Origin of the sequence: Microbacterium paraoxydans (genome assembly GCF_900105335.1) — a bacterium.
In the GTDB taxonomy this organism is placed as follows: domain Bacteria; phylum Actinomycetota; class Actinomycetes; order Actinomycetales; family Microbacteriaceae; genus Microbacterium; species Microbacterium paraoxydans.
The window spans coordinates 1114464-1225691 of sequence record NZ_LT629770.1 but is presented as its reverse complement, the minus strand read 5'-3'; the positions used below and the strand labels follow the sequence as shown (position 1 = coordinate 1225691).

Annotated in this window: 108 protein-coding genes, 4 tRNA genes, 1 other RNA gene and 2 pseudogenes (2 of these 115 running past the window's edge); 75 read left to right on the top strand and 40 right to left on the bottom strand. The window is 69.8% G+C overall.

Annotation, left to right across the window (positions count from 1 at the left end):
- The 4 genes in view from BLU02_RS06140 to trhO are tightly spaced (at most 29 nt apart) and all read left to right on the top strand, a layout consistent with a single transcriptional unit that may run on beyond the window.
- Nucleotides 1-131: the 3' portion of an ATP-binding cassette domain-containing protein gene (locus BLU02_RS06140; RefSeq protein WP_060922565.1), read on the top strand. It extends 586 nt beyond the left edge of the window; only the last 131 of its 717 coding nucleotides appear in the window; its start codon lies off the left edge, out of view; the stop codon is at nt 129-131.
- Entirely contained in the window at nt 128-856 is a 729-nt protein-coding gene (locus BLU02_RS06135; RefSeq protein WP_060922557.1) for a hypothetical protein, read from the top strand. The genes BLU02_RS06140 and BLU02_RS06135 overlap by 4 nt, the downstream gene beginning before the upstream one ends.
- Nucleotides 853-1584 (top strand): hypothetical protein, encoded by a 732-nt coding sequence (locus tag BLU02_RS06130; RefSeq protein ID WP_083370907.1) that lies wholly within the window; start codon nt 853-855, stop codon nt 1582-1584. The genes BLU02_RS06135 and BLU02_RS06130 overlap by 4 nt, the downstream gene beginning before the upstream one ends.
- A 29-nt stretch (nt 1585-1613) precedes the next feature.
- A complete protein-coding gene (gene trhO, locus BLU02_RS06125; RefSeq protein ID WP_060922556.1) occupies nt 1614-2522 on the top strand; it encodes an oxygen-dependent tRNA uridine(34) hydroxylase TrhO in 909 nt (302 codons plus the stop codon).
- Nucleotides 2523-2540: 18 nt separating this feature from the next.
- On the opposite strand, the gene BLU02_RS06120 is transcribed toward trhO, so the two are convergent.
- From BLU02_RS06120 to BLU02_RS06110, 3 genes are read right to left on the bottom strand one after another with little or no spacing between them, the layout of a single operon-like run.
- Complete coding sequence (locus BLU02_RS06120; protein WP_060922555.1) at nt 2541-4808, bottom strand: transglutaminase TgpA family protein; 2268 nt, start codon at nt 4806-4808, stop codon at nt 2541-2543.
- Entirely contained in the window at nt 4795-5985 is a 1191-nt protein-coding gene (locus BLU02_RS06115) for a DUF58 domain-containing protein (RefSeq protein ID WP_060922554.1), read from the bottom strand. Before BLU02_RS06115 ends, BLU02_RS06120 begins: the two co-directional genes overlap by 14 nt.
- Nucleotides 5986-5995: 10 nt before the next feature.
- Complete coding sequence (locus BLU02_RS06110) at nt 5996-6985, bottom strand: AAA family ATPase (RefSeq protein WP_060922553.1); 990 nt, start codon at nt 6983-6985, stop codon at nt 5996-5998.
- Between the two features lie 261 nt (nt 6986-7246).
- Between BLU02_RS06110 and BLU02_RS06105 the strand changes: the two genes are divergently transcribed.
- From BLU02_RS06105 to BLU02_RS06025, 17 genes are all read left to right on the top strand, one after another.
- Nucleotides 7247-7714, top strand: a complete 468-nt coding sequence (locus BLU02_RS06105) for a hypothetical protein (protein WP_157547022.1) — start codon at nt 7247-7249, stop codon at nt 7712-7714.
- A 63-nt stretch (nt 7715-7777) separates the two neighbouring features.
- Nucleotides 7778-7874, top strand: an RNA gene (ffs, locus tag BLU02_RS06100) — signal recognition particle sRNA small type.
- 48 nt (nt 7875-7922) lie between these two features.
- On the top strand, nt 7923-8531 hold the full coding sequence (locus BLU02_RS06095; RefSeq protein WP_060922551.1) for a rhomboid family intramembrane serine protease: 609 nt from the start codon (nt 7923-7925) through the stop codon (nt 8529-8531).
- The gene (locus BLU02_RS06090; protein WP_157547021.1) at nt 8528-9226 is read left to right on the top strand and encodes a hypothetical protein; all 699 of its coding nucleotides are present in this window, start codon (nt 8528-8530) and stop codon (nt 9224-9226) included. Before BLU02_RS06095 ends, BLU02_RS06090 begins: the two co-directional genes overlap by 4 nt.
- Before the next feature lie 62 nt (nt 9227-9288).
- A complete protein-coding gene (pta, locus tag BLU02_RS06085; RefSeq protein WP_060923289.1) occupies nt 9289-11418 on the top strand; it encodes a phosphate acetyltransferase in 2130 nt (709 codons plus the stop codon).
- Nucleotides 11415-12635, top strand: coding sequence for an acetate/propionate family kinase (locus BLU02_RS06080; protein ID WP_060923290.1), 1221 nt, complete (start codon nt 11415-11417; stop codon nt 12633-12635). The genes pta and BLU02_RS06080 overlap by 4 nt, the downstream gene beginning before the upstream one ends.
- Before the next feature lie 99 nt (nt 12636-12734).
- Nucleotides 12735-13493, top strand: a complete 759-nt coding sequence (locus BLU02_RS06075; protein WP_060923291.1) for a beta-phosphoglucomutase family hydrolase — start codon at nt 12735-12737, stop codon at nt 13491-13493.
- A complete protein-coding gene (locus BLU02_RS06070) occupies nt 13490-15997 on the top strand; it encodes a glycoside hydrolase family 65 protein (RefSeq protein WP_060923292.1) in 2508 nt (835 codons plus the stop codon). The genes BLU02_RS06075 and BLU02_RS06070 overlap by 4 nt, the downstream gene beginning before the upstream one ends.
- A gap of 126 nt (nt 15998-16123) precedes the next feature.
- Complete coding sequence (locus tag BLU02_RS06065; protein WP_083370906.1) at nt 16124-18412, top strand: DNA polymerase III subunit gamma and tau; 2289 nt, start codon at nt 16124-16126, stop codon at nt 18410-18412.
- The gene (gene recR, locus BLU02_RS06060) at nt 18412-19005 is read left to right on the top strand and encodes a recombination mediator RecR (protein ID WP_025104255.1); all 594 of its coding nucleotides are present in this window, start codon (nt 18412-18414) and stop codon (nt 19003-19005) included. The genes BLU02_RS06065 and recR overlap by 1 nt, the downstream gene beginning before the upstream one ends.
- Nucleotides 19002-19916, top strand: a complete 915-nt coding sequence (locus tag BLU02_RS06055) for a DMT family transporter (protein WP_060921884.1) — start codon at nt 19002-19004, stop codon at nt 19914-19916. The genes recR and BLU02_RS06055 overlap by 4 nt, the downstream gene beginning before the upstream one ends.
- A gap of 81 nt (nt 19917-19997) precedes the next feature.
- Entirely contained in the window at nt 19998-21278 is a 1281-nt protein-coding gene (locus BLU02_RS06050; protein ID WP_025104257.1) for an aspartate kinase, read from the top strand.
- A gap of 250 nt (nt 21279-21528) precedes the next feature.
- Entirely contained in the window at nt 21529-22599 is a 1071-nt protein-coding gene (locus BLU02_RS06045) for an aspartate-semialdehyde dehydrogenase (RefSeq protein ID WP_060921883.1), read from the top strand.
- A gap of 46 nt (nt 22600-22645) precedes the next feature.
- A complete protein-coding gene (locus BLU02_RS06040; protein ID WP_060921882.1) occupies nt 22646-24118 on the top strand; it encodes a malate:quinone oxidoreductase in 1473 nt (490 codons plus the stop codon).
- Nucleotides 24119-24127: 9 nt separating this feature from the next.
- Nucleotides 24128-24781: a thymidine kinase gene (locus BLU02_RS06035; protein ID WP_060921881.1), complete on the top strand. Its 654-nt coding sequence runs from the start codon at nt 24128-24130 to the stop codon at nt 24779-24781.
- Nucleotides 24782-24935: 154 nt separating this feature from the next.
- Nucleotides 24936-25658, top strand: a complete 723-nt coding sequence (locus tag BLU02_RS06030; protein ID WP_060921880.1) for a FadR/GntR family transcriptional regulator — start codon at nt 24936-24938, stop codon at nt 25656-25658.
- A gap of 10 nt (nt 25659-25668) precedes the next feature.
- Entirely contained in the window at nt 25669-26946 is a 1278-nt protein-coding gene (locus tag BLU02_RS06025) for an alpha-hydroxy acid oxidase (protein WP_060921879.1), read from the top strand.
- A gap of 85 nt (nt 26947-27031) precedes the next feature.
- Here the strand turns inward: BLU02_RS06025 and BLU02_RS06020 are convergent, their stop codons facing one another.
- The 5 genes from BLU02_RS06020 to BLU02_RS06000 all read right to left on the bottom strand — a co-directional run bounded on the left by BLU02_RS06020 (nt 27032) and on the right by BLU02_RS06000 (nt 31994).
- Nucleotides 27032-27799: an HAD-IIB family hydrolase gene (locus tag BLU02_RS06020; protein ID WP_060921878.1), complete on the bottom strand. Its 768-nt coding sequence runs from the start codon at nt 27797-27799 to the stop codon at nt 27032-27034.
- Complete coding sequence (locus tag BLU02_RS06015; RefSeq protein WP_082750020.1) at nt 27796-28272, bottom strand: VanZ family protein; 477 nt, start codon at nt 28270-28272, stop codon at nt 27796-27798. The genes BLU02_RS06020 and BLU02_RS06015 overlap by 4 nt, the downstream gene beginning before the upstream one ends.
- A gap of 68 nt (nt 28273-28340) precedes the next feature.
- Nucleotides 28341-28417: transfer RNA gene (locus BLU02_RS06010), tRNA-Pro, on the bottom strand.
- Nucleotides 28418-28500: 83 nt separating this feature from the next.
- Nucleotides 28501-29442, bottom strand: coding sequence for a metallophosphoesterase (locus tag BLU02_RS06005; protein WP_060921876.1), 942 nt, complete (start codon nt 29440-29442; stop codon nt 28501-28503).
- Nucleotides 29433-31994, bottom strand: a complete 2562-nt coding sequence (locus BLU02_RS06000) for a transglycosylase domain-containing protein (protein WP_060921875.1) — start codon at nt 31992-31994, stop codon at nt 29433-29435. Before BLU02_RS06000 ends, BLU02_RS06005 begins: the two co-directional genes overlap by 10 nt.
- Nucleotides 31995-32083: 89 nt before the next feature.
- Here BLU02_RS06000 and BLU02_RS05995 point away from each other — a divergent pair, with 89 nt between their 5' ends.
- Together BLU02_RS05995 and BLU02_RS05990 are read left to right on the top strand one after the other, a co-directional pair.
- Nucleotides 32084-32308: a Sp36 family protein gene (locus BLU02_RS05995; protein ID WP_060921874.1), complete on the top strand. Its 225-nt coding sequence runs from the start codon at nt 32084-32086 to the stop codon at nt 32306-32308.
- Entirely contained in the window at nt 32305-32763 is a 459-nt protein-coding gene (locus BLU02_RS05990) for a RidA family protein (protein WP_060921873.1), read from the top strand. The genes BLU02_RS05995 and BLU02_RS05990 overlap by 4 nt, the downstream gene beginning before the upstream one ends.
- Before the next feature lie 99 nt (nt 32764-32862).
- Here the strand turns inward: BLU02_RS05990 and acs are convergent, their stop codons facing one another.
- Entirely contained in the window at nt 32863-34830 is a 1968-nt protein-coding gene (gene acs / locus BLU02_RS05985) for an acetate--CoA ligase (RefSeq protein ID WP_060921872.1), read from the bottom strand.
- A 398-nt stretch (nt 34831-35228) separates the two neighbouring features.
- On the opposite strand from acs, the gene BLU02_RS05980 reads away from it, so the two are divergent.
- The 4 genes from BLU02_RS05980 (at nt 35229) to BLU02_RS05965 (ending at nt 38699) form a co-directional block, all read left to right on the top strand.
- Nucleotides 35229-36233: a TadA family conjugal transfer-associated ATPase gene (locus BLU02_RS05980; protein WP_060921871.1), complete on the top strand. Its 1005-nt coding sequence runs from the start codon at nt 35229-35231 to the stop codon at nt 36231-36233.
- Complete coding sequence (locus tag BLU02_RS05975; RefSeq protein ID WP_105950278.1) at nt 36227-37126, top strand: type II secretion system F family protein; 900 nt, start codon at nt 36227-36229, stop codon at nt 37124-37126. The genes BLU02_RS05980 and BLU02_RS05975 overlap by 7 nt, the downstream gene beginning before the upstream one ends.
- Nucleotides 37127-37482: 356 nt before the next feature.
- Nucleotides 37483-38187 (top strand): hypothetical protein, encoded by a 705-nt coding sequence (locus BLU02_RS05970; RefSeq protein ID WP_060921870.1) that lies wholly within the window; start codon nt 37483-37485, stop codon nt 38185-38187.
- 8 nt (nt 38188-38195) lie between these two features.
- Nucleotides 38196-38699, top strand: a complete 504-nt coding sequence (locus tag BLU02_RS05965) for a hypothetical protein (RefSeq protein ID WP_060921869.1) — start codon at nt 38196-38198, stop codon at nt 38697-38699.
- A gap of 96 nt (nt 38700-38795) precedes the next feature.
- Here the strand turns inward: BLU02_RS05965 and BLU02_RS05960 are convergent, their stop codons facing one another.
- Complete coding sequence (locus BLU02_RS05960) at nt 38796-40187, bottom strand: FRG domain-containing protein (protein WP_060921868.1); 1392 nt, start codon at nt 40185-40187, stop codon at nt 38796-38798.
- A 189-nt stretch (nt 40188-40376) separates the two neighbouring features.
- On the opposite strand from BLU02_RS05960, the gene BLU02_RS05955 reads away from it, so the two are divergent.
- Complete coding sequence (locus BLU02_RS05955) at nt 40377-41201, top strand: hypothetical protein (protein WP_157547020.1); 825 nt, start codon at nt 40377-40379, stop codon at nt 41199-41201.
- 5 nt (nt 41202-41206) lie between these two features.
- Here BLU02_RS05955 and BLU02_RS05950 read toward each other — a convergent pair whose 3' ends face one another.
- Entirely contained in the window at nt 41207-42073 is an 867-nt protein-coding gene (locus tag BLU02_RS05950) for an AbiJ-NTD4 domain-containing protein (protein WP_060921866.1), read from the bottom strand.
- A gap of 634 nt (nt 42074-42707) precedes the next feature.
- Here BLU02_RS05950 and BLU02_RS17555 point away from each other — a divergent pair.
- The 5 genes from BLU02_RS17555 (at nt 42708) to BLU02_RS05930 (ending at nt 46475) form a co-directional block, all read left to right on the top strand.
- The gene (locus BLU02_RS17555; protein ID WP_167627834.1) at nt 42708-42857 is read left to right on the top strand and encodes a hypothetical protein; all 150 of its coding nucleotides are present in this window, start codon (nt 42708-42710) and stop codon (nt 42855-42857) included.
- Nucleotides 42857-44872: an AAA family ATPase gene (locus BLU02_RS05945; RefSeq protein ID WP_167627833.1), complete on the top strand. Its 2016-nt coding sequence runs from the start codon at nt 42857-42859 to the stop codon at nt 44870-44872. The genes BLU02_RS17555 and BLU02_RS05945 overlap by 1 nt, the downstream gene beginning before the upstream one ends.
- A 258-nt stretch (nt 44873-45130) precedes the next feature.
- Entirely contained in the window at nt 45131-45418 is a 288-nt protein-coding gene (locus BLU02_RS05940; RefSeq protein ID WP_060921863.1) for a hypothetical protein, read from the top strand.
- 173 nt (nt 45419-45591) lie between these two features.
- Nucleotides 45592-46107: a hypothetical protein gene (locus BLU02_RS05935; protein WP_060921862.1), complete on the top strand. Its 516-nt coding sequence runs from the start codon at nt 45592-45594 to the stop codon at nt 46105-46107.
- Complete coding sequence (locus BLU02_RS05930) at nt 46104-46475, top strand: hypothetical protein (RefSeq protein ID WP_060921861.1); 372 nt, start codon at nt 46104-46106, stop codon at nt 46473-46475. The genes BLU02_RS05935 and BLU02_RS05930 overlap by 4 nt, the downstream gene beginning before the upstream one ends.
- An 8-nt stretch (nt 46476-46483) precedes the next feature.
- Here BLU02_RS05930 and BLU02_RS05925 read toward each other — a convergent pair whose 3' ends face one another.
- A complete protein-coding gene (locus BLU02_RS05925) occupies nt 46484-46843 on the bottom strand; it encodes a hypothetical protein (RefSeq protein ID WP_060921860.1) in 360 nt (119 codons plus the stop codon).
- A gap of 248 nt (nt 46844-47091) precedes the next feature.
- On the opposite strand from BLU02_RS05925, the gene BLU02_RS05920 reads away from it, so the two are divergent.
- From BLU02_RS05920 to BLU02_RS05855, 14 genes and pseudogenes are all read left to right on the top strand, one after another.
- Complete coding sequence (locus tag BLU02_RS05920) at nt 47092-48942, top strand: tape measure protein (protein WP_060921859.1); 1851 nt, start codon at nt 47092-47094, stop codon at nt 48940-48942.
- A gap of 718 nt (nt 48943-49660) precedes the next feature.
- Nucleotides 49661-50011, top strand: coding sequence for a DUF4314 domain-containing protein (locus BLU02_RS05915; protein ID WP_306304908.1), 351 nt, complete (start codon nt 49661-49663; stop codon nt 50009-50011).
- 156 nt (nt 50012-50167) lie between these two features.
- Nucleotides 50168-50398: a hypothetical protein gene (locus BLU02_RS05910; protein ID WP_231919671.1), complete on the top strand. Its 231-nt coding sequence runs from the start codon at nt 50168-50170 to the stop codon at nt 50396-50398.
- Nucleotides 50388-51464 (top strand): annotated as a pseudogene (locus tag BLU02_RS17750) (recombinase family protein); the annotation flags it as partial. The gene BLU02_RS05910 and the pseudogene BLU02_RS17750, both read left to right, overlap by 11 nt.
- A gap of 598 nt (nt 51465-52062) precedes the next feature.
- Nucleotides 52063-52170: pseudogene (locus BLU02_RS05900) on the top strand (DUF4244 domain-containing protein); the annotation flags it as partial.
- Nucleotides 52167-52547 carry a TadE family type IV pilus minor pilin gene (locus BLU02_RS05895; RefSeq protein WP_231919670.1) on the top strand — a complete coding sequence of 127 codons (381 nt, stop codon included), beginning with the start codon at nt 52167-52169 and terminating at the stop codon, nt 52545-52547. The pseudogene BLU02_RS05900 and the gene BLU02_RS05895, both read left to right, overlap by 4 nt.
- Nucleotides 52544-52876, top strand: coding sequence for an Rv3654c family TadE-like protein (locus BLU02_RS05890; protein WP_306663911.1), 333 nt, complete (start codon nt 52544-52546; stop codon nt 52874-52876). Before BLU02_RS05895 ends, BLU02_RS05890 begins: the two co-directional genes overlap by 4 nt.
- Before the next feature lie 78 nt (nt 52877-52954).
- Nucleotides 52955-55831, top strand: a complete 2877-nt coding sequence (gene topA / locus BLU02_RS05885) for a type I DNA topoisomerase (RefSeq protein ID WP_060923001.1) — start codon at nt 52955-52957, stop codon at nt 55829-55831.
- Nucleotides 55828-56457, top strand: coding sequence for a dTMP kinase (gene tmk, locus BLU02_RS05880; protein WP_060923000.1), 630 nt, complete (start codon nt 55828-55830; stop codon nt 56455-56457). Before topA ends, tmk begins: the two co-directional genes overlap by 4 nt.
- Nucleotides 56458-56544: 87 nt before the next feature.
- On the top strand, nt 56545-57702 hold the full coding sequence (locus BLU02_RS05875; protein WP_060922999.1) for a DNA polymerase III subunit delta': 1158 nt from the start codon (nt 56545-56547) through the stop codon (nt 57700-57702).
- A complete protein-coding gene (locus BLU02_RS05870; protein ID WP_060922998.1) occupies nt 57699-59252 on the top strand; it encodes an alpha/beta hydrolase in 1554 nt (517 codons plus the stop codon). The genes BLU02_RS05875 and BLU02_RS05870 overlap by 4 nt, the downstream gene beginning before the upstream one ends.
- 69 nt (nt 59253-59321) lie before the next feature.
- Nucleotides 59322-59394: transfer RNA gene (locus BLU02_RS05865), tRNA-Thr, on the top strand.
- Nucleotides 59395-59472: 78 nt separating this feature from the next.
- On the top strand, nt 59473-60054 hold the full coding sequence (locus tag BLU02_RS05860) for an isochorismatase family protein (RefSeq protein WP_060922997.1): 582 nt from the start codon (nt 59473-59475) through the stop codon (nt 60052-60054).
- Nucleotides 60051-60584, top strand: coding sequence for a DUF1697 domain-containing protein (locus BLU02_RS05855; RefSeq protein WP_060922996.1), 534 nt, complete (start codon nt 60051-60053; stop codon nt 60582-60584). The genes BLU02_RS05860 and BLU02_RS05855 overlap by 4 nt, the downstream gene beginning before the upstream one ends.
- Here the strand turns inward: BLU02_RS05855 and BLU02_RS05850 are convergent.
- Nucleotides 60565-60783 (bottom strand): hypothetical protein, encoded by a 219-nt coding sequence (locus tag BLU02_RS05850; protein WP_060922995.1) that lies wholly within the window; start codon nt 60781-60783, stop codon nt 60565-60567. The genes BLU02_RS05855 and BLU02_RS05850 overlap by 20 nt on opposite strands.
- Nucleotides 60784-60808: 25 nt before the next feature.
- Here BLU02_RS05850 and BLU02_RS05845 point away from each other — a divergent pair, with 25 nt between their 5' ends.
- Nucleotides 60809-61327, top strand: coding sequence for a CGNR zinc finger domain-containing protein (locus BLU02_RS05845; RefSeq protein WP_060922994.1), 519 nt, complete (start codon nt 60809-60811; stop codon nt 61325-61327).
- Between the two features lie 3 nt (nt 61328-61330).
- Here the strand turns inward: BLU02_RS05845 and BLU02_RS05840 are convergent, their stop codons facing one another.
- The gene (locus BLU02_RS05840; RefSeq protein WP_060922993.1) at nt 61331-61876 is read right to left on the bottom strand and encodes a type 1 glutamine amidotransferase domain-containing protein; all 546 of its coding nucleotides are present in this window, start codon (nt 61874-61876) and stop codon (nt 61331-61333) included.
- Nucleotides 61877-62033: 157 nt separating this feature from the next.
- On the opposite strand from BLU02_RS05840, the gene BLU02_RS05835 reads away from it, so the two are divergent.
- Entirely contained in the window at nt 62034-62498 is a 465-nt protein-coding gene (locus tag BLU02_RS05835; protein ID WP_060922992.1) for a hypothetical protein, read from the top strand.
- Nucleotides 62499-62506: 8 nt separating this feature from the next.
- Here BLU02_RS05835 and BLU02_RS05830 read toward each other — a convergent pair.
- Nucleotides 62507-62579 (bottom strand) — tRNA-Lys (locus tag BLU02_RS05830).
- A 135-nt stretch (nt 62580-62714) separates the two neighbouring features.
- Nucleotides 62715-63374, bottom strand: a complete 660-nt coding sequence (locus BLU02_RS05825; protein ID WP_060923003.1) for a fasciclin domain-containing protein — start codon at nt 63372-63374, stop codon at nt 62715-62717.
- 167 nt (nt 63375-63541) lie between these two features.
- Between BLU02_RS05825 and BLU02_RS05820 the strand changes: the two genes are divergently transcribed.
- From BLU02_RS05820 to BLU02_RS05800, 5 genes are all read left to right on the top strand, one after another.
- A complete protein-coding gene (locus BLU02_RS05820; protein WP_060922991.1) occupies nt 63542-65254 on the top strand; it encodes a cytochrome c biogenesis protein DipZ in 1713 nt (570 codons plus the stop codon).
- A gap of 31 nt (nt 65255-65285) precedes the next feature.
- Nucleotides 65286-65888 (top strand): ECF RNA polymerase sigma factor SigK, encoded by a 603-nt coding sequence (sigK, locus tag BLU02_RS05815; protein WP_174521451.1) that lies wholly within the window; start codon nt 65286-65288, stop codon nt 65886-65888.
- Nucleotides 65885-66655, top strand: a complete 771-nt coding sequence (locus tag BLU02_RS05810; protein WP_083370905.1) for an anti-sigma factor — start codon at nt 65885-65887, stop codon at nt 66653-66655. Before sigK ends, BLU02_RS05810 begins: the two co-directional genes overlap by 4 nt.
- 29 nt (nt 66656-66684) lie before the next feature.
- Nucleotides 66685-67314, top strand: coding sequence for a hypothetical protein (locus BLU02_RS05805; RefSeq protein ID WP_060923078.1), 630 nt, complete (start codon nt 66685-66687; stop codon nt 67312-67314).
- A 171-nt stretch (nt 67315-67485) separates the two neighbouring features.
- The gene (locus BLU02_RS05800; RefSeq protein ID WP_060923077.1) at nt 67486-68370 is read left to right on the top strand and encodes an aminodeoxychorismate lyase; all 885 of its coding nucleotides are present in this window, start codon (nt 67486-67488) and stop codon (nt 68368-68370) included.
- Between the two features lie 74 nt (nt 68371-68444).
- Here BLU02_RS05800 and pstB read toward each other — a convergent pair whose 3' ends face one another.
- The 7 genes from pstB to BLU02_RS05765 form a co-directional block, all read right to left on the bottom strand.
- The gene (gene pstB / locus BLU02_RS05795; protein ID WP_025104291.1) at nt 68445-69224 is read right to left on the bottom strand and encodes a phosphate ABC transporter ATP-binding protein PstB; all 780 of its coding nucleotides are present in this window, start codon (nt 69222-69224) and stop codon (nt 68445-68447) included.
- A gap of 29 nt (nt 69225-69253) precedes the next feature.
- Nucleotides 69254-70351 carry a phosphate ABC transporter permease PstA gene (gene pstA / locus BLU02_RS05790; RefSeq protein ID WP_060923076.1) on the bottom strand — a complete coding sequence of 366 codons (1098 nt, stop codon included), beginning with the start codon at nt 70349-70351 and terminating at the stop codon, nt 69254-69256.
- Between the two features lies 1 nt (nt 70352).
- The gene (gene pstC / locus BLU02_RS05785; RefSeq protein ID WP_060923075.1) at nt 70353-71336 is read right to left on the bottom strand and encodes a phosphate ABC transporter permease subunit PstC; all 984 of its coding nucleotides are present in this window, start codon (nt 71334-71336) and stop codon (nt 70353-70355) included.
- A 106-nt stretch (nt 71337-71442) separates the two neighbouring features.
- Nucleotides 71443-72546 (bottom strand): phosphate ABC transporter substrate-binding protein PstS, encoded by a 1104-nt coding sequence (locus BLU02_RS05780; protein WP_060923074.1) that lies wholly within the window; start codon nt 72544-72546, stop codon nt 71443-71445.
- Between the two features lie 227 nt (nt 72547-72773).
- On the bottom strand, nt 72774-73760 hold the full coding sequence (locus BLU02_RS05775) for an NUDIX hydrolase (RefSeq protein WP_060923073.1): 987 nt from the start codon (nt 73758-73760) through the stop codon (nt 72774-72776).
- Nucleotides 73757-75925, bottom strand: a complete 2169-nt coding sequence (locus tag BLU02_RS05770) for an RNA degradosome polyphosphate kinase (RefSeq protein WP_060923072.1) — start codon at nt 75923-75925, stop codon at nt 73757-73759. The genes BLU02_RS05775 and BLU02_RS05770 overlap by 4 nt, the downstream gene beginning before the upstream one ends.
- 45 nt (nt 75926-75970) lie before the next feature.
- Entirely contained in the window at nt 75971-76654 is a 684-nt protein-coding gene (locus BLU02_RS05765; RefSeq protein ID WP_060923071.1) for a winged helix-turn-helix transcriptional regulator, read from the bottom strand.
- Between the two features lie 74 nt (nt 76655-76728).
- Between BLU02_RS05765 and BLU02_RS05760 the strand changes: the two genes are divergently transcribed.
- From BLU02_RS05760 to ygfZ, 3 genes are all read left to right on the top strand, one after another.
- Nucleotides 76729-77019 (top strand): hypothetical protein, encoded by a 291-nt coding sequence (locus BLU02_RS05760; protein ID WP_060923070.1) that lies wholly within the window; start codon nt 76729-76731, stop codon nt 77017-77019.
- Nucleotides 77020-77166: 147 nt separating this feature from the next.
- Nucleotides 77167-77769 (top strand): heme-binding beta-barrel domain-containing protein, encoded by a 603-nt coding sequence (locus tag BLU02_RS05755; RefSeq protein ID WP_025104300.1) that lies wholly within the window; start codon nt 77167-77169, stop codon nt 77767-77769.
- Nucleotides 77770-77781: 12 nt separating this feature from the next.
- Nucleotides 77782-78897: a CAF17-like 4Fe-4S cluster assembly/insertion protein YgfZ gene (ygfZ, locus tag BLU02_RS05750; protein WP_083370904.1), complete on the top strand. Its 1116-nt coding sequence runs from the start codon at nt 77782-77784 to the stop codon at nt 78895-78897.
- Between the two features lie 12 nt (nt 78898-78909).
- Here the strand turns inward: ygfZ and BLU02_RS05745 are convergent, their stop codons facing one another.
- Together BLU02_RS05745 and BLU02_RS05740 are read right to left on the bottom strand one after the other, a co-directional pair.
- Nucleotides 78910-80427: an amino acid permease gene (locus BLU02_RS05745; RefSeq protein WP_082750026.1), complete on the bottom strand. Its 1518-nt coding sequence runs from the start codon at nt 80425-80427 to the stop codon at nt 78910-78912.
- A 141-nt stretch (nt 80428-80568) separates the two neighbouring features.
- Nucleotides 80569-81390 carry a class I SAM-dependent methyltransferase gene (locus BLU02_RS05740; RefSeq protein WP_060921934.1) on the bottom strand — a complete coding sequence of 274 codons (822 nt, stop codon included), beginning with the start codon at nt 81388-81390 and terminating at the stop codon, nt 80569-80571.
- Between the two features lie 59 nt (nt 81391-81449).
- On the opposite strand from BLU02_RS05740, the gene BLU02_RS05735 reads away from it, so the two are divergent.
- Nucleotides 81450-82199, top strand: a complete 750-nt coding sequence (locus BLU02_RS05735; RefSeq protein ID WP_060921933.1) for a phosphoglyceromutase — start codon at nt 81450-81452, stop codon at nt 82197-82199.
- An 80-nt stretch (nt 82200-82279) separates the two neighbouring features.
- Here the strand turns inward: BLU02_RS05735 and phoU are convergent, their stop codons facing one another.
- Nucleotides 82280-82978 carry a phosphate signaling complex protein PhoU gene (phoU, locus tag BLU02_RS05730; protein WP_025104304.1) on the bottom strand — a complete coding sequence of 233 codons (699 nt, stop codon included), beginning with the start codon at nt 82976-82978 and terminating at the stop codon, nt 82280-82282.
- 214 nt (nt 82979-83192) lie between these two features.
- On the opposite strand from phoU, the gene BLU02_RS05725 reads away from it, so the two are divergent.
- Together BLU02_RS05725 and BLU02_RS05720 are read left to right on the top strand one after the other, a co-directional pair.
- Nucleotides 83193-84416 (top strand): sensor histidine kinase, encoded by a 1224-nt coding sequence (locus BLU02_RS05725; protein WP_060921938.1) that lies wholly within the window; start codon nt 83193-83195, stop codon nt 84414-84416.
- A complete protein-coding gene (locus BLU02_RS05720; protein WP_060921932.1) occupies nt 84413-85096 on the top strand; it encodes a response regulator in 684 nt (227 codons plus the stop codon). Before BLU02_RS05725 ends, BLU02_RS05720 begins: the two co-directional genes overlap by 4 nt.
- 56 nt (nt 85097-85152) lie before the next feature.
- Here the strand turns inward: BLU02_RS05720 and BLU02_RS05715 are convergent, their stop codons facing one another.
- Entirely contained in the window at nt 85153-85623 is a 471-nt protein-coding gene (locus BLU02_RS05715) for a hypothetical protein (protein ID WP_060921931.1), read from the bottom strand.
- A 133-nt stretch (nt 85624-85756) separates the two neighbouring features.
- Here BLU02_RS05715 and BLU02_RS05710 point away from each other — a divergent pair, with 133 nt between their 5' ends.
- From BLU02_RS05710 to BLU02_RS05690, 5 genes are all read left to right on the top strand, one after another.
- A complete protein-coding gene (locus tag BLU02_RS05710; protein WP_060921930.1) occupies nt 85757-86239 on the top strand; it encodes a CarD family transcriptional regulator in 483 nt (160 codons plus the stop codon).
- 68 nt (nt 86240-86307) lie between these two features.
- Complete coding sequence (gene ispD, locus BLU02_RS05705; protein WP_060921929.1) at nt 86308-87552, top strand: 2-C-methyl-D-erythritol 4-phosphate cytidylyltransferase; 1245 nt, start codon at nt 86308-86310, stop codon at nt 87550-87552.
- Nucleotides 87553-87561: 9 nt separating this feature from the next.
- Nucleotides 87562-88968, top strand: a complete 1407-nt coding sequence (gene cysS / locus BLU02_RS05700) for a cysteine--tRNA ligase (protein WP_060921928.1) — start codon at nt 87562-87564, stop codon at nt 88966-88968.
- Nucleotides 88961-89965 carry a 23S rRNA (guanosine(2251)-2'-O)-methyltransferase RlmB gene (gene rlmB, locus BLU02_RS05695; protein WP_060921927.1) on the top strand — a complete coding sequence of 335 codons (1005 nt, stop codon included), beginning with the start codon at nt 88961-88963 and terminating at the stop codon, nt 89963-89965. Before cysS ends, rlmB begins: the two co-directional genes overlap by 8 nt.
- A gap of 15 nt (nt 89966-89980) precedes the next feature.
- A complete protein-coding gene (locus BLU02_RS05690; RefSeq protein ID WP_060921926.1) occupies nt 89981-90622 on the top strand; it encodes an NAD(P)-dependent oxidoreductase in 642 nt (213 codons plus the stop codon).
- 36 nt (nt 90623-90658) lie between these two features.
- On the opposite strand, the gene BLU02_RS05685 is transcribed toward BLU02_RS05690, so the two are convergent.
- Nucleotides 90659-91960 (bottom strand): DUF4032 domain-containing protein, encoded by a 1302-nt coding sequence (locus tag BLU02_RS05685; RefSeq protein ID WP_060921925.1) that lies wholly within the window; start codon nt 91958-91960, stop codon nt 90659-90661.
- Between the two features lie 77 nt (nt 91961-92037).
- Nucleotides 92038-93141 carry an ABC transporter ATP-binding protein gene (locus tag BLU02_RS05680; RefSeq protein ID WP_060921924.1) on the bottom strand — a complete coding sequence of 368 codons (1104 nt, stop codon included), beginning with the start codon at nt 93139-93141 and terminating at the stop codon, nt 92038-92040.
- Between the two features lie 228 nt (nt 93142-93369).
- Here BLU02_RS05680 and BLU02_RS05675 point away from each other — a divergent pair, with 228 nt between their 5' ends.
- From BLU02_RS05675 to BLU02_RS05665, 4 genes are all read left to right on the top strand, one after another.
- Complete coding sequence (locus BLU02_RS05675; protein WP_060921923.1) at nt 93370-94320, top strand: DsbA family protein; 951 nt, start codon at nt 93370-93372, stop codon at nt 94318-94320.
- Nucleotides 94321-94362: 42 nt separating this feature from the next.
- Nucleotides 94363-94438 (top strand) — tRNA-Thr (locus BLU02_RS05670).
- 115 nt (nt 94439-94553) lie between these two features.
- A complete protein-coding gene (locus BLU02_RS17410; RefSeq protein ID WP_157547019.1) occupies nt 94554-94706 on the top strand; it encodes a hypothetical protein in 153 nt (50 codons plus the stop codon).
- 144 nt (nt 94707-94850) lie between these two features.
- Nucleotides 94851-95804, top strand: a complete 954-nt coding sequence (locus BLU02_RS05665) for an aldo/keto reductase (RefSeq protein ID WP_060921922.1) — start codon at nt 94851-94853, stop codon at nt 95802-95804.
- 7 nt (nt 95805-95811) lie between these two features.
- On the opposite strand, the gene BLU02_RS05660 is transcribed toward BLU02_RS05665, so the two are convergent.
- Genes BLU02_RS05660 through BLU02_RS05645 form a run of 4 tightly spaced genes read right to left on the bottom strand, consistent with a single transcriptional unit; the run spans nt 95812 to nt 99456 of the window.
- A complete protein-coding gene (locus tag BLU02_RS05660; protein ID WP_060921921.1) occupies nt 95812-96480 on the bottom strand; it encodes a response regulator in 669 nt (222 codons plus the stop codon).
- The gene (locus BLU02_RS05655; RefSeq protein ID WP_231919649.1) at nt 96477-97715 is read right to left on the bottom strand and encodes a sensor histidine kinase; all 1239 of its coding nucleotides are present in this window, start codon (nt 97713-97715) and stop codon (nt 96477-96479) included. Before BLU02_RS05655 ends, BLU02_RS05660 begins: the two co-directional genes overlap by 4 nt.
- An 8-nt stretch (nt 97716-97723) precedes the next feature.
- Nucleotides 97724-98548: an ABC-2 transporter permease gene (locus tag BLU02_RS05650; RefSeq protein ID WP_060921920.1), complete on the bottom strand. Its 825-nt coding sequence runs from the start codon at nt 98546-98548 to the stop codon at nt 97724-97726.
- The gene (locus tag BLU02_RS05645; protein WP_060921919.1) at nt 98545-99456 is read right to left on the bottom strand and encodes an ABC transporter ATP-binding protein; all 912 of its coding nucleotides are present in this window, start codon (nt 99454-99456) and stop codon (nt 98545-98547) included. The genes BLU02_RS05650 and BLU02_RS05645 overlap by 4 nt, the downstream gene beginning before the upstream one ends.
- A 164-nt stretch (nt 99457-99620) precedes the next feature.
- Between BLU02_RS05645 and BLU02_RS05640 the strand changes: the two genes are divergently transcribed.
- A complete protein-coding gene (locus BLU02_RS05640; RefSeq protein WP_060921936.1) occupies nt 99621-100535 on the top strand; it encodes a DMT family transporter in 915 nt (304 codons plus the stop codon).
- On the opposite strand, the gene BLU02_RS05635 is transcribed toward BLU02_RS05640, so the two are convergent.
- Entirely contained in the window at nt 100532-101215 is a 684-nt protein-coding gene (locus tag BLU02_RS05635) for a nitroreductase family protein (protein ID WP_082750025.1), read from the bottom strand. The two genes, BLU02_RS05640 and BLU02_RS05635, sit on opposite strands and share 4 nt — an antisense overlap.
- Nucleotides 101212-101616: a peptide-methionine (R)-S-oxide reductase MsrB gene (gene msrB / locus BLU02_RS05630; protein WP_025105523.1), complete on the bottom strand. Its 405-nt coding sequence runs from the start codon at nt 101614-101616 to the stop codon at nt 101212-101214. The genes BLU02_RS05635 and msrB overlap by 4 nt, the downstream gene beginning before the upstream one ends.
- A 72-nt stretch (nt 101617-101688) precedes the next feature.
- On the opposite strand from msrB, the gene BLU02_RS05625 reads away from it, so the two are divergent.
- The 4 genes from BLU02_RS05625 (at nt 101689) to groL (ending at nt 105328) form a co-directional block, all read left to right on the top strand.
- Entirely contained in the window at nt 101689-102681 is a 993-nt protein-coding gene (locus tag BLU02_RS05625) for a DUF2332 domain-containing protein (protein WP_060921918.1), read from the top strand.
- Between the two features lie 9 nt (nt 102682-102690).
- A complete protein-coding gene (locus tag BLU02_RS05620) occupies nt 102691-102951 on the top strand; it encodes a DUF3263 domain-containing protein (RefSeq protein WP_060921917.1) in 261 nt (86 codons plus the stop codon).
- Nucleotides 102952-103017: 66 nt separating this feature from the next.
- The gene (locus tag BLU02_RS05615) at nt 103018-103584 is read left to right on the top strand and encodes a LytR C-terminal domain-containing protein (protein ID WP_231919648.1); all 567 of its coding nucleotides are present in this window, start codon (nt 103018-103020) and stop codon (nt 103582-103584) included.
- A gap of 124 nt (nt 103585-103708) precedes the next feature.
- On the top strand, nt 103709-105328 hold the full coding sequence (gene groL / locus BLU02_RS05610; protein WP_025105526.1) for a chaperonin GroEL: 1620 nt from the start codon (nt 103709-103711) through the stop codon (nt 105326-105328).
- A gap of 72 nt (nt 105329-105400) precedes the next feature.
- On the opposite strand, the gene BLU02_RS05605 is transcribed toward groL, so the two are convergent.
- The 3 genes from BLU02_RS05605 to BLU02_RS05595 form a co-directional block, all read right to left on the bottom strand.
- On the bottom strand, nt 105401-105688 hold the full coding sequence (locus tag BLU02_RS05605; RefSeq protein ID WP_060921915.1) for a WXG100 family type VII secretion target: 288 nt from the start codon (nt 105686-105688) through the stop codon (nt 105401-105403).
- Nucleotides 105689-105813: 125 nt separating this feature from the next.
- Nucleotides 105814-107505, bottom strand: a complete 1692-nt coding sequence (locus BLU02_RS05600; protein ID WP_082750024.1) for a sensor histidine kinase — start codon at nt 107503-107505, stop codon at nt 105814-105816.
- Between the two features lie 61 nt (nt 107506-107566).
- Nucleotides 107567-108259, bottom strand: coding sequence for a response regulator transcription factor (locus BLU02_RS05595; RefSeq protein ID WP_025105529.1), 693 nt, complete (start codon nt 108257-108259; stop codon nt 107567-107569).
- A 118-nt stretch (nt 108260-108377) separates the two neighbouring features.
- On the opposite strand from BLU02_RS05595, the gene BLU02_RS05590 reads away from it, so the two are divergent.
- Nucleotides 108378-109379 carry a CPBP family intramembrane glutamic endopeptidase gene (locus BLU02_RS05590; RefSeq protein ID WP_060921914.1) on the top strand — a complete coding sequence of 334 codons (1002 nt, stop codon included), beginning with the start codon at nt 108378-108380 and terminating at the stop codon, nt 109377-109379.
- 15 nt (nt 109380-109394) lie between these two features.
- Here the strand turns inward: BLU02_RS05590 and BLU02_RS05585 are convergent, their stop codons facing one another.
- The gene (locus BLU02_RS05585; RefSeq protein WP_083370903.1) at nt 109395-111035 is read right to left on the bottom strand and encodes a DNA repair helicase XPB; all 1641 of its coding nucleotides are present in this window, start codon (nt 111033-111035) and stop codon (nt 109395-109397) included.
- A gap of 36 nt (nt 111036-111071) precedes the next feature.
- Nucleotides 111072-111228, bottom strand: partial view of a helicase-associated domain-containing protein gene (locus BLU02_RS05580; RefSeq protein ID WP_060921799.1) — the 3' portion only. It continues 1547 nt past the right edge of the window; the window shows 157 of its 1704 coding nt (coding positions 1548-1704); the start codon falls outside the window, past its right edge; the stop codon is at nt 111072-111074.

Here is a 111228-nt window from a genome sequence, read left to right as displayed (position 1 = left end):
AGGTCGTGGACGAGGTGGTCGTCATCAAACGGCGCGCGCTCTTCGCCGGGAGGCTGGACGACCTCGTCACGGGCGGGGCCGACTCGCTCGAGAGCCGGTACTTCGACCTCGTCGAAGGAGCCCCCGCATGAGCGGCGTGATCCGCGGCGAACTGCTGCGCGCGGTGAGCGGGTTGTCGATCCTGGCCGTGTACCTCGTCGCGGTCCTCATGCCGGCCTTCGTGCTCTTCTCCGACGGCTCCCGTCTCGCGGTGGACGGCCTCGACGCGGGCACGGCGACGGCCCGGCTGCTGGAGCCGCTCGCGTGGTCGGTCATCTCGGCGGCGTTCGTCGGCGCGTACCCGGTGACGCGGGAGTACTACTACGGCTCCATGGACCGGACGCTCACGGCGGTCGGGTTCCGCCGCGCCTTCCCGGGGAAGCTGGTCGCGGGCGTCTTCATCGCCCTCACGCTGGCCGTGGCCGTCATCCTGCTGTGGACGCTCGGCATCTCCGTCTTCCTCGCCCGGCACGGGCTCAGCCTCGTGTTCACGGCGGAGGCAGGGCGCATCGTCGTGGGGGCTCTGGGCGGTGTGGTCCTCGGTGCCCTCATCGGCGGCGCGATCGGCTGGATCACCCGGAACTACTACGCGACGGCGATCATCGTCCTCGTCTTCCCGATGGCGCTGGAGTTCGCGATGCTGCGGACCGCGCCCGAGATCGCGCGGTTCTCTCCCGGTATGGCCATCGCGGCGCTGAGCGTGCCGGAGTACCAGGGCCGACTGCTCGCCTTCGCGCCCGCCCTCGCCATCGGGACGGCATGGGCGGTCGGCCTCGTCGCGCTCGCCGCCGTCCGGGGACGGCGGAGCGTCGCGTGATCGGTCGAGCGCTGCGGGCACAGGCGCGGGGCGCGGCCGGGGACGTCGTCCTCCTCGGGGTCGCGCTGGCGGCCTTCCTGCTGTCCCTCTCCCTGGCGATGAGCATCCCGGCGGAGCTCGCCGAGGCCCCGTCGGCGGCCCGGGAGGAGCTCGTCGCCCCCTTCGACGCCGTGCTCGCGACCTACGCCGGCATCCTCGCGGCCGTCTACGGCTCCTTCCGCTACACGATCGACCGGCGGGACGGCGTCGTCGCGCAGCGGCTGATGCTGGAGTCCCGATGGGCGCTGCTCGTCGCCCGGGTGCCCGCCGCGGCGCTGGGCGGCGCGGTCGTCGCGGGCGCCGCGGTGGTCGGCGGTCGCACGGCGCTGCTCGTCACCATGGGCGGCGTGCCCGTGAACGCGTCGGCCGTCGCGTCGGCTATCGCCCTCGGTGCGGCCGCGGCGCTGTGGGGGCTGGGCGTCGGCATCGTCGTGCAGGCGCATCTCGCGGCGCTCTTCGCCGCCGCGCTCACGATGGGGTTCGGGATGCTCGTCGCGCTGTTCTGGAGCGCAGGCGCCGCATACCTGCCTCTCCCGGCCCTGCTCGGCGCCTTCCAGTTCGACGTGTCCGTCATCGGCATCCCGGCGGATCGACGCCTCGGGCCCGCGGCCGTGCCCTTCGCGGCAGGATGGGTCCTGCTCGCGGGCGGCGCAGGGGCGATCGTCTTCCTGCGGAGGGACGTGTCGTAGCGCTTCAGGAGGCGACGTAGGATTCCTGGGTGGCCACCCCCAAGATCGTCCTCTTCTACGCGTTCACCCCGCTCGCCGACCCGGAGGCCATCCGCGTCTGGCAGCGTGACCTCGGCGAGGCGCTGGGGCTGCGCGGACGGCTGCTGATCTCGGCGCACGGCGTCAACGGCACTCTGGGCGGGGACCTCCCGGCTCTGAAGAAGTGGGCGCGTTCGTTCCGCTCCTACGCCCCCTTCCGGGACACCGACATCAAATGGAGCGAGGGCACCGGACTCGACGAGGCGGGCCGCAGCCTCGATTTCCCGAAGCTGAGCGTGAAGGTGCGCGACGAGATCGTGTCGTTCGGCGCCCCGGACGAGCTCCGCGTCGACGCGGACGGCGTCGTCGGCGGAGGCGCGCGGCTCACCCCCGACCAGCTGCACGCCCTGGTCGCCGAGCGCGGGGACGAGGTCGTGTTCTTCGACGGCCGGAACGCGCTGGAGGCTGAGATCGGACGCTTCCGCGGCGCCGTCGTGCCGGACACCGAGACCACCAGGGACTTCGTGCGTCTGCTCGACTCCGGCGTGTACGACGACCTGAAGGGCAAGCCCGTCGTCACCTACTGCACCGGGGGCATCCGCTGTGAGGTGCTGTCGAGCCTCATGGTGTCCCGCGGCTTCGGCGAGGTCTACCAGCTCGAGGGCGGCATCGTCCGCTACGGCGAGACGTACGGCGACGACGGCCTCTGGGACGGATCGCTCTACGTCTTCGACGGGCGCGGGTCCGTCGACTTCTCGGATCACGCGCGCGTCATCGGCGTGTGTGCAGGGTGTGGTGCGGCGACCAAACGCACCGCGAACTGCCCCGACCTCTCCTGCCGGATGCAGTTCGTGGTCTGCGCGGACTGCGAGGCCGTCACGTGCCCGGCGCATGCGACGGCTGCTCCGTCGCAGACCTGAGCGTCCGGCGGCCGAGCGTCAGATCAGGAGCCGCGAGTCGGACCCCCGCGGGGCGTAGAGCGACCGCGGCAGCAGCACGGCTCGGGCTCGCGTCGTGCCGTCGACATGCGCGCGGAGGCTGACGAGCACGGACCGCAGGGGCGCCGCGAGATCGTCCTCCGCCGCGGACGAGCGAGCGTAGTTGGCCCGCTCCACGGCCGTGATGAGCCGCCCCAGCGCCTCCTCGTCCGCCCCCGCCTCCCGGACGAGCCCGGCGGCCCGCATCCGAGGACTGTCCGCATCCGAGACCGCGATCCGGAGGTCGAGGAGGGTGTCCCGCAGTTCCGCCCAGGCGGCGGCCGCGTCGCCTCGCGCCGCACGGCGCATGCGGACGCGCCGCTCGACGATCCGGACGGCCGCCGGAAGCAGAAGGAGGGCCACGACTCCGAGCGCGGCGAGGAGCACGGGCGTCGGGTCGAGCCGTCTCAGCTCCCCGGAGTCCGTCGAGCCGGCATCCGCGTCCCTCCGGTCGACCTCCGGGCCCGACGTCTCCTCGGTCTGAGGTGCCGTGGTCGGTGCCGGGGTGGTCGGGCTGCCGCCGGTCCCCCCTCCGGTGATCCCTGCACGGAAGGCCGTGGGCACGCCGAGGGAGGCGGTCGGCTCGAACGGTACCCAGCCGATCCCCGGGAACAGCACCTCGGGCCAGGAATGCAGCTGGTCGCTCGACACCGAGAAGATCGACTCGTCTCCGCGCTTCTCATCGGTAGGCGACCCGGGGAGGTACCCCACCACGATGCGCACCTGCATGCCCAGGCTTTCGGCCATGAGGGCGAAGGAGCCTGCGAAGTGCACGCAGTACCCGGACCGCTCTTCGAGGAAACGGGCCACCGCGTCAGCGCCGGTTCCGTCGAACCCCTCGTCGACGGGCGTCTCCAGCGAGTACTCGAACTCCGACCGGAACCAGTTCTGCAGCGCGACCAGACGGTCGTAGTCGGACTCCTCGTCCGCGGTGACCTCTGACGCCAACTCGGAGATGATTCCGGGCAGCTCGACGTCCTCGCGCTCCGCGTCCTCGACGGGCGGAGCGGCCTCCGCCGCGCGGATCTGCTCCAGGGTCGGTGTCACTCGGAGCGAGGTCACGGTGTAATCGTTGCCGACCGCATCGGCACGGCGGGAGAACAGGGTGCGGTTCTCGGGCGAGACGCGCCATGCAGCGCTGAGTCCCTGCACGTCGGTGGCGGGATACGGCAGCGGCAGCCAGGAACTCGACATGCGCAGCACTCGGATCGAGGTCGTCTGCTCGGCGGTGGTGATGTCGTCTCCCCACTCCGGTTCGCCGAAGCCGTCGACCTGAGACTGCAGGTCGCCGCGATCGGGCTGCCACACGCGGCCGTCGAACCGGGAGAGCGTCGTGAGACGGAGGTACGGGGCGGCGTCCGCCTTCGCGGCCACGGTCAGCACTTCGACGGGGCTCGGCTGCCGCAGATCGTCGCCCAGCCGCAGCGAGGCATCGACCGTCACGCCGGCCCCGGTGCCCGTGATGGTCGAGCCGACCGGGAGCAGCGGCGTCACGACGAAGGTGGTCGCGAGGGCGGCGGCGCCCACGGCGACCGCGACCCCTGGCGACGATCGGCGCGGCGACTCCGGATGGCGGCGGGCGGTGAAGCGGAACACGAGGAGGCCCACGACAGCCGCCGCGGCGAACCACCCCAGGTTCGGGGCACCCAGGGTGATGATCATGGGCACCGCGCCGGTGACGCCCATCAGCACGGTCGCGAGCACGGCGGATCGGTTCACGATGAGGAGATCGAGCAGGATCGCGACGACCGCGAAGCCCGCGCCGAGGGCCGCTGCGAGCCCCGGAGTGGCCTCCAGCGGGGCGGAGCCGAAGACGATCTCCTCCGCTGCCGCCGCAGCCAGGACCTGGAACCGGCTCAGGGTCGCGGCCGTCGGGACGACCCCGACGGCCGCGGTGTCCCCCGCGAGGAGCAGCGTGAGCACGCCGACCGCCACGATGATCTGCCCCAGGAGGGCGAGCAGCCCGGCGATGCCCTCCGAGCGCCTGCGCAGGAGGTGACGCACGAGCGCGCCGACCCCCACGACCGCGATGATGACCACGGTCGCGACGAAGGACCAGGTCCCCGGGACGATGACGGCGGTGAACGGCCACAGCGCCGTGAGTGCGGCGAGCCCGGCGAGGGCCGCCGGCGCGAGCACACCGGGCGGCGGCTCCTCCCTGTCGCGGTGCCAGCGTGCGCTCGTGCCAGCGGGGACGGGAGCGGGCTGCGGGCGCTCAGCGCGGAACATCGGTGGCTCCCGTCCGTGCCGACAGCGCGTCGTCCCAGGCGTCCGCCACGTCGATGCCGAGCCGCGTCACCGTCCAGCCGTGGTGGCGGGCGGCGTCCTCCGCTCCCGGAAGCGGATCCGTGCTGAACAGCAGCGGCGCCGCAGCCCCGGCCGGGCGCAGCAGCGCGGCGTCCTCCTCGTCCAGCCGTCCGGTCACGTAGACGAGCGGGCCCGGCGGAGTCCCTCCCAGGAGGGCGACGAGATCGCGTCTCTCACCGCGCGGCGTCACCATCGCCAGGGCGACGAGGAGTCCGTCCCGGTCGTCCTCGTGTCCGCGGAGCGCGCCGAGGAGCGTGCCGGCGCTGTCCAGGACGTCGACGCTGTACCCCTCCGCTGCCAGGTGGACGGCGGCGGATGCGCACAGGGAGACGGCGGCCTCGAACGCCGGGTCGACGACATCGGTGCCCGGCACCCAGCCGCCGGCGGCGCGGTCGAGCACGACGACCGCGTCCGGGCTCGATTCCTCTTCCTCCTGCCGGACCATGAGCTCGCCGCGGTGTGCCGTGGCCCTCCAGTGGATGCGACGCATCGAGTCGCCGGGGGCGTATCCACGGGGCGAGAGGTTGTCGCTGCCCTGGCCGAGGCGGGTGGACGAGGTGTGCGCCGTCCCGCCCGCGGCGCCGATCCGCACGGCGAGCGGGGTGAGCGCGAAGACCTCCGGGACGACCGTGACGGTGCGCGTGTCGCCGAACGCCTGCTCGCGCTGGGCGAGACCGAACGGATCGACCGTCCGCAGCACGAGGGGCCCCAGGGGCCAGACGCCGCGGCGCACGCCCGTGACGAGGTAGCTGAGCTGGGGTGTGTCCGCGGGGTATTCGCCGCTCGAGTCTCCGGTGACCGCGGTGGGAAGGACGTCGTGCCACAGCCCGTGCGGGACCCGGAGGGCGCGCAACGTGAAGCGGACCGTGACCCGCGAGGTCTCGGACACCGTGAGCAGGTCGGTCGAGATCTGCCGACTGACCGTCCCGGAGCGCCGCGGGAGGCGTACGGCGAGAGCGGCGAACAGCGTGAGCGCGGCCAGCAGCACCCCGAGGTACAGCAGGATCCGCGCGCCGAGGACGTTGGCCGCGATCACGCATGCGAGGGCGGCGATGAGCGCACCGGTGCCGCGCGGCGTGAGCAGTCGACGACGGCGCATGGCAGTGTCCTCAGGAACGGGTCGCGACGGGCACGCGCACGCGCTCCGCGATCTGGGTGAGCGCCGCCTCGACCGGCTGGGCGCCCGCTCGATGCGCGCCGCGGGCCGGGAGCAGCCGATGGGCGAACACGGGGATCAGCAGGTCCGTGATGTCATCCGGGATGACGTAGTCGCGGCCGTCCAGTGCGGCCCAGACCTTCGCGGCGCGGACGAGCTGCAACGTGGCCCGCGGGCTGGCGCCGAGGTGCAGGCTGGGGTCGTTCCGCGTCGCCTGGGCGAGGGCGACGGCGTACTCCTCGAGCGCGGGCGCCACGTGCACGGCCCGGGCCCAGGCGATGAGCTGCGAGATCGCGGTGGCGTCCGCGACCGGGGTCACGGTCGCCAGCGGGTTCACGACGTCACGCTGCCGCAGCATGAGGGCCTCGGCCGCGGGGTCGGGGTAACCCATCGAGATGCGCATCATGAACCGGTCGCGCTGCGCCTCGGGGAGCGCGTAGGTGCCCTCCATCTCCAGCGGGTTCTGCGTGGCGACGACGAGGAACGGGTCGGGCAGCCGATGCGTGGAGCCGTCGACCGTGACCTGTCCCTCCTCCATGGCCTCCAGGAGTGCGGACTGGGTCTTGGGGGAGGAACGGTTGATCTCGTCGGCGATGACGATGTGGGCGAAGACGGCGCCGCGCTTGAACTCGAACTCGCGATCGACGGGGTTGTAGACCGAGACCCCCGTGACGTCGCCGGGCAGGAGGTCAGGGGTGAACTGGATGCGCCGGACGGTGGCGTCGACGGTCGCGGCGAGGGCGCGCGCCAGCATCGTCTTCCCGACGCCGGGCACGTCCTCGATGAGCAGATGGCCTTCGGCGAGAAGGCAGACGAGGGCGCTGCGCACGGCCTCGGGCTTCCCGTCGATCACCTGGCTGATCGAGCCGAGGATGGCCGCGGTCTGGGCGGCGAATCCGTCGGCGTCGATCGCGACCGGGCTCAGGGGGGCGTTCTCTGGCATGCGTTCCCTCTCGTCCGGCGCAACGATGCGCGTGCATCGATCGTACGCTCCGCACGGCCCACGGGACCATGCCGGGCTGCCCGGTATCCCGCAGACAGCGGGCCGGCGGTCAGCCCCAGATCCGGTACCGCGCCGTCGAGCAGGGTGGTATGCATTGAGTGCTCGGATGGTGAACAGTCGCTCGGGGTCGGGTCAAACAGGGACAGGTGTGCTGCAGTGGTGAGGAGGACGCGGGCGGCTCAGGCGTGCATGGTTCTCTCGATGGCCGTGATGCTCACCGCATGTGGACCTGATACAGGCGGAATCGCCGAAGAGCGTCTCGGAAACGATGTGGGGGCCGCAGTGGCTGCGATGAGCACGGCGGTGGAGTCGACCCCCACCGGCAGCGATCCCGCCCCCGAACACTACGCGGAGGTTTCCACATTCGAACTCTTGTCCGGGCTCGAGGAACTGCCAGATGCTCGGGCAGCGAACACCATGTACTGCTTGCAGCGTGCCGGCGACACGATCACAGCCTGTGTGTTCTTCCCCATCAACGTCTCGATCCCGTCCGGCCTGGCCGGATATTCGGCAAGCGTCTATGGGTGCGCCGAGTTGTCGGGCGTGCCGGGGAGCTTCGATGTCCAGGTCGCGGACGTCGAGTGCCCGTCGGAGTTGGTCGACTGGTTCTCCGAACGAGCAGATGAGGAACCGTCCGTCGTCTCCGTCCGCGCATCGATGGATCCCTGACCTGCACAGTCTCTCGACGAGCGGGGTGTGTCATCGCGACGGTCGGCGTCGGGTAGAGTGGACGACGGCTCTCCGCGTGGCGGCATCCAGGCCAAATCCCCCAGGGCGGAAACGCAGCAAGGGTAACCGGGCTCTGCTGGGTGCGCGGAGGGTCTTTTCTTTTGCCCGCGTCCAGCCGGCCCCCGGGTGCTCCTGCGAGAATCGAGCGGTGACCGTTCCTCCGCCGGCCAGGCCCGAGCATCCGCTGCGGCGATTCGCCTCGCCCGTGCTCCTGCTCGCGGCGATGTGGGCCGTGCAGTTCGCGGACGCCGTGCTGCCGGGCTCCTTCAGCGGCCTCGGCATCCGCTCGTGGGACCCTGCGGGACTCCTGGGGATCGTCTTCGCCCCGCTGCTGCACGCGAGCTGGGCGCATCTGATCGCGAACTCCGTGCCGTTCCTCGTGCTCGGCTGCCTGGTCGCGGTCGAGGGCACGCGCCGGTTCTGGGCCGTCACCGTGATCGTCGCGGTCGTCGGCGGGCTCGGGACCTGGCTCGTGAACGCCCCCGGAACGCTGACCGTGGGCGCCTCCGGGCTCGTGTTCGGGTACTTCGGCTACGTGGTGATGCGGGTGTTCGCCCCCGGGCGCGTGTCGCACCGCATCCTCTACGCGGTGATCGCGGTCGTCGTGGTCGGCCTGTACGGCGGCACCATGCTGGCCGGGGTGTTCGGCGTCGCGGACGGCGTGTCCTGGCAGGGTCATCTGTTCGGTGCCATCGGGGGCGGTGCAGCCGCGCTCGCCGGACGGCGTCCCGACCAGCGCCGCGCCGTCGGACGATGACGGCTCGGCGCACGAGCAGGACGACGGGGACGCGGACCACGTCGACTCGGCGGCCCGCCGCGTCGCGCGAGGCCGCCAACCGCCGACGCCGCGAGGCCCGCCGTCGGGCCGCCCGGCGCGCACAGCGGAAGCGGATCCTGCGGCGCGTCGCCGTGTCCGCCGCGGTGGTGGCCGCGGGGGCGGTGCTGCTCGTGCTCATCCCGCTGGGGCTGGCGAGGGATCCGGCGCCGGTCTGCCTCGACCGGCCGTCGACCTTCCCCCAGGCGGGCGTCGCCGGGTGGAGCGGCGAACAGCTCGAGAACGCCGCGACCATCATCCGCACCGCCGACGAGCTCGGGTTCGCGCGGGACGGCCAGATCCTCGGCGTCATGACCGCGATGGGGGAGAGCAGCCTGCGCAACATCGACTACGGGGACTGGGAGACGCGCGGCTGGACCAATCCGGATGGATCGCGCACGACGAGCATCGGCCTCTTCCAGCAGCAGGACTGGTGGGGGAGCGCGGAGCAGCGGATGGATCCCGCCACCGCGGCCCGGTTGTTCTTCGAGCGCCTGGCGCGGGTCCCCGACTGGCGGTCGATGGCGCCGTCGCACGCCATCCACCGGGTGCAGGTGAACACGGACCGGGACTACTACGCGCGGTACCAGGAGGATGCGGCCGCCGTCGTCGACGTGCTGTCCGGCCCGTGCGAGTGACGCGCGCGTTTGTCACGGCAGCGGCGGGGTGCGGTGTCGGGGTGCCCGCCTAAGCTGGAGCCGTGTCGCGGAGCATCTACATCACCTCGGCCGAAGGCCACACCGGGAAGTCGACGATCGCCCTCGGGGTGCTCGATGCGCTGATGCGCGTGTCGCCGCGCGTGGGCGTGTTCCGCCCGATCGCCCGCGCGGTCGCCGAGCGCGACGAGATCCTCGAGCTGCTGCTCGCCCACGACGGCGTCCAGCTCGAGTACGAGGACTGCATCGGCGTCACCTACGACGACGTGCGCGCCGATCCCGAGGGCGCGCTGTCGACCATCGTCGCGCGCTTCAAGGCCGTCGAGGCGCAGTGCGACGCCGTAGTCATCGTCGGCAGCGACTACACCGACGTCGCGAGCCCCGCCGAGCTCGGCTTCAACGCCCGGATCGCGGCGAACCTCGGCGCCCCCGTCCTGCTCGTGCTGAGCGGACGCGACCAGCAGCGGCAGGCCGAGCAGCTCGGCACGACCACGGCGCGGGAGGCCGCCGCCGTCGGCCAGATCGCCGCCCTGGCGCTGCCGGAACTGGCCGAGGAGCGCGCGGAGCTGTTCGCGGTGGCCGTGAACAGGGCCGACCCCGACGGGCTCGACGCCATCGTCGACGCGGTGCGGGCGGTCCTCCCCGAGGGCACCCCGGTCTGGGCGCTCCCCGAGGACCGCGCGCTCGTCGCGCCGTCCATCCGCGGCATCGTCTCCGCGGTCGACGGGACGCTGCTCAAGGGCGACGAGGATCGTCTGACCGCGGTCGCGCTGTCGATCGTCGTGGCCGGCATGTCGATGGTGAACGTCCTGCCGCGCCTCACCGACGAGGCCGTGGTCGTGATCCCCGCAGACCGCACCGAGGTGCTGCTCGCCGCCCTTCTCGCCGACTCCTCCGGCACGTTCCCGCGGATCGCCGGGATCATCCTCAACGGGCCGTTCCCGCTGCCGGACCCGATCCTCCAGCTGCTCGACGGGTTCGCCTCCTCGGTGCCGATCATCACCACCGACCTCGGCACCTACGACACGGCGGTGCGGGTGATGGGCACCCGCGGACGCATCTCCGCCGACTCGCGCGGTCGCTACGACCGGGCGCTCGGACTCTTCCAGGCGCACATCGACGTGGCCGAGCTCACCGAGCAGCTCGGGCTCGCGGAGGCGCACGTCGTCACGCCGCTCATGTTCCAGTACGGCCTGATGGAACGCGCGCGGTCCGACCGCCGCCACATCGTCCTCCCCGAGGGCGACGACGACCGCATCCTCCGGGCGGCGGCGGCGCTGCTGTCCCGCGAGGTGGCGGAGCTGACGATCCTCGGCGACGACGGCGCGATCCGCGCGCGGGCGACGGAACTCGGCCTCGACATCGCCGGCGCGCAGGTGCTGAGTCCCACCGACCCGGCCCTCGTTGAGCGCTTCGCCGCCGAGTACGCGCGGCTGCGCGCCCACAAGGGGATCACGCTCGCGCAGGCCGCCGACACCGTCACCGACGTCTCCTACTTCGGGACGATGATGGTGCATCTCGGGCTCGCCGACGGCATGGTCTCCGGTGCCGCGCACACCACGGCGCACACGATCCGGCCGTCCTTCGAGATCATCAAGACGAAGCCGGGGGTGAACGTCGTCTCCAGCGTGTTCCTCATGGCCCTCGCCGACCGCGTGCTCGTGTACGGCGACTGCGCGGTCATCCCCGATCCCACGGCCGAGCAGCTCGCCGACATCGCGATCTCGTCCGCCACCACCGCCCGGCAGTTCGGCATCGACCCCCGCGTGGCGATGCTGTCGTACTCCACCGGCGAGTCCGGGTCCGGGGCCGACGTCGACAAGGTCAGGGCGGCGACGGCGCTCGTGCGCGAGCGCGCTCCCGAACTCCTCGTGGAGGGTCCGATCCAGTACGACGCCGCCGCCGACGCGGCGGTCGCCAAGGCCAAGCTGCCGGACTCGGCCGTGGCGGGGCGCGCGACCGTGTTCGTCTTCCCGGATCTCAACACCGGCAACAACACCTACAAGGCGGTGCAGCGCTCCGCCGGCGCCGTGGCCATCGGTCCGGTGCTGCAGGGGCTCAACAAACCGATCAACGACCTGTCCCGCGGCGCGCTCGTCGACGACATCGTGAACACGGTGGCCATCACGGCGATCCAGGCCCAGGGCGCCGAACGAGCGGGGGAGAAGGCGTGAGCGCGATCCTCGTCATCAACAGCGGGTCGTCCTCGCTGAAGTACAGCCTCATCGACACGGCGCACGAGGACGAGCTCGCCAGTGGGCTCATCGAGCGCATCGGCCAGGACTCCAGCCCCGTCGCCCACACCGTGCGCCCGGAGCCGGGTGACGGACCGTCGGCGACGATGCTCGACGCCACGTACCGCGACGAACAGGCCATCCCCGACCACGCCGCGGCCTTCGAGGTCATGCGCGCGCAGTTCGCCGCGCACGGCCCCTCCCTCGACGCGCATCCGCCGGTCGCGGTCGGACATCGGGTCGTGCACGGCGGTGCGCGCTTCTACGCGCCGACCCTGATCGACGCCGACGTCGAGCGGCAGATCGACGAGCTCGCCGTGCTCGCGCCGCTGCACAATCCGGCGAACCTCGCCGGCATCCGGGCGGCCCGCGCCGTGTTCGACAGCGTCCCGCACGTGGCGGTGTTCGACACCGCGTTCCACCAGACGCTGCCGCCGGCGGCCTACACCTACGCGATCGATGCGGCGCTCGCCGCCGAGCACCGGGTCCGCCGGTACGGATTCCACGGCACGAGCCACCAGTACGTCAGCGAGACCGCCGCACGGTTCCTCGGGCGCGACCTCCGGACCCTCCGGCAGCTCGTGTTCCACCTCGGCAACGGCGCCTCGGTCACCGCGATCGACGGGGGTCGCTCGGTCGAGACCTCGATGGGCCTCACGCCGCTCGAGGGCCTCGTCATGGGCACGCGGTCGGGTGACATCGACCCGGCCGCTCTCGTGCATCTGTCCCGTCGCGCCGGCTACACCATCGACGACCTCGACGCGCTGCTGAACACCCGCAGCGGGCTGGCGGGACTCGCCGGACGCAGCGACATGCGCGACATCCTCGCCGGCGTCGCCGCGGGGGAGGAGGCCGCCACGCTCGCCTTCGACGTGTACGTCCACCGCCTGCGGGCCTATGCCGGCGCCTACATCGCCCAGCTCGGCGGGGTCGACGTCGTGTCCTTCACCGCCGGCGTCGGTGAGAATGCGGCGCCCGTGCGGGCGGCGGCGATGGCGACGCTCGGCTTCGCGGGGATCGAGATCGATCCCGCCCGCAACGAGGCGAAGGAGCGCGGCGTCCGCGTCATCTCGACGGACGCCTCGGCCGTGACGGTCCTCGTCGTCCCCACCGACGAGGAGCTCCAGATCGCCAGGCAGACGGCCGAACTGCTCTGATCGCGGTCCGGGGTTACCCCGCGCGCGCCACCGCCATTACGCTTGCACAGTGGCACGGAGAGGTGCCGACCCGACCCTCGTCCTTCTCCTGGAGGCTCTGTGCCAGACGCGCTGCCCGACCTGTTCCACGCCGACGGTGTGCTGTTCGACCTCGACGGCGTCCTCACGCCGACCGCCGAGGTGCACATGCGCGCCTGGAAGGCGGTCTTCGATGACGTCTTCGCCCGCTGGGACATCACGCCGCCGTACACCGACGAGGACTACTTCGCCTACGTCGACGGCAAGAAGCGCTACGACGGCGTCGCGAGCCTGCTGCGCAGCCGCAACGTCGAGGTGCCCTGGGGATCCGTGGACGACGACCCGTCCGCCGAGACCATCTGCGGGATCGGCAACCGCAAGAACGCCGCGTTCGCGACGTCCCTCCGCAGCCAGGGCATCGCTCCGTTCCCCGGCTCCCTCGCCGTCGTCGAGGCGCTGCACGCCGCGGGGATCCCGCTCGGCGTCGTCTCCAGCTCCAAGAACGCCGAAGAGGTGCTGGCGGCCGCCGGCATCCGGTCCTTCTTCCGCGTCGTGATCGACGGCGTCGTCGCCGAGCGCGAGCACCTCGCCTCCAAGCCCGCGGCCGACATGTTCGCCGCCGGCGCCACGGCCCTCGGCGTCGACCCGGCCCGCAGCATCGCCGTCGAGGACGCCACCTCCGGTGCCGAATCGGCCGCCGCCGCCGGCTACGCCGTCGTCATCGGCGTCGACCGCGGCGCCGGCGCCGACGCACTCCGCGCCGCCGGCGCGACCCACGTCGTCGACGACCTCGGCGTCCTGCTTCCCGCCGCCCGCACCGACACCCCGGAGACCGCATGATCGACCGCGACCGCTTCCCCGTCGACCCGTGGCGTCTCATCGAGACGCGCTACTCGGAGGAGGGTGTCGGCGAGACGCTGTTCTCGGTCGGCAACGGCTACCTCGGGCTCCGGGGCAACCACATCGAGGGGCGCGGCGCGCAGGAGCACGGCACCTTCATCAACGGCCTGCACGAGACGTGGCCGATCCGGCACGCCGAGCAGGCCTACGGCTTCGCCGAGGTCGGCCAGACGATCGTCAACGCCCCCGACGCCAAGGTGATGCGCCTCTACGTCGACGACGAGCCGATCTCCCTCGACGACGCGGACGTGCGCGAGTACGCCCGCACGCTCGACATGCGCACGGGCGTGCTGGAACGGCGCGTGGTCTGGGAGACCCCGTCCGGCAAGCGGGTGCGCATGCGGGATCAGCGTCTCGTGAGCTTCGAGGAGCGCCACCTCGCCGTGCTGCGGCTCGAGGTCGTCGTCGAGAACGCCAACGCCCCCGTCACGATCAGCTGCCAGCTGCTCAACCGTCAGGACGGGGCGGGCGTCTACGCCGGCTCCCCGATGACGACCAAGGGCGCCGCCTTCGACCCGCGCAAGGCCGAGCGCATCGCGGACCGCGTGCTGGAGCCGGCGGAGCACTGGCAGGACGGGCTGCGCTCCGCGCTGTCGTATCGGGTCGCCGCGTCCGGGATGACCGTCGCCGTCGTCGCCGATCACATCATCGAGACGGAGAACGACTACAACGTCCGCACGCTCATCGAGCCGGACATCGCCAAGAACGTCTTCCGCGTCCAGGCGAAGGCCGGCGTCCCCATCACGATCACCAAGCTCGTCAGCTACCACTCGTCCCGCGGGGTGCCCCCGCGGGAGCTCGTCGACCGCTGCCGTCGCTCGCTCGACCGGGCAGCGGACGAGGGCGTGGAGACGGTGTTCCGTCGTCAGCGCGAGTGGCTCGACGCGTTCTGGGAGCGCAGCGACGTGCAGATCGGCGGGCGCGACGACCTGCAGCAGGCCACGCGGTGGTGCCTGTTCCAGCTCGCGCAGGCCTCGGCCAGGGCGGACGGCGCCGGTGTCCCCGCGAAGGGGCTGACCGGCTCCGGCTACAGCGGCCACTACTTCTGGGACACCGAGATCTACGTGCTCCCGTTCCTCACCTACACGACGCCGCGGTGGGCCTACAACGCGCTGCGAGCCAGGGTGAAGATGCTCCCCGCGGCGCGCCGCCGGGCCGCCCAGCTCAACGAGGCCGGAGCGCTGTTCCCGTGGCGCACGATCAACGGCGAGGAGGCGTCGGCGTACTACGCCGCCGGCACCGCGCAGTACCACATCAACGCGGACATCAGCTTCGCGCTGGGCAAGTACGTGCGGGCGACCGGGGACGAGGCCTTCCTGCGCCGCGAGGGTGCAGACGTCGCGATCGAGACCGCGCGGCTCTGGGCCACCCTCGGTTTCTGGCGGGGGTCGCGGCTCGTCGAGCAGTCCGGCGCCGGCGACGGCCTCCAGACGTTCCACATCCACGGCGTCACCGGCCCGGACGAGTACACGACCGTCGTGAACGACAACCTGTACACGAACGTCATGGCGCGATACAACCTCCGGTACGCGGCCAAGGTCGTGCGGGAGATCCGCGACAGCTACCCCGAGGACTACGCGGCCCTCGTCGAGCGCACGGGCCTCGGCTCCGGTGAGGCGGAGTCCTGGGAGCGGGCTGCGGAGGCGATGTACATCCCGTACAGCGAGAGCCTCGGCATCCACCCGCAGGACTCGCTGTTCCTGGAGCGGGAGGTCTGGGACCTCGCGAACACCCCTGCCGACCAGCGCCCGCTGCTGCTGCACTTCCACCCGCTCGTGATCTACCGCTTCCAGGTGCTCAAGCAGGCCGATGTCGTGCTGGCGCTGTTCCTGCAGGGCAATCACTTCTCGCCCGAGGAGAAGAAGGCCGACTTCGACTACTACGACCCGCTGACGACGGGTGACTCGACCCTGTCGGCGGTCGTGCAGTCGATCCTCGCGGCCGAGGTGGGCTATCAGGACCTCGCGCAGAAGTACTTCGAGCAGTCGCTGTTCGTCGATCTGCACGACCTGCACCACAACGCGGCGGACGGCGTGCACGTGGCCTCGGCCGGTGGCGTGTGGACGGCCCTCGTCTGCGGCTTCGGCGGCATGCGCGACTACGGAGGCGACCTCAGCTTCGACCCGCGGCTGCCCGAGTCCTGGCCGTCGCTGTCGTTCCCGCTGCAGTGGCAGGGGACGGCGATGCAGGTGACCGTCACGCGGCACGAGCTGCGCGTCGAGGTGCGCAGCGGCCCTCCGGTGCCGTTCAGCGTGCGCGACAACGCGTACATCGCGACCCTGGAGGACGAGGTCATCGTCCCGCTCGCGAACCAGGGACCAGTGATCCCCGGACGCCCGACCCTGCAGGAGTTCGCCGACGCCCGCCGCGACGACGGCACGCGGCTCTCCGCCTCGGTTCCGGTGATCACGAGCGCGATCCCCGTCATCGAGACGATCGACTGACCGCCGACCCACCCCTTTGCGTGTGCCCCACCCCTTTGCGGACGTCCGCAAGGGGGTGGCTCGCGTGAAAGGGGCCGGGTCGAGTGAGAGGGGAGCAACGTCGGTGGCACGCCGTAGGCTGGAGGGGTGACCACAGCCCTCTACCGCCGCTACCGACCCGAGACGTTCGGCGAGATGATCGGGCAGTCTCAGGTGACCGATCCGCTCATGACCGCGCTGCGCGGCGACCGTGTGGGTCACGCCTATCTGTTCTCCGGTCCTCGCGGCTGCGGCAAGACCACCTCGGCGCGGATCCTCGCCCGTTGCCTCAACTGCGCGGAAGGGCCGACCGACACCCCCTGCGGGACGTGCCCGAGCTGCGTCGAGCTGTCCAGGGCCGGTGGCGGATCGCTCGACGTCGTCGAGATCGACGCGGCGAGCCACAACGGCGTCGACGACGCCCGCGACCTCCGCGAGCGGGCGACCTTCGCCCCGAGCCGTGACCGCTTCAAGATCTTCATCCTCGACGAGGCACACATGGTCACCCCGCAGGGCTTCAACGCGCTGCTGAAGCTGGTGGAGGAGCCCCCGCCGCACGTCAAGTTCATCTTCGCCACGACGGAGCCCGAGAAGGTGCTGGGCACGATCCGCTCGCGCACGCATCACTACCCGTTCCGGCTGGTGCCGCCCGCCGCGATGCTCGAGTACGTCGAGAAGCTGTGTGCGGAAGAGGGCGTCATCGTCGAACAGGGTGTGCTGCCGCTCGTCGTCCGCGCCGGGGGAGGCTCTCCCCGCGACACGCTGTCGCTGCTGGATCAGCTGATCGCGGGATCGGATGCCCCGGCCGGCTCCGAGACTGTCACGGTCGGCTACGCGCGGGCGGTGGCGCTGCTCGGGTACACCCACGGGGCGCTCCTCGACGAGATCGTCGATGCGCTGGCCGCGGGCGACGCCGCGACCGCCTTCCCGGCCATCGACCGCGTGGTGCAGACCGGACAGGACCCGCGGCGCTTCGTCGACGACCTCCTGGAGCGCCTGCGCGACCTCATCGTCATCGCTGCCGTCGGCTCCGGCGCCTCCGCCGTGCTCCGCGGCATCGCCGAGGACGAGCTCGACCGGATGCGCCGCCAGGCCGAGTCCTTCGGCGCCGCGCGGCTCTCCCGCACGGCCGACGTGGTCAGCGCGGCGCTCGACGACATGTCCGGCGCCACGTCACCGCGACTTCACCTCGAGCTCATGGTCGCCCGTGTGCTCGCTGCCGCTCCCGGTGGCTCGGCCCTGTCCGGCTCCTCGGCGTCGGGCGCGCTGCACCCGCCGGCGACGACGCATCCGCCGGTGATCCCGCCGGTGTCCGCCCCGCCCTCGGCGGCTGTCCCGCCCGAGCCCGAGACCGCGTCGGCGCCCGAGACGGCGACGCCCACGGCATCGGCAGCGACCTCGTCCGCACCGGCCCCGTCCGCGTCCGCGCCGGCCCCGTCCGCTCCTGCGCCGGCGGCCTCCGCTCCTGCGCCGGCGGCCTCCGCTCCTGCGCCGGCCGCAGAGCCCGAGCCCTCCCCGGAACCTGCGCCCGCTCCGGCCCCAAAGTCGTCCGCCGCGCCGTCCGCCCCCGTCACGTTCGACCGTGTCAGCGACGCCTGGCCCGCCGTGCTGAAGCGCCTCGAAGGCATCAGCCGCACGTCCTGGCTGCTCGCCACCGCCGTGCAGCCGCTGGCCTACGACGGCGAGTCCGAGGTGCTGACCCTCGGATTCACGAGTCAGCACGACGTCGCGAAGTTCAAGGGGACCACGCCGGGCTCCGGACCGTCCGACCACCTCCGCACGGCCATCGAGCAGGAGGTCGGGGTGCGGGTCAAGTACCTGCCGGCCCCGATGCCGTCCGGCGGTGCGCCGCGGCAGCCCGCCTCCTCGGCGTCCAGCGCCCCGGCCGACACCGCTCCCGCATCGGAGCCTGCGTCAGTGCGTCCCTCCCGCCCGCAGACCCGCGCCGCCGCCGCCCCCGTGACGGAGTGGGCGGTCGCACCCATCCCGACGACAGCAGCCGCCGCGCCCGCCGCGCCCCTCGCCGTCGACGAGGAGCCGGAGGAGGTCGAGGCCGCCTCCGCCGCCCCGACCCCGCCGACCGACGGCAGGATCGATCGCGATGAGCCGCCGCTGCCCGGCGACGACGACGCTCCCGCGTTCGACGAGGAGCCGCCGTACGATCCGGCCTACGAGCCCCCGGCTCCGTACGACCGCCCTCCCTCCCCACGTGCGACTCCGGCGGCGGCCCCGCAGGCGGCCGCCCGTACGACCCCCGCGGCCGCTCCACCGGTCGTCGTCGAGCGCACCCCCGCCGCCGGCGGCGTGCAGCGCTACGGAGAGGCCGTGATCCGCCAGGTGCTCGGCGCGACGTTCCTTCGCGAAGAGCCCTACGAGCCCCCCACGAGGTTCTCCTGATGTACGACGGCATCGTCCAAGAGCTGATCGACGAGTTCGGCCGCCTTCCCGGGATCGGCCCGAAATCGGCGCAGCGCATCGCGTTCCACATCTTGCAGACGCCGACGTTCGACGTCGCCCGTCTCGCCGAGCTGCTGACCGAGATCCGCATCCGGGTCCGCTTCTGCGAGATCTGCGGCAACGTCGCGGAGCAGGAACGCTGCGCGATCTGTCGCGACCCCCGCCGCAACCAGGCGCTGATCTGCGTGGTCGAGGACGCGAAGGACGTCGCGGCGATCGAGCGCACGCGGGAGTTCCGCGGCCTGTACCACGTGCTCGGCGGCGCGATCAGCCCCATCGCGGGCATCGGGCCGGACGACCTCCGGATCGCCCAGCTCATGACGCGGCTCGCCGACGGCACCGTGCAGGAGGTCATCATCGCCACGAACCCCAATCTGGAGGGGGAGGCGACGGCGAGCTACCTGAGCCGGCTCCTGACGACGATGCAGATCACGGTCTCGCGGCTCGCCTCGGGCCTCCCGGTCGGCGGCGACCTCGAGTACGCGGACGAGGTGACGCTCGGCCGGGCCTTCGAGGGCCGGCGCGTGCTGTGACCCCGCAGTCCGGCTTCTCCCGCCGGGGCTGGCTGCTCTTCGGGGTCATGGCCCTGCTCTGGGGCGTGCCCTACCTCTTCATCAGCGTGGCGGTGGATTCGATCTCCCCGCCGGCGATCGTCGCCGGACGGACACTGATCGCCGCGCTCCTCCTGCTGCCGTTCGCCCTGCGCAGCGGCGCCCTCCGTGCGGCGCTGCGGCACTGGCCGTGGGTGCTGGCCTTCGGGGCTGTGGAGATGGCCGGACCGTTCCTCCTCCTCGGGCATGCCGAGATGACGCTGCCCTCCGGCATGACCGGACTCCTCGTGGCCACGGTGCCGCTGTTCGCCGCCCTCATCGCGCTGGGCGGCGGCGACCGCGGCGTGCTGCGTCCCGCCCGCGGCATCGGTCTTCTGGTCGGCTTCATCGGTGTGGCCATCGTCGTGGCGGGGCCGGGGCTCTTCGGGGGAGAGGTGAGCCTGCTCGCGGCCGGGGAGGTGCTGCTCGTCGCGGTGCTGTACGCGATCGCGCCGTTCATCGTGGCGCGCAAGCTGAACGACGTGCCCTCGCTCGGCACGATCACGCTGTCCCTGCTGATGATCGGCATCTTCTATCTCCCGATCGGTCTGCTCACACAGCACGAAGTGCCGACGCTCCCATCGATCGGCGCGCTGCTCGCTCTCGCCGTCATCTGCACGGCATTGGCGTTCCTGGCCTTCTTCGCGCTGATCCGCGAGGTCGGACCGGTCAGGGCACCGCTGTTCACCTACGTGAACCCGGTCGTGGCGATCGTGCTCGGGGCCATCGTGCTCGCCGAACCCCTCACCCCGGGACTCCTCCTCGGATTCCCGCTGATCATCATCGGGTGCTGGTTCGCCGCCACCGGAGGGCGGCTGCGCCCGATGACGCCCGTTCCGCCCGCCCCCGCCTGAGCCGTCACATGCGCGGGGCGGCATGCGCGCCGATCGTAGAATGACCGTGGGCGGATCCGCCCGACATCCCAGGGAGTGAACGTGGCCCTCATCGTGCAGAAGTACGGCGGCTCGTCCGTCGCCGACGCAGAGAGCATCAAGCGCGTCGCCAAGCGCATCGTCGACACCCGTCGCGCCGGTCACGACGTCGTCGTCGCCGTGAGCGCCATGGGCGACACGACCGATGAGCTGCTGGACCTCGCGAACGAGGTCGCGCCGATCCCCGCCCCGCGCGAGCTCGACATGCTCCTCTCCAGCGGCGAGCGGATCTCGATGGCGCTGCTGGCGATGGCGATCCACTCCATGGGCTTCGAGGCGCGGTCGTTCACCGGCAGCCAGGCCGGCATGATCACCGACTCGCAGCACGGGGCGGCGCGCATCGTCGACGTCACACCCGTGCGGCTCCGCGAAGCCCTCGACGAGGGCGCGATCGTCATCGTCGCCGGCTTCCAGGGGTTCAATCGCGACACCCGCGACATCACCACGCTCGGCCGGGGCGGGTCGGACACGACGGCCGTCGCGCTGGCGGCCGCGCTGTCGGCCGACGTCTGCGAGATCTACAGCGATGTGGACGGCATCTTCACCGCCGACCCGCGCGTGATCCCGAAGGCGCAGAAGCTCGACCACGTCTCCAGCGAGGAGATGCTGGAGCTCGCCGCCAACGGCGCCAAGGTCCTGTACATCCGTGCCGTGGAGTACGCCCGCCGGCACGGCGTCCTCATCCACGCCCGGTCGACGTTCTCGTCGGCCGAGGGTACATACGTTCTGGGCGAGGGCATGAAGAACCCTCGCGAAGCCGAGGGAGCAGTCATGGAAGAACCGATCGTCGCCGGCGTCGCCACCGACTTCAGCCAGGCCAAGATCACCGTCGCCGGGGTGCCCGACGTCCCGGGCAAGGCCGCCGAGATCTTCAAGATCGTCGCGAAGTCCGGCGCCAACGTCGACATGATCGTGCAGAACGTCTCGGCCACGGGGCGCACGGACATCTCCTTCACGGTCCCGAAGGCCGACGCCGCTGCCGCGCTCAAGGCGCTCGCCGGCGAGCAGACCGAGGTCGGCTTCCAGAACCTCATCCACGACGACCAGATCGGCAAGCTGTCCGTGGTCGGCGCGGGGATGCGCACGCATTCCGGTGTCTCGGCGACCCTGTTCGAGGCGCTGTCCGCCGGCGGCATCAACATCGAGATGATCTCCACGTCGGAGATCCGCATCTCGGTCGTGCTCCGCGACACCGACCTCACCGAGGCCGCCCGCACCGTGCACACCGCCTACGGTCTCGACGGCGACGCGGAGGCCACGGTCCACGCCGGCACCGGTCGCTGACCCCCACGCCAGCGCGCTACGCCAGCACAGGCGTTCGCGCGGGTTCAGGCTGTGCTGTGCGCGCGTGCCTGTTGTCCCGCGTTCGCCTGATTCGCCGGGGGCGCCTGCCTTCGTGAAACCAACGGGCTTCGGGGTGGTCGCAGCGCGATAGACTCGCGGAAACCCTGACACCGGCGCCAGGCGCAGCATCAGCATCCCGACGCCGCGCCCGAAGCCTCGTACGCCGTACCGCACGAAGCCAAGGAACATCATGACCCGCATCTCCGAATCAGGACTCTCCGTCGCCATCGTCGGCGCCACCGGCCAGGTGGGCACCGTGATGCGCGAGATTCTCGCGGAGCGTTCGTTCCCGATCCGCGAGCTGCGGCTGTTCTCCTCGGCGCGTTCCGCGGGAACGTCGATCGAGTTCGGCGGACAGACGGTCATCGTCGAGGATGTCGAGGCCGCCGACCCGTCCGGTATCGACATCGCCCTGTTCTCCGCCGGTGCCACTGCCAGCCGTGCCTACGCCCCCCGCTTCGCCGAGGCCGATGCCGTGGTCGTCGACAACTCGAGCGCCTGGCGGATGGATCCCGAGGTCCCCCTCGTGGTCAGCGAGGTCAACCCGCACGCGATCGACGACCGGCCCAAGGGCATCATCGCGAACCCGAACTGCACCACGATGGCGGCGATGCCGGTGCTGAAGGTCCTCGACGCCGAGGCCGGCCTGGAGCGCCTGATCGTGTCGACCTACCAGGCGGTGTCCGGCTCCGGACTCGCGGGCGCGCAGGAGCTGCTCGGCCAGGTCGAAGGCGTGCTCGCGCAGGGCGACACCCTTCGCCTCGTGCACGACGGCTCCGCGGTCGACTTCCCCGAGCCCGAGAAGTACGTCGCGCCGATCGCCTTCGACGTGATCCCGCTCGCGGGCAACCTCGTGGACGACGGAGACAACGAGACCGACGAGGAGAAGAAGCTTCGCAACGAGAGCAGGAAGATCCTGGAGCTGCCCGACCTGCGCGTCGCCGGCACCTGCGTCCGCGTGCCCGTGTTCACGGGTCACTCGCTGTCGATCCACGCCGAGTTCTCCCGCGACCTGACGCCCGAGCGCGCCAGGGAGGTGCTGAGCGCGGCGCCCGGCGTCGTGCTCGACGAGGTGCCGACCCCACTGCAGGCCGCGGGCAAGGACCCGAGCTTCGTGGGTCGCATCCGTGCCGACCAGTCGGCTCCGGAGGGCAAGGGGCTCGTGCTCTTCATCAGCAACGACAACCTCCGCAAGGGAGCGGCGCTGAACGCGGTACAGATCGCCGAGGTCCTCGCGGAGCGGCTCGCTCCGGTCTCCTGAGGGCCGCATGGTCTGCGGTGTCCTGGCCGCGAACTAGACTGTTCGGGTGACTGAAAACGTCGATGTCGTCCTGATCGGCGGTGGCATCATGAGCGCCACCCTGGGTACCCTGCTGCACGAGCTGCAGCCGGACTGGAAGATCGTCGCCTTCGAGCGGCTGTCGGACGTAGCGCAGGAGAGCTCCAACCCCTGGAACAACGCCGGGACCGGGCACGCCGCGCTGTGTGAGCTGAACTACATGCCGCAGCAGGGCGACGCTCCGCTCGATCCCGCCAAGGCGATCTCGATCAACGAGCAGTTCCAGCAGAGCCGCCAGTTCTGGTCCTCCCTCGTCGAGAAGGGCGTGCTGGACGAGCCGTCGACCTTCATCAACGCGACGCCGCACATGACGTTCGTGCGGGGTGAGAAGGATGTGGCGTACCTCAAGAAGCGTTACGAGGTGCTCAAGGAGCAGCCGCTGTTCGCCGGCATCGAGTACAGCGAAGACTCCCGCGTCATCAATCAGTGGGCGCCGCTCCTCATGCAGAAGCGGCGGAAGGGCGAGCCGTTCGCGGCGACCCGGGTGCCCGCCGGCACCGACGTCGACTTCGGTGCCCTCACGCACCAGCTCTTCGATCACCTGCGTGAGTCGGGCGTCGCCGTGCGCACCAACCACGAGGTCAAGTCGCTCAAGCGTCAGAAGGACGGCACCTGGCTCATCAAGTACCGCACGACGGTCGGCCGAACCCCGAACGAGATCAAGGCCAAGTTCGTGTTCGTCGGCGCCGGTGGCTGGGCGCTGAAGCTCCTGCAGAATTCCGGCATCCCTGAGATCAAGGGCTACGGCGTCTTCCCGATCGGTGGCCAGTTCCTCAAGACGACGAACCCGAAGATCGTCGCGCAGCACAAGGCGAAGGTCTACTCCCAGGCCTCGGTCGGCGCGCCGCCGATGTCGGTCCCGCACCTCGACACGCGTGTCGTCGACGGCGAGGCGTCGCTGATGTTCGGGCCGTTCGCGACGTTCAGCCCGAAGTTCCTCAAGAACGGCTCGATGCTCGACATCGTCACGCAGGTCCGGCCGCACAACCTCTGGCCGATGCTGCGGGTCGCCTTCGCCAACCCCGACCTCATCACGTACCTCATCAGCGAGCTGATGAAGAACCACCGCAAGAAGGTCGACAGCCTCCGCACGTTCATGCCGACGGCGAAGGACGAGGACTGGACGCTCATCGACGCCGGTCAGCGCGCCCAGGTCATGAAGAAGGACCCGAAGAAGGGCGGCGTGCTGCAGTTCGGCACCGAGGTGGTCGCCTCGGGCGACGGCTCGATCGCCGGTCTCCTCGGAGCATCCCCCGGGGCTTCGACCGCCGTGCCGATCATGCTCGACCTGCTGAAGAAGTGCTTCCCCGGCGAGTACCCGGGCTGGGAGTCGCAGCTGCGCGACCTCATCCCCACCTTCGGCCGGAAGCTCAACGGCGACGCGGAGCTCGCGGAGGAGTCGACCACCGCGACCGCCGCCGTCCTCGGCATCAACGCCTGACCCCGGACCGTGGCGAAGCTCTACTTCCGCTACGGCGCGATGAACTCGGGCAAGTCGACTGCCCTGCTCCAGGCTGCGTACAACTACGAGGAACGCGGCCAGCATGTGCTGCTCGCCAAGCCCGCGATCGACACCAAGGGCGCCGGCGAGATCGAGAGTCGCCTCGGGGTGACGCGCCCCGTCGACTTCCTCATCGGTCCGGACGACGACGCCCGCGCGCTCTTCGCGGTCCACCGCGAGCGCATGCGGCGGTCCACGGAGGAGGAGCTCCTCCCGACGGGCCCGGTCGACGTGGCCTGTCTCCTCATCGACGAGGCGCAGTTCCTCACGCCGACACAGATCGACGACCTTTTCCGTATCGCGGTGGAGGACGGCATCCCGGTGATGGCCTACGGCATCCGCAACGACTTCCGCACCCACGCGTTCCCCGGCTCCGCCCGTCTTCTGGCCATCGCGCACTCCCTGGAAGAGCTCAAGACGATCTGCCGCTGCGGGCGCAAGGCGGTGTTCAACGGCCGCGTGGTCGGCGGCCGCTTCGTGTTCGACGGCGACCAGGTCGCGATCGACGAGGGCGCCGACGGCTCCGCCTCGCCCGAGCTCACGACCTACGAGTCGCTGTGCGGCACCTGCTACCTGGAGGAGTCCGGCGGCCGCCTCGGCTGACCCGCTGACCCACCCCCTTCCGGTCGCCCCACCCCTCTGCGTGCGTACGCACCGGGCCGGGACGCGCGAAAAGGGGTGGCTCATGCGCGCAGCATCGCCGCGTTGCGTGGTCTGACCACACACGCTAACCTGTGGTCTGACCACAGGAGGCGAGATGACGGAGCAGCCGGCGCGCGCATGGCGACTCGTGCTCGAGCACATCGAGCGTGACCTGCTCGACGGTCGTCTCGGCCCGGGGGACCGGCTGCCGTCCGAACGGGACCTCGCGAGCGACCTCGGCGTCGGACGATCGAGCGTCCGGGAGGCGTTCCGCGTGCTCGAGGTGCTCGGACTCATCCGCACCGCCACCGGCTCGGGCCCCCAGGCGGGCGCCATCGTGATCGCCACCCCCACTGGCGGGATGTCCGCGCTCCTGAGGCTCCAGGTGGCCGCGCAGGGCTTCCCCCTCGACGACGTCGTCCGCACGCGACTGGTCCTGGAGGATGCGGTCGTGGAGGCGATGGCAGGCGCCGCCCAGCGGGACACCGTGCGGGCGCACGAGCTGCTCACCGCGATGGACGACGGCGCCCTCACTCCGGCCGAGTTCCTGGCCCTCGACGCGCAGCTGCACCTCTCCCTCGCGGAGGGCAGCGGCAACACGGTCATCGCGGCGATGATGGCGGGACTCCGCTCCGCCATCGAGTCGTACGTGCTCGCGGGCGCGGCGACCGTCGATGACTGGGACCGCATGGCCGACCGCCTGCGGTCCGAGCACCGTGCCCTCGTCGCAGCGATCGACGCGGGCGAGATCGACACCGCCCGGCGCCTGGTGCGCGCCCACATCACCGGCTACTACACCGCCGCGGGCCTCACCCGCGCCATCACCCCGCAGAACTGAGAGGCAGAACATGGTCCAGCGCCAGCTCCCCAACCCCGCCGAGCTGTTGGAGCTCATGAAGTTCAAGAAGCCCGAGCTCGACGGGCGCAAGCGCCGCCTCGACGCCGCGCTCACCATCGACGATCTGCGCACGATCGCCAAGCGCCGCACACCCAAGGCCGCCTTCGACTACACCGACGGCGCCGCTGAGGGCGAGCTGTCGCTGAGCCGGGCACGCCAGGCGTTCCAGGACGTGGAGTTCCACCCCGGCATCCTCAAGCCGGCGCCGGACGTCGACACGGCCGTCGACATCCTCGGCGGTCCGTCTGCGCTCCCGTTCGGCATCGCGCCGACCGGCTTCACCCGGCTCATGCAGACCGAGGGTGAGGTCGCGGGCGCCGGAGCCGCGGCCGCCGCAGGTATCCCGTTCACGCTGTCCACCCTCGGGACCACCTCGATCGAGGACGTCAAGGCGGCGACGGTCCGGGAGCCGCAGGGCCCCGTGCCCGGTCGGAACTGGTTCCAGCTCTACGTCATGCGCGACCGCGAGATCTCGTACGAGCTCGCCCGTCGCGCCGCCGCCGCCGGCTTCGACACCCTCCAGTTCACGGTCGACACCCCGGTCGCCGGCGCCCGTCTCCGCGACAAGCGCAACGGCTTCAGCATCCCCCCGCAGCTCACCCTCGGCACGATCATCAACGCCATCCCGCGGCCCTGGTGGTGGTTCGACTTCCTGACCACCCCGAAGCTCGAGTTCGCTTCGCTGAGCACGACCGGCGGCACCGTCGGCGAGCTCCTCGACGCGGCGATGGATCCGACGATCAGCTACGACGACCTCGCGGTCATCCGCGACATCTGGCCCGGCAAGATCGTCATCAAGGGCGTGCAGAACGTCGAGGACTCCGTGCGCCTGCGCGACGCGGGCGTGGACGGCATCGTGCTGTCGAACCACGGTGGCCGCCAGCTCGACCGCGCCCCGATCCCGTTCCACCTCCTGCCCGAGGTCCGTCGGGCGGTCGGCGACGACTTCACGGTCATGATCGACACCGGCATCATGAACGGCGCCGATATCGTGGCGGCCGTCGCGCTCGGTGCCGACTTCACGCTGATCGGGCGCGCGTACCTGTACGGCCTGATGGCGGGAGGTCGCCAGGGCGTCGACCGCACCATCGCCATCCTGCGCGGCGAGATCGAGCGCACGATGCGGCTGCTGGGCGTCGCGTCCCTGGCGGAGCTCGAGCCCGGGCACGTGACTCAGCTCACTCGTCTGGTGCCCGTCTCCCGCGCGGCCGGCGTCGAGGTGCACTGACCCACCTGCACGACCAGACCACGCCTGCACGACGGATTCGCTCCTCCCGTCGTGCAGGCGGACCGAGGTCGTGCGGCTGTGCCCGTCAGACCCGGGTGGAGAGGGTCGGCAGCAGCTCCCGCAGACGCGCGGCCGTGTCCTCCCAACCCTCGACGGCCACCGACGGCACACCCAGGGCCAGGACGGGGTAGTCGTTGCCGCCCTCGTCGAGACGGTCGCCGTAGAACAGCATCGCGGTCAGATCGATGCCGGTGTGGGTGGCGAGCTGCTGCATGCCGAACGCCTTGTCGATCCCGGCGCGGGTGATGTCGATCGAGGTCGAGCCGCCCGAGCGCACCTCGAGGCCCGGGAGCCGCGCGGCGACGGCATCGCGTAGCGCGCCGCGCTTCGAACCCGTCGGATCCCACGCATGCTTCGCGTCGCGTGGGGCCTGCTGGCCGAGCGCGGAGAACGTGATCTGCGAGCCGCGGTCCTCGAGGATCTCGCCCCAGGGCTCGGCCTCCCAGAGCCCGAGACGCTCCGCCTCCTCGCGCAGCGCGGTGAGGGCGGCGGTCTTCTCCTCGTCGCTGAGGTCATGGGCGTACACCGCGACGAAATCGCTGCCGTCATGCCGCAGGTATCGCGTGCCGCACGTCGGGAGCAGATGCAGTCGGGCGAGGGCCGTCGGGTCGGCGTCGGCGAGCTGCGCCACCACCTGCGTGCGGAACTGCGCCTCGTTGCCCCCGGAGATGATCGCGACATCGACGGAACGCAGCAGCTCACCCAGGAGCGCGGCGATCTGCGGGTCGATCGTGCCCTTGGAAGGGGCAAGGGTGTCATCGAGGTCGAAGGCGATGAGAGAGGGCGATGTCATGATGCCTCCACTGTAGGTGTTCTCGGCCGGGAGGACGGTGTGGCGGCGAGCAGCGTGCAGAATATCGCGAGGACGACGCCGATGCTCGCCCCGGTGGCGTTGGCCAGCACGTCGCTCACGGTCGCGGCGCGGTGGGGGAGGGCCAGGTACTGCGCCGTCTCGATCCCCAGCGAAAGGGCCGGACCCACGAGCAGTGATAGCATCCACGCGCGCCGGGGCACGAGCAGGAACGCGAGCACCCCGACCGGGATGAAGACGGCGACGTTCGCCAGAACCTCGAGTCGCGTGAAGTCCAGGCTCGTCCAGCCGAGCCGCTGAATCGCGCGAAGGAGGAGGTCGAGCAGGTTGGGCATCGTCTGCTCCACGCGCGCGGGCGTGAGCGTGAGGAGGGCGACGCCGAGGAGGAAGGGGAGCCCGAGGGCGACGGCCCACACGCGCGTCGAACGCCGCGGCGGTGGCAGGAGCCTCCCCATGCGTTCCCCTCTCGCACGACATCCCGATACAGAGAAGGCCGCCCCTGCGGGCGGCCTTCTCGTGTCACTGGTCGGGGTGACAGGATTTGAACCTGCGACCTCTTCGTCCCGAACGAAGCGCGCTACCAAGCTGCGCCACACCCCGTTTTGCAACCCTCCGAGTCTACAGCGAAATGCCTCCAGCACCGAATCGAGCACTCCACCCGCGTGGCGGAACCGTTCGCGGGGTCAAGCGTGGGGGGTCAGCGTGAGCAGTGTCGCCTCGGGGCGGCACGCGAAGCGGACGGGCGCGTAGATGGAGTGCCCGCAGCCTGCGCTGACGTTCAGAGGTACCGAACGGTCGCCATGCGTCCAGGTACTGAGTCCCTTGGCCTGCTTCAGGGGGATGTCGCAGTTGGCCACGATGGCGCCGAAACCGGGGAGACAGACCTGTCCGCCGTGAGTGTGGCCGCCGAGGATGGCGTCCGCGCCGAGGTCGACGAAGCCGTTGAGCACGCGTTGATACGGCGCATGCGTGACGCCGAGCACGGGAGTGGCGTCCGACCGCGACCCGAGTTGTTCGAGCGCCGCGGGCAGCACGTCGAGGCGCTCCCAGTCGCGATGGGCGTCGTCGACGCCGAACAGGTCGACCGCCTCGCCGCGCACCGTGAGTCGCGTCGCGGTGTTGTTCAGGTCGGCCCAGCCCAGCTCGTCCGTGAAGTAGCGGTCCATCGCGGCGGTGTCGAGCAGAGTGGGCTCGCGGTGCTTCTGCGATGGTCCGGCGAAGTACCGCAGCGGATTCCGGGGGGAGGGGCCGTTGACGTCGTTGGAGCCGTGCACGAACACCCCGGGAACTCCGGCGAAGGGGGCGAACGCTCGGCGGATGCCCTGCAAGCCCTCCTCGTGCCCGAGGTTGTCGCCCGTGTTGACGATGAGGTCGGGCTTCAGATCGGCCAGGGACGCGAGCCAGTCCTGCTTCCGGTGCTGCCAGGGCGCCATATGCGCGTCGGAGAGGTGCAGGATGCGCAGCGGCGCCGCGCCCGCCGGAAGTGCCTCCGCCGAGACCTCCCGCACCGTGAACAGGTACCGCTCGATGCCGATGCCCCAGATCGCGGTGGCTGCACCGACGGCCCCCACCGCGCCGAGCGCGATGAGGGCCGGGTGCGCCGCGCGGGACGTGCCTACTTGCACGACACTCGGATCGGCGTGGCCTTCGTCGCCGCAGAGTTCGCGGCCGGGGTCGTCGCCGTCACCGTCGCGTCTTCCGCGTTACAGGAGCCTTCTCGTTCGACCGTCGTGAAGCCGGCGGCGACGAGCGCGGCGTTGGCCTCGGTCGGACTCTGCCCTGTCACATCGGGAACGGTCGCGCCGTTGCCGTTGCTGGGCGAGATCGTGATGGTGGCCCCGGCAGCGGCCTGACCGGACGGGCTCTGTTCGACGACGATGTTCGTCGCCTTGTCGCTGTCCACCGGATCGCCCACGGAAACCTGGAAACCGGCGCGCTCGAGGGTCGCAGTCGCTTCCTCGACGGTCTGCCCGACGACATCCGGCACGTCGACACGGATCTGTCGGATGAGGTTGCCGTCCGGCTCCGGGAACCGATCGCCACCGTAGGCCTGGTTCGCGGCGTGCTGCGCGGCGCGGGCCAGCGGGTACCGCACCTCGTTGAGGAGGTGGCTGCCGGTCCAGACGTTGAACACGTTGTCGTGGTTGCCGTTCGAGCGGCCGGCCCAGACCGCGGTCGCGACCTTGGTGCTGGACTCGATCATCATGGTCGACCACAGGTCGTGCGTACCGGTCTTGCCGATCAGCGGGGTGCCGTCGAAGGGGTTGGCTCGCGCGCCGGTGCCACCGCCGGCCATGACGCCCTGCAGTGCATAGGCCGCGGTCGCCGCGACCTCCTTCGAGAGCACGCCCTCGGTGCAGGAGGCCTTGGGGAGCGGACGCTCCTTGCCTTCGGCGTCGATCACCTTGTCGATCGCGCGCGGTGTGCAGTACGTGCCGCCGCTGGCGACCGTCGCGTAGGCATTGGCCATCGCGATGGGGGAGATGTTCTTCGGTCCGAGGACGTCGTAGGGGACGTTCTCCTCCGTGACCTTCTCGCCGCTGGCCAGGGTGACGCCCATCTTGTCGGCGACCTTGTTGATGTCGCAGACGTCGAGCTTGGCGGCCATCGCGAAGAACCCGCTGTTGAGGGACTGCGCCGTGAAGGCCATCGGCGTCCCCGTGAATCCGCGAACGCGGTTGAAGTTGCCGATCTTCGCCGTGTCGGTCGTCTGCGGGCTGCCGCAGACCGGGATCTGCAGGTTGGTCTGCACCGCACCGTTCAAGGACTCCCGCACGGAGTGGCCCTTCTCGAGCCAGTCGATGAGGGTGAAGAGCTTGTAGGTCGAGCCCACCTGGAAGCCGCCGGAGTTGCCGTACTTCTGGTCGCCGGCGAAGACGAGCGATGAGTACTGCTGGTCGCTGGTCGGAGTCTCCGAGAACTTCGTGTTCTGCGTGATCGAGAGGATGCGACCCGTGCCGACCTCGATCGAGACGCCGGCAGCACCGAAGTACTTGTTGTCGAAGTTCGCCGGGACGACGTTGGCCATCTCCTCGGCCGCGGGGTCCTGCACGCGGAAGTCGAGGGTGGTGTAGATCTTCAGACCACCGCGGCGCAGCAGGTCGCGACGCTCCTGGATGTCCGCACCGAACGCCTCGTCGTTCTCGACGATCGACTTCACGTACTGGCAGAAGTAGGCGTTGCGTCCGGCCGCGGCACAGCCCTGGGTCGGGACCTTGATGGCGGGAGTGATCGCGGCGGCCTTCGCCTCGTCGTGCTGCGCCTGGGTGATCTTGCCGTCCGTGAGCATACGGCCGAGAACGTAGTCGCGGCGGTCCTTGGCGTCCTTGTACCCGTCCTCGGCGGAGTTGTGCGCGACGCCGTCGTTGGTCGTGTAGGTGCCGCCGGGCTTGTCGATGCGGTACGTGTTCGGGTTCTGCACGATGCCGGCGAGCGTCGCCGCCTGGCCGACGGTGAGCTTCGCGGCGGTCGTGGAGAAGTAGTACCGCGCGGCGGCCTCGATGCCGTAGACCGTGCCGCCGAAGTTCGCGATGTTGAGGTATCCGAGGAGGATGTCGTTCTTCGAGTAGTCCTTCTCGATCTGGATGGCGTAGCGCATCTCCTGGAGCTTGCGCTCGATGCCGTCGACGCCGGAGGCGTTGGTGGCGTCCTGCCAGCACTGCTGCAGCTCGTCCGCGTAGGTCTCGGAGGCCGTGTTGACGTTCTGCTCGCACTGCTGGATGCGGACGTTCTTCACGAACTGCTGGCTGATCGTCGAAGCGCCGCGGCTGGACGTGCCCCGCACGTTGTCGACGAGGGCCTTCACGGTCGCGCCGAGGTTGACGCCGCCGTGGGTGTAGAAGTTCTTGTCCTCACTGGAGAGGATCGCGTCGTAGAGGACGGGGGCGACCTGCTCGTAGGTGACCGGGACCCGGTTCTGCTCGTAGAACGACGCCAGCACGACCGGCTTGCCCTCGGGGTTGGTCGCGTAGATGGTCGACTGCTCCATCGGGGTGTCGACCTTGAGGACCTCGGGCAGCTCATCGAAGATGGTCAGCGCCGTGGAGCCGGCGACGCCGGTCATCGCGAGGACGGGGGTGACGCTGGCGGTGACCAGCAGACCGGCGATGGCGCTCAATCCGACGAGCCCGACGAGACCGCCGAGCACGCCCTTCACCGTGCGGTTCTTTTGGGGCATACGCTTGATCGTAGGGGAGTTCCCTGAATACCCGCTTTGACGAGCGCGGCCCGGTCTGCCCTGGACGCGCCCTGATCGACAGGAGTGCCATGACCACGTGGGAGTACCTCACCACGCCGCTGCTGATCCACAACACCGCGGCCATCCTCAACAACTGGGGCAAGCAGGGCTGGGAGCTCGTGCAGGTGGTGCAGGGCCCCGAAGGCGGTCTGGTCGCCTACTTCAAGCGCCCGGTGACCACGGACGGCTCGGCCAACGCCGGGCTCGCCGCCGCCGCCGAGGCCTCCCGCCAGTTCGAAGGGGGCCAGGCATGAGCGTCGCCGCCCGACTCTCCGAGCTCGGCATCGAGCTTCCCGCCGTCGCCGCTCCGGTCGCCGCCTACGTGCCGGCCGTCGTGCACGGTGGCCTCGTCTACACGTCTGGCCAGCTCCCGTTCGTCGACGGCGCCCTCCCGGCGACCGGCAAGGTCGGTGCGGAGGTCTCTGCGGAGGACGCCAAGGCGTTCGCCCGGACCTGCGCCCTGAACGCGCTCGCTGCGGCTGCCGATGTCGCAGGCGGTGTCGATCGGATCGCCGGTGTGGTCCGCGTCGGCGGGTTCGTCGGCTCGGCGGAGGGCTTCACAGGACAGCCCGCCGTCATCAACGGCGCGAGCGAGGTGCTCGGCGAGATCTTCGACGAGGAGGGCCGGCACGCCCGCGCCGCGGTCGGCGTCGCGGAGCTCCCGCTCGGCAGCCCCGTCGAGGTCGAGGTCACCTTCCGCCTCGCGTAGTTCCCGTGCCCCGGCTCGCCGAGACCCCGGGTACGCGCCGAGACCCCCTGTTGCAGACGCCTGCAGCAGGGGGTCTCGACGTGAACCCGGGGTCTCGCGTTACTTGACCTGGGCGGAGATGATGCTCATCACGGCGGTGTCGGCGAGCGTCGTCGTGTCGCCGACCTCGCGACCCTCCGCCACGTCGCGGAGCAGACGCCGCATGATCTTGCCGGAACGGGTCTTCGGCAGCTCGCCGACGATGTAGACGTCGCGCGGACGGGCGATCGCGCCGATCTGCTCGCCCACCCAGAGCCGCAGCTGCTGGGCGAGTCCCGCCGGGTCGTGCGCCGAGAGGTAGCTCTCCTTGATGATCACGAACGCGACGACCGCCTGACCCGTGGTCTCGTCCGAGGCGCCGACGACGGCGGCTTCCGCCGTGGCCTCGTGCGCGACGAGGGAGGACTCGATCTCCGCGGTCGACAGCCGGTGGCCGGAGACGTTCATGACGTCGTCGACCCGGCCGAGCAGCCAGAGGTCGCCGTCCTCGTCGAGGCGGGCCCCGTCGCCGGCGAAGTAGTAGCCCTGCTTCTCGAACTTCTCCCAGTACGTCTCGCGGAAACGCTCCGGGTCGCCCCAGATGCCACGCAGCATGCTCGGCCAGGGTTCGGTGATCACGAGGAGGCCGCCGTTGCCGTTGCCGACCTCGACGCCCTGTTCATCGACCACATCGATCGAGATACCGGGCAGGGGCACCTGCGCCGAGCCGGGCTTCGTGGCGGTGATCCCGGGGAGCGCCGACACCATGATCGCGCCGGTCTCGGTCTGCCACCACGTGTCGACGATCGGCGTCGAGCCGGCGCCGATGACCTCGCGGTACCACATCCAGGCCTCAGGGTTGATGGGCTCGCCCACCGAGCCGAGCACGCGCAGCGAGGACAGGTCGAACTTCTGCGGGACGCTGCGACCGATCTTCATGAACGAGCGGATCGCGGTCGGGGCCGTGTAGAAGATCGAGACCTTGTACTTCTCGATGAGTTCCCACCAGCGGCCGGGGTGCGGAGTGTCCGGCGTGCCCTCGTAGAGCACCTGGGTCGCGCCGTTCGCGAGCGGACCGTAGGTGACGTAGCTGTGTCCGGTGATCCAGCCGATGTCGGCGGTGCACCAGTAGACGTCGGTCTCCGGCTTCAGGTCGAAGACGTTCTTGTGCGAGTACGCCGCCTGGGTGAGGTAGCCGCCGGAGGTGTGCAGGATGCCCTTCGGCTTCCCCGTCGTGCCCGAGGTGTACAGGATGAAGAGGGGGTTCTCGGCGGGGAACGCCTGGGCGGTGTGGTCGGAGGAGGCGGCGGGGACGACGTCGTGCCACCACAGGTCACGGCCCTCGGTCCACTCCACCTCGTTCTCGCCGCGCTTGACGACGAGCACGTGCTCGACGGTCTGCTGCTCGCCCTCGCCGCGGTCGGCCAGCGCCTGGTCGACGGCGGGCTTCAGCGCGGAGACACGGCCCTTGCGGTACCCGCCGTCCGCCGTGATGACGAGCTTGGCGCCGGCGTCGTCGATCCGCGAGCGCAGGCTGTCGGCGCTGAAACCACCGAAGACGACCGAGTGGATGGCGCCGACGCGCGCCACGGCGAGCATCGCGGCGATCGCCTCGGGGATCATCGGCAGGTAGATCGCGACGCGGTCGCCCTGACCGATGCCGAGCTCGTCGAGCACGTTCGCGACGCGCTTGACCTCGTCCGTCAGCTCGGCATAGGTGATGCGGCGGCTGTCGCCGGGCTCACCCTCCCAGAAGAGTGCGACGCGGTCGCCGTTGCCGGCCTCGACGTGCCGGTCGAGGCAGTTGTACGCCACGTTGAGCTCTCCGTCGTCGAACCACTTGGCGAAGGGCGGATTGCTCCAGTCGAGGACCTGCGTGAAGGGCTTGTGCCAGTGGACGAGCTCGCGCGACTGGTCGGCCCAGAAGCCCTCGCGGTCCGCGGCGGCGCGCTCGTAGAGCTCCTGCGAGGCGACGGATTGGGCGGCGAACTCCTCCGACGGCGCGAAGCGCCGGGTCTCGTCGAGAAGGTGATCGATCTGACTGCTCATCGGCAGGCGCTCCTTTGCGGCGTTCGGGTCGTGCAGGCATGGCCGCAGGGGGAGTGCGACCAGGTCAGGGTGAATCTATCCCCGCCCCTGACCCTCGAATACTGCCGAAAGTCGGTAGTCGAGTGGGTTTTGTCAGGACGGTCGCCTTGCGTACACTCGACGACAGCCGAAATCTCATTCCGGCCTTGGCGTGCCCGATTCCCCCGATCGAGAGCCGCCGTGGGCGGCATCTCATTCCCCCCGTGAGGTGCCGCCCTTTCTCATGGGAGCGCTCCCGCCTCCTCGTCCGCCGCGGCCGGCTCCTGCACCGCCGCGGGTGGCGTCTGGTTGTGCACAGGGTCCGACGGAACATGTGCCCCGCGCGGTCGTCGCGCACAGCCGCGGCCTACCTTCGCCGTATGCCTGATCGATTCGTCATCCGCCCTCGCCCTTCCGGGACTCGTGCCGCATCGCGCGCTCCGCAGGAGGCGCTCCGGAGTGAGCCGGCGTTCGCCCCGCTCGCGCCGTTCGTCGACGACGAGGTGACGGACGTGTTCCTGAACGGCGCGGACGCGCTGTTCGTGGATAGAGGGAGCGGGGCGGAACGCGTGCCGGACTGGCGGGCCACGGAACGCGAGGTCCGCGAGCTCGCCGTGGCGCTCGTCGCGATCGGAGGGCGACACCTCGACGATCAGACGCCGTGCGTCGATGTGCGGCTCGGCTCCGGCGTCAGGGTGCACGCCGCCTTGGCTCCGGTGTCGGCATTGGGCACAGCCGTGTCGATCCGCGTCCCTCGCGTGCACGCGGCCGACCTCGATGCGCTCGCGGCGCGCGGGGCCTTCGATGCGCGGCAGAGGCGCTGGCTCGGCTCGCTCGTCCGCGACCGGGCGAACCTCCTGCTCACCGGGGGAACGGGCTCCGGCAAGACGACGCTGCTGTCGGCTCTGCTGTCGGAGGTCGCGCCCGATGAGCGCATCGTCACCATCGAAGACGTCGCGGAGCTGAGGCCCCGGCACCCGCACCATGTGGCTCTGGAGGCTCGCCAGGCCAATCTCGAAGGCGCCGGGGAGATCGATCTGGCGCGATTGGTGCGGGAGTCCCTGCGCATGCGGCCCGACCGTCTGGTGGTGGGCGAGTGCCGAGGGGAGGAGGTGCGCGAGCTGCTCACCGCGCTCAACACCGGGCACGACGGCGGTGCGGGCACCCTGCACGCCAGCGGTCTGGCGGACGTGCCCGCGCGCTTGGAGGCCCTGGGCGCGCTCGCCGGCATGGATGCGGTGGCCCTCGCGCGTCAGGCGGTGAGCGCCTTCACCATCGTGCTGCACCTGGAGCGCACTCCGGCCGGGGCGCGACGCATCGCGAAGGCCGGTCGTCTCGTGCTCGCAGGCGACCGTCTGGCGATCGAGGAGGTCGAACCGTGGTGACGCTCCGTGTGCCGCGTCCGGCGTCGGCGGCCGGTCCGCATGTCGCCGATTCCGTCCAGACGCTCGCGGTGCTCCTGCAGGCCGGGGCGATCCCCCTCGTCGCCTGGCGGCATCTCGCGGGCACAGGAGACCCGTCCGCGACGGCGGTGCTGGAACGAACGGATGAGGGGGTGCCCCTGGTCGCGGCGATCGAGGCGCAGGGTGGCATGTGGACGGAGCTGGCGGCGGCGTGGGAGGTCGCCACGACGGTGGGAGCGCCGCTGGCCGACGTGCTCCGCACCATCGCCGAGGCGCTGCGCGATGCCGCGTCGGCGGCGGACGACGTCCGGGTGGCCCTGGCCGAGCCGGCGGGCACGGCGCGACTGCTGCTCTGGATGCCGCTGGCCGGCCTGCTGCTCGGCGTGGCGCTGGGCTTCGACACCCTGGGCGCGATCATCGGTAACCCCCTCGGGGGTGCGTGCGTCGTCGCCGGCCTCCTGCTGGTCGTGATCGCCCGACTGTGGACGAGACGACTACTGCGCCGTGCGCGTCCCGAGTCGGGGACGCCGGGCATGACGGCGGAGCTCGTCGCGGTCGCGCTCACGGGTGGTGCACCGATCGACCGCGCCGTCGCGCTCGTCACCGAGACCGGAGTCGTCGATCCCGCCGAGCGCGACCGCGTCGGCCAGGTGCTCGAGCTCTCCCGTGCAGCCGGCGTCCCCGCCGTGGAGCTGCTGCGCGCGGCGGCGGCACAGGACCGGCATCGTGCGAGGGTCCAGGGGCGTCTTCGTGCCGCGCGCCTCTCCACGCGGCTGCTGCTTCCGCTCGGCGTCTGCACGCTGCCTGCGTTCCTCCTGCTCGGTGTGGCGCCCCTCCTGCTCAGTGTGCTCGCCTCCACGCCCCTGCCGACTTGACCCTTCCGTGATCACCTAAAGAAAAGAGGTATGAAGATGAACGACACCCTGCCCACCCTGGACCGGCGCCGCGCCCGGGCTCTCTTCGGAGACGACACCGGCGCAGCGACCGCCGAGTACGCCATCACCACCATCGCCCCCGTGAGCGGAGTTACTCGCTCCTGCCGCCCTTCGAGTGGCGGATCGAGGCCGCGTGATGCGCTCTCTCGACGTGGTGACTTGTGCTGCGAGGTCGTGCACGGTTTCGTCCCGCCCGAAAGCTCCCGGCAGCAACGGCTGACGGGTCACCCAGGGCGAAGCCCACCCAGGATCGCGAGATCCGACGTGGCGGACCCCCGCAGAGAAACGAGAACGAAATGACCATCAACACCGCACCATTCGTGCAGGCTTTCACGACCTTCCGGCGTTCGCTGGCGCAGGCCGTGGACTTCACGAACCCGAACTACACGAACAGCGCGATCACCCGCGAGCGGTTCAAGCAAGTCATGGACGCGCGCGCCGCACTCCTCGACAAGATCCCGGCCGCGAAGGATGCGGACGCGGATGCGCAGATCGCGGAGGTGCTCGACGGTCTCGCCCCGAAGAACGCCGACGAGGTGGCGCTCCAGGAGGTGGAGTGGCGCAAGGTCTCCGCGCTTGTGACCGCTGGTCGGTCGCTGGAGGCACTCATCCTCGCAGCGAATCCGCTTCGGCTCGCGGCGATCGCACAGTGGATCGAGGTCTCCCCGGAGGCGCTCGCATCGGTCGACCCGTCCGGTGTGATCGCTGAGGTCCGCGAGCTGGTGTTCCAGCAGCTGGTCGAGCACGGCGTCCGGGCCGCTGTCCGGGTCCGCGACCTGACCGCTGACGCCAACATCGTGGCGGCGTGGCGCAACGTGCTGATCGAGGCGCTGGAGGGCGCGGTCTCGCTGGGCACCATGTCGCGCATGGCACACCTGGATCCGCAGGGCTACGCGGCGCTCGGGGTCGACGAGAACCTGGATCGGGATATCCAGATCGACTACAAGGTCGAGAAGCTCGACGGTCTGAACCTCCGCCGCGACACGATCGCCGCGAAGTAGGCCCGGCCATGGCGACGGGCGTTCGGACCTCAGTCGAGGTCGAGGAGCAAATTCGACACCTCGTGCGAGAAGGGAAGACCCGTCGCCAGGTAGTCGAGCAGACCGGGGTCTCGCAGTATGTGGTTTCCCGCGTGGTCCGCGAGACTCCCGGGCTCAAGTTCGCGATGAACGGCTCCGGGTCATCGGGCACACCGGAGGCAATGGCTAAGGCCCGGGGCGTGCAGAGCGAGTACGCGCGGAACCGTCGAGCGGCGATGTCCGACCGGATACTGGATGCCACGGAGAAGACCCTCGACCTACTGGAGAACACGACGGCTCCTCGGGAGCGTCAGTTCCTCTCGCAAGCGCTCCGGAACCACACGGCCGCGTACTCGGACCTGACGGCGCAGGATGCGAAGGCAGCGCCGGACATGCAGATGGTGGTGTCGATCTTCGACCGGTTCAACGCCAATGTGGAACTGGTGGTCGGCTCTATGGCTCCGACGCCACGCCCCGGCCTCATCCAGGACTGACGCTCCGCGCCTCTCCGTTGAATCGAGAAGGCCTGGCACCCCTCAGAGGGCGTCGGGCCTTCTCCATGTCCAGGAAGACCCCACCGAAGGCCAGAGCTATCCGTTCAGCGGCCTCCGCTTGAGGTGCTCAGCGAGCGCAGCCATGTCGGGGTAAATGTACGACAGCCGGTAGCCGAACCGAGACTCCATGACCTCGCGGATCTCCTGCTTGGCGGCGGCTTCGATTCGGAAACTGAAAGTCGGCGCGAAGTTCCGCGAGTTGTACATCGGCCTTCTGGTCGGTTTCAGCATCTTCGCGTAGATCGACGCAGAGGCGAGCAGATCCGCTCGACGCCAGTAGACGTTCCTCTCGACCGTGAAGTAGGACGCGAGCTTCTTGGACGTCATCGGCACCCCGTCGAGGACGAAAGCGGCGTTCTGCGCGGAGATTCGAGGGTCGTAAGCCGGAGGCACCCAGATGCGTCTGCGTGCGCCGGTTCCCCAGTCGAGCTTCTGGCGGCTCGCATTGTCCGTGAGCAGGTGCCAGAACGGGTCCCGTGCCGCGCCGAGATCATCGAGCTCTAGTGCCGAGTCGGGCGCAGGAGGCTTCCCGTCTTGCGCAACGGGGCGAGTGGCGAGAGCAAAGAGCCGCGCATCCTTGCCCTCTTCATCCTCATCGAACTCGACCGCGAACCATGCGCCGATATACGGGTTCTTCGTTACGTCGATCAGCCGAGTGGGACCCCCGGCGTGCTGGATGCGGGCGAAAGTTTCAAGGGCGGACATGTTGTCGAAACGCCAATCGCGGCGGGCAATGCTCAGGATCTCTCGCTCCGCCGCGACCATCTGATCCTCGTCAGGGTACGGCTGGGCCTTCTTCGGGCTCCGCTGGGGCGGCACGACCTTGTTGGTGTTCATCAGATGTCGGTAGAGATGGCTGTGCATCCCCCACTCGGCGTTCCGTACACCGCGCCATACGAGCGGCAGGTCGGGAGTCTTCGATATGAGCTTCGTGATCGCGGCGTGCAGGTCGTCGAAGCAGGTGATCACTTCTTCCGTCGACTGAAAGTAACTCTGGGGCGATTCCATGTGCGACGAATACGCACTCTCCGGCTCGTCCAAGACCGCGTAATCGCTCGAACGAGTGAGCGCAGGCGCTTCCGCCATGTATCGGAAGAGGGCGCTGATCGAATCGAATGATGGCATGAGGCTTGACGCGTACGTCTTCGAGAGCGAGTCGCCGATGCCGAGAAGATTCGTCTGCATGATCTTGAACACTTCTGAGCCCGAGAGAAGCGCTCCAATACCAGCGCTCAGACCCGCGAAACCCTCCATGTTCACGCCCTTGAAGCCAGTCCCCTCAAGGCCCACGCCTTTGAAGCCAGTCCCGTCCCCGAAGATCTTGAACGGCTCGATCTCGGCCCCAGCGGCGCGCTCATCGCTTTTGCCGTCGTCTTCGGGCTCGACCTCGTCGTCGTCTTCGGGCTCGACCTCGTCGTCTTCGTTCATGCGCTCACGCTAGCGCCTCTGCCAGACTCGTGTCATGGACGATCTGGAGCGTCAACGAAGACTCCGCCTGGAGCGGGATGCGTTGTCATTTGACACGCCTAATTGCCCCGCATGTCTGCGCCGTATGGAGCCCGCTGAAGTCAACCGTGAGCCGACCTGGCGCTGTAGCAAGTGTGATTAGGAGACGCCATGCCCGAAAGTGAAGCGCCGCTCGGAGGCGTCGTAAGCAGGATCGCATCTGTGCTTGGCTCCGGACTCGGAGCTACGGTCGGTGCGCAGGCCGGTGACCCCGTAACGGGAGCGATGGTCGGGGAGACACTCGCTCAACTCGGAGATGATTTCGTGCAGCGGGTGCTGAGCCCTAGGCAAGAGCACCGCGTCGCCACCGTACTCGACCTGGCTAGCGAACGCATTACCGAAGGTATCGCAGACGGCAACTGGATCCGTGATGACGGCTTCTTCGATGCCCCTCACCTGGACGCCACGGAGGTGTTCGAAGGGGTGCTGTTGGTGGCTCGCGACGAGAACGAAGCGAAGAAGCTCCCTTACCTGGCTAACCTCCTCGCTGACATCAGCTTCGACGAGAACGTCACTGTGGACATGGCGAACCTCGTCATTCGGGAGGCCGAAAGCATGTCTTGGCTCCAACTTTGTCTACTTGCAATTGTGTCGCGTCCCGATGACTTCCCGCTCCCCGAAGTTGAGACGGGGACGTTCGGGACTTCTTGGGGTGACTGGACCGTCTCTGACACGTTCCACAGCATGATCGCGCCCGAGGGTGCGTACATCTACCATCCGAAGAAGGAGACCGAGCACCTGGGGTTGGCGACCTATGACCTGATGATGAATCACTTGAAGCTCACCAATCGGGGAATGTTGCTCGCTGGAATGCTCAGGCTTGGCACTGTGCCCGCCACGGATTTGGAAAGCGTCCATCAGACGCTCGTCGATACTGCGCAGGCGCGCGCCAAACAAAACGTAGATACCAGGGATGAGAGCGAAACGGAGGATTAGCGCCGTCAGGTGAGCAGCCCGGCCTTGCGGCCCTCCTCGATCAGGTATGACACGAAAGCAGAGCAGGTGACGAGAACGTACTTAGCGAGCGCTTGGTCGGCGTCCGCGGCGTCGATGCCGCCATGCCTGATTCCGTCCTCGTCTGATGTCCATCCGTACATCTTGAGCCATGCGCCCTTGAGCGCGGGATGGATCGAGAGCCCCGCGTTTTCCAACTTCTTAAGCCCGGCGGCGAGGTCGTCGTTCGCGCCGGTCACCTTCTTGACGACTGCCTCCACGGCCGAGATCGACTCCTTGATCGAGTTGGGGTAGTCGGGCTTCTCCCGGTCGGCGAGCAGGCTGATCGCCCGTTCGAGGGCGTGCCGAGCTCCGGCGATTGAGGCCGCGTCCTCCGTAGCAGCCACAACCGCCTCGGCCTCGGCGGTCGAGTCGATGGGCGTTATCTCTTGCCCGATGAATCGAAAGCCCACGAGGAAATGCTCGAAGCGGTTGTTGAAGCCCTCGGTGAACGTCGCGACCAGATCGCGGGTCGAGTGAGTCTTATAACGCCCGAGGTAGCCGACCAACGCCTCGACCAAGTCGAGGACATCGAACCACTTTTCATTCAAGACGTAGATCTTGATGTGTTCCCATACTTGGCCGTGACTGCGCATCTCGTCGCGCGCCTGCTTGAACTCCCAGGTCCAAACGGCTTCGAGCACGTTGCTCTCAGTGGTATCAGAGCCGTATGTCTCGTCCCGGACATTTTGGAAAACTTGCTTGAGGATCACGATGGTGTTCCAGATCTCGGTGCGGGTGTCTCGGTCGAGGCTGTCGGACTGCACCAGCGTGCGCTCGGCACGATGCCCCATACGCTCAGCGAAAGATCCCATGCCCTCAGATTACTGGCGAGCGCAGACACCCGTTGTGGCGAGACCATCAACGGGATAAAGGGAGACGGGCGGCTCCTTGGTGAGCATTCCGCCGGAAAGGCCGCACGGTAAAATTGGTGGTGTCGATCCGGCGTGTACCCCGGCGTAGACCCTGAGGCCCCCGGCGGATTCGCTACCCGCATCGGGGGCCTCGCTCTGTAGGTGCATCACGTCGTGTAGTACCCCTGGATTGTGCCCTGTGGTACGCCCTGGTAAAATCCGGCCCAGAAATTGAAGAGCGACACCGGATCCGGGGCTAGCGAGCCCCGTTTCCGAGCAGAGGAGTGGTACACAATGCCTCTGCCGGTGAGCAAACCCTACTGACGCGCACCGTATCCCAACGAGGGTGGAAGACCCGCTGAAATCAGCGGGAGGATGAGGTTTCGACCTCAAGCATCCCCTCCCCACCGCCCCGGCGGTGGGTCTGGATACGGGGTGCGTTTTGTCGTTCTTGGCACCTCTCGTTCAGAGGGAGTGCCGACGTGGCAACTTCAACCACACACTGGGAAGCCGAGCAGCTTCCCGATGCTGATTTCGACTGGCTCTTGCGGACGCTGTTCGCCGAGCCCGCCGCCGACACCGGGGTGGTGGCGGCATGACCACCACGCACGCGCCGAGTACTCTGCACCGCTTCCTCCCAGGCAAGCCCGACGCCGAGACCGCGTTCTGGCTCACCGTGCTGGGCTCTGCCTTCGCGTTCGACATTGGCCTGGTAGTGCTCATCGCCCGAGTGGCAGGTGCCTGATGGTCAAGCTCGATTCAAAAGTCGTACAGCTGCTCGGAGGCCCTGACGAGACCGAAGTTGTCACCATCGCACTCGCATGGGCGGAGCGCGGGTGGGCAGTCTTCCCACTCCGCCCCAACGACAAGACCCCGGCTATCCCGAGAGCCCACAAGAAGGGCGTCAAGTGCGATGGTCAGTGCGGCAAGCTCGGCCACGGAGCGCGCGATGCCAGCCGGGACCCCGAGAAGATCCGCCGGATGTTCGCGGGTCGACCGAATGCCAACATCGGCGGCGCGACCCTCGGGCGCGTGGTGTTCGACTTCGACATCCACCACGGGGCCGAACGGCGCGACGTCTTCCCCGTGACACGCGAACACCTCAGCGGCCGCGGCAATGGCAACGTCCACCTGGTGTACCTCGTCGGAGGTGGCATTGCACAGCGGATCAAGTCAGGCACCCATGTCATTGGGGCCGGGGTGGATATCCGCGCTGGGGCTGGCTCCTACGTCGTCCTGCCGCCCTCGAACCACCCGGAGACCGGTAAGCCCTATACCGTCGCCGACGAAGCTATACCGGAGCACGCACTGACCGATGAAGACGTACGCGCGATCTGGTCGGCATACGACGTAGCGCTGCCCGGCGCGGCCTCTCCTGTGGCTTCCCATGACCTTCCGGTAGGCGGCGTGCGTCTCGGCGGCGAAAGCGCTGTCGAACTCCTCTCGAACCCGCCGGAACGAGGGAGCGGGCAGACCAACGACTGGCTGACGAAGGTCGCCGGGCACTACGCGCACCAGTACCGCGATCGACGTGACCTGTACGCGCTGCACGTCCGGCTCGCCGCCGCGATGGTCGATTCGAGCTACGAAGACACCGAGACCGTCTTGGAGTCGATCTGGGGAAGCGAGCAGGCAAAGCCCGTGCCGGCGGACGAGCGTCAGCAGCGGATCGCGGAGCGCGTCGAGGCGAAGTTGATCGAGCACGAGGCCAAGGCGCAGTTTGGGCGAGCGCTCGCGGAGCTCGACCCCGCCCCACCATTCGACCTCGGCACCCTCGAAGACGTGCTCGCCCGCCCGGAGCAGGAACAGTTCCGGATCGGCGGCCTGATGCTCGCGGACGGGTTCACCTCCATCGTCGCTCAGCGCAAGACCGGCAAGACGACCCTCAACCTGAACATGGCAGATGCGCTGCTGACCGGCCGCGACTTCCTCGGCCGGTTCCCCGTGACACCCGTCGACGGGACGGTGGCGATCCTCAATTACGAGGTGAGCGGTCACCAGCTCGGTCTCTGGGCCGACAAGGTGGGTGTTGATCGGAAACGCCTCATCCTGGTGAATCTTCGAGGTCGTCGTAATCCGCTCAGCCACGAACAGGACCGCGCCGATCTCGCCGCCAAGCTTCGCTCGTACGACGTCGAGTCGATCTTCATCGACCCGTTCAGCAGGGCCTTCTACGGCGAGTCCCAGCAGGACAACACGCAGGTGCAAGCGTTCCTGAACGATCTAGACGTGTTCGCCCGCGCGGAGGTCGGGGTGCGGGATGTCGTACTCAACGTTCACGCCGGGTGGAACGGGAATCGGTCGCGCGGTGCGTCCGCGCTTGAAGACCACCCCGACTCGATCATCTGGCTCCGCAAGAACGAGGACGACGGCGACAACGGACCCCGCTTCCTCTCCGCACTCGGCCGCGATGTCGACGTGGACGAAGACCAGCTCGGCTTCGACCACTCGACGCAGCGTCTCAACCTCACCGGTCTGGGGTCGCGGCAGCAGGCGAAGCGCGAGCAGAAGAGCAACGACCTCGAAGCTCCGATCCTCGCCGCAGTCCGTGAGGATCCTGGCGCGAACACGACCCAGATCGAGAAGCGCCTCCGAGGCCAGCAAACGCGCTTCCAGAACGGCGACGTAAACCGGGCACTCAAGGCAATGGACGAGGCCGGGATGATCCGCCGTGAGAAGGGTCAGTACGGGGCGATCCGGAACTACCCAGCAGCGGACACTCTCACGATGCCGAAAGAGGTGGGAAGCGATGACTTCTGAACAGATGTCCCCCGAATATCCCCCGCGCCAGGTCCCCGCAGGGTCCCCCGAGGTGCTTCGCCCCGTCATGACGCGGTTCCCCCAGTATCCCCCGGGGTCCCCCGCGGGTTCCCCCACCAATGTCCCCCGGGGTCTTTGTGGACCCGGGGGGACGGGGGACCCCACCGAGTCGTCATGCAGATGCGATCAGACGCAGCCGCCAAGCCTGACAACCTCGTACCGCTTTCCAGACCTCTCGCGCGTAAGGAGCGCTCTCTCATGAATGACAAGAAGAACACTGATCTGCCGGGCTGGCTGGTCGAGCACGTCGAGGAGGTCGCGGGCTGGGGTCCCGCCCCTGTGGCTCGCGGCTGCTGGGTGGTCGGGTGTCGGCGCGACGCCCACTTGCACGGTCTCTGCAAGACGCATCACACGCGGGCTCAGCGGGCGTGGAAGCCGCGTCCCTCGGATCTGTCGCGGTGGCGCGACGACTCGACAGGCCGCAAGTACGTGGGTGTCGGACCGGCGTCCGGCGAAGAAACCGGCCCCGAGAGGAGGGGCGAGTGATGTCGAAGCGTAAACGCACACCGACCGTGTGGGCCTTCACAGCCGCACTGATCGCCGCCTGGGTGGCATTCATCTTGACCGCAGTTCTGCACCACAACTAGACCCCCGGCGGCTGGCAGCGTCCCGCCCGGACGTCCGCGCCAGCCGCCGGGCTCAACAGAGGAGAAGAAACCATGAACGAAACCATCAACCCAGCCCGCGAACTCTACGAGCGCGCCGAGCGCGACTTCGACATCGAGGCCTGGGCCCAGCTCACCCCGGAACAGACTGAGCGGCACCGCAAGTTCGGCGCTCGTCGGCAGACCCACCGCGACGACCCTCTGCCCCAGGTGCCCTACGAGGAACGCACCGTCCGGCAGGTCATCTATACGTTCAGTCGGATCAACCCGGCGTGGGCAGCGGAGGTGCAGCAGCATCGCTCGCCGTACGCGCTCGCCCGGACGCTGGCATTCGTGGCCCACGAGCGCGGCTTCGGTCTCGGTGACGTGCTCGGGCGCGTGGAGGCGGACCGGCTGGAGAGCGCCCTCCTTGACTTCGTGGCGTTCTCGTTCGACGAGGACCCGCCCGCGCTGCACAACCTCACCCGCGAGCAGCGCGCGGTCTGGTTCGAGTGGTTCCAGCGAACAATGGCCCTCCCGGTCGAGGATCGGTGGCGCGAGCTCCCTCCCACCTTCGGGGGTGCTCAGTGAGTCTCGATCCGTTCGAGCCGGTGCCGATCGGCGATGACGCCCCGGCGCTGGCTCCCGGCCAGGAGTGGGTGATCCCCGCCGATCGGCCGCTCGACCGCCTAATCGTCCAGAGCATCCCTGACGATGCGCCGCCGCTGGTGCGGGAGGGGCTCGCGCGCCGTCGCATCCAGGCGATCGAGGGGGAGTGTCCGTGTGGTGGTCCGATGGTGTGGGCCGACCAGCTGGATGACGACCAGCTGGCGAGGGTGCGTGCGCTCGGTCTGCTCGACGGCCACACGGTACACGGAGTGCATTTCGGCGACTGCCCAGGCGGTGATCGGGTGTTGGTGCCCGCGCTCGCCGCCTGGCACGCGGAGAGTGACGCGTGAGGGTGCAGTCAGTTGGTCGTCGAGACCCACATCATGATGGCGAAGGCGGCACCGTGCACAAGGGCACCGATGAGAACGGGACGCCAGAAGCTACCCCACCAGTCGATCCCCCACGGCATGCCCCAGCCGGACGCGGACCAGGTGAGGTCTTGGTAGACGTGGATCATGACGTACCCAATCAGTACGACAGTGATGATCCCGGACGACCACCAGACCAGCTGATTCAGACCCTCGAAGTTATCCGGAGTGATGTTCGCGAGGCCGTCTGCACCTACGACCGCGCCGACGATCGCGCCTCCGACTATCTGCGCGAGCCATTGGGTCCCAAGTGCGAGCGCGATCGTCAGGAACGGGATAGTCCAGGTCATCCGCCGACGTTTACCCCGCCAACCTTCGGGCTCCGTTCGTGGCTTGTTTTCGCGGGGCACATGTCTCCTTGCGACGCATTTAGTCCTGATCCTAGTGAGCCCGGCTTCTCACTCGTACGTCCGCACGACTGGGAAGCGTGACGCGGGGTAAATCCCGGCCGCACCCGACGTGGTGCATTGTGCGGCGGAATCGGGGCGGGTTGGATCGCCCGCGATCCGCACTGACAGCAACGAACTCTGGAGATCTCATGGCATTGGACATCGGGACGCTGGTCGCCAAGCTCAAGGTGGACGACGGCGACTTCGACAAGAAGACCGACAGCTGGTCCACGAAGGGGGCAGCTATCGGATCCGCCTTCGGCAACGTGGCCGCCGACGCGATCGCCCAGGCCGCAGACATGCTGTCCGATTTCGTCGGTGATGCGGTCGCAGCCTCGGACGCCACCGACAAGTTCAAGCAGACCCTGGAGTTCGGCGGACTCAGCACCGCCAAGATCGACGCCCTGACCAAGAGCACCCAGGCATACGCCGACACCACGACCTACTCGCTCGGTGACATTCAGTCCATCACCGCGACCCTGGCCGCGAACGGCGTCAAGGACTACGACACCCTCGCGATGAGTCTCGGAAACCTGAACGCCGCCGCAGGTGGCAGCTCGGAGACCTTCGGTCGGGTGGGGTCCGTCCTGACCCAGACTGCGGGGGCGGGCAAGCTCACCACCGAGAACTGGAACCAGCTCACGGACGCCATTCCCGGGGCCTCGGGACGGCTGATGGACGCCCTGCTCCAGGCCGGTGCCTATACGGGCAACTTCCGGGAGGCGATGGAGAAGGGCGAGATCACCGCCGAGGAGTTCAACGCCGCGATCACCCAGCTGGGGACGGAGCCCATCGCCGTGGAGGCCGCGAAGTCCACCGAGACCTTCGAGGGGTCGGCAGGCAACCTCGCCGCGACCATCCAGGGGAAGCTGGTCGCCGCACTCGATCTGGTCAAGGGGCCGATTACCGAGGTCACCAACTTCCTGGCCGACCTCATCGCCAACTCCAACGTGTTCATCCCGATCGTCGCCGGGCTCGGCGCTGTCATCCTCGCCGCACTCGCCCCGGCGATCTGGGCCGCAGTCGTGGCGACGGCCGCGTGGACCGTGGCGCTGCTCGCCAACCCCGTCACCTGGATCGTGTTGGCTATCGGCGCGCTGGTCGCGGCGATCGTCTGGCTGATTATGAACTGGGATACGGCCGTCGCGTGGATCTCGGAGGTCTGGGGCGGGTTCATTGGCTGGATCACTGGCGTGATCGAGGGATTCGTCGCCTGGTGGAATTCGATCTGGGCATCGGTGGGTCAGTGGATCTCCGACGTCTGGAATGGCTTCATCGGCTGGATCCAGCGCGTGTGGTCGGGCTTCGTCGGTTGGCTGATGGGGATCGTCAACGGCATCGCTTCGTGGTGGAACGGACTGTGGTCCGCGATCGGCAACTTCATCCAGGCGGTGTGGTCGGGGTTTGTCGCCTATGTGCGAGGCATCTTCCAGGGGTGGGTCTCCTGGATCACAGGCGCACTGAACGGCTTCATCGGCTTCTGGTCGGGTATCTGGAACAACGTGAAGAACACGGCCGTCGCGATTTGGAATGGCACGATCGCGTGGTTCCAGTCGATCCCGGACAAGATCATGGCGGTCTTCACTGGGGCGGCGACGTGGCTGTACAACATCGGCCGTGACGTGGTGCAGGGGCTGTGGAACGGCCTCAAGTCGATCTGGGAGTCGGTCTCGGCGTGGTTCCAGGACACGTTCGGCGGAATCGTCGACACGGTAGCCGGGATCTTCGGCATCGCGTCGCCGTCGAGGGTCTTCCGCGAGTTCGGTATCTACATCGGCGAGGGCCTGATCGACGGCCTGGACCGCATGTCGGGCCCGGTCGAGGATGCGTTCGCCGACACCTTCCGCGTGCCTGAGATGGGCTTGGTCGGGGGCGGTGGCGGGATCGCCGTGGTGAACAACTACTCGAAGGAGATCACCTACGTGGCCGAACCGAATGCTTCGTTCAGCGCTCAGGAGGAGTTCTTCGCCGCGATGGGCTCGCCCAGGGTTCGGGACTGAGGTTTCTGATTCGTATGAGCATCCCTACTGCTGTTTCTCGTCCCGAAGCCTCTCCCGCGACTTCGGGAGCCCGTCCCCTCCTCCAGGCCGTCCAGGTGCCTCCGAGGTCACGGGAGACCCCACGGAGCGCCGCCGCTGAGGTGCGGAAGGCGGAGCGGGAGCTTGCTCTCGCGCTGGGTGTGACCGATGAGGCCGCGTGGGCGTACTCAGATCTGAACCACGCGCTGCTACTGGCAAACGAACGCGGCCAAGAGGTGCCGTGCCAAGGGCAGGGTGGCGGAGCGTGGACTTCGGAGGAATACGACGACCAGCAGGTTGCCGCCGACCGGTGCCTGGACTGCCCGGCCATGGCGCTGTGCGAGCGACACCGCAATGTAGCTCGACCGGCCGCCGGTACGTGGGCGGGCGTGACGAGCGACCCGGCGCGGAAACCGCGTGATTCCAGTCGGGCTCCACGGGTTCGACCTCCAGGCGATCGGCCCGATTGCCTGTGCGGTTGCGGCGACCGTCCGAGGCGCGCCCGGTACCTCCCGGGGCACGACAGCCAGCACCTCAGCGCGCTTCTCGATGCGGTGCGCTCGGGCTACATGTCGGCTGACGAGGCCGTCGCCGATCTCACGCATTCCGAGCGTCTACAGGCGAAGCTCATCCGCTACCTGGGCGGGCGGTAGTCCCCGTGCGAAGCAGAGATTGTGTGGGCGCATATGCGTACCTTTTGATGGGAGGTGAGGCAGATAAAAGCCCAGATCAGTCTGCAGATTGGAACTTCGTGATGACCCTTGGATGCACCCCCGACGTCCCCCACCCGGGCGAGTCATGCGTCGACGTCGACGTGACAATATGCGAGCCGGGCACCCATGTTGCGTTTGTCAGCTCGACCGATGAACACACGCGCCTCCGCGGGGGCGATACGGGCATCGTGCTTGGCGTGGACGACATGAACACGACGCACATCTCCTGGGACCCTGACGGCCACGTCCTCGGGCTCATTCCCGGCGTCGACGTGTGGCGTCCCCTGCACCCACGCTGGGACGGCGAGCATGCCCCGATGAGTGGAGATGCGGAGTGATCGCCGTCCAGACCAAGACCTGCCGTCGATGCCACCGCGACTTGCCCTCCAGCGCGTTCGCTCGGGTTCGGTCTGACCGGCCGTGGCTCCGGTCGAAGTGCAAGGACTGTGAAGCCGCGAGGAAGCGCAACAGCCGAAAGGAGGCTCGCCGTGGCGATGCCTGAACGTCTCACCCTCGACGAGTTCATCGTCGCGACAATGGTCTCCCAGGGGGCGATCGACCCCGGCCAGACGATCCGGAACTTCCGCGAGCTTCGGATGCACCTCGCCCGGGCGGCGGAACTGCACGACCCCGACCTCACCCTGGACGACGAGATCCCGGTCGCCCAGGCACTCGCGATCGTTCACGACGCAAACGACCTCGAAGGACTCTGCCATGACCGCTAAGCGCGCGTCCATACTGATCCGAGTCTCCACGGAGGACCAGGTGGACGGCAGCTCACTGGCAGACCAGGAACGGCTCTGCCGGTCGCTGATCGAAGCGCGAGGGTGGAACTTCACCGGACGGGTCTACGCCGACGAGGGCGTGTCGGGCACGGTCGAGAACCGCCCCGCACTCACCGAGGCACTACGCGATGCTGCCAAGGGTGAGTTCGAGGTGCTGGTGGCACTCAATATGACCCGCCTGTCCCGCAAGCTGCACATCAGCGCGAAGGTGATCGACGATCTGGCCGAGCTGGACGTCGCGTTCGTGTCAGTGCAGGAGTCGTTCATCGACACCACAACGTCGGCCGGTCGGGCAATGGCGGGTGTGTTCTCGTCGTTCGCTCAGATGGACCGCGATGCGATCGTGGAGAAGACCGCCAGAGGGCAGCGCGCCAAGGGCGAAGCGGGACTGTGGCCCGGCGGGCACCCGCCGTTCGGGTGGCGACTTGAGGGCCACAAGCGCACCGCACAGCCGATGCCGGACGAGCGGGAACGCCAGGTGCTCGCGGAGGCGTACCGACTGCTGGTGACGCAACGGCTGAACGCCTTCCAGGTCGCGGCGCGGCTCAACGACGCCGGGCTCAAGCCGCGCAAGGCCGACGCCTGGAACCCTGAGTCCCTGCGTCGGGTGCTTGCCAACGAGACCCTGGCCACCGGCATCCTCGTCTGGGGCGCTCCGTCGAGTGGGGGGCTCTACCCGAGGAGCCACAAGACAAAGGTCAAGCGCGACGGCACGCCCCGCTATGGCGAGCCGATCCGCATTGAGCTTCCGGAGCCCCCGTTCACCGCATCCCAGCACCGGGCGATCGTGCGGGCGCTGGCGAGCCGGTCAAACCGTGGCAAGGCGGCATCGCCGATCTCTCGACCGCTCACCGGTCAGGTGTTCGGCGCCTGCGGAATGCCGTACTACGGCGTGACGATCAAGGGCAAAGCCCCGGTGATGCGGTGCACAGGTCGGCGGCACCTGGCCGGGGAAGCGAAGTGCACCTGCCCGCAGGTGGCATGGGAGCCACTGGAGTCGCGCGTCTGGGCGGCGGTGGTCGGTTTCCTCTCGGACCCGGCACGGTTGGAGACCATGGCCCGCCAGTACCTCGAACTGCCCGCCGAGGTAGGCGACGGGGCGCAAGATGCCACACTGCTGGCGGCTGTCGAGCGGCAGATCGAGAAACTGGAACGCGCACAGGCAAACGCCGCCCGCGAGCTTCTGCTGGCCGACAACCCCGCCCCGATCCGCGAGGCGCTCGCGCAGGTCGAACGCGACCTAGAGGGGCTCAGGGAGCGCCGCGAGGGGTACCAGGCGCTGGCGTCGTCGGCGCAGGCGAAGGGTGAGGCGCTCCGGGACCTCGCGGCGTTGGCCGAGCGCGCACGCGGGAACCTGGACCGGCTCACCGAAGATCAGCGCCGCCAGGTGTACGAGATCCTCCGGGTCCGAGTCCAGATGACCGGCAGCATCAAGGCCGACGCCCACCGTGTGGCGCATCCTGAGGGTCTGTCCGTGTCGGGCGTCCTCGACCCGCGCCTATGGGGCGAGGAGGGGCGCGGTGGCGGTTCGGGTGGCGGAAACGGCGACTCGGGTCCCCGTCCGATGCCGAGCTTCCCGACCCCGAGTAACTCGCAAGTGTCGGACGATGGCCGCGGTCGCCTTCGCCGGTCTGCTCGTGGCGATCATGCGCTCGGACGAGGTGCGGGGAATCCTCACCGGCCTCGTCCGTCGAGCCCTGACCGTCTCATGACGGGCGGCGTACCCGATGCCGATGCGACCCCGGCACACCGGCGGTGGCGGGGGGACCGTGGCGCCGTCGCGGCGGAGCTCGCCCTGGCGCTGCCGGCCATCGTGCTGGTGCTGCTGCTCGGGGCGGGTGCTCTCGTTGCGGCGTCGAGGCAGGTCGCGCTGCAGGATGCGGCCGCCGACGCCGCGCGACTGCTCGGCCGCGGCGAGGACCCGGCGGCGGCAGCCCGGGTCGTCCACGAGGCGATCCCGGGCGCCGGTGCCGCGTTCGCCCCTGCGGGCGACCTCGTGTGCGCCACGGCGACGCTCCGGGTCTCCCTCGGAGCGGTCATCAGCGTCCCGCTGCGCGCCTCGAGCTGTGCGCTGGACGGGGGCCGATGATGGCCGGTTCGGCGCTGGCGGCCGCGCTCCTCGTGGTGAGCGCCACGCTGTCCGTCGGTCTTGCGGCGGTGGGCGGTGCGGCGGTCACAGCACAGCGTGCGGCGGGCGCCGCCGACGCCGCCGCGCTCGCCGCCGCGGACGCCGCGAGCGGCGCGGTGCCGACGGCCGACGAGCCTTGTGCGTTGGCCGCCAGGGTCGCCGCGGCGGGCGGGGCGGCCCTGATGAGCTGTTCGCTGGAAGGGTATGTGGCGACCGTGTCCGTGGAGGCGGCGTACGCTGGACTCGCTGCCGTCTCCCGCGCTCGTGCCGGGCCACCCGAGGAACCATGACGGCGGCTCTACCCCTCGCCCGCTGTGAACGACCCCTGATAGCGGTGTGTATGGTGTGCTTCGAAGAAAGGACGCCCCTTGGCTGAAGGCAAGAAGCTCGTCATCGTCGAGTCCCCGACGAAGATGCGGTCTATTCAGGGATACCTCGGCGACGGCTACGAGGTGCTCAGCTCCGTCGGGCACATCCGCGATCTCGCCGACAAGAAGGACATCCCGGCCGAGGACAAGAAGGCGTACGGCAAGTACTCCATCGACATCGACAACGGTTTCGACCCCTACTACGTGGTCTCGGACCGCAAGACCAAGACGGTCGCCGAGCTCAAGCGCGCGCTCAAGCACGCCGATGAGGTCCTGCTCGCCACTGATGAGGACCGCGAGGGCGAGGCGATCGCCTGGCACCTGCTGGAGACGCTCAAGCCCAAGGTGCCGGTCAAGCGCATGGTCTTCCACGAGATCACCAAGGACGCGATCCAGGCCGCCGTCGGCAACACCCGTGAACTCGACCACGCCCTCGTCGACGCGCAGGAGACCCGGCGCATCCTCGACCGCCTCTACGGGTGGGATGTCTCGCCCGTGCTCTGGTACAAGGTCAAGACCGGGATCTCGGCCGGCCGGGTGCAGTCCGCCGCGACCCGCCTGATCGTCGACCGCGAGCGTGAGCGCATGGCGTTCGTCTCTGCGGAGTACTGGGACGTCGATGCCGACGCGGCCGCGACCGGCACGTCCTTCCGCATCCGCCTGGTGCGCGTGGACGGCGGCCAGCTCGCCCGAGGCTCCGACTTCGACGACACCGGGAAGCTCAAGAAGGCGGTCGTGGTCCTCGACGAGGCGAAGGCGGCAGCCCTTGCGCGCGCCGTCGACGCCGCAGGGGCGGGAACCGTCACCAAGGTCGAGGCCAAGCCGGGAACCCGCAGCCCCTACGCGCCCTTCACGACCTCCACCATGCAGCAGGAGGCGGGCCGCAAACTCTCGATGAGCGCGAAGCAGGCGATGAGCGTCGCCCAGCGCCTCTACGAGAAGGGGTACATCACCTATATGCGTACCGACTCCACGGCGCTGAGCACCCAGGCGGTGCAGGCGGCCCGGAGTCAGGCCGTGGCTCTCTACGGCGACAACGCGGTGCCCCTCAAGCCGCGCGTCTACAAGTCGAAGAGCAAGAACGCGCAGGAGGCGCACGAGGCGATCCGCCCCTCGGGGGAGAACTTCCGCACGCCGTCCTCGCTGTCCGGCGAGCTCGACCGCGAGGAGCAGCGGCTGTACGACCTGATCTGGAAGCGCACCGTCGCGAGCCAGATGTCGGACGCCAAGTACGAGACGACGACCGTCACCATCGCGGTCGAGGCGGACGGCCAGACGGCGGAGTTCACCGCCTCCGGTACGGTCTACACGTTCAAGGGCTTCCTCGAGGCCTACGAAGAGGGCCGCGACGAGAAGCGCAGCGATGCCGACGCCGCGGAGAACCAGTCCCTTCCCGCAGTCTCCGTCGGCGATGAGCTGGCGGTGTCCGCCGCGGAGGCGAAGGGGCACCGCACCACGCCGAAGCCGCGCTACACCGAGGCCTCGCTGGTGAAGGTGCTCGAGGAGAAGGGCATCGGCCGTCCGTCGACCTTCGCCACGATCCCGGAGACCATCCTCGATCGCGGGTATGCGGTCAAGCGCGGACAGGCCCTCGTTCCGACGTGGCTCGCGTTCAGCGTGGTGCGTCTGCTCGAAGAGCACTTCGCCGAGCTCGTCGACTACGACTTCACCGCGGCGCTCGAGGACGACCTCGACACCATCGCACGCGGCGAGCAGAACCGCGTGGAATGGCTGAAGTCGTTCTACTTCGGCTCAGACTCGCACGTGGGTCTTCGCCAGGTCGTCGACAACCTCGGGGAGATCGACGCCCGGGCGCTGAACTCGACGCGGATCACCGACACCGCGACCCTCCGGTTCGGCAAGTATGGCCCCTACCTCGAGGTGACGGACCCGAAGGATCCGGAGGCCAAGCCGCGGATCGTCAACGTCCCCGAAGATCTCGCGCCTGACGAGCTCACGGCGGAGAAGGCCCAGGAGCTGATCGATGCGCCGGTCGCCGGCGACCGCGTCCTCGGGGTGAACCCGGAGAACGGCAAGGTCGTCGTCGTCAAGGACGGACGCTTCGGTCCCTACGTGCAGGAGAACGATCCGGTCTCTGACGATGCCGCCGTCGACGAGGCCACCGGTGAGGTCGTCGACCTTCGGCAGGCTCAGGCACCCAGCGCGAAGGGGAAGCGCGGCGCGAAGAAGGAAGCGGCGCCCAAGCCCCGCACCGCCTCGCTGTTCCGCTCGATGTCGGTGGACACGATCGATCTCGACACCGCGCTGCAGCTGCTGAGCCTGCCGCGCGTGGTCGGCGTCGACCCGGAGACGGGGGACGAGATCACCGCGCAGAACGGCCGCTTCGGTCCCTACCTGAAGAAGGGCGCCGACTCCCGGTCGCTGGAGAGCGAGTCGCAGATCTTCGACGTCACGCTGGAACAGGCGCTGGAGATCTACCAGCAGCCCAAGTACGGCGCCCGGCGGGCGTCGAGCGCGCTGGCCGAGTTCGAGGCCGACCCGGTGAGCGGTAAGCCCATCCGCGTGCGCGACGGCCGCTTCGGACCGTACGTCACCGACGGCGAGACGAACGTCACCATCCCGCGCGGACAGACCCCGGACGACATCACGTTCGAGATCGCCGTGCAGATGCTCGCGGACAAGCGCGCGAAGGGTCCGGCGCCCAAGCGCGGAGCGGCGAAGAAGGCTCCGGCCAAGAAGGCTCCCGCCAAGAAGGCACCGGCCAAGAAGGCCCCGACGAAGGCCTCCACCGCGAAGAAGTCCACGGCGGCGAAGACGTCGACCACCTCGGCGGCCCGCTCGGCGGCGGCCAAGAAGGCGGCGGCGACCCGGGCCGCGAACGCGGCGGCGAAGGCCGCAGAGAAGGCGGACTCGTGACCGCAGGCCCGGGCCTCTGGGTCACGCTGGAGGGCGGGGACGGGTCCGGGAAGACCACCCAGTCGAACCTCCTGGCCACGTGGCTGGAGCAGAGCGGTCGGACGGTCGTGCGCACCCGGGAGCCGGGTGGTTCCGAGGTCGGGCAGCTCATCCGCGACATCGTGCTCCACCATCGCGGCGACATCGCCCCGCGTGCGGAGGCGCTGCTCTACGCCGCTGACCGTGCACACCACGTCGCCACGGTCGTCCGACCCGCGCTCGCTCGCGGCGAGATCGTGCTGCAGGACCGCTACCTCGACTCCTCGGTGGCATATCAAGGCGCCGGACGCGTCCTCGACGCCACGGAGATCCGCGATCTGTCGCTGTGGGCCGCGGAAGGGGCTCTTCCGGACCTCACCGTGCTCCTCGATCTCGATCCGGCCACGGCGCGCACGCGCCTCGACTCGGCCGACAAGCCGTTCGACCGGCTGGAGGCCGAGAAGGAGGCCTTCCACGCCCGTGTGCGCGACGCCTATCTCGAACTGGCCCGCGCGGAGCCCGCTCGGTTCCTCGTGATCGACGCTGCGGCGTCGCCCGAGCACATCGCTGATCGCATCCGCGCCCGCGTCTCCGCACTGTTCGACTGATCCTCCACAGAGAAGGCCTCGTCCGACGGGATGCCCGGTCCACCGGCGGGTGGTGGGAGCGTCGGCGGTCGCGATTAGGCTGAGTGCATGCCCTCGACCCTCGCCCCGCCTTTTCCCTGGGCCGACGTCTGGGGGCAGGAGGCCGCCGTCGAGACGCTGCGCGCCGCCGCGTCCGATCCCGCCGCGCTCTCGCACGCCTGGCTGATCACGGGCCCTCCGGGCTCCGGACGCTCGACCCTCGCCTACGCCTTCGCCGCCGCGCTCATCGCCGAGGGGCCGGACGACGAGGCCACGATGCGGCAGGTCCTCGCCGGTACCCACCCCGACGTGACCGCGCTCCGCACCGACAAGGTGATCATCACCATCGCCGAAGCGCGCGCCCTCGTCGAGCGCTCCTACTTCGCCCCGTCCGCCGGCCGCTATCGGGTCATCGTCGTCGAAGATGCCGACCGGATGGTGGAGCGCACCTCGAACGTGCTGCTCAAGGCGCTGGAGGAGCCGCCGGAGCAGACCGTCTGGATCCTCTGTGCGCCCAGCGAGGCCGACCTCCTCCCCACAATCCGGTCGCGCGTGCGGTCGCTCCGGCTTCGCGAACCCGACGTGGCGGACGTGTCCCGCCTCATCAGTCTCCGCACGGGAGTGGACGAGGTGGTCGCCGAGCAGGCCGCCCGACACGCGCAGCGTCACATCGGCATGGCCCAGCGTCTCGCCACCGACGATTCCGCACGTCGCCGCCGCGACGAGACGCTCCGCGCCGTGATCGGGGTGCGCGGAGTCAACGACGCCGTCGAGGTCGCCGGCCGCATCATCCAGGCGGCGACGGAGGACGCCAAGGCGCTCACCGCCGAGCGGGACGCAGCGGAACGTGCCGCTCTCCTGCGCACCGTCGGGGTCGCCGAGGGGCAGGCGGTGCCTCCGGCGCTGCGAGCCCAGGTGTCCGCGCTGGAGGACGACCAGAAGAAGCGGGCGACGCGGAGTCTGCGGGACGGCATCGACCGGGTCCTCACCGACCTGCAGTCGCTCTTCCGCGACGTCGTGATGCTGCAGTACGGTCGCGGCGACGACCTCATCAACCGCGAACTGCACCCCGAGCTGGCCGGCCTCGCCGCCGCCTGGAGCGTGGAGCGTACGCTCGTCGTGCTCGACCACCTGGCCGAGACCCGTGAGGCGCTGGAGCGCAACGTCGCCCCGCTGCTCGCACTCGAGAGTTTGCTCGTGACCGTCACGAGCGGGAGGAAACCGTGAAGACTCGATCCCTGTCCCGCCTCCGTCGCACCGCGGCCGTCGTCGCCGGCCTGGCTGCCGCCTCGGTCGCGCTCTCCGGATGCCTCTACGCCATGATCCCGGAGCAGTCCTCGAAGCCGGCCGTGGAGAAGACCCCGGACACCGAGGGTGTCGCGGAAGATCTGCTGCCGTTCTACTCCCAGGGGCTGGACTGGACCGACTGCGGTCCGGGCTTCGACTGCACGACCGTCACTGCGCCGCTCGACTGGGAAGACCCCGGAGCGGGAGAGATCGAGCTCGCCGTCGTGCGGCATCGCGCCGAGGGCGAGGCGATCGGCTCGCTGCTCATGAACCCCGGTGGCCCCGGTTCCAGCGGCGTCGACCTCATCCAGAGCAACCTCGACTACGCGGTGGGTCCGGCGCTCATCGAGAACTACGACGTCATCGGCTTCGACCCGCGCGGGGTCGGCGCCTCCACCGCCGTCACCTGCTACGACGCGAAGGAGATGGACGAGTACCTCTACGGCATCCCTTCGGCGTCGCGGGGCACCCCGGAGTGGGAGGCCGAACTGCTCGACTCAGCCCGCGCCTTCGGCGAGGCGTGCGACGCCAACAGCGGGGGCATCCTCCCGTACATCACGACGGTGAACGCCGCCCGCGACATGGACCTCCTCCGTGCCGTCCTGGGCGACAAGGAGCTCAACTACCTCGGGTACTCGTACGGCACGTTCCTGGGCGCGACCTACGCCAAGCTCTACCCGGAGAAGGCCGGGCGGCTCGTGCTCGACGGGGCGATCGATCCCTCCGTCCCCGGCCTCGAGGTCGGTGCCACGCAGGCACTCGGCTTCGAGTCGGCGCTGCGGGCGTACATGCAGAACTGCCTCGACTCCGGCTCGTGCCCCTTCAACGGCACGGTCGATGAGGCGATGGCCGATCTCGGCGCGCTGCTGGCGAGCGCGGACCGCACGCCGTTGAAGAACGGGGACGGCCGCCTCATGGGCGCCGACGCCCTGATGACGGCGATCATCGCGGCGCTGTACTCGGAGGACAGCTGGGAGATCCTCACCCAGGCCCTGGACGAGGCGCTGCAGGGCGACCCGTCGACGGCCTTCCGCCTCGCCGACTTCTACAACGGTCGGGAGAACGGCACCTACATCGACAACTCGACCGAGGCGTTCCGCGCGTACAACTGCATGGACTACCCGGTCGAGGACGACCCTGCCGCCGAGGCGGCCACCGAGAAGAAGATCGCGGAGGGGGCGCCGACCATCGCCCCGTACTGGTCCGGACCGGACCCGTGCGAGGTGTGGCCGTATCCGCCCACCGGGACCCGCGAGAAGATCACCGCGGAAGGCGCGGGGCCCATCGTCGTCGTCGGCACGACCAACGACCCCGCGACCCCGTACGAGTGGTCGGAGTCGCTCGCCGATCAGCTCTCCGAGGGCGTCCTCATCACCCGCGTGGGCGAGGGCCACACCGGTTACAACAAGGGCAACGTCTGCGTGGACGAGGCGGTGGAGGCCTTCCTCCTCGAAGGCGTGGTGCCGGAAGACGGCCTGCGCTGCGAGTGATCGCGCCTCGATTCGCGAGTGAGCGCGAGACAGGGTAATATCGGTGATCGCGCCGCTCACGCGTCGCACGCCGCTTTAGCTCAGTCGGCAGAGCATTTCACTCGTAATGAAAAGGTCGTCAGTTCGATTCTGACAAGCGGCTCAGGAAAACCCCCGGAACCCTCGTGGTCCCGGGGGTTTCCTCGTCTCCGGGCCCGGCCGCGGGGCGTACTCTCGGAGCATGAGCAGAGCGCTTCTCATCGTCGATGTGCAGAACGACTTCACCGAGGGTGGTGCCCTCGCGGTTCCGGGCGGTGACGCGGTGGCCACCGCCGTCTCCGCCTACCTCTCGTCCCACGCCGACGACTACGAGGTGATCGTGGCCTCCCGGGACTGGCATGATGCCGACGGCGACAACGGCGGCCACTTCTCCACGACCCCGGACTATACCGACTCCTGGCCCGTGCATTGCGTCGCCGGCATGGCCGGAGCCGAGTATGATCCGTTGCTCGTGACCGACCGCGTCACCCACCACGTGCGCAAGGGCCAGGGCCGCCCGGCCTACTCGATGTTCGAGGGGGTGACCGACGACGGTGCGACGGTCGCCGCGGTGCTGAGTGCGGCCGGCGTCGTGACGGCCGATGTCGTCGGCATCGCCACGGACCACTGCGTCCGGGCTTCTGCGCTCGACGCGATCGCCCACGGCGTCCACGTCCGTGTGCTCACCGACCTGATCGCCGGGGTCGCCCCCGAACCCAGTGCCGCTGCTCTCGCCGAGCTTGCACACGCCGGTGCCGAACTGCTGGAGAGCGCGGAGACGTGAGTCGCAGCGTCCTCCTCCTCCGCGCGGTCAACGTCAGCGGACGCAACAGTGTGCCGATGATGCGGCTGCGCGAGCTGCTCGCCGCCGAGACCGACCTGGGGGACGCCTCCACCTACATCGCGAGCGGCAACATCCTCTGCGCGACGCCGCGAGAACCCGCGGCGGCCTGCGCGACTGTCCGGGCGCTCATCGCGGCGGAGTTCGGTGTCGACACTCCGGTCATCCATCGCACGCACGCCGAGCTCGCCGAGTCCGAAGCGGCCCAGCCCTTCCCGGAGGGGGAGCTGAAGCTCGTGCACGCGATGTTCCTCGACGGTGAGCCCGCCCCCGGGGCTCTCGAGGCCCTGCACGAGCGCCTGATGCCGGGGGAGCGCCTCGCCCTGGTCGGACACGATCTGTGGATCGACTACGCCCCCGGCGGGGTGCACACGACGAAGCTCTCGAAAGCCGTGCTCGACCGGGCGCTCGGGGTTCCCGGCACGGCGCGCAACCTGCGCACGGTGCGGAAGCTCATCGCGCTGACGGCGTGACCACGGCCCGGCTCAGCGCGGTCGGCGGCATCTGGGCATGCCAGGCGAGGTCCACCCGACGAGAATCGCAGCCCGAGCACCGGACGTACAGCACGACACCCTCGCTCGTGGGATGGCGCGACTCCACGAGCCAGGCGTGCTCGTGGGTGTCGTCGGGGGAGGTGAGACGGGGGATCGGGAGGGTGTCGGAGGAGGCCATGGGACCAGCGTGGTGTAATGGTCTTATGCATCTCAACCCTTACGGGGAGTATGCGGTGCTCCTCGCCGCCTCCCTCGCGAACGACTGGCCGGAGGACCGCGCGGGGATCGAGGAGCGCACGCTCGCGCTGGGGATGACGCAGACGTTTCCGCCGGCCCCCGACGACCACGCGCAGGTGCGCGCCGTGATCGACGACTGGCTGGCCATCGTGGATGAACCGGACCCCGATGCGCGGGCCGCCCTGCTCAACGATCAGCTCGCCACCGCGGGCGCCTATCCGCGGCTCACCAATCACGATGACGAGGGCTGGCACCTGCACTACCGGGACGACGTGCGCTCGCTGCCCTTCGTGCTGCGCGCGGTTATCAACCTCGGCACGGCGCTGCACCTCGTGACCCGGGGGATGAACCGACTCGGGCGCTGCGACGCGCCGCCGTGCACCAACGTCGTCGCGGACGTGACGCGCAACGGCCGCCAGCGGTTCTGCTCCGTGAGGTGCGCGAACCGGGCGGCCGTGCGGCGCCATCGGGCGCGCGTGAGCTGATGGTCAGGCGGTCTGTCCCGCGTGCTTGCCCTCGCCGATCTCCTCGACCAGCTTGGCGTTGAACGCCGGGAGGTCATCGGGGGTGCGGCTCGACACGAGCCCCTCGTCGACGACGACCTCCTCGTCCACCCAGCTCGCGCCGGCATTGCGGAGATCGGTCTTCAGGCTCGGGTAGCTCGTGATCGTCCGGCCGTCGACGACGCCGGCCTCGATGAGGATCCAGGCGCCGTGGCAGATGACGCCCACCGGCTTGTGCTGCTCGAAGAACGCACGTGCCAGGTCGATGGAGGCGTGATCCATCCGGAGGTGATCCGCGTTCACCACGCCGCCGGGCAGCACGAGCGCGTCGAACTGGTCGGCGCTGGCGTCCGCGGCCTTCAGGTCGACGGCCTGTTCGTGGCCGTTCTTCCCGGTGATCGCTGCTCCGTCCGGGGCGATGAGTGTGGCGCTCGCGCCCTCCGTCGTCACCGCCTCCCAGGGGCTCGTGAGCTCGCTGTCCTCGAAGCCGTCCGTCGCCAGGAATGCCACGCGGTTTCCGGTGAGAGTCATGGTCCGTCCTTTCGGTAGGAAGTCGCCCTGTTCCGGGGACTCCTCGACCCTCTCGCAGGGCTCCGGGCGTCGCCAGGGGGTGGCCAGCCGCGGACGACGGTGATACAGAGCGGCCGCGCTGGCGGGAATGGCATCGGCGACTCGATACGATCCAGACATGCGCCTCCGCCCTGCTCTCCTCCTCCTGCCGGTGCTGGTCGTCCTCGCCGGCTGCACGCCGGCTCCGGAGCCGACACCGACCGTGACCTCCACCCCCTCGGAGACGCCGTCGTCCTCGCCCGTCCCGACCACGGCCCCGACGCCCACGGAGACGTCCGCGCCGCCGGCTGCCGGCGCCTTCGCGAAGGGGCAGCTCGTCTCTCTCTGCACCGAGAAGATCCGCTCGATCTCGCCGGATGCGACGTTCTTCGCCGACATGGCGACCACGGAGTGGCTGGAAGAGTCGGCGGTGTGGTTCGTGGCCGTCCCGGAGACGATCGACGGTCAGGACAACGTCGCCGTCTGCGGCATCGGGGGGAGCCCCGAGGCCCCGGACTTCGTGATGCACGGCGAGACGCTGCCGGACGGCGTCGCCGGGATCCGCGACGACCTGCTCGCCGGGAACGCCGGCGGCGACGACTGAGGATGCGGTGGGCCCCGTGGGGCTCGAACCCACGACCCGCGGATTAAAAGTCCGATGCTCTGCCAACTGAGCTAGAGGCCCGTGCTCCCAGTCTAGGGGGCGCACGACGAGGGGCCGTCGGCGCCACAGCCGCCGACGGCCCCTTCACCTGCCCCGTGTCCCTCCTGACAACAGGGGAGGCCGTGTGCCGGTCGGGTCGCCGGCACCATCCCTGGCTTACTCAGCCGGGGGCATCAGGACCGAGTCGATGAGGTACACGGTCGCGTTCGCGGTCTGCACGCCGCCGCAGATGACGTTGGCGTCGTTGACCATCCACTCGTCACCGCTGCCGGTCACCTCGAGGTCGGCGCCCTGGACGGTGGTGTGCATGCCCTCGATGTCGGACGGCTCGATCTGGCCGGGGACCACGTGGTACGTGAGGATCGAGGTCAGCAGGTCGCTGTCGGTCTTCAGCGTCTCGATGGTCGCGGCGTCGATCGTCGCGAAGGCGTCGTCGACCGGGGCGAACACGGTGAACTCGTCGCCGTTGAGCGTGTCGACGAGGTTCACGTCGGGGTTCAGCTCACCGCTGACCGCCGACACGAGCGTCGTCAGCATGGGGTTGTTCGAGGCGGCGACCGCCACCGGGTCCTGGGACATGCCCTGGATGGAACCGGCGCCGTCCGGGACCTCTTCCGCGTAGGCCTCGCAGCCGGGGCCGACGAGGTTCGCGGCGGGATCCATCTCCATCGGCGTCGACTCCGACGACTCCGGGGTCGTCGGCTCCGACGACTCCTCCGTGCTCGTTCCGCTGCCCATGGAACATGCCGAGAGCAGGAATGCGCTCGCCAGACCCAGGGTGACTGCTGCGGTGACCTTCTTCTTGGTGCTGAACATGTCGAGCTCCTTCGAAACTCCGGCCACGGCCTCTCCGTGGCGTCGAGGGCTGTTCGGAAGCCTCCCCGGATCGGATGGGAGGAATTTCGAGATTCTCCGAAATCGGATCCGATCCAATCCGCTGCGGGGGGTCGGCGCGAACAGCACCCGACAGAGACGAGGACCTCATGGACCTGATCATCATCGGCCTGCTCGGCGGGCTCATCACCGGCATCTCGCCGTGCATCCTGCCCGTGCTCCCGGTGATCTTCCTCACCGGCGGTGCCCAGTCGGCGTCCTACGAGGGGGAGGCGGTGCCGGCGAAGCGCAGCCGCCCCTACTTCGTCATCGCCGGCCTCGTGCTGAGCTTCACGCTCGTGACGCTCGCCGGCTCGCTCCTGCTGGGCCTGCTGAACCTGCCGCAGGACATCATCCGCTGGGTCGGCATCGCGGTGCTGGTCGTCATCGGGGTGGGACTCATCGTGCCGCGGTTCCAGCACATCCTGGAGCGGCCGTTCCAGCGCTTCGGACAGCGCGAGGTGAAGAACCGCGGCAACGGCTTCGGTGTCGGCCTCGCCCTCGGGGCCGTGTTCGTCCCGTGCGCGGGCCCGGTCCTCGCGGCCATCATCGTCGCCGGCTCCACGGGGCAGATCGGCGTGGGCACCGTGCTCCTCACCGTCTCCTTCGCGATCGGCGTCGCGGTGCCCCTGCTGGTCTTCGCGCTCGCGGGGCGCAGTGTCATCGAGCGCATCCGGGCCTTCCGGACGAAGGAGCGGGCGCTCCGGATCGCCGCCGGCGTGGCGATGATCGGCCTCGCCGTTGGTCTCGTGTTCAACGTGCCGCAGGCGCTGCAGCGTCTGCTCCCGGACTACACCGCGCCCCTGCAGGAGCAGATCGCCGACTCCGAGCAGGTGCAGGACGCCCTCGACCTCGGCGGCCTGGTGAACGAGGAGAACAAGGACCTCGACAAGTGCACGAACGGCGCGACCGAGCTGGAGTCCTGCGGGACGGCGCCCTCCATCAAGGGGATCCAGCAGTGGCTCAACACCCCGGACGGGGAGGCGATCGACCTGAAGGACCTGCGCGGCCAGGTGGTCCTCATCGACTTCTGGGCGTACTCCTGCATCAACTGCCAGCGCTCCATCCCGCACGTCGTGGCCTGGGACGAGGCCTACCGGGACGCGGGACTGCAGGTGATCGGCATCCACTCGCCCGAGTACGCGTTCGAGAAGGATCCGGGGAACGTCTCGGCGGGCGCGCGTGACTTCGGCATCGAGTACCCCGTCGCTCTCGACAACACCCTCTCCACCTGGACCAACTACCGCAACCGCTACTGGCCCGCGCACTACCTCATCGACGCGGAGGGGACCGTGCGCCACATCTCCTTCGGCGAGGGCAACTACGCCGCGACGGAGGCGATGATCCGGGAGCTGCTGCAGGACGCCGACCCCGACGTCGATCTCCCCGCCGCCACGGACGTGAAGGACGAGACCCCGGACGTGGGAGCCACGACCCGGGAGACCTTCCTCGGCTCCTCGAAGGACGTCAACTACGGCGGCGGCGACGAGTACCGTCGCGGAGACGGCAGCTTCCGCTTCCCGGACGACCAGCCCGACGACAGCTTCGCCCTGGACGGCGACTGGACGGTGGAGACCCAGTATGTGACGCCGACCGCTGACGACGCGCGGATCCGGTTGCAGTATCGGGCGGCTGAGGTGCGCATGGTCGTCGCGGGGTCGGGGGAGGTGGTGGTCACCGACGCCGACGGGAACGCGCAGACGATCCGGATCGACGGGACGCCACGCTCCTACGGGCTGCTCGAGCAGGACGACATCGCGAAGGGCACGTTCACGCTCGAGGTCCCCACCGGCGTCGAGGTGTATTCGTTCACATTCGGGTGACGTCTGCACGGGAAGAGGGAGGAGATACGGCATGCTTATGGAGATGGTCATCGATGGGATGGACGTCCCCGAGGACGGGACGGCGCCGCAGGATGCTGTCGCCGACCTCCTCGTCCGCGTCGCCTCCGGTGATCAGGCTGCCTTCGCGGCTCTGTACGACTCCCTCTCCTCCCGCGTCTTCGGTCTCATCCTCCGCGTGCTCGTGAACCGCGCGCAGAGCGAGGAAGTGCTGCAGGAGGTCTTCCTCGAGATCTGGCAATCCGCTTCCCGGTTCGCTCCGAACAAGGGACAGGGACGAACCTGGGTGATGACAATCGCGCATCGCCGGGCCGTGGATCGGGTGCGGGCTTCGCAGTCGAGTGCGGACCGGGACGTGCGCGCGGGATTCAAGGACCTCGGCGTCGCGCACGACAGCGTGGCGGAACGGGTCGAGCTGGGGATCGAAGGAGAGCGGGTCGTCGCGGCGCTGACCGGGCTTCCGGAGGCGCAGCGGGAGGCGCTCGTCCTCGCCTACTACGGCGGTTACAGTCAGAACGAGATCGCGGCGCTCGTGGGAGCACCGCTGGGCACGATCAAGACACGGATGAGAGACGGGCTGACCCGGCTCCGCACGGCGATGGGGGTGACGGCATGAACGAGAAGGACTTCACGGAGCTCGCGGCAGGTGCCGCACTCCACGCGCTCTCGGCGGACGACGAGCGTCGGTACCGCCGTGCCCTCGCCGAGCACCCGGAGTGGGCGGCGCAGGACGACGCCGACGCCGATACGGCCGCTCTCCTCGCGGACGGCGTGGCCCCGGTCGCCCCACCCGCCGGCATCCGTGCGGCCCTGCTCGCGCAGATCGCCCAGACTCCGCAGGGCTCCGCATCCGCATCCGCCTCCGAGCCCGACGGCTCCGCGGACGAGAGCCCCGCCTCCGGCGCCGCCTCTCCCGGCCCGGCTCGCCGCTGGACCCGGCTCGCGTTCGCGCTCGCCGCGTGTCTCGCGCTCCTGGTGGGCGTCGGCATCGGTGCGGTCGCGCTGAACGACCAGTTGAACCGCCCGGCGAGTGTCGTCGCGCTGCAGGAGATCGAATCCGCGGGCGACGCGCAGAAGGCGACGGTCGAGCTCGACGACGGCGCGACGGCCACCGCGCACTGGTCGGGCTCGGTCGGCAAGGCCGTGCTCGTCACGGACGGGCTGCCCGAGGTCGCGGACGGCAAGACGTACGAGCTGTGGTTCGTGCGCGGGGAGGACCCGATCGCCGCCGGCGTGTTCGATGTCGACGGCGGGGAGGCCACCGCGCTCCTCGAGGGCGAGATGCAGGCCGGCGACGCCATCGCGGTGACGGTCGAGCAGGAGGGCGGATCGCCGTCCGGGCTGCCCACGACCGACCCGGTGATCGTCATCCCGACGGCCTGAGCGTGGGAGGCGGGGCGTACCCTGGAGGGATGCCCGAGCAGCACCATCGCCCCGTGCGTCGTCCGACGAGCGCCTTCGACAACATCGTCGGCGCCCATGATCCCGCCGAGGAGACACGCGTCGCGCACGCCACCGCCTCCGCGTTGCTGACCCGCGTCCGCGAGGACGAGAGCGGGGCGAGCGTCGAGCGGCTGATCGCCTTCACGAGCGAGCACGGCATCGACGAGATCGCGGAACTGTGGTCGAAGGCGCCGTCGCGCACCCTCCCGGGGTCGCTGTGGCGGCTGTACGTCCTCCAGCTCGCGATCCACGGCGATCCGCGCACCGCGGCCCTGCTCTACGACCGGGGCCGGGTCGAGCTGCCGTCGGCCGACGCCGTGGTCGCCGGGGCGCCCGTGCCGGCGAGCCCGGACGAGCTCGTCGCGCTCATCGACACGATCCTGCGCGGCGCCTTCCGCGGCGACTTCGCCGTGGCGCTGGAACGCGCGGCGGCGTTCTGCCGCGTCCAGGCCTCGGGGGCGACGCACACCGCCGACGACTACGAGCCCACGGAGCCCGCGCGGGCCAGCGAGCTCACCACGCGGGCGCTGCGACTGAGCAGCTATGCCCAGGACCTCGCGGCGTCGGCGGCCCTGTGGCGCACGGGCGCCCTGGCCTGAGTCCGAGCGGGCGGGACATCATCCGGACAGAGAAAGACCGGGCCGCAAGAACGCCTCTCGGCGGAAGGCCGCTCGCAGCGGCGAAAATTGGAGCCCGGGGTTATGCGGCCCGGCCACTCCAGTGTAACGCGAGGACGCGGTGGGTATTCCCGGCGGCCTAGGCTCGGTGACATGACCCGTCGCTTCGCCCTCATGATCGATCCCGTCGCCGCCGACGAGCAGCGTGCCGACTACGCCGACACGTTCACGCAGGTGGACGCCGCGGCCCCCGCCCTCAGCGTCGGCGAGCTGAGCACGCAACGGGGCGACGGCGTGTTCGAGTCCATCGGCGTGATCGACGGACATGCGCAGGAGGTCGTCCCGCATCTGGAACGTCTTGCGCACTCGGCGCGACTCTGCGACCTCCCGGTGCCGAACCAGGAGCAGTGGCGGCAGGCGATCCAGCAGGCCGCCGCACAGCTCGGCGCGGGGGAGTCGGTCATCAAGCTGATCCTCAGCCGCGGCGTCGAGCACGGGCCGACGCCGACCGCGTGGGTCACGGCGGCTCCGGCGGCGGACTTCGCCGCGGTACGGCGGAACGGCGTCAAGGTCGTCACCCTCGACCGCGGATACGACCTCGGCGCCGCGGAACGGGCGCCCTGGCTGCTGCTCGGAGCCAAGACGCTGTCCTACGCGGTGAACATGGCGGCCCTGCGCGAAGCCAAGCGCCGCGGAGCCGACGACGCGATCTTCCTGTCGAGCGACGGCTTCGTGCTGGAGGCTCCGACGGCCTCCCTCATCCTGCGCTTCGGCGACCGCTTCACGACGCCGGCCCCGAACGGCGGGATCCTGCACGGCACCACGCAGCTCAGCGTCTACGACCACCTTCTCGCGCGGGGCTTCGAGGTCGGGTACGACCGCATCCCCGCCACCGATCTGACGCAGGCTGACGCCGCATGGCTCGTGTCGAGCGTGCGTCTCGCGACCGCCATCACCGCGATCGACGGCACGCCGGTCCCCGTCGACACCGCCCTCACGGACGACCTCAACGCCTACCTCCTCTCCCCGCGCGACTGAGCCCTCCGGCGGGACGGAGACGAGAACGGGCCCGGACGCGAGGCGTCCGGGCCCGAAGGTCGAAAGGGTGCGGGTCAGCCGAAGCGGCCGGAGACGTAGTCCTCGGTGGCCTGCACCGACGGGGTCGTGAAGATGCTCGTGGTGTCGTCGTACTCGATGAGCTTGCCGGGCTTGCCGGTGCCGGCGATGTTGAAGAACGCGGTCTTGTCGGAGACCCGGCTCGCCTGCTGCATGTTGTGCGTCACGATCACGATCGTGAACTCGTTCTTGAGCTCGCCGATCAGCTCCTCGATCGCGTAGGTCGAGATGGGGTCGAGGGCCGAGCACGGCTCGTCCATCAGCAGCACCTCTGGGGAGACGGCGATCGCGCGGGCGATGCAGAGACGCTGCTGCTGGCCGCCCGAGAGCCCGGAGCCCGGACGGTCGAGGCGGTCCTTGACCTCGTTCCACAGGTTCGCGCCGGTAAGGGACTTCTCGACGAGGTCGTCCTGCTCGCTCTTCGACATGCGCTTGTTGTTGAGCTTCACACCGGCGAGCACGTTCTCCTTGATCGACATCGTGGGGAACGGGTTCGGCCGCTGGAACACCATGCCAACCTGGCGACGCACGAGCACCGGGTCCACGCCGGCACCGTAGAGGTCCTTGCCGTCGAGCAGCACCTCACCCTCCACGCGGGCGCCGGGGATCACCTCGTGCATGCGGTTGAGGGTGCGGAGGAAGGTGGACTTGCCGCAGCCCGACGGGCCGATGAAGGCCGTGACGCTGCGCGGCTGGATGTCGAGGGAGACGCCTTCGACCGCGAGGAAGTTGCCGTAGTAGACGTTGAGGTCGTTGACTTCGATGCTCTTGGACACGTGGATTCCTATTCTGAGTGGTCGGGCGCTCAGCGGCCGTTGACCTTCGGGGCGAACAGCTTCGCGATCAGGCGGGCGAGCAGGTTCAGCACCATGACGATGAGGATGAGGGTGAGGGCGGCGGCCCAGGCGCGCGCGACGGCGGCGTCCGGGCTCGTGCCCTGGTTCATGTACTGGTTGTAGGCGAACACCGGGAGGGTCATCATCTGACCGTCGAAGATGTTCGTGTTGAGGCTCTGCGTGAAGCCGGCGGTGAGCAGCAGCGGGGCGGTCTCGCCGATCACGCGGGAGATGGCGAGCATGACCGAGGTCATGATGCCGGCGATCGAGGTGGGCAGGACGACCTTGAGGATCGTGAGCCACTTCGGCACGCCCAGGGCGTAGGAGGCCTCGCGCAGCTCGTTGGGGACGATCCGGAGCAGCTCCTCGCTGCCGCGCACGACGACAGGGGTCATCAGCACGGCGAGGGCGAGCGCGCCCATGAAGCCCATCGAGATCCCGGGACGGATCAGGAGGGCGAACACCGCGTAGATGAACAGACCCGCGACGATCGAGGGGATGCCCGTCATCACGTCGACGAAGAACGTGATGGCCTTGGCGATCTTGCCGCGGCCGTACTCGACGAGGTAGATCGAGGTCATCAGACCGACCGGCACCGAGATGATCGTGGCCGTGAGCGTGATGAGGACGGTGCCCCAGATGGCGTGCACGATACCGCCGCCGTCGCCGACGACGTTGCGCATCGAGTAGGTGAAGAACTCGGCGTCGAAGCGCTCGAGGCCGTTTGCCACCACGGTCCACAGCAGCGAGATCAGCGGCAGCAGGGCGATGAGGAAGGCCGTGGCGACGAGGGCCGTCATCAGGCGGTCGACGGCCTTGCGGCGGCTCTCGGCGATGGAGGAGATCACCGTGATGATCACCATGTAGAGCAGGATGCCGACGATGACGGTGCCCGCGATGTTGAAGTCCGCGAGCGGGGTGTCGGAGCCAGCGGCGGCGACACCGAAGACGGCGGCGGACACGACGAACGAGACGCCGAGGAGGGCCCACGGAGCCCACTTCGGCAGGCGGCCGGAGGTGAGGGCGGTGGTGCTCGCGGCGGGCGGAGCGCTGGTGAGGGCGGTCATGTCAGTTCGCTCCCGAGAACTCGGCGCGGCGGGCGACGATCCAGCGCGCCAGCGCGTTGACCGCGAAGGTCACGACGAAGAGGATGAGGCCGGTCGCGATCAGCGTGTTCACGCCGGTGCCGTGCGCCTCCGGGAAGGCGAGCGCGATGTTCGCGGGGATCGGCGTGGGGTTGGTGGCGGTGAGCACGAGGAAGCTGACGACCGCCGAGGGGGAGAGCACCATCGTCACGGCCATCGTCTCGCCGAGCGCGCGGCCGAGGGCGAGCATCGCCGCCGACACCATGCCGCCGCGGGCGAAGGGGAGGACGGCCATGCGGACCATCTCCCAGCGCGTGGAGCCGAGGGCGAGGGCCGCCTCCTCGTGGAGCTTGGGGGTCTGCAGGAAGACCTCGCGGCAGATGGCGGTCATGATCGGGATGCACATCACGGCGAGGACGAGGGCGGCGGTGAGGATGGTCTTGCCCGTCGCGGAGACCTGACCGCCGAAGAACGGCACCCACGAGGCGTTCTCGTTGAGCCACACGTAGATCGGCTGGAGCATGGGGGCGAGCACGAGGCCGCCCCAGAGGCCGAACACCACGGAGGGCACCGCGGCGAGCAGGTCGATGATGTAGCCGAGGAACGACGCCAGCCGCCGGTGGGCGTAGTGCGAGATGAAGAGCGCGATGCCGATGGCGATGGGGGCGGCGATCAGCAGGGCGATGAACGATGCCCAGAGGGTGCCGAAGACGAGCGGCCAGACGTACACCCAGAACGACTCGCCCCGCAGGATGTGGTTGTCGGTGGTGTCGAGCTGGAACGCCGGCAGGCTCTGGATGATGAGGAAGGCAGCGACGAGCGCCAGCACGATCAGGATGATGATGCCGGCCGCCAGCGCGGTGCCGGAGAAGACCCGGTCGCCGAGGCGCTGCTTGGCCTTGATCGGTGTGGGCGGCGCCGGTGTCGGTGCCGGTGCCGTTGTCGGCTCCTGCGCGGTCGTGCTCATGATCTCCCTGTTTCGGGCCGGGTGGAGATGGATCGGGTGCTGACCTGGCGGAGCCCCCGCGCCCGCTCGGGGACGCGGGGGCACCGTCGTCAGTGGATCGGCAGGATCAGCCGACCTGGATGAGGTCGATCGCGGCCTGGACCTGCTCGCGCAGGCCGTCCGAGATCGGGGCGCTGCCGGCGTTCTCCGCAGCGGCGTCCTGGCCCTCGGCGCTCGCGACATACGTGAAGTACTCCTTCACGAGCTCCGCGACGTTGCTGTCCTCGTACTGCTCGCAGCCGATGAGGTAGCTCACCAGGGCGATCGGGTAGGCGCCGTCCGCAGCAGCGGCCGGGTCGACGTCGAAGACGAGGTCGCCCTCACCACGGCCCTCGGCGAGCGGCGAGCCCTCGACGAGCTTCGCGGCGGCCTCGGCCGAGTAGGAGACGAAGTCCTCGCCGACGCCCACGGCGACCTGGCCGAGGCCGTCCGCCTGCGAGGCGTCGAGGAAGCCGATCGCACCGTTGCCGGCGGTGAGCGCCTGCTTCACGCCCGAGGTGCCCTGAGCGGCCTCGCCACCCTGGATCGGCCACTCGTCGGAGACCTCGTAGGTCCAGACGTCGGGGGCCGTCGCGCTGAGGTACTTGGCGAAGGTCTCCTGCGTGCCCGAGGGGTCGGAGCGGTGCACCGGCGAGATCGCCAGGTCGGGGAGCTCGACGCCGTCGTTCAGGGCGGCGATGGCCTCGTCGTTCCAGTTGGTGATCGTGCCGGCGAAGATGCCCGCGATCGTGGCGGCGTCGAGGTTCAGCGTGTCGATGCCCTCGAGGTTGAAGGCGACGGCGACGGGGGAGATGTAGAGGGGGACCTCGACGATGTCGTCGGTGGTGCAGGCGCCGAAGCCGCCGGCGGCGATCTCCTCGTCGTTGAACGCGCGGTCGGAGCCGATGAAGTTGCTGCCGCCCTCGAGGAAGTTCTCGCGGCCGGTGCCCGAGCCGGTGGGCTCGTAGTTGACCGTCACATCGGGGTTGGCCGTCTGGAAGGCGGCGACCCAGGCCTCCTGGGCTGCGGTCTGCGACGACGCGCCGGTCGCGTCGATCGTGCCGGAGAGCGTGGACTCCGAGGGCTCTTCGCTGGAGCCGCCGGCTCCGCCTTCGTTCGCGGCACAGCCGGCGAGGGCGAGAGCGGCGACGGCGCCGATGGCGCCGATTCGTGCGATTCGGGAGATCTTCACTGTGGATCCTTCGATCTTGGAGGGGTGGGGCCCGGTGCAGGGCACACAGTGACGCTAGGGGCGACGGTTAACGAGACTCTCCCGCGCAGGTGAACGGCAGGTGAACGGCCGGCGACTCTCTGTCACCGATCCCCGTCACGGCGCGGCCCCGCCGTTTCGAATCGCCCACTTTGCGGCATCCCCGGCCCAGATGCAGCGAAGTGCGCGATTCGAACGTGGGGGAGGGATCAGACCTTCGGGGCGTGGGTCTCGATCGAGATGATGCCGGAGCCGGGATTGGTGGCCGAGACGTGCACCACGGAGAACGCGCCGGTCTCCAGATCGGCGGCGCTGCCGACGTACGAGCCGTGCACCGTGCCGGTCGCGAGGGCGATCTCCGAGAGGAGCGCAGGCAGCACCGGGCCGTGGCTGCAGAGCACGGCGGGCTTGCCGGCGCGGATGCGGCGGCCGACGACGGAGCGGAGATCGGCGACGCCGTCCTCCCAGGCGTCCTGGCTGATCTTCTCGGTGAGGACCGGCTTGCGGTCCAGGGCCTTGGCGAGCGGCGTGACGGTCTGCACGCAGCGCACCGCGTCGCTGGTGACGATCTTGCGCACGCCGAAAGCGCGGAGCGGTCCGACGATGGCCTTGGCCTGGCGCTTCCCGCGGTCGGTGAGCGGCCGGGCCGCGTCCGCCTTGTCCCACTCCGAACGGGGCAGGGCCTTCGCGTGCCGGAGGGCGATCACCGGGAAGGTCCGCAGCACGCCGTCGTCGACGAGGGCCGCGAACGCATCGAGGATCTCGAGGTCGACGGGGTAGCTCAGCGCGGCACGGGCCTTCTTCACGCTGACCCACTCGATGGCGGCGATCTCGCGGTTGGGCACGAAGGTCGACGCGCGGATCGCGGCGTCCGTCGCCTCGGCAGCCCAGTAGTGCACGACCTTCTGCTTGCGGGACGCGAGGTGATAGCGGCTGATCCCGACCGGCACGCCGAGGGCCACGCGGATGCCGGTCTCCTCGTGCACCTCACGGACGGCGGTCTCCGCGAGCATCTCGCCCGGGTCGACCTTGCCCTTCGGGAGGGTGACGTCGCGGTACTTCGTGCGATGGATGAGCAGGATCCGCAGCTTGCCGTCGACCAGACGCCAGACGACGGCGCCGGCCGCGTACACGGCCTTGTCCGCCCACTTCGCGTCGGCCGCGGACGGCGGGAGCTGGACCTGCCGCGCCGTCATCGAACCGCCCGTGCCCGACGACGTCGCTGGATCATCCCCATGGTCTTATCCTGCAGGTCGGTGAGCGGCTTGCCGTCGGCATCCACGGCGTGGCGCTCCCACACGCCGTCGCGGCCGAGGTGCCACGACGAGGTCCGGTCGTCCATCGCCAGGTCGAAGAAGGCGGTGAGCTCCTTGAGATGCGCGGGGTCGGTGACCCGCACCAGGGCCTCGACGCGCCGATCGAGGTTGCGGTGCATCATGTCGGCGCTGCCGATGTACACCTGCGGGTCGCCCTCGTTCTCGAACGTGAAGATGCGCGAGTGCTCGAGGTAGCGGCCGAGGATGCTGCGCACGGTGATGTTGTCGCTGATCCCGTCGAGGTCGGGCCGCAGGCTGCAGATTCCACGCACCCACACGTCGACCTTCACCCCCGCGGCGCTGGCGCGGTAGAGCGCGTCGATGATCTCCTCGTCGACCATCGAGTTGACCTTGATGCGGATGTGCGCGGGCTTGCCCGACTCGGCGATCCGGCGCTCGGCGTCGATCAGCCGCACGAGGCCCTTGCGGAGGTGGAGCGGGGCGACGAGCAGACGCTTGAACTTCTTCTCGATCGCGTAGCCGCTGAGTTCGTTGAACAGCCGGGTGAGGTCCTTGCCGACCTGGGCATCGGCGGTGAACAGACCGAAGTCCTCGTAGATGCGGCTCGTCTTCGGGTTGTAGTTGCCGGTGCCGACGTGCGAGTAGTGCTGGAGTCTGCCCTCCTCCTCGCGGATCACGAGGGCGAGCTTGCAGTGGGTCTTGAGTCCGACGAGGCCGTACACCACGTGCACGCCGGCCTTCTCGAGCTTGCGCGCCCACACGATGTTGTTGGCCTCGTCGAAGCGGGCCTTCACCTCGACGAGCGCGAGCACCTGCTTGCCTGCCTCGGCCGCATCGATGAGGGCCTGCACGACGGGGCTGTCCCCGGACGTCCGGTACAGCGTCTGCTTGATGGCGAGCACGTGCGGATCGCGGGCGGCCTGCTCGAGGAACGCCTGGACGCTCGTGGTGAAGGACTCGTACGGGTGGTGCACGAGCACGTCGGACTTCCGGATCGCCTTGAAGATGTCGGCACGGGTGTTGGAGCCCGTCGGCTGGAAGGCCACCGCGGTCGTGGGGAGGTGCGGCGGGTACCGCAGATCGGGGCGATCGATGCGCGACAGGTCGAAGAGGCCCCGCAGATCGAGCGGCCCGGGGAGGCGGTAGACCTCCTGGTCGGTGATGTCGAGCTCGCGCACGAGGAGGTCCATCGTGACCTCGTCCATGTCGTCGGTGATCTCGAGCCGGATCGGCGGCCCGAACCGGCGGCGCAGCAGCTCGGCCTCCAGCGCCTGGATGAGGTTCTCGCTCTCGTCCTCCTCGATCTCCACGTCCTCGTTGCGGGTGAGGCGGAACGCGTGGTGGTCGAGCACCTCCATGCCGGGGAAGAGATCGCCGAGGTGGTTGGCGATGAGCTCCTCGAGGCGGAGGAAGCGCTTGATCTCGCCCGTGGACGGCACCTCGACGAAGCGCGGCAGCATGGGCGGCACCTTGAGGCGCGCGAACTCCTGGCGGCCGGTCCGCGCATTGCGGATGCGGATGGCGAGGTTCAGGGAGAGTCCGGAGATGTAGGGGAACGGGTGCGCCGGGTCGACCGCCAGCGGCATCAGCACCGGGAAGACCTGCGCGCCGAAGTAGTCGGACAGCGCGCTGCGCTCGTCGTCGGTGAGATCCGACCACTCCGTGATCTCGATGCCGGAGTCGGCGAGGGCGGGGCGGACGAGCTTCGTCCAGGCGTCCGCGTGGCGGAGCTGGAGGGCGTGCGCTTCCCGAGAGATGTCGGCGAGGGCATCGACGGGGGAGCGTCCGATGTTGGTCGGCACGGCGAGACCGGTCATGATGCGCCGCTTGAGACCGGCCACGCGCACCATGAAGAACTCGTCGAGGTTGCTCGCGAAGATGGCCAGGAAGTTCGCCCGCTCCAGCTCGGGCAGCGACGGATCCTCCGCGAGTTCGAGCACGCGCTGGTTGAACGCGAGCCAGCTCAGCTCGCGGTCCAGATAGCGGTGGTCGGGGAGCTGCGAGTCCGGCGCCTCGACGGCGTCGTCGAAGTCGTCGTCTTCGGCGTCACCGAGTCCGGCGTCGGCGAGTGCGGGATCGATCATGGGGTACATCTAAGCACCGGCAGGTGTCGGGCGTGTGAACGGCGGTCAGCGCGAGCCGACCAGGCTGTCGTCCTCGTAGACGTTGAAGCGGTATCCGACGTTGCGCACGGTGCCGATGATCTGCTCCTGATCGCCGAGCTTGGCGCGGAGCCGTCGCACGTGCACGTCGACGGTCCTGGTGCCGCCGAAGTAGTCGTACCCCCACACCTCGCTGAGCAGCTGCTCGCGGGTGAACACCCGGGACGGGTGGGTGGCGAGGAAGTGCAGGAGCTGGAACTCCTTGTAGGTGAGGTCCAGCGGCCGCCCGTGGAGCTTGGCCGAGTAGGACTGCTCGTCGATCGTGACGCCGGAGGCCTGCACGCGCGCCGGTTCGGCGACCTCGTCCCGTCGCGCGAGCGCCAGACGCACGCGCGCGTCGATCTCCGCGGGGCCGGCGGTGGACAGCAGCACGTCGTCGATGCCCCATTCGCCGGACAGGGCGCTCATGCCGCCCTCGGTCACCACGAGCAGCAGCGGCGCATCCTGGCCGGTGGCCCGCAGCAGACGGCACAGCGACTTCGCCCCGACCAGGTCGTGACGGCCGTCGACGATGACGATGTCGTACTCCGGGGCATTGATCAGCTGCGCCGGCTCGGCCGGGATCTGCCGCGTGCGATGGCTCAGCAGCTCGAGGGCGGGCAGCACCTGCTCCGAGAGCGGAGCATTGGTCAGAACCAGCACCAGGGCCACGCGCACTCCTCACCGGCGGGGGGATCGACGCCGTGCCGCCATGATAGCGGCCACCGATGCGCAAGAATGGAGACATGTCAGAACCGGCACTCGCGCCCCGCAACGCCTTCACCGGCGTCATCGCGGTCTGGGCGACCGCGTTCGTCGGCAGCATCGTCATCGGGATCTTCGCTCCGGAGGAGTGGCGCATCCCCTGGATGCTGGTCGGCTTCGGCGCGGTGGTGCTGTTCTCCTTCGCCGTGCAGCTCTGGTACGGGCGCACGCAGGGCTTCATCTTCCGCGTCGCGAGCAGCGTGACCGGTGCGCTGCTGCTGATGGGGATCATCTCGGTCGGCTTCGGCCTGGCCGCCCTCATCCCCTCCTGACCCGGATCGCCGGGGGTAAGGTGGAGGTCATGGACATCATGGCGCTCGAAATCTTCTTCATCGGCCTGCTCGGCCTGGCGAGCCTCGCGATCGTTTTCGTGTCGGCCGTGGTGCTGCGCAACCTGTTCCGCGGCCAGCGCTGACGACATGATCGAACTCCCCACGGACCTTCCCGCCGACCTCGCCCCGCTGGCGTGGCTGATCGGCGTGTGGGAGGGGTCCGGGGTGATCGACTACCCGGTCGGCGAGGAGCGTCTGCAGGGCGAGTTCACCCATCGCGTCAGCTTCAGCCACGACGGGGGACCGTTCCTCAACTACGCGGCCACGGCGACCTTCGTCGGTGACGAGGGTGCGCCCGCCGTCCCGCTGACCGCCGAGTCCGGTTTCTGGCGCCTGGCGCGTCCGGCCGCGGCGACCGACGCGGGACCGGCGCTGCTGCCGCCGACGGCGACACCCGTCACCCGCACGGTCGACGACGTGGAGGCGCTGCGGTCCGACAACGGCGCGTTCCCGCTCGAGGTGTCGCTGGCGCGCTCGGACGGCATGCTCGAGTACTACCTCGGCGAGATCAACGGACCGCGGGTCGACCTCGCGTCGGACGCGATCGTGCGCGGCGCCGGTGCCAAGGACTACGGCTCCGCCTCGCGGATGTACGGGCTCGTCGACGGGCACCTGCTGTGGGCGTGGGACATCGCCGCCCTCGGCACACCTCTGCGGGCGCACGCCTCGGCACGTCTCGCTCGCGTCTGAACGGAGCACACCGTGAGCACCAGCGTCTTCGACGGCGTCCCCGGCGCGACAGCAGGGGAGCGCGGGATCGCCCACTTCGGCGATCCGTTCCGGGAGCAACGCCGCCTCGCGGCCGGAACGGCGATCGCGCCCCTCGACGACCGGGCGGTCATCGAGGTGTCCGGCCCCGAACGCCTCCCCTGGCTCGACTCCATCACGTCGCAGGCGGTGGGTCATCTGCGCGCGGGGGAGAGCACCGAGCTCCTCATCCTCGATCCGCAGGGACGGGTGGAGCACGCGGCCGGGGTCCTCGACGACGGCACCTCGACCTGGCTCCTGGCGGACGCCGGCGATGCCGAGGGTCTGGCGACCTGGCTGACGCGGATGAAGTTCCGCACCCAAGCCACGGTCGAGCTGCGCCCCGACCTCGCGCTGCTCGGCTTCGTCGACGGCGGTCCCGCGGCCGAGCGCGTGCGCGGCCTCGACGACGCGCGGATCTGGGTCGACCCGTGGCAGCAGGTCGCCGTCGGCGGCCATCAGTATGCCGACGTGGCCGCGCACCCCGGGGCCGACCTCGCCTGGCGGGTCGGCATCGTGCCCGAGACGGCGGCGCGGGCGCTCGCCGCGGAGCTCGGTCGGGAGGACGCCGCCGGTCTCCTCGCCGCCGAGGCTCTGCGCATCGGCGCCTGGCGCCCGCGGTGGGCCGCCGAGGTGGACGAGCGATCGCTGCCGCACGAGTCGGACTGGCTCCGCAGCGCCGTGCACCTGAACAAGGGCTGCTATCGCGGCCAGGAGACTGTCGCGAAGGTGCACAACCTCGGCCATCCGCCGCGGCGGCTCGCTCTGCTCCAGCTCGACGGCAGCGACGCCGTGCTTCCGGAACCCGGAGCCCCCGTGTTCGCAGGCGACGACGAGGTCGGGCACATCACCTCCTCCGCGCGGCATCATGAAGACGGGCCGATCGCCCTCGCCCTCCTGTCCCGTCGCGCCCCGATCGGTGATCTCGTCGTCCGGGCCGAAGGGATCGACATCGCCGCGTCCCAGCAGATCATCGTCCCGGCCGATGCCGGCGCCACCGCGGACGTCCCGCGCCTGACCCGGCTGTCCCGCCGCCCGACGGCGCCCGATCCCCGCGACGCCGGCGTTTGAGCGGGACGTCCGTCAGATCTCGACTCCCGGTCCGGCCGCCGAGCGCTGCGCGGCGAGCTCCCGGATCCGTGCTCGGGCCAGGAACCAGCCGCCGATGAGCGCAGGGATCAGCACGCCGAGGCTGGCGACCGTCCAGGTGCCCGTCGGATAGTCGAAGGCCATGAGCACGACGACGGACGCGAGGAACGCCAGCGTCAGATACGAGGTGTACGGTGCACCGAAGAGGCGGAGCGACGGGCGCTCGACGAGGCCGCGCCGCGACAGCCGGTACAGCCGGAGCTGGCAGAGGATGATGGTCGCCCAGGCCGCGATGATCCCCAGCGCGGACATGTTGAGCACGATCTCGAAGGCCTGTCCCGGCACCACCGCGTTCAGCAGGACACCAGCGAGGGCGAACACGGCGGTGACGAGGATCCCCACGACGGGCACGCCGCGACGGCTCATCCGCCCGGTCGCGCGGGGTGCGGCGCCCGAACTCGCGAGCGAGCGGAAGACCCGGCCCGTCGAGTAGAGCCCGGCGTTCAGCCCGGAGACCGCGGCGGTGATCACGATGAAGTTCATGGCGCTGCCGGCCACCGCCCCCACGTCCGGCCCTCCCACGTGCGAGAAGAACGTCACGAACGGGCTCTCCCCGGCGCGGTACACCGTGTATGGGAGCAGCAGGGCGAGGAGCAGCACCGATCCGACATAGAACACCGCGATGCGCAGGATCACCGAGTTGACGGCCCGGGGCATCACCTTCTCCGGGTCCGCGGTCTCGCCGGCGGCGGTGCCGATCAGCTCGATGGAGGCGTACGCGAAGACGACCCCTTGCATCACGATCACGGCGGGGAGCACCCCCTCCGGTGCGAAGCCTCCGTGCGCTGCGAGCATGGGGATCCCCGTCGGTCCCTCGTCGGTCTGCCAGCCGGCCGCGAGGAACACCACGCCGATCACGAGGAACAGCGCCAGCGCGGCGACCTTCACGAGCGCGAACCAGAACTCCATCTCGCCGAACAGCCGGACCGAGACGAGGTTGAGGCCGACGACGACGACCAGGGCGATCAGCGCGAGCAGCCACTGCGGCACGACGCGGAACGCCGACCAGTAGTGGACGTAGAGCGCCACGGCCGTGGAGTCGACGATCGCCGTCATGCCCCAGTTCAGCAGATACAGCCAGCCCGCGGCGAAGGCCAGTCTCTCGCCGAAGAACTCCCGCGCGTACGAGATGAACGATCCGGAGGAGGGGCGGTGGATGACGAGCTCTCCGAGGGCGCGGAGGATGAAGAAGGCGAACACCCCGCACACCAGATAGGAGACGGCCAGCAGGGGTCCTGCGGCGTTCAGGCGTCCGCCCGCCCCCATGAACAGTCCAGTCCCGATCGCGCCGCCGAGGGCGATCATCTGCAGGTGCCGCGCCTTCAACGCGGTGCGGTAGCCGGACTGCTCGTGGGAGAAGTCCTGCGCCGACGTCAGGACGTCGCCGAATCGCTCGCGGTCGTTCTCCTGTGCCTCCGCGGATCCTTCCGCCTTCGCGTTCTCGGTCGCCATCGCCTCTCCTGCCCTGGGAACGCATGGCGATCGAGTCGGCGCACGCGTCGGTACGGCCCGCCGCGTACGACGCTAGCGGTGCGCAGGCCCGTGAGGAGGTGCGCACCGGAATACAGCAGGGGCGTGTCCTCGCGGGGCGCGTCAGGCCGGTGCCACGGCGCCCCACGGCAGGGTGAGCTCCCCCAGCCGCCACCGGCTCCGCCCGCCCTGCACAGGCCAGCCCTGCGCGCGCAGCGCCGTCACCGCGGCGAGGAAGCGCTGCGTGGCGCCGAAGGTCGACAGGGGAGCGGCGCGCTCCCACTCCCGGTCCAGCTCGACCAGCAGCGCATGGATGCGCTCGCCGGGGACGTTGCGATGGATGAGGGCCTTGGGCAGCCGCTCCGCCACGATGCTCGGGACCTCGAGCCCGCGGAGGCGGAGGGAGACGGTGAAGCGGAGCGGCGTGCCGCCGGGATCGACGTCGACCCAGCTCGCCACGCGCCCGATCTCGTCGCAGGTGCCCTCCACCAGGAGCCCGTCCGGCGCGAGGCGGTGCGCCATCGTCCGCCAGGCGGCGGCCACCTCGGCCTCGTCATACTGCCGCAGGACGTTCATCGCCCGGATGACGGCGGGGCGCCGACCGCCGGGGAGCGGTACCTCGAACCCGCCGCGGGCGAAGGAGACGCGGAGATCGGCGGGAAAGGGGGTCCGGTCGGCCCGGACCTCGGCGAGCTGGTGCTCCGCGGTGGCCACCCGGTCCGGGTCGAGCTCCAGGCCGCGCACCTCCGCATCCGGCCGCACGCGTCGCAGCCGGGCGGCCAGCTCGAACGCGGTCACCCCGCTCGCCCCGAACCCGAGGTCGACGACGAGGGGGTCGGCCGCGCGTCGGAAGGCGGGGGAGGCGGCGATCCACCGGTCGTTCCGTCGCAGCCGGTTCGTCCCTGTCGTGCCGCGGGTCGGCCGACCGAGGGGAGATGACGCCATGCGTCCATCCTCCCTCCTCCGCCGCCGTGCCCGCTCCGCGCCCCGGATAAACTGGCGACATGACTGCGAAGCGCACCCTGATCCTGCTCCGCCACGGCCAGAGCGAGTGGAACGAACTGAACCTCTTCACCGGCTGGGTGGACGTCCGCCTGACCGCGCAGGGCAAGGGCGAGGCCCGTCGCGGCGGTGAGCTGCTCGCCGAGTCCGGCATCCTGCCCGACGTGCTGCACACGTCGCTGCTGAGCCGGGCGATCCAGACCGCCGACATCGCGCTGGATGCGGCCGACCGGCTGTGGATCCCGGTGAAGCGCTCCTGGCGGCTCAACGAGCGCCACTACGGGGCGCTGCAGGGCAAGGACAAGGCGCAGACGCTCGAGGAGTTCGGTCCGGAGCAGTTCCAGCTGTGGCGCCGCTCGTTCGACGTGCCGCCGCCCCCGCTGGACGACGCGAGCGAGTTCAGCCAGGTGGGTGACGCCCGCTACGAGGGCATCGACGGCGAGGTGCCGCGCACGGAGTCGCTCAAGCTCGTCATCGACCGTCTCCTGCCGTACTGGGACGCGGAGATCGTCCCCGACCTGGAAGCCGGCAAGACCGTCCTCGTGACGGCGCACGGCAATTCGCTGCGCGGCCTCGTCAAGCACCTCGAGGGCATCAGCGACGACGACATCGCCGGCCTCAACATCCCCACCGGCATTCCGCTGGTGTACGAGCTCGACGAGAACAACGCGCCGACGGGTCCCGGCCGGTACCTCGACCCGGAGGCCGCCGCCGCCGGTGCCGCGGCCGTGGCCGCCCAGGGCAAGAAGTAACCGAGACCCCGGTTTCACGCCGAGACCCCCTGCTGCAGGCGACTGCAGCAGGGGGTCTCGGCGATAAGGCGGGGGCTCGGTCAGGCGTGGCCGAGCTGCTCCTGCTGCTCCACCGCGAGGGCGATGTCCTCCTCCTCGACGTGCCAGTCGCCCGTCGCGAGGTAGACGACCTTCTTGGCGACGGCGACCGCGTGGTCCGCGAAGCGCTCGTGGTACCGGCTCGCGAGCGTCGCATCGACCGTGGCGACGGCCTCGCCCTTCCAGTTGTCGCTGAGCACCTTCTCGAAGACGCTGGCGTGCAGCTCATCGACGTCGTCATCGGCGTTGCGGATGGCATCCGCGAACTTCAGGTCCTGGGTGCGGAGGAGCTCCGTGAGCGTGCGGGAGATCTCCACGTCGAGCTCGCCCATCTTCACGAACGTGCCCTTGAGGCCCTTCGGGATCGCGCGCTCCGGGAAGCGCAGGCGGGCGAGCTGGGCGATGTGCTCGGACATGTCGCCCATCCGCTCCAGGGACGCGCTGACGCGGAGCGCCGTGACGACGATCCGGAGGTCGCGCGCGACCGGCTGCTGTCGGGCGAGGATCTCGATGGCCTGCTCGTCCAGCGCGACCGCGAGCTCGTCGATCTTGGCGTCGTCGGCGATGACCTCCTCGGCCAGCGCGACGTCGCTCGTGGCGAACGCGCGGGTGGCCTTGTCGATGGAGACGGTGACGAGCTCGGCGATCTCGACGAGGCGGGACTGCAGGTCCTCGAGGGACTGGTGGAAGACTTCGCGCATGGTGGGCGCAACCTTTCGTTCGGATCCGGCTGACGGTCCAGCGCGGGGCGGCGGGGCGTCCGCAGGGGTGAGGACTGCGCGCGCGCAGGCCTGAAGCGATTGTCTGCTCCGAAGGTTAACGAACGGTGCCCGGCGAGTGAATAGTACGTCTCCGCTCCCCGGGATGGCGCGGAAACCCGCCGGATCGACGGTGAACGCGCTCTACGCTGGAGTCATGACCCTGCCGCAGCTCGCGCTGTCCTCCCTCGCCATCGGGTTGGCGATCGGGGTGGGCCTCTCCCTCCTCGTCGTCTGGGCCTATCGGGCGCGGGCGCGGGCGGAGGAGGAGACATCGATGACGATCCCGCCCGGGATCACCGACGTGCTGCGCAGCATGGACGACGCCGCGTGCGTCGTCGACGTCTCCGGCCTCGTGCTCGCCACGTCGAAAGCCGCCGCACGGTTCGGGATCGAGGTCGGATCGACGCTCGAGAACCCGGAGCTCCGGCAGCTCGTGCGGGGCGTCCGCTCGACGGGGGAGACGGCGACCGAGTCGCTGCGCATCACCCGCGGCGGTCTCAGCCTCGACCCGCGCCTCGTGTCGGCCAGGGCGAGCGCCATCGGCACGCGCCTCGTGCTCCTCATCATCCGCGACGTGACCGAGCAGGAGCGCCTCGACCAGATGCGCCGTGACTTCGTGGCCAACACGAGCCACGAGCTCAAGACGCCCGTCGGGGCCGTGAGCCTGCTCGCCGAGGCCATCGAGTCCGCCGCCGACGATCCCGCCCAGGTGCGGGCGTTCGCGTCCCGGATCTCGGCGGAGGCGGGCCGGCTCGGTCAGCTCACCGGACGCATCATGAGCCTGTCCCGGCTGCAGGCGGAGGACGGGCTGACCGAGGTCGCCCCCGTCTCGATCGACGAGGTCATCGCCTCCTCGATCGAAGCCCATGTCGTGCAGGCCGACTCCGCCGGTGTGGAGCTCGCCCGCGGCGGCGACCGCGGCGTCTGGGTCCGCGGTGACGCGCAGATCCTCATCGAGGCCGTCGGCAACCTCATCGCCAACGCGATCGTCTACTCGCCCCGCGGCTCCCGGGTGGGCGTCGGGGTGAAGGCCGACGACGACGTCGTGGAGATCGCCGTGTCCGACCAGGGCATCGGGATCGCCGAGGCCGATCGCGAGCGCATCTTCGAGCGGTTCTACCGTGCCGACGAAGCCCGCTCGCGGCGCACCGGCGGCACCGGCCTCGGGCTGTCCATCGTCAAGCATGCCACTCAGCGGCACGGGGGAGAGGTGCGGCTGTGGTCGCGCCCCGGCCGAGGATCGACGTTCACCATCCGCCTGCCTCGCATCGACGCCCCCGCGAACAGCGGGCAGGGCAAGAAGAGCAAGAAGAAGCGCGCACGCAAGGGCGCCCCCGCGACCGGGGCGACGCGCGTCCGAAACGGAGAGACCGCATGACCCGCATCCTTCTCGTCGAAGACGAGCCCGACCTCGCCGACCCCCTCGCGTACCTGCTGCGCCGCGAGGGCTACGAGGTCGAGATCGCCGAGGACGGTCCCGGTGCGCTGACGGCGTTCCGGGAGCGCGGCGCCGACATCGTGCTCCTCGACCTCATGCTGCCGGGGATGCCGGGGACCGAGGTGTGCCGTCAGATCCGCTCGACGTCCGCCGTGCCGATCATCATGCTGACCGCCAAGGACTCCGAGGTCGACATCGTCGTGGGACTCGAACTCGGAGCGGACGACTACATCACCAAGCCCTACTCGTCGCGGGAGCTCCTCGCCCGGATGCGGGCGGTGCTGCGACGCGTCGTGCAGGCCGAGGGCGAGTTGGACGAACGGGTGCTGGAGGGCGGGCGCGTCTCGCTCGACATCGATCGGCACACGGTGGCGGTGGCCGGCGAGCAGATCAACATGCCGCTGAAGGAGTTCGAGCTGCTGGAGGTGCTGATGCGCAACTCCGGCCGGGTGCTCACGCGGGGCCAGCTCATCGACCGGGTGTGGGGGAGCGACTACTTCGGCGACACCAAGACGCTCGACGTGCACATCAAGCGCATCCGCTCGCGGATCGAGGAGAACCCCAGCGAGCCGGTGATGCTCGTGACCGTCCGCGGCCTCGGGTATCGCTTCGAGGGCTGATGACAGACGCGAGAGGCCAGCACCCACGGGTGCCGGCCTCTCCTCGACTCTGGGACTCAGTCCTGGGGAGCGAGGTCCGAGTAGTACGGCAGGGTGCCGTCGAGGACCGGGATCTCGGTCGTCACACCGGCGGAGTCGCCGGACTGGAAGTGCATCGCGACGGTCGCGCCGGGCATGGTGTCGAGTCCCGTGATCTCCACGGGCTCCTCGTCGGCGCCGAAGCTGATCCTTCCGCCGGCGGGCACCGTGATCTTGAAGGGATCGCCGCCCTCCAGCGACACCGTCAGGGTGGCGCGGTCCTGCGACGGGTTGACCACGGCGCCGACGAAGTTGCCGACCGTGCCGTCCTCGTTCGCGATGATCAGGGCGTTGCGCACGGCGATGGGGCCGTCCTGATCGGAGACGTTCACGCCGTCGGAGGCCGCGTACTCGATCTTCGTCGACTGCGGCGTGATGAACGTGCACCCGGTCGCGCCGAGCAGAACGAGGGCGCTGATGGCGGCAGACGCGACAAGGCGCGATTTCACGGGTCCTCCTGAGGTCCGACGGGATATCCCTCCCATTCTATGGGTAAGTCGGGAGCGCGCAGGGAACAGGGAGCGCGAACCTTAGCGCATATCCCCTGTGGTATCCTTGAGGTTGCCGAAAGGACATGTTTTTATGCTTTTTGAGGTTGGCGAGACCGTCGTCTATCCGCACCATGGCGCTGCGACCATCATCGAGGTCAAGGAGCGCATCATCAAGGGCGAGGCGAAGAAGTACCTGAAGCTCAACGTCACGCAGGGTGATCTCATCATCGAGGTTCCGGCCGAGAACGTCGACCTCGTCGGCGTTCGCGACGTGATCGGCAAGGAGGGCCGCGACCACGTGTTCGAGGTGCTGCGTGCGCCGTTCACCGAGGAGCCCACCAACTGGTCGCGCCGGTACAAGGCGAACCTGGAGAAGCTCGCGTCCGGCGATGTCATCAAGGTGAGCGAGGTCGTGCGCGACCTCTGGCGTCGCGACCAGGACCGCGGCCTGTCCGCGGGCGAGAAGCGGATGCTGGCCAAGGCCCGGCAGATCCTCATCTCGGAGCTGGCACTGGCCGAGAAGATCGACGAGGACAAGGCGGGCGCGCTGCTCGACGAGGTCCTCGCGTCCTGAGACGTCCTTCACGGAAGGCGGGTGCTTCGGCACCCGCCTTTCGTCGTTCCCGCGGGTAACGTGAAGCTGTGAGCATCCTCCCCGTCCCGCACACCGCGATCATCGTCGTCGCCGCCGGTTCCGGCACCCGTCTCGAGGCGGGGGCGCCCAAGGCCTTCGTCGGCATCGACGGACGGACCATCCTGCGGCACGCCCTCGACGGCGTGTTCGCTGCGGCTCCCATGCAGGTCATCGTCGTCGCCCCCGCGGGATACGAGGGCGACGCGCAGACCGAGCTGCTCGCGGCTGCCGGCGATCGTGCCGACCTGGGCCGCGTGGTCACCGGAGGGGCGACGCGGCAGGAATCCGTCGCGGCCGGACTCGCGGCGCTGTGGGGGGACGTGAGCACGGTGCTCGTGCACGACGCCGCGCGCGCGCTGACCCCGCCCGAGGTGATCGACGCCGTGGCGGCGGCCGTGATCGGCGACGCCGGTGCCGTACCGAGCCTGCCGGTCGTGGACACACTCAAGCGGGTCGCGGACGGTCTCGTCGTGGGCACCGTGGATCGTGCGGAACTCGCGGCCGCGCAGACGCCGCAGGGTTTCCCGCGTGGCCCGCTGGAAGCGGCTTACACGGAGGCGACGGCCCAGGGCGTCGAGTACACGGATGACGCGGCGCTCTTCGCCGCGGCGGGGCACGCGGTGCGGCTGGTGCCCGGCTCCGAGCGTTCGTTCAAGATCACCACCCCTGCCGATCTGGAGCGCGCCCGCCTCCTCGTCGCGACCGCGCCCGTCTCGTCTTCCGTGCCTCGCACGTCGGCTGTCGCCGAGCTCGGGCCGCGCGTGGGCATCGGCACGGACGTGCATGGGTTCGGCGGCGACGGGGCGCTGTGGCTGGCCGGGCTGGAATGGCCGGGGGAGCCCGCGCTCTCCGGGCATTCGGACGGGGACGCGGTCGCCCACGCGATCGTCGACGCCCTGCTCGGCGCCGCCGGGCTCGGTGACATCGGCGAGCACTTCGGTACAGCTCACCCGGAGTATGCGGGTGCGCACGCCGACGTCTTCCTCTCCCGCACCGCGGAGCTCCTGGCGGCGGCGGGGTTCATGATCGGCAACGTTTCCGTCCAGTTCCAGGGCAATCGTCCGCGGTTCAGCGGACGACGCGGGGAGGCCGAGGCGGTGCTGTCGGCGGCGCTCGGGGGTGCTCCGGTGGCCGTGACGGCCACGACGACCGACGGCCTCGGCTTCCCCGGACGGGGCGAGGGGATCGCGGTCACGGCCGTCGCGATCGTCATCCCGCGAGCGGATCAGGGTCTCTCAGCGCCCGCCGAGTAGGCTTGAGCGGTGACTCTCCGCCTCTACGACACCCGCGCACAGCTGCTGCGCGACTTCGTGCCTCTCGATCCCGAGAACATCACGATGTACGTGTGCGGACCCACCGTGCAGTCCGGCCCGCACATCGGCCATGTCCGGGCGGCCCTGAGCTTCGATCTCCTGCGCCGCTGGCTGACGCACCGCCACGGCCGAGTGACCTTCGTGCGCAACGTCACCGACATCGACGACAAGGTGCTCGCCAACGCCACGGACGCCGAGCCGTGGTGGGCGCTCGCCTACCGGATGGAGCAGGAGTTCGCCGCGGCCTACGCCGGCATCGGCATCCTGCCGCCCACGTACGAGCCGCGGGCGACGGCCTCCGTCCCGCAGATGCAGGAGCTCATCGCGCTGCTCATCGACCGGGGCCATGCGTATCCCGCTCCCGACGGGTCGGGCGACGTTTACTTCGATGTGCGCTCCTGGCCGTCCTACGGCGATCTCACCCATCAGTCGGTGGACGCGATGGAGGCGGCGCAGGACGCCGACCCGCGGGGCAAGCGCAACCCCCAGGACTTCGCCCTGTGGAAGGGAGCCAAGCCCGACGAGCCCGCCGATGCGACCTGGGCGTCGCCGTGGGGGCCGGGGCGTCCTGGCTGGCACATCGAGTGCTCGGCCATGGCGAAGCGGTACCTCGGTGCGGAGTTCGACATCCACGGCGGCGGCCTCGACCTGCGGTTCCCTCATCACGAGAACGAGCTCGCGCAGTCGACGGCCGCGGGTGACGGCTTCGCCCGCTACTGGGTGCACAACGGTCTCGTGACCGTCGACGGCCAGAAGATGTCGAAATCCCTCGGCAACTTCACCCTCGCGCGGGACGTTCTCGCGGAGCGGGACCCGCTGGTCGTGCGCTACGCCCTCGCCGCCGCGCACTACCGATCGAGCCTCGACCTCTCGGAATCGTCCTGGGCGGAGGCGGACGCGGCGCTCGGCCGTATCCGCTCCTTCCTCGATCGCGCAGTCCGCGCGGCCGGCGAGGAGATCGGTGCCGAGGACGCGCGGAGCCTGCCTGACGCCTTCGTCGAGGCGATGGACGACGACCTCGGCGTGCCGCAGGCACTGGCCGTCGTGCACGAGAGCGTGCGGGCCGGGAACTCGGCGCTGGACGCGGGCGACACCGGCACGGCCCTGGACGCGGCGCGGGCGGTGCTCGCCATGACCGGGATCCTCGGTCTGAACCCGCGCACGGGATCCGGCGCCGCTGGGGATGCGCAGGCAGCGGCGCTGGACGCGCTGGTGCAGGAGATGATCGCGCAGCGCGCCACCGCGCGCGCGGAGAAGGACTGGGCGGCGGCGGATCGCATCCGAGACGCGATCACCGCCGCAGGAATCACGCTGGAGGACACTCCGGCCGGAACTCATTGGAGTATCGATGGCTAAGCCAGGGCGCCCCGGCGCGAGCAAGGGAAACAAGAAGGGCCCGACCAAGGGCACGGGCGGTCTCGGGCGCAAGGCGCTCGAAGGGCGTGGCCCCACGCCGAAGGCGGAGGACCGCGCGTGGCACCCCGCCGGGAAGCGCAAGGCTGCGGCTGAGCGCTACGCGGCTGCGGGCGGCAAGGGCAAGCCCGGAGGGCGTCCCGCCTCCGGGGGCAACCCGAACCGCAACGCCAGGTCGAAGGACAACACCAACGACACCGAGACGGTCACCGGGCGCAACTCCGTGCTCGAGGCGCTGCGCGCGAAGATCCCGGCGACCGCGATGTACATCGCGCAGCGCGTCGAGATGGACGACCGCGTCAAGGAGATGCTGTCGATCGCGACCCACCGCGACATCCCGGTGCTCGAGGTCACCCGCCAGGAGCTCGACCGCATGGCCGGCTTCGACGGCGTGCATCAGGGAGTCGCCCTCAAGGTGCCGCCGTACGAGTACGCCCACCCGCAGGACCTCCTGGAAGAGGTCATCGATCGCGGCGAGACGCCCCTGTTCGTCGCCCTCGACGGGATCACCGACCCTCGCAACCTCGGAGCGATCATCCGCTCAACGGCGGCGTTCGGCGGCCACGGCATCATCCTGCCGCAGCGTCGTTCCGCCGGTGTGAACTCCGCGGCGTGGAAGACCAGTGCGGGCGCGGCCGCCCGCATCCCGGTGGCGCTGGCGTCGAACCTCACCACGCAGCTCAAGGAGTTCAAGAAGCAGGGCGTGTTCGTGCTCGGGCTCGACGGCGACGGCGACGTCTCGCTGCCGGCGCTGGAGCTGGCGGACCGTCCCGTCGTCATCGTCGTGGGCTCGGAGGGCAAGGGCTTGTCCCGCCTCGTGACCGAGACCTGCGACCAGATCGTCTCCATCCCCATCTCCGCGGCGACCGAGTCGCTGAACGCCGGCATCGCGGCCTCGGTCGCGCTGTACCAGGTCGCGACCGTCCGCGCCGCGGACTGACCGAGAGGAACACGCATGGCCCGCATCATCGTCCTGGGAGGAACCGGCTACGCCGGACGCCACATCGTCGCGGAGGCGGTGAGCCGCGATCACGCGGTCGTCGCCATCTCGCGCTCGACCCCCGCGGATCCGGTCGCGGGTGCGGCGTACGTGCAGGGGTCGGCGCTCGACCCCGCGACGCTGACTGAGGCGTTCGCGGGTGCCGATGCCGTGGTCTCCGCGCTCTCGCCGCGTGGCGACATGGAGGACCGTGTCCTCGAGGCGCTGACGAACGTGGTCGCGCTGCTCGACGGCACCGAGACCCGGCTCGGGGTCGTGGGCGGCGCGGGCGGCAGCCTCGTCGCGCCCGGTGGCCCCCGACTGTTCGATCAGGGGTTCCCCGAGGAGTACAAGCACGAGGCGCAGGTCGGCATCGACTCTCTCGCGCTCCTGGAGCGCACGGCCGAGAGCCTGGACTGGTTCTTCGTGCACCCGGCCGAGGTCTTCGGGCCGTGGGCCGAGGGGGAGCGCACCGGACACTACCGGGACGGCGGTGACGTGCTCGTCCGCGACGAGGACGGGAAGTCGTACATCTCCGGGGCGGACTTCGCCGTCGCGATCGTCGACGAGATCGAGCAGGGCAACCACCACCGCGAGCGGTTCACCGTCGGCTACTGACGCCGTCCGGCGCGGCGCCGACGGGCGGGCACGGTCTCAGACGAGGTCGCGCCAGTCCACCTCGTCGTCGTCGCCGAGCGCCAGCGTGCCGGTGACGACGGGGAGGCCCATCGTCTCGGTCGGCGGCCCCATGATGGTGGCCTCGTCGCGCCGGTGGCGGAGCACGTCGTTGATGTAGCTCGTCAGCACCTCCGCGAGGGCGACCGAGCGGCCCTGTGCCTGGGACAGGTACCAGCGGTGCTCCAGCACCTGGTGGAACACCTCGGCCGGCTCCAGCTTGGCGCGCAGGTCGTAGGGGATCGCGCGGACGACGGGCTCGAAGACGCGGGTGAGCCACTCGTGCGCGTACATCTCCTCGTCCGCCCACTGCTTGGTGGAGCGGGCACGGAACTCGTCGAGGTCGTTGAGGAGCCGCCGGGCCTGGTTCTCCTCGACGTCGAGACCGGTGAGGCGGATGAGCCGGCGCTGGTGGTGCCCGGCATCGACGACCTTGGGCTGGATCTCCACGACCGTGCCGTCGGCGGTCGTCGACATCGACATCTCGTCGATGTCGAAGCCGAGGGCGTTGAGCCGCTCGACGCGTTCCGTGATGCGCCACGTCTCGGCGGCGGAGAAGGACTCCTGCGCGGTGAGCTCGGCCCAGAGGGAGCGGTAGGACGACACGATGCCGTCCGCGATGGCGACGGCGTCGACCCCGTGCTCCAGGCGGCCGCCCGCGGCGAGGTCCATGATCTCGCCGGCGATGTTCGTGCGCGCGAGGTCCAGGTCGTAGGCGCGCTGACCGTCGGTGAGGCCCTCTTCGTGCAGCTCGCCGGTCTCCGCGTCCACGAGGTACGCCGCGAAGGCTCCGGCATCCCGGCGGAAGAGCGTGTTCGAGAGGGAGACGTCGCCCCAGTAGAAGCCGACGTTGTGCAGGCGCACGAGCAGGAGCGCCAGCGCGTCGACGAGGCGCGTGGCCGTGTCCGGACGGAGCACCCGGGTGAAGAGCGCCCGGTACGGCATCGAGAAGCGCAGATGCGAGGTGACCAGCGCGGCGGGGAGCGGCGCCCCCGCCGCGTCGGTGCGCCCCGCGATGACCGCGACGCGTTCCACGCACGGCACGTCGAGTCGCGACAGGTTTCCGAGCATCTCGTACTCCCGGCGCGCCATCTCCGTCGTCGTCTCCTTGACCGCCACCACCCGCCCGGAGAGGTCCGCGAAGCGCACGAGGTGGCGGGAGAGGCCCTTGGGCAGCGAGACGATGTGCTCGGACGGCCACTTCTCCAGAGGCGTCGACCAGGGCAGAGCGAGCAGACCGGGGTCGACCGTCTTGGCGGTGATCCGGAGGGATTCCTGCATGGGGGCTCCTGAGGGTGCCGGGGAAACGACGCGGCGCGGGCGACCGAAGTCAGCCCGCGCCGCGGTGGAGTGTCCGATCAGGCCGAGACGACCGGCTTGTCGTTCAGGCGGTCGCCCGACTCGAGGTCGAACGCGTGCACGTGACCCGGGTTCGCGGCGAGGGTGACGGTCTCGCCGGCGTTCGGGTGGTTGCGGCCGTCGACGCGGGCGACGAGGTCGGTGCGCTTGCCGTTGATCTCCGTGTGGCCGTAGAGGTAGCCGTCGGCGCCGAGCTCCTCGACGAGGTCGACGACGACCGACAGGCCCTGGCCGTCGGCCGGGCCGACGGTGATGTCCTCGGGGCGGACGCCCACCGTGACCTGCGAGCCGTTGGCGCGGCCCACGGTGTCGCGGTCGAGCGGGACGATCTCGGTGCCGAAGCGCACGCCGCCGTCGGCCAGGTCGGCCGAGAACAGGTTCATCGCGGGGGAGCCGATGAAGCCGGCGACGAAGACGTTCTCCGGCTTCTCGTACAGGTCGCGCGGCGAGCCGACCTGCTGGAGCAGGCCGTCCTTCAGCACGGCGATGCGGTCACCCATGGTGAGTGCCTCGGTCTGGTCGTGCGTGACGTAGACCGTGGTGACGCCGAGACGACGCTGCAGCGACGCGATCTGCGTACGGGTCTGGACACGGAGCTTCGCGTCGAGGTTCGACAGCGGCTCGTCCATGAGGAAGACCTGGGGCTGACGGACGATCGCGCGGCCCATGGCGACACGCTGACGCTGACCACCGGAGAGGGCCTTCGGCTTGCGGGTGAGGTACTGCTCCAGGTCGAGGAGCTTCGCGGCCTCGAGCACGCGCGCGGCGCGCTCCTCCTTGCCGACGCCGGCGATCTTGAGCGCGAAGCCCATGTTCTCGGCGACGGTCATGTGCGGGTACAGCGCGTAGTTCTGGAACACCATCGCGATGTCGCGGTCCTTCGGCGGCACGTCGGTGACGTCGCGGTCACCGATGAGGATGCGGCCGGAGTTGACCTCTTCGAGGCCGGCGAGCATGCGGAGGGAGGTGGACTTACCGCAACCGGAGGGACCGACTAGGACGAGGAACTCGCCGTCTCCCACCTCGAGGTTGAGCTTGTCGACAGCCGGACGGGTGCCGCCGGGGTACAGGCGGGTGGCCTCGTCGAAAGTCACAGATGCCATCGTGTTTCTCCTTCACCGGCAGGTACGTGCCGGACGATCCGTAGTGAATGAAGCGGCGGAGCGACCCGCCGTGACCCTTCATCGGGTCGGGATCAGTATGGCACGAACGCCCGCACCTGGGTATTTCTCAGCCTCACTGGTTAGCATCGAACCCGGCCGTGCGCAGCGGCGATCACCGCCCGACGGTGGTCGGGGCCAACCCGGACCCCCTGAGACTCAAGAGGAACGATGTCGAGCGACGAAACGCCGAACGTCCCCGCCCCTCGCAATTCGCGCGAGGCCGTGCGGGAGAAGGCACAGAAGGTGCACGCCCAGCAGTCGCGGGCGCGTCTCATGCGACGGATCATCATCGGTGCGGTCGCGATCATCGCGGTCGGTGCGATCGGGACCGCCGTGACGCTCGCCGTGACCTCGCAGACGTCCAAGCCGCAGCTCAGCCCGAGCGGCATGGAGGCGGATGGCGTCGTGGTGACGGACATCGCCTCCGCCGCGATCGCCGGTACCCCTTCCGCGACGCCGGAGCCCGAGCCCAGCGAGGCCGGCGCCAGCGAGACGCCGTCGCCCGAGCCGTCCGCGGCGGGTGCTGTCGAGGTGCACATCTACGTCGACTACCTCTCGCCCGACGCGGGCAAGTTCGAGCGCGCCAACGCCCGGCTGCTCGCGCAGTGGATCGAGGACGGCGCCGCGACCGTCAGCTACCACCCGGTCGCTCTGCTCACCGCCAGCTCCAACGGCACCAAGTACTCGCTGCGTTCCGCCGCCGCGGCCGCCTGTGTGGCGACGCACTCGCCGGACCAGTTCTACGCGTTCAACCACGACCTGCTCGATGACCAGCCCGATGTGGGCAGCGACGGGATGTCGGACGAAGAGCTCGCCAACCTCGCGGGGGCTGTCGGCGTGGACAACGGCAAGACCGTGCGCTCCTGCATCCAGGACGGCGACTACGTCAGCTGGGCGAAGGAGGCGACGACCCGCGCGCTCGAGGGGCCGCTCCCCGGCTCCGACGACCTCGTGCTCACGGCCGCACCGATGATCGTCGTGAACGGCGAGGCCTACGTCGGCGCGCTGGACGACCCGCAGGAGCTGTCGACGTTCGTCATGTCGGTCGCCAGCGAGGCCTACTACGAGTCGGCGACTCCGACGCCGAGCCCCACGGCCACGTCGGCGCCGGCGAAGTAGTCCGCCGCGCGTCCGCGCCATCGCTAAGCTGTGATGGCATCCGCCGACTTGGCGCAATTGGTAGCGCACCGTACTTGTAATACGGGGGTTACGGGTTCGAGTCCCGTAGTCGGCTCCATACGGGAAGGCCCGCATCCCCCGGGAGACACGGGGAATGCGGGCCTTTCGCGCATCTCGGCGAGGAGTGCTGCTCACTTCACCGGCACCCACGGCCCCAGCGCTAGGCTCTGCGCATGAGCGCACCCGCGGACGAGCCCGGCCCGTCGCTGATCCCGCAGCGGCTCGCACTGCAGCGACGGAGGACGTGGGCGATCGTGCTCGCCGTGTTCTGGACGGTGAGCGCCGCCTGGTGGCTGAGCTCTGGTCTTCTGACAGGAGTGCCGTGATGTCAGGGCGCCCGCATATCGCGTAGCACGTCGGAGGGTGTTATGTTACTGGGGTGCAGGTGGTCGGCACCCCGCCCCGGCCACCTGCGCATCTTTCCGCCCGCCACGGGAATGTTCGCGCCGCTCGCTGCGGTTGTCTCGGACATGACCCGCATCGGCTCCAGTGACCTCGACGTCTTCCCCCTCGCCCTCGGCGGCAACGTGTTCGGCTGGACCGCCGACCGTGACGCCTCCTTCGCCGTCCTCGACGCCTTCGTCGACGGGGGTGGCGACTTCATCGACACGGCGGACTCCTACAGTGCCTGGGTTCCCGGCAACGAGGGTGGCGAGAGCGAGACGATCATCGGGGCATGGCTCGCGTCGCGGCGGCCCCAGGGCGTCGTCGTCGCGACCAAGGTCAGCCAGCATCCCGCCTTCCGCGGTCTGTCGGCCGGGAACGTCCGCCGCGCGGCGGAGGCGTCTCTCGCTCGCCTCGGCGTGGACGAGATCGACCTCTACTACGCGCACTTCGACGACGAGTCCGTGCCGCTGGAGGAGACCGTCGAGGCGTTCGGCGCCCTCGTCACGGACGGGCTCGTGCGGCACGTGGCGGTGTCGAACTACACGGCCGACCGCATCCGGCAGTGGATCGACATCGCGGACCGCCTCGGCGTCGCGCGACCGGTCGCCGTCCAGCCGCACTACAACCTCGTGCACCGCAACGACGTCGATGACACCATCATCCCCGTCGCTGAGGAGTTCGGGCTGAGCCTCGTGCCGTACTACGCGCTGGCGAGCGGCTTCCTCACCGGCAAGTACCGTTCGACGGATGCCGGGGGAGAGGGGTCTCCGCGGGCCGCCGGCGCCGCGAAGTACGCCACCGCGGCTGGACTTCGGATCATCGACGCGCTGGATGAGATCGGCGCCGCGCACGACGCATCCGTCGCCGCGACGGCCCTGGCCTGGCTGCGGGCGCAGCCGACCGTGGTGGCGCCCATCGCGAGTGCCCGGACGGTGGATCAGGTTCCGGATCTGCTCGCCGGAGCGCGGCTGGAGCTGTCGACAGCGGAGGTCGAGCGCCTGAACCGCGTGTCGGCCTGGACGCCGCCACAGGACTGACCCGCTCTCACCGCCCGACGAGGCCGAGCCGGTGGGCGAGGATCACAGCATGGATCCGATCCCGCGCCCCGAGCTTCGCCAGGATCCGCCCGACATGCGTCTTGACGGTGGACTCGCCGACGTAGAGGGACGCCGCGATCTCGGCGTTGGTGAGCCCGCGGCCGATCGCGACGAACACCTCGCGCTCGCGCTCGGTCAGGGAGCGGTACCCGGCGTCGTCGACCTCGTCGAGGGCGCTGGTTCCGAGCTGCGAGCCGACGTGCTCCAGCAGCACGCGGGTCACCCGCGGCGCCAGCGCGGCGTCTCCGCGATGGACGGCACGGACGGCGGAGAGCATCTCGTGGCGCTGGGCGTCTTTCAGGAGGAACCCGCTGGCACCGGCCCGGATCGCGCCGAAGGCGTACTCGTCGAGGTCGAAGGTGGTGAGGACGAGCACCTTCGTCTCGGGGTGGGCGCCGACGATGGCCGTCGTCGCCGCGATCCCGTCGAGCTCGGGCATGCGGATGTCCATCAGCACGAGGTCCGGGGCGAGCGCGGCGCTCTGCGCGATCGCCGCCTTCCCGTCGGCGGCTTCGCCGATCACGACGATGTCGGGCTCCGCCTCCAGGACCATGCGGAACCCCAGGCGGATCAGCTCCTGGTCGTCGACCAGGAGCACACGGATGGGCGATGTCATCTGTTCTCCTCCTCTGTCGGCAGGACGGCACGGAGGATCCATCGGCCCGCGCCGTCCGGCCGTGACTCCAGTGTGCCGTGCACGTGGGCAGCGCGTTCCTGGAGACCTCGGAGACCGAAGCCTCCTTCGCCCGGAGAGCCCGCGACGCCGTCGTTGACGATCTCGACGACCACGGTAGCGGGCGCGTACTCCAGACGCACGGCCGCGGCCGTCGCGGTCGGCGCGTGCCGCATCGCGTTCGTCACCCCCTCCTGCACGATCCGTCCGAGCGCATGGGCGACGTCGGACGAGACATCCGCCTGCCCCGTCGTGGCGAGGGTGACCGGATAACCGGTCCGCTGCGCCGCCGCGACGGTCTCCTGTGGAGAGGCGGGCGAGACCGGCGCGAGGAGGAGCGGGGCGTCGTCGTCCCGGAGCACGCCGAGCATCGCCCGCATCTGCGTGAGCGCGCTGCGGGCGGTGTCCGCCGCAGAGGTGGCCGCCGCGCGCGCCTGTTCGCGGTCCGGGGTGGCGGCCGCACCCTCGGACAGCGCCACGACCACGGTCAGGGAGTGCGACACGATGTCGTGCATCTCGCGTGCGATCCGCGCCCGCTCCGCCGCTGCGGCGAGCTGCGCCTGCTGGTCGCGCTCCACGAGGAGCTGCCGGGAGCGGTCGATGACGGCGTCCAGGTAGCGCTTCCGGTTGCCGACGTTCGCGCCGATCAGGGTGCCGATGAGACCGAGCACGACCGTGCCGAGCAGGGCGTTGACCGCCTCTTGGAGTGTGAAGACGCCGGCCCAGAGGAGAAGTCCGGCTCCCGAGGCGCTGGCTGCGACGCCGATGCCGAAAGCGGTCCACGCGGCACGGGTGGAGCGGTAGACGGCGAGGGAGTAGCCGGCGAAAAGCAGCAGCGGGCTGCTTCCCGGCAGCGCGGTGAAAAGCAGGAAGACCTCGAGCAGGATCGCGGCGATCGCGGGGAGCCACGGCTTCCGTCGGCGCCAGAGCAGGGTGGCGGAGGCGGCGACCACGCAGAGCGGCAGCAGGGCGGCGAGCACGAGCCCGACGGGGCCGCGGTCGGCATCGTCGATGCGCGCGGCGGGTGTGATCGTGAGGACGATGCAGAGCAGGGTGAGCAGGACGTCGGCGAGGACGGGATGGCGCGCCCAGAAACGCCGGAACACGCCGGGAGGACGAGGGAGCCGCAGCCCCTCGTCCTCCCGGACGGTGTCCGTTCCGCGTCGCTTCGCCGGCACCCGGTCTCCTACGCGTCGCGCGTGCGGAGGACGGCCCACGCGGCCAGCAGACCGCCGACCACCCAACAGCCGAGGGTGAGGAAGGCGACTGGCGCATCCAGTGTCGCCGCGTCACCGGGCAGGATCGCGCTCTGCGCGGCGGCGACCGGCAGGTAGGCGGAGGCGTCGATCACCCAGGCCCAGGCCTCTCCCGCCATCGCGAAGAAGCTCGCGACGATCGGCAGGACGAACAGCAGACCGACCGTCGCCGCGATCGCTCCGGCACCCGAGCGCAGGATGAAGCCGAACGCCACGCCGATCAGCGCGAAGACGGCCATGGCGAGGGAGGCGACCACGATCGGCAGGACGGAGGCCGCGGGGTCCGACCAGTCGATGCCCTGCTCCCGTCCCGCGACCACGGCGGACACGGCGACCGCGGCGACGCCGAAGATGACCAGCGACGACAGGAAGAGGAAGCCCGCGAGCACGAGCGACTTCGCCAGCAGCACGGACCCGCGGATCGGGTCGGCGGTCAGCGTCGAGCGGATCATGCCCGTGGAGTACTCGCCGGTCACCGAGATCGCTCCGATGATGCCGGCGAGCAGCATCGTGAACTGGATCGGCATGACGACGGCCTGGATCGGGTCGAACCCGGGGGCATCGATCGCCTGGGCGATGAGGACGGCGATGCCGATCGTGAGCACGGCGGCGATCGCGATGGACCACCACGTCGACCGGAGGGTGATGAGCTTGATCGCCTCGCCGCGCACGGCTCGTGCGAAGGTGAGGCGGCGACCCGAGTCGACGGCTGGGGGCGCGACGGCCGGGGTCGTCACGGCGGGGGCGGCGGTCATGAGAGCTCCTTCGTGCGGTACTCGACGGCGTCGCCGGTGAGGGCGAGGTAGGCCTCTTCGAGGGATCCGGTGGTCGGGGTGAGTTCGTGCAGCGGGATCCCGCGCTCCGCGGCGAGGTCGCCGATGCGCGCTGCCGGGAGCCCCGCGATGTCGAGCAGATCGGGAGCGGCGCTGACGATCTCCACGTCCGGACCGCCCACCGCGGCCACGAGGTCGGTGGGGCGGGGTGTCCGCACGCGCACGCGGTTGGTCGTCCAGGAGCGCACCAGCTCGGCCAGCGGAGCGTCGGCGAGGACCTTGCCCCGTCCCATCACGATGACGTGGTCTGCGGTCTGCGCCATCTCGCTCATGAGGTGACTGGACAGCAGGACCGTCCGGCCCTCGGAGGCGGCATGCCGGACGAACTGCCGCACCCAGCGGACGCCCTCCGGGTCGAGGCCGTTGACCGGCTCGTCGAGGATGAGGGTGTGCGGGTCGCCGAGCAGTGCGGAGGCGATCCCGAGGCGCTGCCCCATGCCGAGGGAGAACTTCCCGGCGCGCTTGCGGGCGACCGCGCCGATGCCGGCGAGCTCGATGACCTCGTCGACGCGCGACGTCGGGATGCCGTGCGTGGCGGCCATGGCCCGGAGGTGGTCGCGCGCGGTCCGACCGGTGTGCACGGCCTTGGCATCGAGGAGCACGCCGACCTCGGTGAGGGGCGCCCGGAGCTTGCGATACTCCTGGCCGGCGACGGTCGCCCGGCCCGCCGTCGGACGGTCCAGCCCGACGATCATGCGCATGGTCGTCGACTTCCCTGCGCCGTTCGGTCCGAGGAAGCCGGTGACGGTCCCCGGCTGCACGGTGAAGGACACGCCGTCGACGGCGGTCTTGTCCCCGAATCTCTTGGTGAGGCCTTCTGCGGTGATCATGGTCCCCACGCTACGGACCGCCGCGCCGCGGCGCGTCCTCCTGCAGGACGATTCCCTGGTGCGGTGCGCTCGTCCTCCAGGAGGACGGTGCCGTGGAGGACAGGTGCGCGCGGAGGCTCCGATAGTGTCGAGAGGTGACCCCCGCACGCCGCCTCCCCGCCCCTCTGGCGCTCGGGGGAGCCGTCGCGATCGGAGTCATGACCGCGATCCAGGCGCGCATCAACGGGGTCCTGGGCGTGCGCGTGGACAACGGCATCGTCGCCGGCTTCCTGTCCTTCGCGGTGGGATTGGTGGCCCTCGCCGTGGTCATCTCCTTCCTGCCTTCGGCGCGCCGTGGTGCCATGCGCCTCGGCCGCGGCATCCGCGATCGGAGCATCCCGTTCTGGATGCTCCTCGGGGGCGCCTGCGGCGCTCTCACCGTCTCCACCCAGGGGCTGACGGCGGGCATCCTCGGCGTCTCCCTCTTCACGGTGGGTGTCGTGGCAGGGCAGACGCTGCACGGCCTCGTCCTCGACCGCATCGGCTTCGGGCCGGCCGGCGTCGTGGCCGTGACCCCCGGTCGGGTGATGGGCGGGGTGCTCGCGCTCGCCGCGGTGGGGATCTCCCTCTCGGGCGACGTGCTGGCGACCGCCCCGCTGTGGATGCTGCTGCTGCCCTTCGCCGCCGGCGTCGGTATCGCCTGGCAGGCGGCGACCAACGGGCGGCTGGCACAGCGCGTGCAGTCGCCGATCGCCGCGACACTCATGAGCTTCATCGCCGGGACGCTGGTGCTCGCGGTCGCCGCCGGCACCAGCGTCGCCGTGCGGGGATGGCCGGCCGCGCTGCCGACCGAGCCCTGGCTCTACCTCGGCGGCTTCCTCGGTGCGGGCTACATCCTGCTCGGCGCGTTCATCGTCGCGCACACGGGCGTGCTGCTCATGGGGCTGGGATCGGTGCTCGGGCAGCTCGTGACGTCGGTCGTGATCGACCTGCTCTGGCCGGCGCAGGCGGGACCGGCGCTGTGGCAGGTGGTCGCGATGGTGGTCGTCGCGGTCGGCTCGGTCCTCGTCGCGGTGCCCTGGCGTCGCCGCCGGCTCTAGGAGCCGCTCTTCTTGGCGGCCTTCTTGGCTTTCTTCTTTTCCCTCTTCTTCGCCTTCTTGCGCGCCTTCTTCTCGGCCTTCTCGGCCTTCTGCTTCTCGGCCTCCTGTGCGGCCGCCTCAGCAGCCGCCCGCGCCTCCGGAGAGAGTTTCGGCGGTCGGGTCAGGAGCGCGCGGGCGTCGACGGTCTTGCGGCGGCCCGGGCTCTTGCCCTCGGGTTTCGCCCCGACATAGAGCCAACCGAGGAGCTCCTCGTGCGGCCCCAGCCCGTGCATGCGCGCGACCGGCTCCGAGCGCGTGTAGTGTCCGGTGCGCCAGATGACGCCCCACCCCGCCTCATCGAGCAGCAGGCTCAGCACATGCGCGACCCCGGAGGCCACCGCCTCCTGCTCCCAGCGCGGGACCTTCTCGCTCGGACGGTAGCTCGCGACCACCGCGATGAGGAGCGGAGCCCGCAGCGGCTTGGTCGACGGCTCCGCGTCCCCCTGAGCCTCGGCGATCGCGGCACCGAGCGCCTCGCGGTCCGCGCCGCGGAGCTCGATCAGACGCCAGGGACGCAGCGAGGAATGGTCGGCGACGCGGCCGGCGGCGCCGACGAGCGTCACCAGCTCCTCGCGCCCCGGAGCGGTGTCGCCGACCTTCGACCAGGACTGCCGTGCGCGGACGGCGTCGAGGGCGCTCACGACTCGTCGGGCGTGAAGTTCAGCGCGATCGAGTTCATGCAGTAGCGGTCACCGGTGGGGGTGCCGAAGCCGTCCGGGAAGACGTGGCCGAGGTGCGAACCGCAGGTCGCGCAGCGGACCTCCGTGCGCACCATGCCGAGACTGTCGTCCTCGAGCAGCTCGACCGCATCCGGCCGGACCGACTCGTAGAAGCTCGGCCAGCCGCAGCCGGAATCGAACTTCGTGCCGCTCTTGAACAGTTCGGCTCCGCAGGCGCCGCAGGTGTAGAGGCCGGCGCGCTCCTCATCGAGCAGCTCACCGGTCCACGCCCGCTCGGTCGCCGCCTGGCGCAGCACGGCGTACTGCTCTTCGCCGAGCTCGTCGCGCCATTCGTCTTCGGTCTTGTTCACGCTGTAGGGCATCGTGTCCTCCTGAGTCCCCTCCATTCTCCCTCGTGCGGGGGCGTCGATGGCGCTTCGCGTCAGAATGGACGCATGACCGACGCCGTGCAGGAGCGCTATGCCCGATTCGCGGCGACGGAGGCTCCTGGGCGCAGCGCGCTGTACGCGGAGTGGGCGGCCGGGGTCGCCGCCGACGACGAGATCAGCGAGATGCTGCTGCGGATCCCCGCGACCCGTCGCCAGCCTCCGCTCGTGTTCGCCGTGTCCCGCCTGCTCGGCGCCGGTCACGGTCCGTACCGGGAGTGGCGTCGTTTCGTCCTGACCAATGCCACTCGACTCGTCGAGGAATGCACCAGGCGGGCTCTGCAGACCAACGAGCCCCTCCGCACCGCGGCACTGCTTCCGGTGCTCTCCGAGATCGAGGGCCCGATCGCGCTGCTGGAGGTCGGCGCCTCCGCCGGCCTCTGCCTCTATCCCGATCGCTACTCGTACCGTTTCATCGACGACGGCGGGTCCGTTCGTCGCGCGCTCGACCCCCTCGACGGTCCCTCCACCGTGGTACTGGAGAGCACCGTCACCGGCGACCTCCCCCCGCTGCGCATGCCAGAGGTGGTGTGGCGCGCCGGGATCGACCTCGCCCCGCTGGACGCGGCCGACGAAGAGGATCGGCGCTGGCTGCGGGCCCTCGTGTGGCCGGGAGAGGTGGGGAGGGAGCAGCGCATCACCGCCGCCCTCGACATCGCGGCCGCCGAGCCGCCGCTTCTCGTCGCCGGAGACGCAGCCGCCCATCTGGAGGAGCTGGCAGGAGCCGCTCCGGCGGATGCCACGCTGGTGATCACGACCCCCGGGGTTCTCGTGCACATCCCCCGGGAGCAGCGGGAGGCGCTGATCGAGACGATCGCGGCGCTGCCCGCGCGCTGGGTCACGATCGACCCGCCGGCTCTCCTCGGGGTCTGGGACCCACCCATCGTCGCGGAGGCCTGGCCCGGCTTCGTCGTCGCGCTCGACGGGCGGGTGCGGGCCGCTGCCGACCCGCTCGGCGCTCGGTGGGAGTGGCGCGCGGGCGATCCGTCGACCACGACCTAATCTGAGGGCATGTCCGCTGACCACCTCACGGAACGCGATCGCGCGATCCTCGCCCTGGAGGCCGCCTGGCCGCGCCACGGCGGTATGAAGGAGGAGGCGATCCGTGCGCGACTGGGCATGAGCGCGGCGCGTTACTATCAGCTGCTCGCCCGTCTCATCGACTCCGAGGCGGCCCTCGCCTTCGATCCGATCCTCGTCCGCCGACTGCGTCGACTGCGGGACGCCAGAAGCGCCCGGCGCACGTCCCGGATCCCCGGGTTCACCGGATGACCTGATCCTGCGGGGTCGGGCTCGTCGTGGAACGGTTTGCCAGCGACGTGCCGCTAGCATCGAGGGGTGTCCAAGCCCCCCCGTGACCGTTTCGACGAGGTTCCCCGTTCCACCGGACGTGTGGGAGCACACCGCGCCGAAGCTCCGGGGATGAACGGCTGGGTCGTGCTCCTGTGGTCGTTCGTCGCCGCTCTCGTGCTCATCATCGCCGGTATCTTCGGCGCTCTGGTCGTCATGGGACGGATCGACCTCTTTCCGGAGCCGACGTCGTCCGCGGCTCCCACGCCTGAGCAGACCGGGGTGATCGACCCGACCTACTCGGTGCTCATCCTCAACGCGACCCCCGACAGCGGGCTGGACGAACAGATGCGCGACACCCTCATCAACGCCGGGTGGGCGGCGGCGACCGTGCTCGCCAGCGACAGCGCCAGCGACGACTTCGAGACCACGACCGTCTACTACGTCAGCGCCGAGGACGAGGAGGCGGCGAAGGGCCTCGCCGGCGTCATCGGCGGCGCCGAGGTACAGCAGAGCGACTACTACGCCGGCCAGACGGAGGACGGGCAGAAGCAGCTCACCATCGTGATCGGCGTCGACCGGGCGGCATCGGTGCCCGAGACTCCCGCGCCCTGACCGTCGCCCGACTCCCGGACGACGCGGCTTGCACTCGATGGTGTCGAGTGCCAGAATGGCGTTAGCACTCTCTCACTCTGAGTGCTAAACCCACCGTCTACGTCCAGGAGGGACGACAAAACTCATGGCAAAGATCATCGCCTTCGATGAGGAGGCCCGCCGCGGCCTCGAGCGTGGCCTCAACATCCTCGCCGACGCGGTCAAGGTGACCCTCGGCCCGCGTGGTCGCAACGTCGTGCTCGAGAAGAAGTGGGGCGCCCCCACGATCACGAACGACGGTGTCTCCATCGCCAAGGAGATCGAGCTGGACGACCCGTACGAGAAGATCGGCGCGGAGCTCGTCAAGGAGGTCGCCAAGAAGACCGACGACGTCGCCGGTGACGGCACGACGACCGCCACGGTCCTCGCCCAGGCCCTGGTCCGCGAAGGCCTGCGCAACGTCGCGGCCGGTGCCGACCCCATCTCCCTCAAGCGCGGCATCGAGAAGGCCGTCGCCGCCATCACCGAGGAGCTGCTGAGCACGGCGAAGGAGATCGACTCCAAGGAGCAGATCGCCGCGACCGCCTCCATCTCCGCCGCCGACCCCGCGATCGGCGAGCTCATCGCCGAGGCCATCGACAAGGTGGGCAAGGAGGGTGTCGTCACCGTCGAGGAGTCGCAGACCTTCGGCACCGAGCTCGAGCTCACCGAGGGCATGCGCTTCGACAAGGGCTACCTGAACCCGTACTTCGTCACGGACCCGGAGCGCCAGGAAGCCGTCTTCGAAGACCCGTACATCCTCATCGCGAACCAGAAGGTCTCCAACATCAAGGACCTCCTGCCGATCGTCGACAAGGTGATCCAGGACGGCAAGGAACTCGTCATCATCGCCGAGGACGTCGAGGGTGAGGCCCTCGCTACCCTCGTGCTGAACAAGCTCAAGGGCATCTTCAAGTCGGTCGCCGTCAAGGCTCCCGGCTTCGGCGACCGTCGCAAGGCGCAGCTGCAGGACATCGCGATCCTCACGGGTGGCCAGGTCATCACCGAAGAGGTGGGCCTGAAGCTCGAGAACGCCACGCTCGACCTGCTGGGTCGTGCGCGCAAGGTCATCGTCACCAAGGACGAGACCACGATCGTCGAGGGTGCCGGCGAGGCCGACCAGATCGAGGGTCGCGTCACGCAGATCCGTCGCGAGATCGAGAACACCGACAGCGACTACGACCGCGAGAAGCTGCAGGAGCGTCTGGCGAAGCTCGCCGGTGGCGTGGCCGTCATCAAGGCGGGCGCTGCGACCGAGGTCGAGCTCAAGGAGCGCAAGCACCGCATCGAGGACGCCGTCCGCAACGCGAAGGCCGCCGTCGAGGAGGGCATCGTCCCCGGTGGTGGCGTCGCGCTCATCCAGTCCGGCACGAAGGCGCTCGACGCGCTCTCGCTCGAGGGCGACGAGGCGACCGGTGCGAACATCGTGCGCGTCGCGATCGAGGCTCCGCTGAAGCAGATCGCGCTGAACGCCGGTCTCGAGCCGGGTGTCGTCGCCAACAAGGTCTCCGAGCTCCCCGCGGGCCAGGGCCTGAACGCCGCCAGCGGCGAGTACGGCGACATGTTCGCACAGGGCATCATCGACCCGGCGAAGGTCACGCGTTCCGCGCTGCAGAACGCCGCGTCGATCGCCGGCCTGTTCCTCACGACCGAGGCCGTCGTCGCCGACAAGCCCGAGAAGGCTGCTGCTCCCGCGGGTGACCCCACGGGCGGCATGGACTTCTGATCCTCTGAGAGGTTCAGAGACCCCGTCTCACACAGAAAGCCCCCGGCTCCGGCCGGGGGCTTTCTGCGTCCCTCAGCGGAAGAGGCTCGCCGAGTACTGATCCGCTTCGGCGTACTGGGTGGCCACGGCGCCGAGCGACGTCCCGATCCCGTCCAGGACGAGCTCGACGTGCTGCTGAGCGCCCTGCCACTCTTCGGCGCAGCCTTGGAACGCCGTCGCGGCGGTGCCGACCCATGCGGTCTGCAGCTGCCTGAGCTGAGACATGAGGGTGGCGGATTCGGTGCGCAGGCGCTCGATGGTGGCGCGGGTCGCGGCTTCCGCCGCGTGGACCGCGTCGGTGTCGACGGTGAAGACGGTCATGGGAACTCCCTTCGAAGAAGCTCCGACGCTACGGGGGCTGCAGCGTCGTCGAAGAGGCGAGCCCGCATCCGCTCCGGAAGCCGGGAGAAGCCCGCCTCGCCCGTGGATGGTGCAGGAGCGAGTGCCTACGGGAGGTCGTCGAGCCGCTCCAGCGGCTGCGTGTCCTCGAGGAGATGCTCCGGGGTCGAGCGCGCGGGGGCGAGCGGGAGCGTGACGGTGAAGGTGGCGCCGCCTCCCGGGCTCTCCGACACCGCGATGTCACCATTGAGCGCCTTGAGGATCGAAGCGACGATGGCGAGCCCCAGACCGGACCCGCCGGTCTCGCGCGCCCGCGACGTGTCGGCGCGCCAGAACCGCTCGAAGATCTGCTCGCGGATCTGCGGTGGCACGCCCTCGCCATGGTCGACGATCGAGATGCTCGCGGTGCCCGCCGTGCGGTCGGAGTCCACGACGATCTCGATCGGGCTGTCCTCGGGGGAGAAGCGGCGGGCGTTGCCCAGGAGGTTCGTGACGACCTGTCGGACCTTGTTCTCCTCGCCGAGCACGATCGGCGGCGTCCGGACCGGGATGTCCGCCACCTCGGTGAAATCGATGGCCGGAGGCTGCGCCGGCGTCCGCGGACGACGGCGCAGCCGCGAGAGGGTGGCCCGGGGGCGCGTCTTGGGGGCGGGCTCCGGGGTGATGGGCACCACAGGCGTGCGGATGGGGGCCGTGGGCACGTTCTCGACCGTGCGGTCGATTACGGAGATCACCCGGCCGGGGGCGGCGGCGCGCACGTCCAAGGCGGCGTCGCGGGCGATGGGACGGAGGTCGAGAGGAACGATCTGCGGCTCGCGCTCCTCATCCAGACGAGCGAGCGCCAGCAGGTCCTCCACGAGGACGCCCATGCGGATCGCCTCCTTCTCGATGCGCTCCATCGCCCGGGCGGTGTCCTCCTCGCCCTTGATCGCGCCCATGCGGTACAGCTCGGCGTACCCACGGACGCTGACGAGCGGAGTGCGCAGCTCGTGGCTGGCGTCGCCGATGAAGCGTCGCATGTGCTGCACGGTGCGATCGCGCTGAGCCAGGGAGCGATCCACCCGGTCGAGCATCGTGTTGATGGCCGCGTTCAGGCGCCCGACCTCGGTGGTCGGCTCCAGATCCGTGAGCCGCTGTCGGAAGTCGCCGGCGGCGATCGACATGGCGGTCTGCTCGACCTGCCCGAGCCGCCGGAACGTCAGCGTCACCAGGCCGCGGGTGAGCAGCGCCGCGACAAGGATCGTGATGAGGGCGATGGTGATGTAGATCCCGAAGTACTGGCTGATGATGCGGTCGGCTTCGGCGAGGGGGAGCGCCACCATCTGGATGCTCAGCGGGTCACCCTCCTGCTGCACGACGGCCGCGGCGGCGTGGTAGACCCGGCCGTCCGTGTCCTCGAGGGCGAGCACCTGGTCCTCGTTCGCCTGGGCGTCGGACAGGGAGTACTCCGCGGGGAAGACCGGAGCCCGGCCGGAGGCACTGGGTGCGGTCGCGCGGAGGGCGCCCTCCGCATCGTAGATCGCGAAGGAGAAGTCACGGGGCTTCTCGTCTCTCGGCGTATAGGTGGTGACGCCGTCGATCGTCGTCGTGTCGAAATAGCGGTCGACGAGGTCGCTGGTCACCAGTGCAGGGAGCTGTGCATTGATGTTCTCCACGAGGGCGTTGCGCAGCAGCGGCACCGTGCCGATCCCCGCGACGAGGAGACCGAGGGCGAGCACGGCGACCGTGACGCCGGTGACCTTGGCGCGGAGGCTGATCCGCCGCCACCACGCGGTGACCGCATCCGGCTTGTGCGCCATGCGGTCCTCCCTCGTGCGGCGGCGATGCCGTCCGGGGACGGCGGGTGCGGGCTCGACGGTCTCAGACCGTCTTGCCCACCTTGAGCATGTACCCGAAGCCGCGCTTCGTCTGGATCAGCGACTCCTCCGTGTGCGGATCGATCTTGCGACGCAGGTACGAGATGTAGCTCTCGACGATGCCGGCGTCGCCGTTGAAGTCGTACTCCCAGACGTGGTCGAGGATCTGCGCCTTCGACAGCACCCGGTTCGGGTTCAGCATGAGGTAGCGGAGGAGCTTGAACTCGGTCGGGCTCAGGTCGATCGGCTCCTTGCCGACGTGCACGTCGTGCGTGTCCTGGTCCATGGAGAGCTCGCCGGCGCGGATGATCGACTCCTCGTCGGCCTGCATCGTGCGGCGGAGGATGGCCTGGGCCCTGGCGACGATCTCGTCCAGGCTGAACGGCTTGGTGACGTAGTCGTCGCCGCCGGCGTTCAGGCCCTCGATCTTGTCCTCCGTGCCGTCCTTGGCCGTGAGGAAGAGGATGGGGGCGGTGAATCCGGCGCCGCGGAGGCGCTTGGTCACGCTGAACCCGTTCATGTCGGGGAGCATGACGTCGAGGATGATGAGGTCCGGCTCCTCCTCGAGGACGGCGGAGATCGTGGCGGCGCCGTTGGCCACCGTCTTCACCTGGAACCCGGCGAAGCTGAGACCCGTGGAAAGCAGGTCGCGGATGTTGGGCTCGTCGTCGACGACCAGGATGCGCGCAGCAGTCATGACCCCATTATGGTGACTTCGGCCATGCGCGGGCTGATTATCCTGCGGAACGGCGTGGATGCGGTCCATCCGTCGGCCGGTGGATGTGCCGCACAGCCGTCCGGGGGAGGATCGAGGCATGAGTTCGATCGAGGACGCCACCGTCGCCCCCGTCTCCCCGTCCGCCCCCTCGTCGGAGGTGTCCGCTCGCGGGGTCGAGTACCACCGTCTGGCGCTCCTCCGTCCGCGCCCCCGCTGGTGGAAGCCGCTGCTCACCGGACTCCTGGGCATCGCGTTCTACCTCGCGATCCTCGTCCTGGTGATCGTGCCGCTCGTGATCGTGGCGGCCCTCGTCCCGGAATGGGGAGCGGAGCTGCAGATGCTCTTCCGCACCACCGCCTACTTCCAGCTCGATCGTCCATGGCTCCTGGTGGCGCTCGTGCTGCCGCTCATCCTCATGATCCCGGCGCTGCTGCTGGCCTCGCGGGTCGTCCAGGGACGAGGCGTCGGCCTGCTGTCCTCGGTCGCCGGGCGGCTGCGGATGGACTGGCTCGGTCGGACCCTCGGGCTGGCGTTCGCGGTGTTCGTCGTCTACTTCGCCGTGGTGCTCGGCTGGTCGGCGGCGCTCGGCGATGCGGTGACGCCGGACTTCTCGCACCCGGGGCTCCTGCTCATGGTGGTGCTGCTGCTCGTGCTGATCCCGTTCCAGGCCGCCGCGGAGGAGTACGTCTTCCGCGGCTATCTCATGCAGCTCGTCGGGACCTGGCTCCGGCACCCCGCCTTCGCGATCCTGCTGCCGGTGCCGCTGTTCGTGCTGGGGCACGGCTACGACATCTGGGGTGCGGCGAGCGTCGGCCTCTTCGCCGTCGTCGCCGCCTGGCTCACGTGGCGGACGGGCGGGCTGGAGGCGGCGATCGCGCTGCACATCGTGAACAACCTGATGATCTTCCTGCTCGGCTCCGTCGCCGTGGTCGACGCGAACGCCACTTCGGGGACGCCGGTGGATCTCCTGGGCTCGGCCGCGGCGATGCTCGTCTTCGCCGTCGTCGCAGACCGCTGGGCGCGCCGGAGAGGGATCACCCGGACCGCGTCAGCCGTCGCCCGCGGGACGCACCTCCTGCCGCCGAGGATGCACGGCTGAGCGCCGCGACCCTGTTCAGGCGGCGATCGCCTCGGCGTCCATGATCGTGTAGCTGTACCCCTGCTCCGCGAGGAACCGCTGCCGGTTCTGCGCGTAGTCCTGGTCGATCGTGTCGCGGGCCACGAGCGTGTAGAAGCTCGCGGTGTGGCCGGACTGCTTGGGGCGGAGCAGCCGCCCGAGTCGCTGGGCCTCCTCCTGCCGCGAGCCGAACGAGCCGGACACCTGGATGGCCACCGATGCCTCGGGGAGGTCGATGGAGAAGTTCGCGACCTTCGAGACCACGAGCAGCGAGATGTCGCCCTCGCGGAACGCCCGGTACAGCTCCTCGCGCTCCTCGACCGGGGTGGACCCGGTGATCTGCGGGGCGTCGAGCGCCTGCGAGAGCGCGTCGAGCTGGTCGAGATACTGGCCGATGACGAGGATCTGCTCGCCCTGGTGGGCCGCGATCAACTCGCGCACCGCATCGATCTTCGCCGGGGCGGAGGCCGCGAGCCGGTAGCGCTCATCGTCTGTCGCCGCCGCGTACTCCAGGCGGTCCGCCGGGGGGAGGTCGACCCGCACCTCGAAGCAGGCAGCGGGGGAGATGAACCCCTGCGCCTCGATCTGCTTCCAGGGGGCGTCGAAGCGCTTGGGGCCGATGAGACTGAACACGTCACCCTCGCGGCCGTCCTCGCGGACCAGGGTCGCGGTGAGGCCGATCCGGCGCCGCGCCTGCAGGTCGGCGGTGAGCTTGAACACCGGGGCGGGCAGCAGGTGCACCTCGTCGTACACGATGAGGCCCCAGTCCAGGGCGTCGAGGAGTGCGAGGTGCGCGTACTCGCCCTTCCGCTTCGCCGTGAGGATCTGGTACGTCGCGATCGTGACGGGCTTGACCTCCTTGGCCTGCCCGGAGTACTCGCCGATCTCCTCGGGTGTGAGGCTGGTGCGCTTGAGCAGCTCGTCCCGCCACTGCCGTGCGGACACCGTGTTCGTCACGAGGATGAGCGTCGTCGTCTTGGTCGCCGCCATGGCCCCGGCGCCCACGATCGTCTTGCCTGCGCCACAGGGGAGCACGACCACACCCGAGCCGTCCTTCGAGAAGGCGTCGACGGCGTCCTGCTGGTACGGGCGGATGGTCCAGCCGTCCTCGGCCAGCTCGATCTCGTGGGGCGTGCCGGGGGTGTAGCCGGCCAGGTCTTCGGCCGGCCAGCCGATCTTCAGCAGCTCCTGCTTGATCTGTCCGCGGGCCCACGCGTCGACGACGAAGGTCTCCGGCGTGGGGTGCCCGATGAGCAGCGGCTGGATGCGCTTGTTGTTCGCGACCTGGGCCAGCACGGCGGGATCGGTCGAACGCAGGATGAGCACGCCCTCGTCGTCGCGCTCGATGACCAGGCGCCCGTACCGGTTGACCGTCTCGCGCAGGTCGACCGCGACCGAGGGCGGCACGGGGAAGCGCGACCAGCGGTCGAGCGTCTCCAGCATGTCCTCAGCGGTGTGCCCGGCCGCGCGGGCGTTCCACAGACCGAGCCGCGTGATCCGGTACGTGTGGATGTGCTCGGGCGCGCGCTCCAGCTCGGCGAAGATCGCGAGCTCGTGGCGGGCGCTCTCGGCGTCGGCGTGGGCGACCTCGAGGAGCACGGTGCGGTCGCTCTGGACGATCAGGGGGCCATCAGACATAGCTGACCAGTCTACCGGCCCCTGGCTGCCCGGGGCCTAGGTCGGGACGACGGTGGCGGCACGGATGCTCGACACGGGCAGGGTGCGCTCGACGTCAGCTGCCCTGTCCCTCCCCCGCAGTCGCCCACCGCCGATCCCGGTGGCTTCGAGGAGGAGGTCCCTGGTGGAACCGTCCGGCATGCCGACCGTCACC

Bases quoted from the DNA above. Each gene is read 5' to 3' on its own strand.
- BLU02_RS06135 (WP_060922557.1), top strand. From the start codon at position 128: ATGAGCGGCGTGATCCGCGGCGAACTGCTGCGCGCGGTGAGCGGGTTG.
- BLU02_RS06120 (WP_060922555.1), bottom strand. From the start codon at position 4,808: ATGTTCCGCGCTGAGCGCCCGCAGCCCGCTCCCGTCCCCGCTGGCACG.
- BLU02_RS06115 (WP_060922554.1), bottom strand. From the start codon at position 5,985: ATGCGCCGTCGTCGACTGCTCACGCCGCGCGGCACCGGTGCGCTCATC.
- BLU02_RS06110 (WP_060922553.1), bottom strand. From the start codon at position 6,985: ATGCCAGAGAACGCCCCCCTGAGCCCGGTCGCGATCGACGCCGACGGA.
- BLU02_RS06105 (WP_157547022.1), top strand. From the start codon at position 7,247: ATGGCCGTGATGCTCACCGCATGTGGACCTGATACAGGCGGAATCGCC.
- BLU02_RS06090 (WP_157547021.1), top strand. From the start codon at position 8,528: ATGACGGCTCGGCGCACGAGCAGGACGACGGGGACGCGGACCACGTCG.
- BLU02_RS06070 (WP_060923292.1), top strand. From the start codon at position 13,490: ATGATCGACCGCGACCGCTTCCCCGTCGACCCGTGGCGTCTCATCGAG.
- recR (WP_025104255.1), top strand. From the start codon at position 18,412: ATGTACGACGGCATCGTCCAAGAGCTGATCGACGAGTTCGGCCGCCTT.
- BLU02_RS06045 (WP_060921883.1), top strand. From the start codon at position 21,529: ATGACCCGCATCTCCGAATCAGGACTCTCCGTCGCCATCGTCGGCGCC.
- BLU02_RS06030 (WP_060921880.1), top strand. From the start codon at position 24,936: ATGACGGAGCAGCCGGCGCGCGCATGGCGACTCGTGCTCGAGCACATC.
- BLU02_RS06025 (WP_060921879.1), top strand. From the start codon at position 25,669: ATGGTCCAGCGCCAGCTCCCCAACCCCGCCGAGCTGTTGGAGCTCATG.
- BLU02_RS06020 (WP_060921878.1), bottom strand. From the start codon at position 27,799: ATGACATCGCCCTCTCTCATCGCCTTCGACCTCGATGACACCCTTGCC.
- BLU02_RS06015 (WP_082750020.1), bottom strand. From the start codon at position 28,272: ATGGGGAGGCTCCTGCCACCGCCGCGGCGTTCGACGCGCGTGTGGGCC.
- BLU02_RS06000 (WP_060921875.1), bottom strand. From the start codon at position 31,994: ATGCCCCAAAAGAACCGCACGGTGAAGGGCGTGCTCGGCGGTCTCGTC.
- BLU02_RS05995 (WP_060921874.1), top strand. From the start codon at position 32,084: ATGACCACGTGGGAGTACCTCACCACGCCGCTGCTGATCCACAACACC.
- BLU02_RS05990 (WP_060921873.1), top strand. From the start codon at position 32,305: ATGAGCGTCGCCGCCCGACTCTCCGAGCTCGGCATCGAGCTTCCCGCC.
- acs (WP_060921872.1), bottom strand. From the start codon at position 34,830: ATGAGCAGTCAGATCGATCACCTTCTCGACGAGACCCGGCGCTTCGCG.
- BLU02_RS05980 (WP_060921871.1), top strand. From the start codon at position 35,229: ATGCCTGATCGATTCGTCATCCGCCCTCGCCCTTCCGGGACTCGTGCC.
- BLU02_RS05970 (WP_060921870.1), top strand. From the start codon at position 37,483: ATGACCATCAACACCGCACCATTCGTGCAGGCTTTCACGACCTTCCGG.
- BLU02_RS05965 (WP_060921869.1), top strand. From the start codon at position 38,196: ATGGCGACGGGCGTTCGGACCTCAGTCGAGGTCGAGGAGCAAATTCGA.
- BLU02_RS05960 (WP_060921868.1), bottom strand. From the start codon at position 40,187: ATGAACGAAGACGACGAGGTCGAGCCCGAAGACGACGACGAGGTCGAG.
- BLU02_RS05955 (WP_157547020.1), top strand. From the start codon at position 40,377: ATGCCCGAAAGTGAAGCGCCGCTCGGAGGCGTCGTAAGCAGGATCGCA.
- BLU02_RS05950 (WP_060921866.1), bottom strand. From the start codon at position 42,073: ATGGGATCTTTCGCTGAGCGTATGGGGCATCGTGCCGAGCGCACGCTG.
- BLU02_RS17555 (WP_167627834.1), top strand. From the start codon at position 42,708: ATGACCACCACGCACGCGCCGAGTACTCTGCACCGCTTCCTCCCAGGC.
- BLU02_RS05945 (WP_167627833.1), top strand. From the start codon at position 42,857: ATGGTCAAGCTCGATTCAAAAGTCGTACAGCTGCTCGGAGGCCCTGAC.
- BLU02_RS05940 (WP_060921863.1), top strand. From the start codon at position 45,131: ATGAATGACAAGAAGAACACTGATCTGCCGGGCTGGCTGGTCGAGCAC.
- BLU02_RS05935 (WP_060921862.1), top strand. From the start codon at position 45,592: ATGAACGAAACCATCAACCCAGCCCGCGAACTCTACGAGCGCGCCGAG.
- BLU02_RS05925 (WP_060921860.1), bottom strand. From the start codon at position 46,843: ATGACCTGGACTATCCCGTTCCTGACGATCGCGCTCGCACTTGGGACC.
- BLU02_RS05920 (WP_060921859.1), top strand. From the start codon at position 47,092: ATGGCATTGGACATCGGGACGCTGGTCGCCAAGCTCAAGGTGGACGAC.
- BLU02_RS05915 (WP_306304908.1), top strand. From the start codon at position 49,661: ATGGGAGGTGAGGCAGATAAAAGCCCAGATCAGTCTGCAGATTGGAAC.
- BLU02_RS05910 (WP_231919671.1), top strand. From the start codon at position 50,168: ATGCCTGAACGTCTCACCCTCGACGAGTTCATCGTCGCGACAATGGTC.
- BLU02_RS05895 (WP_231919670.1), top strand. From the start codon at position 52,167: ATGACGGGCGGCGTACCCGATGCCGATGCGACCCCGGCACACCGGCGG.
- BLU02_RS05890 (WP_306663911.1), top strand. From the start codon at position 52,544: ATGATGGCCGGTTCGGCGCTGGCGGCCGCGCTCCTCGTGGTGAGCGCC.
- BLU02_RS05875 (WP_060922999.1), top strand. From the start codon at position 56,545: ATGCCCTCGACCCTCGCCCCGCCTTTTCCCTGGGCCGACGTCTGGGGG.
- BLU02_RS05860 (WP_060922997.1), top strand. From the start codon at position 59,473: ATGAGCAGAGCGCTTCTCATCGTCGATGTGCAGAACGACTTCACCGAG.
- BLU02_RS05850 (WP_060922995.1), bottom strand. From the start codon at position 60,783: ATGGCCTCCTCCGACACCCTCCCGATCCCCCGTCTCACCTCCCCCGAC.
- BLU02_RS05845 (WP_060922994.1), top strand. From the start codon at position 60,809: ATGCATCTCAACCCTTACGGGGAGTATGCGGTGCTCCTCGCCGCCTCC.
- BLU02_RS05840 (WP_060922993.1), bottom strand. From the start codon at position 61,876: ATGACTCTCACCGGAAACCGCGTGGCATTCCTGGCGACGGACGGCTTC.
- BLU02_RS05835 (WP_060922992.1), top strand. From the start codon at position 62,034: ATGCGCCTCCGCCCTGCTCTCCTCCTCCTGCCGGTGCTGGTCGTCCTC.
- BLU02_RS05825 (WP_060923003.1), bottom strand. From the start codon at position 63,374: ATGTTCAGCACCAAGAAGAAGGTCACCGCAGCAGTCACCCTGGGTCTG.
- BLU02_RS05820 (WP_060922991.1), top strand. From the start codon at position 63,542: ATGGACCTGATCATCATCGGCCTGCTCGGCGGGCTCATCACCGGCATC.
- sigK (WP_174521451.1), top strand. From the start codon at position 65,286: ATGCTTATGGAGATGGTCATCGATGGGATGGACGTCCCCGAGGACGGG.
- BLU02_RS05810 (WP_083370905.1), top strand. From the start codon at position 65,885: ATGAACGAGAAGGACTTCACGGAGCTCGCGGCAGGTGCCGCACTCCAC.
- BLU02_RS05805 (WP_060923078.1), top strand. From the start codon at position 66,685: ATGCCCGAGCAGCACCATCGCCCCGTGCGTCGTCCGACGAGCGCCTTC.
- BLU02_RS05800 (WP_060923077.1), top strand. From the start codon at position 67,486: ATGACCCGTCGCTTCGCCCTCATGATCGATCCCGTCGCCGCCGACGAG.
- pstA (WP_060923076.1), bottom strand. From the start codon at position 70,351: ATGACCGCCCTCACCAGCGCTCCGCCCGCCGCGAGCACCACCGCCCTC.
- pstC (WP_060923075.1), bottom strand. From the start codon at position 71,336: ATGAGCACGACCGCGCAGGAGCCGACAACGGCACCGGCACCGACACCG.
- BLU02_RS05775 (WP_060923073.1), bottom strand. From the start codon at position 73,760: ATGACGGCGCGGCAGGTCCAGCTCCCGCCGTCCGCGGCCGACGCGAAG.
- BLU02_RS05770 (WP_060923072.1), bottom strand. From the start codon at position 75,925: ATGATCGATCCCGCACTCGCCGACGCCGGACTCGGTGACGCCGAAGAC.
- BLU02_RS05760 (WP_060923070.1), top strand. From the start codon at position 76,729: ATGTCAGAACCGGCACTCGCGCCCCGCAACGCCTTCACCGGCGTCATC.
- BLU02_RS05755 (WP_025104300.1), top strand. From the start codon at position 77,167: ATGATCGAACTCCCCACGGACCTTCCCGCCGACCTCGCCCCGCTGGCG.
- BLU02_RS05745 (WP_082750026.1), bottom strand. From the start codon at position 80,427: ATGGCGACCGAGAACGCGAAGGCGGAAGGATCCGCGGAGGCACAGGAG.
- BLU02_RS05740 (WP_060921934.1), bottom strand. From the start codon at position 81,390: ATGGCGTCATCTCCCCTCGGTCGGCCGACCCGCGGCACGACAGGGACG.
- BLU02_RS05735 (WP_060921933.1), top strand. From the start codon at position 81,450: ATGACTGCGAAGCGCACCCTGATCCTGCTCCGCCACGGCCAGAGCGAG.
- phoU (WP_025104304.1), bottom strand. From the start codon at position 82,978: ATGCGCGAAGTCTTCCACCAGTCCCTCGAGGACCTGCAGTCCCGCCTC.
- BLU02_RS05725 (WP_060921938.1), top strand. From the start codon at position 83,193: ATGACCCTGCCGCAGCTCGCGCTGTCCTCCCTCGCCATCGGGTTGGCG.
- BLU02_RS05720 (WP_060921932.1), top strand. From the start codon at position 84,413: ATGACCCGCATCCTTCTCGTCGAAGACGAGCCCGACCTCGCCGACCCC.
- BLU02_RS05710 (WP_060921930.1), top strand. From the start codon at position 85,757: ATGCTTTTTGAGGTTGGCGAGACCGTCGTCTATCCGCACCATGGCGCT.
- rlmB (WP_060921927.1), top strand. From the start codon at position 88,961: ATGGCTAAGCCAGGGCGCCCCGGCGCGAGCAAGGGAAACAAGAAGGGC.
- BLU02_RS05690 (WP_060921926.1), top strand. From the start codon at position 89,981: ATGGCCCGCATCATCGTCCTGGGAGGAACCGGCTACGCCGGACGCCAC.
- BLU02_RS05685 (WP_060921925.1), bottom strand. From the start codon at position 91,960: ATGCAGGAATCCCTCCGGATCACCGCCAAGACGGTCGACCCCGGTCTG.
- BLU02_RS05680 (WP_060921924.1), bottom strand. From the start codon at position 93,141: ATGGCATCTGTGACTTTCGACGAGGCCACCCGCCTGTACCCCGGCGGC.
- BLU02_RS05675 (WP_060921923.1), top strand. From the start codon at position 93,370: ATGTCGAGCGACGAAACGCCGAACGTCCCCGCCCCTCGCAATTCGCGC.
- BLU02_RS17410 (WP_157547019.1), top strand. From the start codon at position 94,554: ATGAGCGCACCCGCGGACGAGCCCGGCCCGTCGCTGATCCCGCAGCGG.
- BLU02_RS05665 (WP_060921922.1), top strand. From the start codon at position 94,851: ATGACCCGCATCGGCTCCAGTGACCTCGACGTCTTCCCCCTCGCCCTC.
- BLU02_RS05660 (WP_060921921.1), bottom strand. From the start codon at position 96,480: ATGACATCGCCCATCCGTGTGCTCCTGGTCGACGACCAGGAGCTGATC.
- BLU02_RS05650 (WP_060921920.1), bottom strand. From the start codon at position 98,548: ATGACCGCCGCCCCCGCCGTGACGACCCCGGCCGTCGCGCCCCCAGCC.
- BLU02_RS05645 (WP_060921919.1), bottom strand. From the start codon at position 99,456: ATGATCACCGCAGAAGGCCTCACCAAGAGATTCGGGGACAAGACCGCC.
- msrB (WP_025105523.1), bottom strand. From the start codon at position 101,616: ATGCCCTACAGCGTGAACAAGACCGAAGACGAATGGCGCGACGAGCTC.
- BLU02_RS05625 (WP_060921918.1), top strand. From the start codon at position 101,689: ATGACCGACGCCGTGCAGGAGCGCTATGCCCGATTCGCGGCGACGGAG.
- BLU02_RS05620 (WP_060921917.1), top strand. From the start codon at position 102,691: ATGTCCGCTGACCACCTCACGGAACGCGATCGCGCGATCCTCGCCCTG.
- groL (WP_025105526.1), top strand. From the start codon at position 103,709: ATGGCAAAGATCATCGCCTTCGATGAGGAGGCCCGCCGCGGCCTCGAG.
- BLU02_RS05605 (WP_060921915.1), bottom strand. From the start codon at position 105,688: ATGACCGTCTTCACCGTCGACACCGACGCGGTCCACGCGGCGGAAGCC.
- BLU02_RS05600 (WP_082750024.1), bottom strand. From the start codon at position 107,505: ATGGCGCACAAGCCGGATGCGGTCACCGCGTGGTGGCGGCGGATCAGC.
- BLU02_RS05595 (WP_025105529.1), bottom strand. From the start codon at position 108,259: ATGACTGCTGCGCGCATCCTGGTCGTCGACGACGAGCCCAACATCCGC.
- BLU02_RS05590 (WP_060921914.1), top strand. From the start codon at position 108,378: ATGAGTTCGATCGAGGACGCCACCGTCGCCCCCGTCTCCCCGTCCGCC.
- BLU02_RS05585 (WP_083370903.1), bottom strand. From the start codon at position 111,035: ATGTCTGATGGCCCCCTGATCGTCCAGAGCGACCGCACCGTGCTCCTC.